Origin of the sequence: Agromyces sp. NPDC057865 (assembly GCF_042796995.1) — a bacterium.
GTDB lineage: Bacteria > Actinomycetota > Actinomycetes > Actinomycetales > Microbacteriaceae > Agromyces.
Genome location: NZ_JBHVMJ010000002.1, coordinates 505,066 through 618,401, shown reverse-complemented (window position 1 = coordinate 618,401; position 113,336 = coordinate 505,066). Strand labels below are relative to the sequence as shown.

At 71.5% G+C, this 113,336-nt stretch carries 104 protein-coding genes, 4 tRNA genes and 1 riboswitch; of the genes, 64 read left to right on the top strand and 44 right to left on the bottom strand.

The genetic code is table 11. The annotated features are described in order from the left end of the window. Nucleotides 1–90 precede the first annotated feature (90 nt). The 9 genes from rpsB (at nucleotide 91) to ACFVN5_RS10505 (ending at nucleotide 6,902) form a co-directional block, all read left to right on the top strand. On the top strand, nucleotides 91–1,023 hold the full coding sequence (gene rpsB, locus ACFVN5_RS10545; protein ID WP_376955037.1) for a 30S ribosomal protein S2: 933 nt from the start codon (nucleotides 91–93) through the stop codon (nucleotides 1,021–1,023). Between the two features lie 37 nt (nucleotides 1,024–1,060). Next, nucleotides 1,061–1,891 (top strand): translation elongation factor Ts, encoded by an 831-nt coding sequence (tsf, locus tag ACFVN5_RS10540; protein ID WP_376955036.1) that lies wholly within the window; start codon nucleotides 1,061–1,063, stop codon nucleotides 1,889–1,891. Nucleotides 1,892–2,072: 181 nt separating this feature from the next. Further along, nucleotides 2,073–2,804 (top strand): UMP kinase, encoded by a 732-nt coding sequence (gene pyrH, locus ACFVN5_RS10535; RefSeq protein ID WP_376955035.1) that lies wholly within the window; start codon nucleotides 2,073–2,075, stop codon nucleotides 2,802–2,804. A gap of 33 nt (nucleotides 2,805–2,837) precedes the next feature. Continuing rightward, nucleotides 2,838–3,392: a ribosome recycling factor gene (gene frr / locus ACFVN5_RS10530; protein WP_376955034.1), complete on the top strand. Its 555-nt coding sequence runs from the start codon at nucleotides 2,838–2,840 to the stop codon at nucleotides 3,390–3,392. Between the two features lie 87 nt (nucleotides 3,393–3,479). Further along, complete coding sequence (locus ACFVN5_RS10525; protein ID WP_376955032.1) at nucleotides 3,480–4,385, top strand: phosphatidate cytidylyltransferase; 906 nt, start codon at nucleotides 3,480–3,482, stop codon at nucleotides 4,383–4,385. A gap of 20 nt (nucleotides 4,386–4,405) precedes the next feature. Continuing rightward, nucleotides 4,406–4,960, top strand: a complete 555-nt coding sequence (locus ACFVN5_RS10520; RefSeq protein ID WP_376955031.1) for a DivIVA domain-containing protein — start codon at nucleotides 4,406–4,408, stop codon at nucleotides 4,958–4,960. An 86-nt stretch (nucleotides 4,961–5,046) separates the two neighbouring features. After that, the gene (locus tag ACFVN5_RS10515; protein ID WP_376955030.1) at nucleotides 5,047–5,733 is read left to right on the top strand and encodes a lytic transglycosylase domain-containing protein; all 687 of its coding nucleotides are present in this window, start codon (nucleotides 5,047–5,049) and stop codon (nucleotides 5,731–5,733) included. 117 nt (nucleotides 5,734–5,850) lie between these two features. Then, complete coding sequence (locus ACFVN5_RS10510; protein WP_376955028.1) at nucleotides 5,851–6,159, top strand: hypothetical protein; 309 nt, start codon at nucleotides 5,851–5,853, stop codon at nucleotides 6,157–6,159. Further along, nucleotides 6,156–6,902 (top strand): alpha/beta hydrolase, encoded by a 747-nt coding sequence (locus ACFVN5_RS10505; RefSeq protein WP_376955027.1) that lies wholly within the window; start codon nucleotides 6,156–6,158, stop codon nucleotides 6,900–6,902. The genes ACFVN5_RS10510 and ACFVN5_RS10505 overlap by 4 nt, the downstream gene beginning before the upstream one ends. 23 nt (nucleotides 6,903–6,925) lie before the next feature. Here the strand turns inward: ACFVN5_RS10505 and ACFVN5_RS10500 are convergent, their stop codons facing one another. Together ACFVN5_RS10500 and ACFVN5_RS10495 are read right to left on the bottom strand one after the other, a co-directional pair. After that, nucleotides 6,926–7,990, bottom strand: coding sequence for an AI-2E family transporter (locus tag ACFVN5_RS10500; RefSeq protein WP_376955025.1), 1,065 nt, complete (start codon nucleotides 7,988–7,990; stop codon nucleotides 6,926–6,928). 20 nt (nucleotides 7,991–8,010) lie between these two features. Then, entirely contained in the window at nucleotides 8,011–9,624 is a 1,614-nt protein-coding gene (locus ACFVN5_RS10495; protein ID WP_376955023.1) for a DivIVA domain-containing protein, read from the bottom strand. A gap of 249 nt (nucleotides 9,625–9,873) precedes the next feature. Between ACFVN5_RS10495 and ACFVN5_RS10490 the strand changes: the two genes are divergently transcribed. Then, the gene (locus tag ACFVN5_RS10490) at nucleotides 9,874–11,703 is read left to right on the top strand and encodes a hypothetical protein (protein WP_376955022.1); all 1,830 of its coding nucleotides are present in this window, start codon (nucleotides 9,874–9,876) and stop codon (nucleotides 11,701–11,703) included. Further along, nucleotides 11,700–12,635: a tetratricopeptide repeat protein gene (locus tag ACFVN5_RS10485; RefSeq protein ID WP_376955020.1), complete on the top strand. Its 936-nt coding sequence runs from the start codon at nucleotides 11,700–11,702 to the stop codon at nucleotides 12,633–12,635. The genes ACFVN5_RS10490 and ACFVN5_RS10485 overlap by 4 nt, the downstream gene beginning before the upstream one ends. A 7-nt stretch (nucleotides 12,636–12,642) precedes the next feature. On the opposite strand, the gene glgB is transcribed toward ACFVN5_RS10485, so the two are convergent. Together glgB and ACFVN5_RS10475 are read right to left on the bottom strand one after the other, a co-directional pair. Beyond that, nucleotides 12,643–14,847: a 1,4-alpha-glucan branching protein GlgB gene (glgB, locus tag ACFVN5_RS10480; RefSeq protein WP_376955019.1), complete on the bottom strand. Its 2,205-nt coding sequence runs from the start codon at nucleotides 14,845–14,847 to the stop codon at nucleotides 12,643–12,645. Beyond that, nucleotides 14,844–16,904 (bottom strand): maltotransferase domain-containing protein, encoded by a 2,061-nt coding sequence (locus ACFVN5_RS10475; RefSeq protein ID WP_376955018.1) that lies wholly within the window; start codon nucleotides 16,902–16,904, stop codon nucleotides 14,844–14,846. The genes glgB and ACFVN5_RS10475 overlap by 4 nt, the downstream gene beginning before the upstream one ends. 30 nt (nucleotides 16,905–16,934) lie before the next feature. Between ACFVN5_RS10475 and glgP the strand changes: the two genes are divergently transcribed. Then, nucleotides 16,935–19,502: an alpha-glucan family phosphorylase gene (gene glgP, locus ACFVN5_RS10470; RefSeq protein WP_376955017.1), complete on the top strand. Its 2,568-nt coding sequence runs from the start codon at nucleotides 16,935–16,937 to the stop codon at nucleotides 19,500–19,502. Between the two features lie 17 nt (nucleotides 19,503–19,519). Here the strand turns inward: glgP and ybaK are convergent, their stop codons facing one another. Both ybaK and glgX read right to left on the bottom strand, forming a co-directional pair. Further along, a complete protein-coding gene (ybaK, locus tag ACFVN5_RS10465) occupies nucleotides 19,520–20,017 on the bottom strand; it encodes a Cys-tRNA(Pro) deacylase (protein WP_376955016.1) in 498 nt (165 codons plus the stop codon). After that, nucleotides 20,017–22,128, bottom strand: coding sequence for a glycogen debranching protein GlgX (gene glgX / locus ACFVN5_RS10460; protein WP_376955015.1), 2,112 nt, complete (start codon nucleotides 22,126–22,128; stop codon nucleotides 20,017–20,019). Before glgX ends, ybaK begins: the two co-directional genes overlap by 1 nt. 88 nt (nucleotides 22,129–22,216) lie before the next feature. Here glgX and ACFVN5_RS10455 point away from each other — a divergent pair, with 88 nt between their 5' ends. From ACFVN5_RS10455 to gatB, 10 genes are all read left to right on the top strand, one after another. After that, nucleotides 22,217–23,449, top strand: coding sequence for a cysteine desulfurase family protein (locus tag ACFVN5_RS10455; RefSeq protein WP_376955014.1), 1,233 nt, complete (start codon nucleotides 22,217–22,219; stop codon nucleotides 23,447–23,449). Nucleotides 23,450–23,693: 244 nt separating this feature from the next. Beyond that, nucleotides 23,694–24,800: a tRNA 2-thiouridine(34) synthase MnmA gene (gene mnmA, locus ACFVN5_RS10450; protein WP_376955013.1), complete on the top strand. Its 1,107-nt coding sequence runs from the start codon at nucleotides 23,694–23,696 to the stop codon at nucleotides 24,798–24,800. Nucleotides 24,801–24,959: 159 nt separating this feature from the next. After that, nucleotides 24,960–25,886 carry a hypothetical protein gene (locus ACFVN5_RS10445; RefSeq protein ID WP_376955012.1) on the top strand — a complete coding sequence of 309 codons (927 nt, stop codon included), beginning with the start codon at nucleotides 24,960–24,962 and terminating at the stop codon, nucleotides 25,884–25,886. Nucleotides 25,887–26,033: 147 nt separating this feature from the next. Then, nucleotides 26,034–26,738 carry a hypothetical protein gene (locus ACFVN5_RS10440; protein ID WP_376955010.1) on the top strand — a complete coding sequence of 235 codons (705 nt, stop codon included), beginning with the start codon at nucleotides 26,034–26,036 and terminating at the stop codon, nucleotides 26,736–26,738. A 60-nt stretch (nucleotides 26,739–26,798) separates the two neighbouring features. Further along, on the top strand, nucleotides 26,799–29,150 hold the full coding sequence (gene ligA / locus ACFVN5_RS10435) for an NAD-dependent DNA ligase LigA (protein WP_376955009.1): 2,352 nt from the start codon (nucleotides 26,799–26,801) through the stop codon (nucleotides 29,148–29,150). Between the two features lie 27 nt (nucleotides 29,151–29,177). Beyond that, nucleotides 29,178–30,992 carry an alkaline phosphatase family protein gene (locus tag ACFVN5_RS10430; RefSeq protein ID WP_376955007.1) on the top strand — a complete coding sequence of 605 codons (1,815 nt, stop codon included), beginning with the start codon at nucleotides 29,178–29,180 and terminating at the stop codon, nucleotides 30,990–30,992. A 42-nt stretch (nucleotides 30,993–31,034) separates the two neighbouring features. Continuing rightward, on the top strand, nucleotides 31,035–31,526 hold the full coding sequence (locus ACFVN5_RS10425; RefSeq protein WP_376955006.1) for a carboxymuconolactone decarboxylase family protein: 492 nt from the start codon (nucleotides 31,035–31,037) through the stop codon (nucleotides 31,524–31,526). Between the two features lie 26 nt (nucleotides 31,527–31,552). Continuing rightward, on the top strand, nucleotides 31,553–31,855 hold the full coding sequence (gene gatC / locus ACFVN5_RS10420; RefSeq protein ID WP_376955005.1) for an Asp-tRNA(Asn)/Glu-tRNA(Gln) amidotransferase subunit GatC: 303 nt from the start codon (nucleotides 31,553–31,555) through the stop codon (nucleotides 31,853–31,855). Then, entirely contained in the window at nucleotides 31,852–33,384 is a 1,533-nt protein-coding gene (gatA, locus tag ACFVN5_RS10415; protein WP_376955004.1) for an Asp-tRNA(Asn)/Glu-tRNA(Gln) amidotransferase subunit GatA, read from the top strand. The genes gatC and gatA overlap by 4 nt, the downstream gene beginning before the upstream one ends. Beyond that, nucleotides 33,384–34,907 carry an Asp-tRNA(Asn)/Glu-tRNA(Gln) amidotransferase subunit GatB gene (gene gatB, locus ACFVN5_RS10410; RefSeq protein ID WP_376955003.1) on the top strand — a complete coding sequence of 508 codons (1,524 nt, stop codon included), beginning with the start codon at nucleotides 33,384–33,386 and terminating at the stop codon, nucleotides 34,905–34,907. Before gatA ends, gatB begins: the two co-directional genes overlap by 1 nt. A gap of 60 nt (nucleotides 34,908–34,967) precedes the next feature. Here gatB and ACFVN5_RS10405 read toward each other — a convergent pair whose 3' ends face one another. Further along, a complete protein-coding gene (locus tag ACFVN5_RS10405; protein ID WP_376955002.1) occupies nucleotides 34,968–36,266 on the bottom strand; it encodes an acyltransferase family protein in 1,299 nt (432 codons plus the stop codon). Nucleotides 36,267–36,459: 193 nt separating this feature from the next. On the opposite strand from ACFVN5_RS10405, the gene ACFVN5_RS10400 reads away from it, so the two are divergent. From ACFVN5_RS10400 to ACFVN5_RS10365, 8 genes are all read left to right on the top strand, one after another. Continuing rightward, entirely contained in the window at nucleotides 36,460–37,116 is a 657-nt protein-coding gene (locus ACFVN5_RS10400; protein ID WP_376955000.1) for a hypothetical protein, read from the top strand. Nucleotides 37,117–37,190: 74 nt separating this feature from the next. Beyond that, nucleotides 37,191–38,480: a DNA polymerase IV gene (locus ACFVN5_RS10395; protein WP_376954999.1), complete on the top strand. Its 1,290-nt coding sequence runs from the start codon at nucleotides 37,191–37,193 to the stop codon at nucleotides 38,478–38,480. A gap of 30 nt (nucleotides 38,481–38,510) precedes the next feature. Continuing rightward, nucleotides 38,511–38,873 (top strand): hypothetical protein, encoded by a 363-nt coding sequence (locus ACFVN5_RS10390; RefSeq protein WP_376954998.1) that lies wholly within the window; start codon nucleotides 38,511–38,513, stop codon nucleotides 38,871–38,873. A 54-nt stretch (nucleotides 38,874–38,927) separates the two neighbouring features. Further along, nucleotides 38,928–39,037, top strand: a riboswitch (TPP riboswitch). A gap of 37 nt (nucleotides 39,038–39,074) precedes the next feature. Continuing rightward, on the top strand, nucleotides 39,075–39,704 hold the full coding sequence (locus ACFVN5_RS10385) for an ECF transporter S component (protein WP_376954997.1): 630 nt from the start codon (nucleotides 39,075–39,077) through the stop codon (nucleotides 39,702–39,704). A 1-nt stretch (nucleotide 39,705) separates the two neighbouring features. Continuing rightward, nucleotides 39,706–41,199: an ABC transporter ATP-binding protein gene (locus tag ACFVN5_RS10380; RefSeq protein WP_376954996.1), complete on the top strand. Its 1,494-nt coding sequence runs from the start codon at nucleotides 39,706–39,708 to the stop codon at nucleotides 41,197–41,199. Continuing rightward, nucleotides 41,196–41,975 carry an energy-coupling factor transporter transmembrane component T family protein gene (locus ACFVN5_RS10375; protein ID WP_376954995.1) on the top strand — a complete coding sequence of 260 codons (780 nt, stop codon included), beginning with the start codon at nucleotides 41,196–41,198 and terminating at the stop codon, nucleotides 41,973–41,975. The genes ACFVN5_RS10380 and ACFVN5_RS10375 overlap by 4 nt, the downstream gene beginning before the upstream one ends. Further along, the gene (locus ACFVN5_RS10370; protein ID WP_376954994.1) at nucleotides 41,959–42,630 is read left to right on the top strand and encodes an ATP-binding protein; all 672 of its coding nucleotides are present in this window, start codon (nucleotides 41,959–41,961) and stop codon (nucleotides 42,628–42,630) included. Before ACFVN5_RS10375 ends, ACFVN5_RS10370 begins: the two co-directional genes overlap by 17 nt. Before the next feature lie 16 nt (nucleotides 42,631–42,646). Next, nucleotides 42,647–42,907 carry a hypothetical protein gene (locus tag ACFVN5_RS10365; protein ID WP_376954993.1) on the top strand — a complete coding sequence of 87 codons (261 nt, stop codon included), beginning with the start codon at nucleotides 42,647–42,649 and terminating at the stop codon, nucleotides 42,905–42,907. A 42-nt stretch (nucleotides 42,908–42,949) separates the two neighbouring features. On the opposite strand, the gene ACFVN5_RS10360 is transcribed toward ACFVN5_RS10365, so the two are convergent. The 4 genes from ACFVN5_RS10360 to orn form a co-directional block, all read right to left on the bottom strand. After that, on the bottom strand, nucleotides 42,950–44,203 hold the full coding sequence (locus ACFVN5_RS10360) for a hypothetical protein (protein ID WP_376954992.1): 1,254 nt from the start codon (nucleotides 44,201–44,203) through the stop codon (nucleotides 42,950–42,952). A 24-nt stretch (nucleotides 44,204–44,227) separates the two neighbouring features. Beyond that, a complete protein-coding gene (locus ACFVN5_RS10355) occupies nucleotides 44,228–44,575 on the bottom strand; it encodes a metallopeptidase family protein (RefSeq protein WP_376954991.1) in 348 nt (115 codons plus the stop codon). A 28-nt stretch (nucleotides 44,576–44,603) separates the two neighbouring features. After that, nucleotides 44,604–44,679: transfer RNA gene (locus ACFVN5_RS10350), tRNA-His, on the bottom strand. A gap of 44 nt (nucleotides 44,680–44,723) precedes the next feature. Further along, nucleotides 44,724–45,344: an oligoribonuclease gene (gene orn, locus ACFVN5_RS10345; RefSeq protein WP_376954990.1), complete on the bottom strand. Its 621-nt coding sequence runs from the start codon at nucleotides 45,342–45,344 to the stop codon at nucleotides 44,724–44,726. A 122-nt stretch (nucleotides 45,345–45,466) separates the two neighbouring features. On the opposite strand from orn, the gene ACFVN5_RS10340 reads away from it, so the two are divergent. Beyond that, complete coding sequence (locus ACFVN5_RS10340; protein WP_376954989.1) at nucleotides 45,467–46,042, top strand: uridine kinase; 576 nt, start codon at nucleotides 45,467–45,469, stop codon at nucleotides 46,040–46,042. 3 nt (nucleotides 46,043–46,045) lie between these two features. Here ACFVN5_RS10340 and ACFVN5_RS10335 read toward each other — a convergent pair. Then, nucleotides 46,046–46,118: transfer RNA gene (locus ACFVN5_RS10335), tRNA-Arg, on the bottom strand. A gap of 31 nt (nucleotides 46,119–46,149) precedes the next feature. Continuing rightward, on the bottom strand, nucleotides 46,150–47,376 hold the full coding sequence (locus ACFVN5_RS10330; protein ID WP_376954987.1) for a cation:proton antiporter: 1,227 nt from the start codon (nucleotides 47,374–47,376) through the stop codon (nucleotides 46,150–46,152). A 138-nt stretch (nucleotides 47,377–47,514) separates the two neighbouring features. Between ACFVN5_RS10330 and nadE the strand changes: the two genes are divergently transcribed. Next, a complete protein-coding gene (gene nadE, locus ACFVN5_RS10325; RefSeq protein ID WP_376954986.1) occupies nucleotides 47,515–48,336 on the top strand; it encodes an ammonia-dependent NAD(+) synthetase in 822 nt (273 codons plus the stop codon). Between the two features lie 76 nt (nucleotides 48,337–48,412). Here nadE and ACFVN5_RS10320 read toward each other — a convergent pair whose 3' ends face one another. The 3 genes from ACFVN5_RS10320 to ACFVN5_RS10310 all read right to left on the bottom strand — a co-directional run bounded on the left by ACFVN5_RS10320 (nucleotide 48,413) and on the right by ACFVN5_RS10310 (nucleotide 50,664). Beyond that, the gene (locus tag ACFVN5_RS10320; protein ID WP_376954984.1) at nucleotides 48,413–49,048 is read right to left on the bottom strand and encodes a hypothetical protein; all 636 of its coding nucleotides are present in this window, start codon (nucleotides 49,046–49,048) and stop codon (nucleotides 48,413–48,415) included. Nucleotides 49,049–49,125: 77 nt separating this feature from the next. Beyond that, complete coding sequence (locus ACFVN5_RS10315; RefSeq protein WP_376954983.1) at nucleotides 49,126–49,500, bottom strand: hypothetical protein; 375 nt, start codon at nucleotides 49,498–49,500, stop codon at nucleotides 49,126–49,128. Nucleotides 49,501–49,656: 156 nt separating this feature from the next. Continuing rightward, nucleotides 49,657–50,664, bottom strand: a complete 1,008-nt coding sequence (locus tag ACFVN5_RS10310; RefSeq protein ID WP_376954982.1) for an aldo/keto reductase — start codon at nucleotides 50,662–50,664, stop codon at nucleotides 49,657–49,659. Nucleotides 50,665–50,681: 17 nt separating this feature from the next. Between ACFVN5_RS10310 and msrA the strand changes: the two genes are divergently transcribed. The 5 genes from msrA to ACFVN5_RS10285 all read left to right on the top strand — a co-directional run bounded on the left by msrA (nucleotide 50,682) and on the right by ACFVN5_RS10285 (nucleotide 54,811). Further along, entirely contained in the window at nucleotides 50,682–51,206 is a 525-nt protein-coding gene (msrA, locus tag ACFVN5_RS10305; protein WP_376954980.1) for a peptide-methionine (S)-S-oxide reductase MsrA, read from the top strand. A 262-nt stretch (nucleotides 51,207–51,468) separates the two neighbouring features. Continuing rightward, on the top strand, nucleotides 51,469–52,017 hold the full coding sequence (locus ACFVN5_RS10300) for a single-stranded DNA-binding protein (protein ID WP_376954979.1): 549 nt from the start codon (nucleotides 51,469–51,471) through the stop codon (nucleotides 52,015–52,017). A gap of 118 nt (nucleotides 52,018–52,135) precedes the next feature. Next, nucleotides 52,136–52,645 carry a DUF6993 domain-containing protein gene (locus ACFVN5_RS10295; protein WP_376954977.1) on the top strand — a complete coding sequence of 170 codons (510 nt, stop codon included), beginning with the start codon at nucleotides 52,136–52,138 and terminating at the stop codon, nucleotides 52,643–52,645. A 5-nt stretch (nucleotides 52,646–52,650) separates the two neighbouring features. Further along, nucleotides 52,651–54,333 carry an energy-dependent translational throttle protein EttA gene (gene ettA, locus ACFVN5_RS10290; RefSeq protein ID WP_376954975.1) on the top strand — a complete coding sequence of 561 codons (1,683 nt, stop codon included), beginning with the start codon at nucleotides 52,651–52,653 and terminating at the stop codon, nucleotides 54,331–54,333. A 1-nt stretch (nucleotide 54,334) separates the two neighbouring features. Beyond that, nucleotides 54,335–54,811, top strand: coding sequence for an acyl-CoA thioesterase (locus ACFVN5_RS10285; protein ID WP_376954974.1), 477 nt, complete (start codon nucleotides 54,335–54,337; stop codon nucleotides 54,809–54,811). 21 nt (nucleotides 54,812–54,832) lie between these two features. Here ACFVN5_RS10285 and ACFVN5_RS10280 read toward each other — a convergent pair whose 3' ends face one another. The 3 genes from ACFVN5_RS10280 to ACFVN5_RS10270 form a co-directional block, all read right to left on the bottom strand. Continuing rightward, on the bottom strand, nucleotides 54,833–55,363 hold the full coding sequence (locus ACFVN5_RS10280) for a hypothetical protein (RefSeq protein WP_376954972.1): 531 nt from the start codon (nucleotides 55,361–55,363) through the stop codon (nucleotides 54,833–54,835). 10 nt (nucleotides 55,364–55,373) lie between these two features. Next, nucleotides 55,374–55,865, bottom strand: coding sequence for a ubiquinol-cytochrome c reductase iron-sulfur subunit (locus ACFVN5_RS10275; protein ID WP_376954971.1), 492 nt, complete (start codon nucleotides 55,863–55,865; stop codon nucleotides 55,374–55,376). Nucleotides 55,866–56,053: 188 nt separating this feature from the next. Next, nucleotides 56,054–56,935 (bottom strand): acyl-CoA thioesterase, encoded by an 882-nt coding sequence (locus ACFVN5_RS10270; RefSeq protein WP_376954970.1) that lies wholly within the window; start codon nucleotides 56,933–56,935, stop codon nucleotides 56,054–56,056. An 89-nt stretch (nucleotides 56,936–57,024) separates the two neighbouring features. On the opposite strand from ACFVN5_RS10270, the gene ACFVN5_RS10265 reads away from it, so the two are divergent. Next, on the top strand, nucleotides 57,025–57,705 hold the full coding sequence (locus ACFVN5_RS10265) for a hypothetical protein (protein WP_376954969.1): 681 nt from the start codon (nucleotides 57,025–57,027) through the stop codon (nucleotides 57,703–57,705). Between the two features lie 89 nt (nucleotides 57,706–57,794). Here the strand turns inward: ACFVN5_RS10265 and ACFVN5_RS10260 are convergent, their stop codons facing one another. From ACFVN5_RS10260 to ACFVN5_RS10235, 6 genes are all read right to left on the bottom strand, one after another. Beyond that, nucleotides 57,795–59,468, bottom strand: coding sequence for an FAD-binding dehydrogenase (locus ACFVN5_RS10260; protein ID WP_376954967.1), 1,674 nt, complete (start codon nucleotides 59,466–59,468; stop codon nucleotides 57,795–57,797). A gap of 156 nt (nucleotides 59,469–59,624) precedes the next feature. Continuing rightward, nucleotides 59,625–60,032, bottom strand: a complete 408-nt coding sequence (locus tag ACFVN5_RS10255; RefSeq protein WP_376955636.1) for a globin — start codon at nucleotides 60,030–60,032, stop codon at nucleotides 59,625–59,627. A 53-nt stretch (nucleotides 60,033–60,085) separates the two neighbouring features. Beyond that, nucleotides 60,086–61,213, bottom strand: a complete 1,128-nt coding sequence (locus ACFVN5_RS10250; protein ID WP_376954966.1) for a mechanosensitive ion channel family protein — start codon at nucleotides 61,211–61,213, stop codon at nucleotides 60,086–60,088. A gap of 21 nt (nucleotides 61,214–61,234) precedes the next feature. Then, on the bottom strand, nucleotides 61,235–63,877 hold the full coding sequence (gene pepN / locus ACFVN5_RS10245; protein WP_376954965.1) for an aminopeptidase N: 2,643 nt from the start codon (nucleotides 63,875–63,877) through the stop codon (nucleotides 61,235–61,237). A gap of 91 nt (nucleotides 63,878–63,968) precedes the next feature. Further along, nucleotides 63,969–66,536 carry an aminopeptidase N gene (gene pepN, locus ACFVN5_RS10240; RefSeq protein WP_376954964.1) on the bottom strand — a complete coding sequence of 856 codons (2,568 nt, stop codon included), beginning with the start codon at nucleotides 66,534–66,536 and terminating at the stop codon, nucleotides 63,969–63,971. A 119-nt stretch (nucleotides 66,537–66,655) separates the two neighbouring features. After that, a complete protein-coding gene (locus ACFVN5_RS10235) occupies nucleotides 66,656–67,534 on the bottom strand; it encodes a hypothetical protein (protein ID WP_376954963.1) in 879 nt (292 codons plus the stop codon). Nucleotides 67,535–67,666: 132 nt separating this feature from the next. Between ACFVN5_RS10235 and ACFVN5_RS10230 the strand changes: the two genes are divergently transcribed. From ACFVN5_RS10230 to ACFVN5_RS10195, 8 genes are all read left to right on the top strand, one after another. Next, nucleotides 67,667–68,650 (top strand): DUF2332 domain-containing protein, encoded by a 984-nt coding sequence (locus ACFVN5_RS10230; RefSeq protein WP_376954961.1) that lies wholly within the window; start codon nucleotides 67,667–67,669, stop codon nucleotides 68,648–68,650. A gap of 10 nt (nucleotides 68,651–68,660) precedes the next feature. Beyond that, nucleotides 68,661–69,173, top strand: coding sequence for a ribose-5-phosphate isomerase (locus ACFVN5_RS10225; RefSeq protein WP_376954959.1), 513 nt, complete (start codon nucleotides 68,661–68,663; stop codon nucleotides 69,171–69,173). A 12-nt stretch (nucleotides 69,174–69,185) separates the two neighbouring features. Continuing rightward, nucleotides 69,186–70,205, top strand: coding sequence for an Fpg/Nei family DNA glycosylase (locus ACFVN5_RS10220; RefSeq protein ID WP_376954958.1), 1,020 nt, complete (start codon nucleotides 69,186–69,188; stop codon nucleotides 70,203–70,205). Between the two features lie 71 nt (nucleotides 70,206–70,276). Next, a complete protein-coding gene (locus tag ACFVN5_RS10215) occupies nucleotides 70,277–70,921 on the top strand; it encodes an FMN-binding negative transcriptional regulator (protein WP_376954957.1) in 645 nt (214 codons plus the stop codon). Continuing rightward, nucleotides 70,918–72,396 (top strand): amidohydrolase, encoded by a 1,479-nt coding sequence (locus tag ACFVN5_RS10210; protein WP_376954956.1) that lies wholly within the window; start codon nucleotides 70,918–70,920, stop codon nucleotides 72,394–72,396. Before ACFVN5_RS10215 ends, ACFVN5_RS10210 begins: the two co-directional genes overlap by 4 nt. 78 nt (nucleotides 72,397–72,474) lie before the next feature. Further along, a complete protein-coding gene (locus ACFVN5_RS10205) occupies nucleotides 72,475–74,019 on the top strand; it encodes a multicopper oxidase family protein (protein ID WP_376954955.1) in 1,545 nt (514 codons plus the stop codon). Then, nucleotides 74,009–75,493 (top strand): sensor histidine kinase, encoded by a 1,485-nt coding sequence (locus ACFVN5_RS10200; protein WP_376954954.1) that lies wholly within the window; start codon nucleotides 74,009–74,011, stop codon nucleotides 75,491–75,493. Before ACFVN5_RS10205 ends, ACFVN5_RS10200 begins: the two co-directional genes overlap by 11 nt. 134 nt (nucleotides 75,494–75,627) lie before the next feature. Further along, nucleotides 75,628–76,290 carry a response regulator gene (locus ACFVN5_RS10195; protein WP_376954953.1) on the top strand — a complete coding sequence of 221 codons (663 nt, stop codon included), beginning with the start codon at nucleotides 75,628–75,630 and terminating at the stop codon, nucleotides 76,288–76,290. 34 nt (nucleotides 76,291–76,324) lie between these two features. On the opposite strand, the gene ACFVN5_RS10190 is transcribed toward ACFVN5_RS10195, so the two are convergent. The 5 genes from ACFVN5_RS10190 to ACFVN5_RS10170 all read right to left on the bottom strand — a co-directional run bounded on the left by ACFVN5_RS10190 (nucleotide 76,325) and on the right by ACFVN5_RS10170 (nucleotide 79,387). After that, the gene (locus ACFVN5_RS10190) at nucleotides 76,325–77,026 is read right to left on the bottom strand and encodes a hypothetical protein (RefSeq protein WP_376954951.1); all 702 of its coding nucleotides are present in this window, start codon (nucleotides 77,024–77,026) and stop codon (nucleotides 76,325–76,327) included. Nucleotides 77,027–77,068: 42 nt separating this feature from the next. Continuing rightward, nucleotides 77,069–77,566, bottom strand: a complete 498-nt coding sequence (locus ACFVN5_RS10185) for a Dps family protein (RefSeq protein ID WP_376954950.1) — start codon at nucleotides 77,564–77,566, stop codon at nucleotides 77,069–77,071. Nucleotides 77,567–77,696: 130 nt separating this feature from the next. Next, nucleotides 77,697–78,719, bottom strand: a complete 1,023-nt coding sequence (locus ACFVN5_RS10180; RefSeq protein ID WP_376954949.1) for an alpha/beta fold hydrolase — start codon at nucleotides 78,717–78,719, stop codon at nucleotides 77,697–77,699. 106 nt (nucleotides 78,720–78,825) lie between these two features. Beyond that, nucleotides 78,826–79,224 (bottom strand): hypothetical protein, encoded by a 399-nt coding sequence (locus ACFVN5_RS10175; RefSeq protein ID WP_376954948.1) that lies wholly within the window; start codon nucleotides 79,222–79,224, stop codon nucleotides 78,826–78,828. A gap of 89 nt (nucleotides 79,225–79,313) precedes the next feature. After that, nucleotides 79,314–79,387: transfer RNA gene (locus ACFVN5_RS10170), tRNA-Gly, on the bottom strand. Nucleotides 79,388–79,477: 90 nt separating this feature from the next. Between ACFVN5_RS10170 and ACFVN5_RS10165 the strand changes: the two genes are divergently transcribed. Next, nucleotides 79,478–79,849 (top strand): nuclear transport factor 2 family protein, encoded by a 372-nt coding sequence (locus tag ACFVN5_RS10165; RefSeq protein WP_376954946.1) that lies wholly within the window; start codon nucleotides 79,478–79,480, stop codon nucleotides 79,847–79,849. A 31-nt stretch (nucleotides 79,850–79,880) separates the two neighbouring features. Here ACFVN5_RS10165 and ACFVN5_RS10160 read toward each other — a convergent pair whose 3' ends face one another. Next, complete coding sequence (locus tag ACFVN5_RS10160) at nucleotides 79,881–83,588, bottom strand: SCO7613 C-terminal domain-containing membrane protein (RefSeq protein ID WP_376954945.1); 3,708 nt, start codon at nucleotides 83,586–83,588, stop codon at nucleotides 79,881–79,883. A gap of 205 nt (nucleotides 83,589–83,793) precedes the next feature. Between ACFVN5_RS10160 and ACFVN5_RS10155 the strand changes: the two genes are divergently transcribed. The 6 genes from ACFVN5_RS10155 to clpX all read left to right on the top strand — a co-directional run bounded on the left by ACFVN5_RS10155 (nucleotide 83,794) and on the right by clpX (nucleotide 88,811). Next, nucleotides 83,794–83,868: transfer RNA gene (locus ACFVN5_RS10155), tRNA-Pro, on the top strand. Between the two features lie 56 nt (nucleotides 83,869–83,924). Next, complete coding sequence (gene tig / locus ACFVN5_RS10150) at nucleotides 83,925–85,397, top strand: trigger factor (protein ID WP_376954944.1); 1,473 nt, start codon at nucleotides 83,925–83,927, stop codon at nucleotides 85,395–85,397. Between the two features lie 68 nt (nucleotides 85,398–85,465). Continuing rightward, nucleotides 85,466–85,978 carry a tetratricopeptide repeat protein gene (locus ACFVN5_RS10145; protein ID WP_376954943.1) on the top strand — a complete coding sequence of 171 codons (513 nt, stop codon included), beginning with the start codon at nucleotides 85,466–85,468 and terminating at the stop codon, nucleotides 85,976–85,978. A 33-nt stretch (nucleotides 85,979–86,011) separates the two neighbouring features. Continuing rightward, complete coding sequence (locus ACFVN5_RS10140) at nucleotides 86,012–86,644, top strand: ATP-dependent Clp protease proteolytic subunit (RefSeq protein ID WP_274379505.1); 633 nt, start codon at nucleotides 86,012–86,014, stop codon at nucleotides 86,642–86,644. A gap of 25 nt (nucleotides 86,645–86,669) precedes the next feature. Next, nucleotides 86,670–87,338, top strand: coding sequence for an ATP-dependent Clp protease proteolytic subunit (locus tag ACFVN5_RS10135; protein ID WP_376954942.1), 669 nt, complete (start codon nucleotides 86,670–86,672; stop codon nucleotides 87,336–87,338). A gap of 195 nt (nucleotides 87,339–87,533) precedes the next feature. Continuing rightward, nucleotides 87,534–88,811 (top strand): ATP-dependent Clp protease ATP-binding subunit ClpX, encoded by a 1,278-nt coding sequence (gene clpX / locus ACFVN5_RS10130; RefSeq protein ID WP_376954940.1) that lies wholly within the window; start codon nucleotides 87,534–87,536, stop codon nucleotides 88,809–88,811. Between the two features lie 70 nt (nucleotides 88,812–88,881). Here clpX and ACFVN5_RS10125 read toward each other — a convergent pair whose 3' ends face one another. Then, nucleotides 88,882–89,166: a hypothetical protein gene (locus ACFVN5_RS10125; protein ID WP_376954939.1), complete on the bottom strand. Its 285-nt coding sequence runs from the start codon at nucleotides 89,164–89,166 to the stop codon at nucleotides 88,882–88,884. A 115-nt stretch (nucleotides 89,167–89,281) separates the two neighbouring features. Next, entirely contained in the window at nucleotides 89,282–90,394 is a 1,113-nt protein-coding gene (gene sepH, locus ACFVN5_RS10120; protein WP_376954937.1) for a septation protein SepH, read from the bottom strand. A gap of 205 nt (nucleotides 90,395–90,599) precedes the next feature. Here sepH and ACFVN5_RS10115 point away from each other — a divergent pair, with 205 nt between their 5' ends. Continuing rightward, nucleotides 90,600–90,893: a DUF4193 domain-containing protein gene (locus tag ACFVN5_RS10115; protein ID WP_148734830.1), complete on the top strand. Its 294-nt coding sequence runs from the start codon at nucleotides 90,600–90,602 to the stop codon at nucleotides 90,891–90,893. Here the strand turns inward: ACFVN5_RS10115 and ACFVN5_RS10110 are convergent. After that, nucleotides 90,890–91,354 carry a DUF3093 domain-containing protein gene (locus ACFVN5_RS10110; RefSeq protein ID WP_376954936.1) on the bottom strand — a complete coding sequence of 155 codons (465 nt, stop codon included), beginning with the start codon at nucleotides 91,352–91,354 and terminating at the stop codon, nucleotides 90,890–90,892. The genes ACFVN5_RS10115 and ACFVN5_RS10110 overlap by 4 nt on opposite strands. Nucleotides 91,355–91,392: 38 nt before the next feature. Between ACFVN5_RS10110 and dut the strand changes: the two genes are divergently transcribed. The 5 genes from dut (at nucleotide 91,393) to dxs (ending at nucleotide 98,395) form a co-directional block, all read left to right on the top strand. Beyond that, nucleotides 91,393–91,851 carry a dUTP diphosphatase gene (gene dut, locus ACFVN5_RS10105; protein WP_376954935.1) on the top strand — a complete coding sequence of 153 codons (459 nt, stop codon included), beginning with the start codon at nucleotides 91,393–91,395 and terminating at the stop codon, nucleotides 91,849–91,851. Further along, complete coding sequence (locus tag ACFVN5_RS10100; RefSeq protein ID WP_376954934.1) at nucleotides 91,848–92,468, top strand: DUF3710 domain-containing protein; 621 nt, start codon at nucleotides 91,848–91,850, stop codon at nucleotides 92,466–92,468. Before dut ends, ACFVN5_RS10100 begins: the two co-directional genes overlap by 4 nt. Nucleotides 92,469–92,470: 2 nt before the next feature. After that, on the top strand, nucleotides 92,471–93,352 hold the full coding sequence (locus ACFVN5_RS10095) for a DUF3159 domain-containing protein (protein WP_376954933.1): 882 nt from the start codon (nucleotides 92,471–92,473) through the stop codon (nucleotides 93,350–93,352). A gap of 153 nt (nucleotides 93,353–93,505) precedes the next feature. Next, nucleotides 93,506–96,316: an aconitate hydratase AcnA gene (gene acnA / locus ACFVN5_RS10090; protein ID WP_376954932.1), complete on the top strand. Its 2,811-nt coding sequence runs from the start codon at nucleotides 93,506–93,508 to the stop codon at nucleotides 96,314–96,316. Nucleotides 96,317–96,448: 132 nt separating this feature from the next. Next, the gene (gene dxs, locus ACFVN5_RS10085; RefSeq protein WP_376954930.1) at nucleotides 96,449–98,395 is read left to right on the top strand and encodes a 1-deoxy-D-xylulose-5-phosphate synthase; all 1,947 of its coding nucleotides are present in this window, start codon (nucleotides 96,449–96,451) and stop codon (nucleotides 98,393–98,395) included. Here the strand turns inward: dxs and ACFVN5_RS10080 are convergent. From ACFVN5_RS10080 to ACFVN5_RS10050, 7 genes are all read right to left on the bottom strand, one after another. After that, the gene (locus ACFVN5_RS10080) at nucleotides 98,392–98,910 is read right to left on the bottom strand and encodes a hypothetical protein (protein ID WP_376954929.1); all 519 of its coding nucleotides are present in this window, start codon (nucleotides 98,908–98,910) and stop codon (nucleotides 98,392–98,394) included. The genes dxs and ACFVN5_RS10080 overlap by 4 nt on opposite strands. Beyond that, complete coding sequence (locus tag ACFVN5_RS10075) at nucleotides 98,903–99,475, bottom strand: hypothetical protein (RefSeq protein WP_376954928.1); 573 nt, start codon at nucleotides 99,473–99,475, stop codon at nucleotides 98,903–98,905. Before ACFVN5_RS10075 ends, ACFVN5_RS10080 begins: the two co-directional genes overlap by 8 nt. Then, nucleotides 99,472–100,149: a TetR/AcrR family transcriptional regulator gene (locus tag ACFVN5_RS10070; RefSeq protein ID WP_376954927.1), complete on the bottom strand. Its 678-nt coding sequence runs from the start codon at nucleotides 100,147–100,149 to the stop codon at nucleotides 99,472–99,474. The genes ACFVN5_RS10075 and ACFVN5_RS10070 overlap by 4 nt, the downstream gene beginning before the upstream one ends. 92 nt (nucleotides 100,150–100,241) lie before the next feature. Next, nucleotides 100,242–102,407, bottom strand: a complete 2,166-nt coding sequence (locus ACFVN5_RS10065) for a 3-hydroxyacyl-CoA dehydrogenase NAD-binding domain-containing protein (protein WP_376954926.1) — start codon at nucleotides 102,405–102,407, stop codon at nucleotides 100,242–100,244. A gap of 5 nt (nucleotides 102,408–102,412) precedes the next feature. Further along, entirely contained in the window at nucleotides 102,413–103,618 is a 1,206-nt protein-coding gene (locus ACFVN5_RS10060; RefSeq protein ID WP_376954925.1) for a thiolase family protein, read from the bottom strand. 77 nt (nucleotides 103,619–103,695) lie between these two features. After that, a complete protein-coding gene (locus ACFVN5_RS10055; RefSeq protein WP_376954924.1) occupies nucleotides 103,696–104,892 on the bottom strand; it encodes a ribonuclease D in 1,197 nt (398 codons plus the stop codon). Then, nucleotides 104,885–105,475: a DUF3000 domain-containing protein gene (locus tag ACFVN5_RS10050; RefSeq protein ID WP_376954922.1), complete on the bottom strand. Its 591-nt coding sequence runs from the start codon at nucleotides 105,473–105,475 to the stop codon at nucleotides 104,885–104,887. Before ACFVN5_RS10050 ends, ACFVN5_RS10055 begins: the two co-directional genes overlap by 8 nt. A 91-nt stretch (nucleotides 105,476–105,566) precedes the next feature. Here ACFVN5_RS10050 and ACFVN5_RS10045 point away from each other — a divergent pair, with 91 nt between their 5' ends. Then, nucleotides 105,567–106,781 carry an alpha/beta hydrolase family protein gene (locus ACFVN5_RS10045; protein ID WP_376954921.1) on the top strand — a complete coding sequence of 405 codons (1,215 nt, stop codon included), beginning with the start codon at nucleotides 105,567–105,569 and terminating at the stop codon, nucleotides 106,779–106,781. A 55-nt stretch (nucleotides 106,782–106,836) separates the two neighbouring features. Here the strand turns inward: ACFVN5_RS10045 and ACFVN5_RS10040 are convergent, their stop codons facing one another. Continuing rightward, complete coding sequence (locus ACFVN5_RS10040) at nucleotides 106,837–107,277, bottom strand: SufE family protein (protein ID WP_376954920.1); 441 nt, start codon at nucleotides 107,275–107,277, stop codon at nucleotides 106,837–106,839. Between the two features lie 69 nt (nucleotides 107,278–107,346). Continuing rightward, a complete protein-coding gene (locus tag ACFVN5_RS10035) occupies nucleotides 107,347–108,246 on the bottom strand; it encodes a sulfurtransferase (protein ID WP_376954918.1) in 900 nt (299 codons plus the stop codon). 143 nt (nucleotides 108,247–108,389) lie between these two features. Here ACFVN5_RS10035 and zapE point away from each other — a divergent pair, with 143 nt between their 5' ends. The 3 genes from zapE (at nucleotide 108,390) to ACFVN5_RS10020 (ending at nucleotide 111,598) form a co-directional block, all read left to right on the top strand. Then, nucleotides 108,390–109,445, top strand: a complete 1,056-nt coding sequence (gene zapE / locus ACFVN5_RS10030; protein WP_376954916.1) for a cell division protein ZapE — start codon at nucleotides 108,390–108,392, stop codon at nucleotides 109,443–109,445. A 265-nt stretch (nucleotides 109,446–109,710) separates the two neighbouring features. After that, nucleotides 109,711–110,973, top strand: a complete 1,263-nt coding sequence (locus ACFVN5_RS10025) for an ammonium transporter (RefSeq protein WP_376954915.1) — start codon at nucleotides 109,711–109,713, stop codon at nucleotides 110,971–110,973. Between the two features lie 76 nt (nucleotides 110,974–111,049). Then, nucleotides 111,050–111,598: a type II toxin-antitoxin system PemK/MazF family toxin gene (locus ACFVN5_RS10020; protein WP_376954914.1), complete on the top strand. Its 549-nt coding sequence runs from the start codon at nucleotides 111,050–111,052 to the stop codon at nucleotides 111,596–111,598. Nucleotides 111,599–111,605: 7 nt separating this feature from the next. Here ACFVN5_RS10020 and ACFVN5_RS10015 read toward each other — a convergent pair whose 3' ends face one another. After that, nucleotides 111,606–111,965 carry a VOC family protein gene (locus ACFVN5_RS10015; RefSeq protein WP_376954913.1) on the bottom strand — a complete coding sequence of 120 codons (360 nt, stop codon included), beginning with the start codon at nucleotides 111,963–111,965 and terminating at the stop codon, nucleotides 111,606–111,608. Nucleotides 111,966–112,545: 580 nt separating this feature from the next. On the opposite strand from ACFVN5_RS10015, the gene ACFVN5_RS10010 reads away from it, so the two are divergent. After that, complete coding sequence (locus tag ACFVN5_RS10010) at nucleotides 112,546–113,184, top strand: hypothetical protein (RefSeq protein WP_376954911.1); 639 nt, start codon at nucleotides 112,546–112,548, stop codon at nucleotides 113,182–113,184. Nucleotides 113,185–113,336: the final 152 nt, after the last annotated feature.

The window sequence follows — 113,336 nt, the reverse complement described above, 5'->3', positions numbered from 1 at the left end:
TCCTCCAGCCTGAGCCGGCGGAGCCGTGCCGGGCACCAGGGCTCCGCGCCGCCGGCGCGAGCGACAACTGAGAACAAAGGAGTACGGCTCATGGCCGTCGTCACCATCCGCCAGCTGCTCGACAGCGGCGTGCACTTCGGGCACCAGACCCGCCGTTGGAACCCGAAGATGAAGCGCTTCATCTTCACCGAGCGTTCCGGCATCTACATCATCGACCTGCAGCAGTCGCTCGCCTACATCGACAAGGCGTACGACTTCGTCAAGGAGACGGTCGCCCACGGCGGCACCATCCTCTTCGTCGGCACGAAGAAGCAGGCCCAGGAGTCGATCGCCGAGCAGGCGACCCGCGTCGGCCAGCCCTACGTCAACCAGCGTTGGCTCGGCGGCCTCCTCACCAACTTCTCCACGGTCTCCAAGCGCCTCGCGCGCATGAAGGAGCTCGAGGAGCTCGACTTCGAGGGCACCACCAGCGGCTTCACCAAGAAGGAGCTGCTGATCAAGAAGCGCGAGCTCGACAAGCTGCACAAGTCGCTCGGCGGCATCCGCAACCTGTCGAAGACCCCGTCGGCGCTCTGGGTGGTCGACACCAAGAAGGAGCACCTCGCGATCGACGAGGCCAAGAAGCTCGGCATCCCCGTCATCGGCATCCTCGACACCAACTGCGACCCCGACGAGGTGCAGTACCCGATCCCGGGCAACGACGACGCCATCCGCTCGGTGAGCCTGCTCACGCGCATCATCGCCGACGCCGCCGCCGAGGGCCTCATCGAGCGTCACCAGAAGCCCGAGGCCGAGGGCAACGTGTCGGCCGTCGAGCCGCTCGCCGAATGGGAGCAGGAGCTCCTCCAGGCCGGCAGCGCGACCACGCCCGAGCAGGCGTCGGCCGAGACCGACGTCGTCGCCGAGACCGTCGCCGAGGCGAAGGAAGAGGCGGCCGAGGTCGTCGACGAGGCCGCGACGGAGATCGCCGCGACCGAGTCGGAGGCCGACGCCGAGGGCGCCGCCGCAGCCGAGTCCAAGTAATCCACTCCACCTACGACCACAAGTCCAGGAGACAACTATGGCCAACTTCACCCTCGAAGACGTCAAGACCCTGCGTGAGCGCCTCGGCACCGGCATGGTCGACACGAAGAACGCACTCGTGGAGGCCGACGGCGACCTCGAGAAGGCCGTCGAGATCCTCCGCCTGAAGGGCGCGAAGGGCAACGCGAAGCGTGCCGACCGGTCCACCGCCGAGGGCCTCGTCGCCGCCGTCGACAACGGCGACGGCACCGCCACCCTGCTCGAGCTCGCGTGCGAGACCGACTTCGTCGCCAAGGGCGACAAGTTCGTCGGCCTCGCCGACCGCGTGCTCTCGGCCGCCGCTGCGGCTCGCGCCGAGACCGTCGAGGCCGCCCTGGCCGCGCCGGCCGAGGGCAAGACCATCGCAGACGTCATCAGCGAGGAGGCGGCGATCCTCGGCGAGAAGGTCGAGCTCCGTCGCATCCGCCTCGTCACGGGCGAGCAGTTCTCGATCTACCTGCACAAGACGTCGAAGGACCTGCCCCCGCAGGTCGGCGTCGTGCTCGGCTACGCCGGCGACGACGCGGAGACCGCGCGTTCGGTGGCGCAGCACATCTCGTTCGCGAACCCCGAGTACCTCACGCGTGAGGACGTCCCGGCGGACGCGGTCGAGAAGGAGCGTGCCATCGTCGAGCAGATCACGCGCGACGAGGGCAAGCCCGAGGCCGCCCTGCCGAAGATCATCGAGGGTCGCCTCGGTGCCTACTTCAAGCAGGTCGCCCTCCTCGAGCAGCCCTACGCCAAGGACGACAAGGTCTCCGTCGGCAAGGTGCTCTCGGACGCGGGCCTCACGGTGAGCGACTTCGCTCGCTTCAAGGTCGGCGCGTAAGTCGAGGTGAGGGAGTCCGGATCGCACAGGCGATCCGGGCTCCCTTTTCCATGCTTCCATGCGCGGATGCCGCCGCCACGCGAAGTGGGGCAAGGGGCACGCCGCGCGACATCGGGCACCGGCACTGCGTCGGGGCCGGTGAACCACTAGTTTTGACACGGGGACGAAGGGACGGTCGGGGATGACGGAACGCAAGCGCAGGGTGATGCTGAAGCTCTCCGGAGAGGCGTTCGGCGGGGGAGCGCTCGGGGTCAATCCGGACGTCGTGAGCGCACTGGCACGCGAGATCGCGGATGCCGCGCGCACCGTCGAGGTCGCGATCGTGGTCGGCGGCGGCAACTTCTTCCGCGGCGCCGAGCTCTCGCAGCGCGGCATGGACCGCGGCCGTGCGGACTACATGGGCATGCTCGGCACGGTAATGAACTCCCTCGCGCTCCAGGACTTCCTCGAGCAGGCGGGCGCCGAGACCCGCGTGCAGTCGGCGATCTCCATGACGCAGGTCGCGGAGCCCTACATCCCGCGCCGTGCGGAGCGCCACCTCGAGAAGGGCCGGGTCGTCATCTTCGGCGCCGGCGCGGGCCTGCCGTACTTCTCGACCGACACGGTCGCCGCGCAGCGTGCGCTCGAGATCGGCGCCGACGTCGTGCTCGTCGCGAAGAACGGCGTCGACGGTGTCTACTCCGATGACCCGCGCACCAACCCCGACGCGCACAAGATCGACACCATCAGCTACCAGGAGGCGCTGCAGCGCGGCCTGAAGGTCGTCGACTCGACCGCGTTCAGCCTGTGCATGGACAACGGCATGCCCATGCAGGTGTTCGGCATGGAGCCGAGCGGCAATGTCACCAAGGCCATCCTCGGTGCGGAACTCGGCACGATCGTGAGCAACGGCGTGCCGGTGTCCACTCGATAGACTGTCCCGAGCAGCGAAACAGAAGGAGCCCCCGTGATCGCGGATGTACTGTCCGATGCCACCGCACGCATGCAGAAGGCCGTCGAGGTCGCGAAGGAGGACTTCGCGACGGTGCGAACCGGCCGAGCGAACCCGCAGCTGTTCCAGAAGATCATGGTGAGCTACTACGGCACCCCGACGCCGCTCGCGCAGCTCGCCTCGCTCCAGAACCCCGAGGCCCGCACGCTCGTCGTGACGCCCTACGACAAGAGCGCGCTGAAGGACATCGAGCAGGCGATCCGCGACGTGCCCAACCTCGGCGCGAACCCGAACAACGACGGCAACATCATCCGCGTCACCCTGCCCGAGCTCACCGAGGAGCGGCGCAAGGAGTACGTGAAGATCGTGCGGTCGAAGGCGGAGGACGCCCGCGTGTCGGTGCGCAACATCCGTCGGAAGGCCAAGGACGACCTCGAGTCCCTCAAGGGCGAGGTCGGCGACGACGAGGTGACCCGTGGCGAGAAGGAGCTCGAGCACGTGACCAAGGCGAACGTCGACGCGATCGACGAGGCGCTGAAGCGCAAGGAAGCCGAACTCCTCGAGGTCTGAGGGAGCACGATGTCGGGCGTCCCAGGGGATGACAGGTCGGACGCCGGGGGGCATGAGCGGACCTCGCGCGAGGAGATCCGCGCGCAGGTGCAGTCCCGCAAAGCCGACCTCGAGCGGCAGTTCGAGGCGTCCAAGGCGCAGTTCGACCAGGCGCAGGAGAAGATCAAGGCCCGCACGGGCCGCAACCTGATCCTGGCGATCCTCATCGGACTGGCGTTCGGCGGTGCGCTGCTGCTGAGCCTCCTTGTGATCAAGGAGCTCTTCATGCTCTTCGCCGTGGTGCTCGCGGGCTTCGCGGCGTGGGAGCTCAGCCAGGCGCTGCGCAAGGGCGACTTCGACGTGCCGCGCATCCCGACGGTGGCTTCGGCCGTCATCGCGATTCCGATCGCGTACTACGGCGGCGCGAGCGGGCAGCTGCTCGCCGTGCTCGGCGGCATCGTGCTGGTCACCGTGTGGCGGCTCGTCGAGCAGGCCGTCCCGTCGCGCCGCCGCAGCGGCGCGAGCCTCGTGCGCGACCTGTCTGCCGGCGTCTTCGTGCAGGGCTACGTGACGCTCCTCGCCACGTTCACGGTCGTGCTGACGGCCGCCGAGGGCGGGCAGTGGTGGACCCTCGCGTTCATCGTGATCGCGGTGGCGGCCGACGTGGGCGCCTATGCGTTCGGGCTCATGTTCGGCAAGCACAAGATGGCGCCCGTCATCAGCCCGAAGAAGACCTGGGAGGGCTTCGCCGGCGGAGCCGGTGCCAGCCTCGTGGCCGGCGTGCTGCTCTCGCTCTTCATGCTCGGCAACACGTGGTGGTTCGGGCTGATCTTCGGCGCCGCGATCTTCCTCACCGCGACGCTGGGCGACCTCGCCGAGTCGCTCGTGAAACGCGACATCGGCATCAAGGACATGAGCTCCTGGCTGCCCGGACACGGCGGCTTCCTCGATCGGCTCGACTCGATCCTGCCGTCGGCGGCCGTTGCGTTCGTGGCCTTCCGGATCTTCGGTTGAGCGTCCGCGATAATGGTGTAGTGGACTCCACCTTCCCTCGCGCCAGAAAGCCTCAGCTGGGCTACAACACCGCCCAGGTCGAGGAGTTCCTGCAAGTGGCCCGACGCGCCTACGACGGCAAGGCCCGTGGTGACGACCCGCCGCTGTCGTCCGAGCGCATCCGCCTGACCGCCTTCGCGATGCAGAAGGGCGGCTACTCGACCGCGCACGTCGACGCCGCGCTCGAGCGCCTCGAGGACGCGTTCGCCGCGGAGGAGCGCCAGGTGGCCGCGCGCCTCCACGGCAGCGAGGCGTGGCTCACGGAGGCCCGCAGCACGGCGCAGGTGGTCTCCAACCGCCTCGCACGGCCCGAGGGCCAGCGCTTCGACCGGGTCAGCCCGCTGGCGCTCGGCTACCGGGTACGCGACGTGGATCGCTTCGCCGACAAGCTCACGCGGTACTTCCGCGACGGATGGCCGATCTCCATCGACGACGTGCGCACGGTGGTCTTCACGACCCAGCGCGGCGGCTACCGCGAATCGCAGGTCGACCTGGTGCTCGACGCCGTCGTCGACGTCATGCTCGCCGTCCGCTGACCTCCGGTTCGACTCCGCGGCGATCGCTCCGATACACTCGACGAATCGTGGGCAGGCATACCGGGAACGAAGCTTCGACGACACCCGTGCGTCAACCGTCCACCGGCCGTTCCCCAGCCTCTCCCGACGCCCCCGTCGCGTCGCGCACGACCACGAGCGGCGCGTCGCGCACCGCGACGCGCAGCCCCGTCAAGCAGGGTGCGACCGTGATCTTCGCGTTCGTGGCATCCGTGAGCTTCCTGCTCGTGAACGTGGTCGACCCGTTCTCGGGCGCCACGGCCTCGCCCGACTTCGCCGAGCGCGGCGAGCGGTTCGGCGGTGCCGACGTGCAGGCGTTCGACGTCAACGGCGAGTACACGATCGACGTCTCCCGAGAGGGCTACGTCGTCGAGAAGAAGCCCGAGGTGAAGCTCGCGCCCGCCGCGACCTCCGCCTCGAGCGGCTGGGCTCCGCCCGCGATCACGCCCGACCCCGGCTCGGCGCAGGAGTACGCCGCCGGCGCCGTCGCCGCACGCGGTTGGCCGTCGACCGAGTTCGACTGCCTCGTCGCGCTGTGGAGCAAGGAGTCGGGCTGGCGCGTGAACGCCTACAACGCGTCGAGCGGCGCCTACGGCATCCCGCAGGCACTGCCCGGGTCGAAGATGGCCACGGCCGGCGCCGACTGGGAGACGAACGCGGGCACGCAGATCGAGTGGGGCCTCGGCTACATCCAGGGCCGCTACGCGACGCCGTGCGGCGCGTGGGCGCACTCGCAGGACGTCGGCTGGTACTGACCCGCCCGCGACCCGATCCGGGTCGGCTGACGTCCACTGGCGGGCCCGTCGCGTCAGGCCGCTCGGCGGGGCGTCGACGAGCAGGCGGATGCCGGGCCGCCGCCTAGACTGGAACCCATGGCACGCTCGAACCGATCACGCGGTCGAGCGGCCCGTGCTCGCGAGGAGCACCCCGAGCTCGACGTCGATCGGCTCACCGCCGGCTGGCGACGCACCGAGGTGCGCGGCGGTCGCGAATGGAACGTGCAGCCCGTCTCGGAGGCGCAGGCCGTGAAGGCCTACCTCTGTCCCGGCTGCGGACTCGAGGTCGCGCCCGGCGTGGCGCACCTCGTCACCTGGCGCGCCGACGGCGTGCTCGGCGACGCCGCCGACCTCGCGGCGCGGCGTCATTGGCACACGCACTGCTGGAGGATCGGCGCCCGGTGAGTTCCCCTGACACGACCCCCGTCGAGATCCGAGCCGGCGTCGAGCTGCCGGCGGTCCGCGAGGAGATCGAGCTCCGCACCTCCGACGGGCTGCGCCTCGTGGGCGAGCTCGCCACTCCGGTCGACCGACCGCCCGTCGCGACGCTCGTCACGCTGCATCCGCTGCCCACCGCCGGCGGCTTCATGGACTCGCACATCCTTCGCAAGGCCGCCGCGCGGCTGCCCGCCCTGGCCGACCTCGCGGTGCTGCGGTTCAACACCCGCGGCACCTCGTCGCCGCGCGGCACGAGCGAGGGCGCCTTCGGCGAGGGCGTGGCCGAGCGCGCCGACGTGGCCGCGGCCATGGACTTCGTCGCGTCGCGGGGACTGCCGAACCCCTGGCTCGTCGGCTGGTCGTTCGGGACCGAGCTCGCGCTGAAGTACGGCCTGGAGCACGGCATCTCGGGCGCGATCCTGCTGTCGCCGCCGCTGCATCGCACGACCGATGAGGAGCTGCGACGGTGGAACGGCTCGACCGCGCCGATCGTCGCGGTCATTCCCGAGCACGACGACTACCTGAAGCCCGACCAGGCCGCCGAGCGCTTCGCGGTGCTGCCGAGGCTCCGCCGCGTCGACGTGGCGGGCGGCCGGCACCTCTGGGTGGGGGAGTCGCAGACGCGCCGCGTGCTCGACGAGATCGTCGCGGCCGTCAACCCGTCGGCGCTCCCGCTGCCGACGACGTGGCCGCCCGCAGCGGCGAGCTGAGGGCAGCGGCGCCGAGGCCCCGCTCAGAGCTCGTTCTGCCGCGGGATCACGACCTGCTTGATGATGAGCAGGATCGACGCCGCGACCGGGATGGCGATGAGCGCGCCGAGGATGCCGAGCAGCGCGCCGCCCGCCAGCGCCGCGATGACGACGAGCGCGCCGGGCACCTTCACCGCGCGGTTCATGATGCGCGGGCTGAGGAAGTACGCCTCGACCTGCATGTAGATGAGGTAGTAGATCGCCGCCACGAGGGCCGTGACGGGCGAGCCGAGCCCCGGGATGAGGCACACCAGCACGATGATCACCGAGCCCGTGACCGTGCCGACGAGCGGCACCAGCGAGAACAGGAACGCGAGGAACGCCAGCACGGCCGGGAACGGCGCCTGGATGATCGACAGGAAGATGAAGCTCAGCACGCCGTTGCAGGCCGCGAGCGACACCTGTCCGGCCACGTAACGGCCGACCGACTGGGTGATCTGCTCGGTCAGGTCGGCGAACCGCTCGCGGCGCGACGCCGGCACGAGCTGGTACGTCGCGCGCTTCATGGTGTTGAGCGACGCGGCGAAGTACAGCGTGAGGATGAACACGATCACGATGGCGAACAGGCCGGCGCCGATCGCGACGGCGACCTGCAGTACGCCGCCCGCCAGCTCGCTGGGCTTCTCGGGGTTCGTGACGAACTCGTTGACCGCCGTGGTGATCTGCCGGCTGAGCTCGTCGACCTGGACCTGCGGGAACTGCTCCTGCAGGCTCTCGATCCAGTCCTGCGAGTTCACGCGCGCCACGATGAACGGGATCTCGTCGACGAGCTGGCTCACCTGGTCGACCACGATGGGCACCACGGCGAGCACGAGCGCCGCGACGACGAGGCCGACGGCGGTCATCACGATGAGGATGGCCGACCAACGCGGAAGCCCCCGGCGCTCGAGCCAGCTGATCGCCGGATCGAGGCCGAGGGCCAGGAAGAGTGCCGCGCCGATGTACGCGATGATCGTCGAGAGACTCGCGATCGACATGAGGATGAGCAGGCCGACCCCGACCCCGAGCGTTCCGATGAGACCGATGCGGAACGCGTTCTGGATCTTCATGGGGCCGGCCGCCCGTCGGCTCAGCGGTTGTCCGCAGCCACCTGCTCGGCCTGGGTGAGCACGCCGCGGAGGCTCTCGAAGTAGCCGGCCACGGCGTCGCGCTCGATCTTGATCTGGGAGAGGCGGTCCTCGGCGTCGGCCACGAGCGCGCGGGTCCGCTCCTCGGCGTCGGCGATGAGCTTGCGAGCCTGGTCGTGCGCGGCGGCCACGCGGTCGCGGGCCTCCTCGTCGGCCTTGTCGCGGACCACGGCGATCTCGCTGCGGACCTTCGCCTCGAGGCGCTCGGCCTCGGCGCGGCTCTGGGCCGTGCGCGAGCTCGTCTCGGCGAGCTCGGCGTTCGCCTCGTCGAGGAACTTCTGGGTCTGCGCGGTCGCCTCCTGCTGGGCCGTGAGGAGCTCCTGCTCGGCCTCGTCGCGCTTGGTGGCGAGCTCGGCCTCGAGGTCGAGGCGGGCCTTCTCGACCTCGCGACGAAGGCGGTTGACCTCGTGCGTGGTCTTCTTGCGCATCGCGGTGAGCTGGTTGTCGAGGTCGATGCGCGACTGCTCGGACTCCGCCTCGAAGTCGGCGCGGGCCTGCTCCTGCTCGAGGGCGAGGTCGGCGCGCATCTGGTCGAGGTCGGCGGCGTGCTTCGCACGGATGCGCTCGAGCTCGTGCTTGAGCTTCAGGCGCGCGGCCTCGGCCTCGCGCTCGCGGTCGACCTTGGCCTGCTCCTGCTGCTGCGCGAGCTGGACGCGGCCGCCCTCGAGCTCCTTTTCGAGGTCGGTGCGGGCCTGCTCGAGCTCGTGCACGAGGGCGGCGCGACGCTCGGAGATCTCGGCCTCGATGTCGGCGCGGCCCTCCGCGGTCTCGCGCTCGAGGTCGAGGCGCGACTGCTCGCTCTCGCGGGCGAGGTCGATGCGGGCCTGCTCGGTCTCCTTCGCGAGCTCTGCACGGGCCCGGTCGAGCTCGATGGCGACCTCGGCGCGGGTCTGCTCGGTCTCCTGTGCGAGGCCGGCGGCGGTCGCGCGCGCCTCGTTCGCCTCGGTGTTCGCGGCGACGAGGATCTCGGATGCCTTGCGCTCGGCCGACGAGACGGCGGCGGAGGCCTCGCGCTTGGCGCTGGAACGCGCCTCGGCGGCCTCAGTGGCGACGGCGCCCCGGATCGAGGCGGCGTCGCGCGCGGCCTCCTGGCGGAGCTGCTCGCTCGACTCGTGCGCGCGGGAGACCATGTCGTCGACCTCGGCGCGGGCGTTCTCGAGCAGTCGGTTCGCCTGTGCGCGCGCCTCGGTGAGGGTGCGCTCGGCGAGCTCGTGCGCGTCGGAGCGCATGAGGTGCGACTCGTCCTCGGCCGCGCGACGCAGCTTCTCGGCGTCGATGTCGGCCTGCGCGATGAGACGGGTGGACTGCTCCTCGGCGACGCGGAGGGTGTTCTCGAGCTTGGTGCCGAGCCCCGAGAACGTCGGGCTGCCGACCTCCTCGAGCTCCGCCGTCAGCTCTTCGATGCGGGCGAGCAGGCGCTTGTTCTCCTTGCCCTGTTCGGCGAGCTGGTTGTTCGTGTTGATGACGTCGCGTCGGAGCCCATTGATGCTCTTGTCGACCTCGTCCTTGTCGTATCCGCGGAACACCTGCGTGAACTCGGTCTCTTCGACGGCCATTCTTCCTCCGGGCTCTGTCCCGCGTTCGTGGGGGCGCTGCGGGATGTGTCGATTGTAGAGGCACGCGGCATCCCCCGTGCGCGCCGTTCACAGGCCCCGAGTGGCGCAACCCGAGCCGATCCGGACCGACGCGATGCTCAGGGTGCGGTTAGGAACCTCCCAGAGACCGCCGGTAGTGTGGGGTGTCTTTGTTCGAAGCCGCCACGCGCGGCACCGGAGGTAATGTTCGTGCGATTCGCCCTGGCAATCGTGGCATTCGTCGCCGCGGCCGTGATGATCGGGTTCGGCATCGCCCAGCGCACCGTCTTCCTCGAGCCCGACCGCGTCTCGCTGTCGGCCGAGATCGAGGGCGACGCCGCGTACACGGTGATCGAGCCCGAAGCCCTCGGCGCCCACCCCGGCAAGCAGACGATCACCGTCTCGGGAACCGATGCGGTCTTCGTCTCGTACGGGCGCAGCTCCGACGTCTCGGCCTGGATCGGCGACGCGCCCTATGTCGCCGTCGGCTACGACAGCGAGGCCGACGAGTTCACGAGCGAGGTCGTCGAGCCCGAGTCCGCGGATGCCGCGACCGACGGCACCGCGACGGCCACGCCGCCCGCCACCGACGCGGCCGCGCCCGTCGAGGCCGATCCCGCCGACTCGCCGGTCGGCTCCGACCTCTGGCTCGACGAGTTCACGGGCGAGAACGAGGTCACGACGACGATCGACGTCCCCGACGACATCTCGGTGCTCCTCGCGAGCGACGGAACGGCGCCCGCGCCGACCGACCTCGCGATCGCCTGGCCGCTCGACAACGCCACGCCGTGGGCGGGCCCGCTCATCCTCGGCGGCGCCCTCGTGTTCGGCCTCGGCATCGCGCTGCTCGTGTCGGGCTTCGTGCACCACCGACGGTCGCGCGGCCCCCGTCGCAACCGCGGCAAGCTTCCCAGCGCCCCCAAGCCCTCTCGTCGCAACCAGGTCACGAGCGGCGGCCGCCGCTCGATCAGCCGCGCGAAGCGCGTGGCGATCGTCCCGCTCGTCGCCATCCCGGCGCTCGCGCTGAGCGCCTGCTCGGCCGACTACTGGCCCACCTTCGACGCGGCTCCGGCGACGACCGCCCCGGCGACCGAGACGCCCGCGCCCACCGGCGACGCGGCGGCGCCCGAGGAGTCCGAGGAGATGGAGCCGGCGGTGACCGTGCCGCAGATGGAGCGCATCATGCGCTCGATCGCGGTCTCCACCAAGGAGGCCGACGAGGCGCGCGACGGCGGAGCGCTGCAGGCGCGGTTCACCGGCCCGGCCCTCGAGGCCCGCCAGGCGAACTACACGATCCGCAACTCGCTGCCCGACCAGCCCGGCCCCACGCCGATCCCCGCCGCGCCGCTCACGCTGACGCTGCCGCAGCAGGTCTCGGGCTGGCCCGCGTCGGGTCGCACCGTGCTGACCATCGCGACGAACGGCGACGACCCCACGGTCGCTCCCACCGCGCTCGTGCTGCAGCAGGACGCGCCCCGCAACAACTACAAGATCGCCTACGCGATGTCGCTGGCCCCCGACGCCGACGTGCCCGAGGTGGCGCCCGCGTCGATCGGCGCGCCGCTCATCTCACCCGAGTTCAAGGGCCTGGTGCTCCCGCCCGGGCAGGTCGCCGCCGCCTACGGCGACGTGCTGCTGAAGGGCGACGAGTCCCAGTACGCCGCGCTCTTCGACCCCGAGGGCGACGTGCTGCGCGAGCAGCTCGGCGTCACGGGCCAGCAGGCGATCAACGACGCGCTGCCGCCCACGGCGGACATCGCGTTCTCGAACGTCGTCGGCGACAGCCCCGTGGTCGCGCTCGCGACGAACGACTCCGGCGCCCTCGTGACCGCGTCGATCGAGCAGACCGAGAAGGTGACGCCGAACGACGGCGGCACCATCGGGTTCGAGGCCGGCGCGCCCGGCGCGGCGCTGTCGGGCTTCACCGAGAAGAGCGCCAGGGGCGTGCAGCGCGTCATCGGCGTGCAGTTGCTGTTCTACGTGCCGAGCGTCGGCTCGGACGAGCAGATCCGGCTCCTCGGGTGGTCCGAGAGCCTGATCGGAGCATCGGAGGTACCGTGACCGACCCCACCCCGACCGGCGGCCTCCGCGGAGCCGTCGACCTCTCCGCACTCGTGCAGCGTCAGCAGCAGCCCGCGGCGGCAGCGGGTGGGCCCGCGACGGGCGACCCGCTGGTGTTCGCGACGGACGACGCGAGCTTCGGCTCCACGCTCGAGCTCTCGCGCACCGTGCCGGTCGTCGTCGTGCTCTGGGCCACGTGGAGCGAGCAGTCGACCGAGCTCGTCGGCACGCTCGAGCGGCTCGTGCGCGCACGCGACGGCCGTCTCGTGCTCGCCGCCGCCGAGGCGGACCGCAGCCCGCAGCTCGTGCAGGCGTTCCAGGCGCAGGCCATCCCCACCGTGGTGGCGGTCGTGGCCGGCCAGCCGGTGCCGCTCTTCGCCGGACTGCAGCCCGACGACGTGATCGACCAGGTCTTCGACCAGCTGCTCGAGCTCGCCGGCCAGCACGGCGTCACGGGCCGCATCGACGCCGAGGAGGGCGATGAGGGCGCCGAGCCCGCGGAGCCCGTGGAGGAGCCGCTGCCGCCGCTGCACCAGGAGGCGTACGACGCCATCGAGCGCGGCGACTACGAGGCCGCCGCGAACGCGTACCGCACGGCGATGGCGCAGGATCCGCGCGACGAGCTCGCGGTCGCGGGCCTCGCGCAGGCGAACCTGCTCTCGCGCTTGCAGGGCAAGACGCTCGACGCCATCCGGAACGCCGCGGCATCCGCCCCCGACGACCTCGACGCGCAGCTCGACGTCGCCGACCTCGACCTGTCGGGCGGACACGTCGACGACGCGTTCGACCGGCTGCTGTCGCTCTTCCCGAAGCTCGACGCCGACGACAAGAAGCGCGTGCGCGAGCGCCTCGTGGAGCTCTTCGAGGTCGTCGGCACCGAGGACCCGCGCGTCACCGCGGCACGGCGCCGCCTCGCGAACCTGCTCTTCTAGGCCCGCCTCACTCGTCGAGCGTGAACCACACGGCCGCGAGCGGCGGCAGGGTGAACACGCCCGACGCCGGCCGGCCGGCCCACGGGTCGTCGGTCGCCTCGACGCCGCCGAGGTTGCCGACCCCCGAGCCGCCGAACTCCGCGGCATCCGAGTTCAGCAGCTCGCGCCACCGACCCGCCTTCGGGAGCCCGAGGCGGAAGCCCTCGTGCGGCCGCCCGGCGAAGTTCACGGCGCACAGCAGGGGCCGCTTGTCGCGGTCGTAGCGCAGGAACGCGATGACGTTCTCGGATGCCGCGCCGCCCTCGACCCATTCGAAGCCCGAGGAGTCGTCGTCGAGCTGCCAGAGCGCCGGCTGCTCGCGATAGGTGCGGTTGAGCGCGCCGACGAACTCGGCGAGCTGCTTGTGCGTCGGCTGGTCGAGGATCCACCAGTCGAGCCCGCGCTCCTCGCTCCACTCCGAGAGCTGCCCGAACTCCTGCCCCATGAACAGCAGCTGCTTGCCGGGGTGCGCCCACATGTACGAGAGGTACGCGCGGACGTTGGCGAGCTGCTGCCAATGGTCGCCGGGCATCTTGCGCAGCAGCGATCCCTTGCCGTGCACGACCTCGTCGTGGCTGATCGGCAGGATGAAGTGCTCGCTGAACGCGTAGAGGAACGAGAACGTCAGGTCGTGGTGGTGGTACGACCGGTACATCGGGTCCTTCTCGACGTACTGGAGCGTGTCGTGCATCCACCCCATGTTCCACTTGTAGCCGAAGCCCAGGCCGCCCGAGCTCGTGGGGGCCGTGACGCCCGGCCAGCTCGTCGACTCCTCGGCGATCATGACGATGCCCGGGTTGCGCTTGTAGGCGGTCGCGGTGGCCTCCTGCAGGAACCCGATGGCCTCGAGGTGCTCGCGGCCGCCGTAGATGTTCGGCAGCCACTCGCCGTCCTCGCGGGAGTAGTCGAGGTAGAGCATCGAGGCGACGGCGTCGACGCGCAGGCCGTCGACGTGCATCTCCTCGAGCCAGAACAGCGCGTTGGCGACGAGGAAGTTGCGCACGCGCGGGTTGCCGTAGTCGAAGACGTACGTGCCCCAGTCCTTCTGCTCGCCGCGCCGCGGGTCGGCGTACTCGTAGAGCGCCTCGCCGTCGAACCGCGCGAGCGCCCAGTCGTCCTTCGGGAAGTGCCCGGGCACCCAGTCCATGATCACGCCGATGCCGGCCTGGTGCAGCCGGTCGATGAGGTACTTCAGGTCGTCGGGCGAGCCGAACCGGCTGGTCACGGCGTAGTAGCCGGTGACCTGGTAGCCCCACGAGCCGCCGAACGGATGCTCCGCGAGGGGCAGGAACTCCACGTGCGTGTAGCCCAGCCAGTCCAGGTACTCGATCAACTCGTCGGCCACGTCGCGGTACCCGCGCCCGGGCCGCCAGGACCCGAGGTGCAGCTCGTAGATGCTCATCGGCTCGCTGTGCGCGTTCACCCGTGCGCGTCGGCCCATCCAGTCGCCGTCGGCCCACTCGTGCGTGCTCGTGCTGACGACCGACGCCGTCGCGGGCGCGATCTCGGCCTGGCGCGCCATCGGGTCGGCCTTCATGATCCACTCGCCCCAGGTGGTCAGGATCTCGAACTTGTAGACCGTGCCGGGCTCGAGGTCGGGCACGAAGAGCTCCCAGATGCCCGCGGAGCCCATGCTGCGCATGGCGTGGCCGGCGCCGTCCCAGCGGTTGAACTCGCCGACGACGCGGACCGCGCGTGCGCGGGGCGCCCAGACGCTGAAGGCGGTGCCGCGCACGCCCGAGCCGACGCCCCAGTGCTCGCGGTGGTGCGCGCCGAGCACGCGCCAGAGCTCCTCGTGGCGGCCCTCGCCGATGAGGTGCAGGTCGAGCTCGCCGATCGTCGGGGCGAACCGGTAGGGGTCGTCGCTCGTCCACTCGTCGTCGCCGTAGGCGGCCCGGATCCGGTAGTCGACGGGCCCGAACTCCCCGGCGCCGGCCCAGATGCCGTGCCCGACGTGCTCCAGCTCGAGCACCTCGCCGCCGTCGAGGACCGCCTGCACGCGGTCGGCGAGGGGCCGGCGAGTGCGGATCACGGTGTGCGTGCTCGGGGATCCGGCGACGTCGAACCCGTGCTGGCCGAGGATGGCGTGCGGATCGAAGGAGCGGCCCTCGGCGACCGCCGCGAGCTCGGCGTCGGCGACGGCGGGGCCGGTGCGCGGCATCCGCTCGCTCATCGCGGTCCCCGCACGACGTGCAGCACGTGGGCCGGTCTCGTGAAGGCGTCGAGCCGCACGTAGTTCGCATCGCCCCAGTCCCAACGGTGCCCGGTGACGAGGTCCTCGACCTCGAAGCGGGATCCGGGCTCGAGTCCGATGGCGGCGAGGTCGAGGTGCACGGTGGTCTCCCTCACGGAGTGCGGGTCGACGTTGGCGACCACGATGATCGTGTCGGCGACGCCGTCGGGGGTGAAGCGCCCGTCGAGGTGCTTCGAGTACACGAGCACCGAGTCGTCCTCGCTGCCGTGGAACCGGATGTTGCGAAGCTGCCCGAGCGCGGGGTGGTCGGCACGGATGCGGTTGAGGATGCCGAGGTACAGCGCGAGCGAGCGGCCCTCCTTCTCGGCGGCGGCGAAGTCGCGTGGCTTGTACTCGTACTTCTCGTTGTCGATCGCCTCCTCGGCGCCCGGCCGGGCGACCGACTCGAACAGCTCGAAGCCGGCGTAGACGCCCCAGAGCGGCGCAGCGGTCGCGGCGACCGTGGCACGAACGGTGAACGCCGCGGGGCCGCCGAACTGCAGGTACTCGGTGAGGATGTCGGGGGTGTTCACGAACAAGTTCGGCCGCATGAAGTCCGCCGTGTCCTGCGACACCGACGTGAGGAACTCCTCGAGCTCCTCCTTCGTGTTGCGCCAGGTGAAGTACGAGTACGACTGCTGGAAGCCGACCATCGCGAGCGCCTGCATCATCGCCGGGCGGGTGAACGCCTCGGCGAGGAACACCACGTCGGGGTCCTCTGCGTTCACGGTGCCGATGAGGCGCTCCCAGAAGGCGAGCGGCTTCGTGTGCGGGTTGTCGACGCGGAAGATGCGCACGCCCTGCTTGATCCAGTGCCGGATGATCCGGAGGACTTCCTCGAAGATGCCCTCGGGGTCGTCGTCGAAGTTGACCGGGTAGATGTCCTGGTACTTCTTCGGCGGGTTCTCGGCGTACCGGATCGTGCCGTCGGGCAGCTGGGTGAACCAGTCGGGATGCTCCGCCACCCAGGGGTGGTCGGGGGAGGCCTGCAGCGCGAGGTCGAGCGCCACCTCGATGCCGAGCGCCGCCGCGCGGCGCACGAACGCCCGGAGCTCGGCGAGCGAGCCGAGGTCGGGATGGATCGCGTCGTGGCCGCCCTCCGCGCCGCCGATCGCCCACGGCGATCCCGGATCCTGCGGACCCGGGTCGAGCGTGTTGTTGCGGCCCTTGCGGTTCGTGACGCCGATGGGGTGGATCGGCGGCAGGTACACGACGTCGAAGCCCATCGCGGCGACCCCGTCGAGGCGCTTCGCCGCGGTGCGGAACGTGCCGCTCTTCCAGCGGCCGTCGCGCAGGCGCTTGGCGCCCTCGGAGCGGGGGAAGAACTCGTACCAGGCGCCGACGCCGGCGCGGCGGCGCTCGACGAGGATCTCGTGCTCGGGCGTGTCGCTCGTGAGCTTCGCGAGCGGCCAGCCCGCGAACAGGTCGAGCACGGGGGAGTCGATGAGGGCGCGGCGCTCGGCCGCCGTCGCCGTGTCGTCGCGCAGCGCGTTCGCCAGCGCGGTGAGCCGGCGCCGGGCCGCGACCGGACGCGCCTTCTCGTCGCCGGCGCGGTCGAGCAGGCGCGCGCCGATCTCGTACATGAGCTCAACGTCGACGCCCGCGTCCACCTTCAGGGCGGCGTCGTGCCGCCACGTGGCGATCTCGTCGTCGAAGCCCGTGACGTGCCAGTGCCAGACGCCGCGCTCGTCGAGGAGCACCTGCGCCTCCCACCGGTCGGTGCCGGCGGTCAGCGGCGACATCCGCTCGTGGCGCACCGTGCCCGACGGGCTCGTGATCACGAGCATCGCGCCGACCTGGTCGTGGCCCTCGCGGAAGACCGTGGCCCGGAAGGGCACGACCTCGCCCTCGTACGCCTTCGGTCTCCACCGGCCGTCGGGGACGGCTGGGGTGACCCCGGTCACCGGGATGCGGCCGGCCTGCACTGCGTGGGTCGTCACGCATCCGACCGTAGCGCGGAATGGGCGTCCGCGTCGCGGGGTTGCCCGTTCACACATTCGACACGCGTCCGACTTAGGGTGGAGCGCGTGAAGCCCATCCGCAAGTTCACCGTCCGGGCCGTGGTGCCCGGCTCGCTCTCCGCGCTCGAGGAGCTCGCCGGCAACCTCCGCTGGTCCTGGCACGAGCCGACGAAGCGCCTCTTCGAGCACATCGATCCCGAGCTGTGGCGCACGTCGCGGCGCGATCCCGTCGCGTTCCTCGGCGAGGTCGACCCGGCGCGCCTCGACCAGCTCGCGGCCGACGGGGGGTACGTGGAGTGGGCCGAGCGGGAGCGGGCGGGCCTTCGCGAGTACCTCTCCGAGCCGCGTTGGTTCCAATCCCTCGGCACGGATGCCCCGCGGCTCGTCGCGTACTTCTCGCCCGAGTTCGGCATCACCGCGGCGCTGCCGCAGTACTCGGGCGGACTCGGCATCCTCGCGGGCGACCACCTGAAGGCGGCATCCGACCTCGGCGTGCCGCTGCTCGGCGTCGGCCTGTTCTACAAGGCCGGCTACTTCTCGCAGTCGATCTCGCCCGACGGCTGGCAGCAGGAGCGCTACCCGGTGCTCGACCCCGACGGACTGCCGCTCTCGGTGCTGCGCCGTCCCGACGGGTCGCCCGTGCAGGTGACCCTCGCGCTGCCCGACGACGCGGCGCTGCACGCGCGCGTCTGGAAGGCGGCGGTCGGCCGGATCACCCTCCTCCTGCTCGACACCGACATCCCGGCCAACGACGACGAGCTGCGCTCGGTCACCGACCGGCTCTACGGCGGCGGCGGCGAGCACCGGCTGCTCCAGGAGCTGCTGCTCGGCGTGGGCGGCGCACGCGCGGTGCGCGCCTACACGGAGCTGAGCGGCGGACCGGCGCCCGACGTCTTCCACATGAACGAGGGCCACGCGGGCTTCCTCGGGCTCGAGCGCATCGCGACCCACATCGCCGAGGGACGCTCGTTCGCCGAGGCCCTGCAGCTCGTGCGCGCCGGCACGGTGTTCACGACGCACACGCCGGTGCCCGCGGGCATCGACCGGTTCGAGCGCGGCCTCGTCGAGCGTTACCTCACGAGCTCGCTGCTGCCCGGCGTCGACCCCGCCGACGCGCTCGCGCTGGGCGTCGAGCCCGGCGCCGACCCGGCGACGAGCCCGTTCAACATGGCGGTCATGGGGCTGCGGCTCGCGCAGCGCGCGAACGGCGTCTCGAAGCTGCACGGCCAGGTCAGCCGCCGCATGTTCGGCGACCTCTGGCCCGGATTCGACGTCGCCGACGTGCCGATCACGTCGATCACGAACGGCGTGCACGCGCCGACGTGGACCGATCCGGCCCTCGTCGCCCTCGCAGAGGCGCGGCTCGGCACGGGCGACACCGAGCATGCCGACTGGTCGAGCGGTGCGCTCACCGACGGCGAGCTCTGGGCGGTCAAGCGCGGCATGCGCCTGCAGCTCGTGGAGGACGCGCGACGGCGGTTGCGCGCGGCGTGGACGGAGCAGCATCCGGGGAGCCAGGCACCCTCGTGGGTCTCGCGGGTGCTCGACCCCGACACGCTCACGGTCGGCTTCGCGCGGCGCGTGCCGACGTACAAGCGCCTCACCCTCATGCTCAGCGACCCCGAGCGCCTGAAGGCGATCCTCACGAACCCCGAGCGGCCCGTGCAGTTCGTCATCGCCGGAAAGTCGCACCCCGCCGACGACGAGGGCAAGCGCCTCATCCAGCAGCTCGTGCAATTCGCGCAGCAGCCCGAGCTCCGCGAGCGCATCGTGTTCCTGCCCGACTACGACATGGGCATGGCCGAGCTGCTCTACCCCGGCTGCGACGTGTGGCTCAACAACCCGCTGCGCCCGCTCGAGGCGTGCGGCACGTCGGGCATGAAGGCCGCCATGAACGGCGCCCTGAACCTGTCGATCCTCGACGGCTGGTGGGCCGAGTACGCGGGCGACGACTACGGCTGGGTGATCCCGTCGGCGGATGCCGCGGGCGACGCCGGCGAGCGCGACGCCCTCGAGGCGGCGGCGCTCTACGAGCTGCTCGAGCACCGCGTCGCGACCCGGTACTACGAGCGCGACGGCGACGGCGTGCCCGTGGAGTGGGTGCGCCGCGTGCGGCAGACGCTGACGACGCTCGCGCCCGAGCTCGGCGCCGACCGCATGGTGCGCCAGTACGTCGAGGAGCTCTACCGCCCGGCGGCCGAGCAGGCGGCCCGCGTGGAGGCCGACGGCGACCGCGGCGCGCGCGAGCTGGCGGCGTTCGGCGCACGCGTGCGCGCCTCCTGGCCGAAGGTGCAGGTCGTGCATGTCGAGTCGGGCGGCGTCGAGTCGCCGCACGTCGGCGACGAGCTCAACCTGCGCGCCTACGTGGAGCTCGACGGCCTCTCGGCCGACGACGTCGCCGTCGAGGTCGTCTACGGCCGCAGCCGCACCGACGAGTCGATCGAGGGCGCGCGACGCACCACGCTCGACCCCGACCGGTCGGCGGATGCCGCGAGCTCCTCGGGTCCGCGCCTGTACACGGGCACCGTGGTGCTCGATCGCGCCGGCGCCTTCGGGTACACCGTGCGCGTCGTGCCGCGGCATCCGCTGCTCACGTCGCCCGCGGAGTTGGGGCTGGTCGCGGTCGCGGGGTAGTCAGGGACCGGCGCGCGTCAGCGCCCGCGCGCGATCGGCGCGTAGCGGCCGGCGGTGACGGCGAGCAGGTCGTCGGGCGCGAGCTCGAGGTCGAGCCCGCGGCGGCCGCCCGAGACGAGGATCGTCTCGCAGAGGATCGCGGACTCGTCGAGCACGGTCGGAAGCGCGGTCTTCTGCCCGATCGGGCTGATGCCGCCCACGACGTAGCCGGTCTTGCGCTCGGCGACGGCGGGATCGGCCATCTCGGCGCGCTTGCCACCGAGGGCCTGCGCGAGGGCCTTGAGGTCGAGCTGCCGCGCCACCGGCACGATGCCGACCGCGAGCGCGCCGTCGACGTTCGCGAGCAGCGTCTTGAACACCCGGTCGGGGTCGATGCCGAGCTTCTCGGCCGCCTCGAGCCCGTAGGCGGCGGCGCGGGGGTCGTGCTCGTAGGCGTGCGCGGTGAAGGCGACGCCGGCACGGACGAGGGCGACGGTCGCGGGCGTGCCCGACGAGGCATCCGCTCGCTTGGCCATCACACGCCGCCGTCGGACTCGGGAGCCGCGACCGCGCGCGGCGTCGGCCGCTCGCCGTCGGCGCGGAACAGGTGCATCGACAGCGGCGGGATCGCGAGCGTGTCGCCCGGCGCGTGCACGGTCGGGTCGACGATCGGCTCCTCGCCGGACGAGTCCCAGAGCCGCGAGTAGCCCGTCACGCCCTCGTGGTCGGGCAGCACGACCTCGGTCGTTTCCTCGTGCGCGTGCACGACGAGCAGGATGCGGTTGAACGCCTCGAACTCGGGCGTCGACGCGGCGAGGAACTGGAGCGTGCGCTGCTCGGGGGAGTTCCAGTCGTCGATGGTCATCGTGGTGCCCTCGGCGTTGAACCAGTCCATCTGCGAGGCGCTCGGGATCGTCTCGCCGAACCGGCCGAACCGCACCGGACGCAGCGCGGGGTTCTCGGCGCGGAGGCGCAGGAGCCGCCGCACGGTCGCGAGCAGGCCGGCGTCGCGCTCGTCGTCGCGCCACGTGAGCCAGGTGAGCTCGGAGTCATGGCAGTACGCGTTGTTGTTGCCGCGCTGGCTGCGGCCGTACTCGTCACCGGCGGTGATCATGGGCACGCCGGCCGAGAGCAGCAGCGTGCCGAGCAGGTTCCGGATGCTGCGGCGCCGCGCCGCGCGGATCACCGGGTCGTCGGTGTCGCCCTCGACGCCGTGGTTGTAGGAGTTGTTGTGGTCGGCGCCGTCGCGGTTCTGCTCCCCGTTGCCGAGGTTGTGCTTCATGTCGTAGGCCGTGAGGTCGGCGAGCGTGAAGCCGTCGTGCGCGGTGACGAAGTTCAGGCTCGCGAGCGGGCCGCGCTCCTGGGAGAACGTGTTCGCCGAGCCGGCGAGGCGGGTCGCGAAGCGGCCGATGCCGCTTCCGGCCGAGCCCGTCTCGCGCTCGCGGCGCAGGTCGCCGAGCCAGAAGTCGCGCATGCGGTCGCGGTAGCGGTCGTTCCACTCGCTGAACCCCGCGGGGAAGTTGCCCGTCTGCCAGCCGCCGGGGCCGACGTCCCACGGCTCGGCGATGAGCTTCGAGGCGCCGATGACGGGATCCTCGAGCATGCCGCGCAGCAGCGGGTGTTCTGGCGTGTAGGCGCCGTGGTCGTCGCGCCCGAGGGTGGCGGCGAGGTCGAGCCGGAAGCCGTCGACCTGGAGCTCCTCGGCGAAGTAGCGCATCGAGTCGAGCACGAGCCGCTGCGGGGCCGCATGCCCGAAGTCGAGCGTGTTGCCGCATCCGGTCGTGTCGACGTAGCGGCCGTGCGCGTCGTGACGGTAGTACGACGCGTTGTCGATGCCGCGGAACGAGTACGTCGGGCCGCGACGGCCCTCCTCGGCGGTGTGGTTGTAGACCACGTCGAGCACGACCTCGAGCCCCGCCTCGTGCAGCCGGCGCACCATGCCCGCGAACTCGCGTCGCACGGCGTGCGCGCCGGCGGCCTGCGCCGCGGCGGTCGCGTAGGGCGCGTGCGCCGCGAAGAAGCCGAGCGTGTTGTAGCCCCAGTAGTTCGGCCGGCCCTGTCGCACGAGTCGCTCCTCGGAGACGAATGCCTGCGCGGGCAGCAGTTCGACGGTCGTGACGCCGAGGCCCGTGAGGTACTCGAGGGAGGCGTCGTGCGCGAGGCCCGCGTACGTGCCGCGCAGCGGCTCGGGGATGGCGGTGTTGAGCTTCGAGAAGCCGCGCACGTGCGTCTCGTAGACGACCGTGTGGTCGAGCGGGACGCGCGGCTTGGCCGTGCCGGTCCAGTCGAAGCCGTCGTCGACGAGCGAGGCCATCGCCACGCCGCGCCATGATCCGTCGGCCGCGGCGGTGAGGCCGCGGGCGTACGGGTCGAGCAGCGTGTGCACCGGGTTGAACGCGTGCTCGACGCCCGCGGGCCCGTCGACGCGCAGTCCGTAGCGGGCGCCCGGCACGAGGCTCGCCGAGCGGCCCTCCCAGACGCCGTGCTCGTCGCGCGCGAGCGGCGTGCGCTCGACCGCCCAGTCGAGGTCACCGTCGGCGAACACGACGAGGTCGATCGACGTCGCGTGCTCGGACCAGACCCGGATGACACCGCCGTCGGCGCCCGTGCGGACGCCGAGGTCGTGCAGGGGGCCGGACGCGGACATGCGATCTACAGTAGTTCGTAGTGCAAGCGCTCCCACGCGCGGACGCGACGTGCCGCGCACGGGCCCGAGCGGGGGAGGAGGTCCGCCAATGGTCTACCTCGACCACGCCGCGACGACCCCCATGCGGCCCGAGGCGATCGGCGCGCTGACGTCGGCTCTCGCCGTCGTGGGCAACCCCTCGTCGATCCACAGCGCGGGCCAGCGGGCCAAGCGGCTGCTCGAGGAGTCCCGTGAGCGCATCGCCGCGACGCTCGGCGCCGACGCCATCGAGGTGGTCTTCACGGGCAACGGCACCGAGGCCGTGAACCTCGCGATCAAGGGGCTGTGGTGGAGCCGGCAGGCGTCGGCGCCGGTCGGTCGCCCGCGGTCGCGCATCCTCGTCCCGGCAGGGGAGCACCACGCGACGCTCGACACGATCGAGTGGCTCGCGACGCACGAGGGCGCGGTCATCGACGAGGTGCCGCTCGACGACCTCGGGCGGCTGCGCCTCGACCTGCTCGAGGCCGAACTCGCCCGCGACGCAGCATCCGTGGCGCTCGTGACCATGCTCTGGGCCAACAACGAGGTGGGCACGATCCAGCCCGTCGAGGAGGTCGCCCGGCTGGCGGCGCGTGCGGGCGTGCCGCTGCACGTCGACGCGATCGCCGCGTACGGGCAGCTGCCGATCGACTTCCGGGGGCTGCGACGAGCGACGGATGCCCCGCGCGGCGCCGGTCTCGTCGCCCTCAGCGTCTCGGCGCACAAGATCGGCGGCCCGGCCGGCATCGGCGCGCTCGTCCTCGACCGGTCGGCCATCGTCGAGCCGCTCATCCACGGAGGGGGACAGCAGCGGCGCCTGCGCTCGGGGACGCAGGACGTGGCGGCGGCGGCCGGCTTCGCCGCGGCGGCGACGTCCGTGCACGATCGGCTCGATGCCGACGCTCGGCGGATGGCGGCCCTGCGCGACCGCCTCACCGCCGGCGCGCTCGCCGCGGTGCCCGAGGCGCGGCTCTCGGGCGACCCCGATCCCGCCGGGCGCCTTCCCGGCAACGTGCATCTCTCGTTCCCCGGTTGCGAGGGCGACTCGCTGCTGTTCCTGCTGGATGCCGCGGGCGTGGCCGTCTCGACCGGATCGGCGTGCCAGGCGGGCGTGCCCGAGCCGTCGCACGTGCTGATGGCCATGGGCCGCACCGAGTCCGACGCGCGCGGCGCACTGCGGATCACCCTCGGGCACGACTCCACCGAGGCCGACGTCGACGCGTTCCTCGCGGCGCTGCCCGCCGCGTACGCGCAGGCGGCGAAGGCCGGGCTCGCGGGCCGGCTCACGTCGTTCGGCCGCTGACCGGGCCCGGCGCGGCATCCGTCGCTCACCGCTGATGTGCCGCGGCATCCGCTCGCTCATTCGCGTTTCTCAGGAGATCTGCGGCCGCCGCGTCGCCGCGAGCGGCGTGTCGTCCTGAGAAGCGCCGGTTCGGGCGGGGTCCGTCCTGAGAAAGGGCACGGATCGGTCGATGGGGGCTGTCCTGAGAAGGGCAGGGATCGGTCGACGGGGCATCCGTTCAGGCGGCCCTGCCTACACTTGACGGGTGAAGGTTCTCGCAGCGATGAGCGGCGGCGTCGACAGCGCCGTGGCCGCGGCGCGCGCGGTGGAGGCCGGCCACGACGTGGTCGGCGTGCACCTCGCGCTCAGTCGTATGCCGGGAACGCTGCGCACCGGCAGTCGCGGCTGCTGCACGATCGAGGACTCGATGGACGCGCAGCGCGCCGCGAACGTCCTCGGCATCCCGTACTACGTCTGGGACTTCTCGGAGCGGTTCAAGGCCGACGTGGTCGACGACTTCATCGCCGAGTACTCGGCGGGCCGCACCCCCAACCCGTGCATGCGCTGCAACGAGCGCATCAAGTTCGCCGCGCTGCTCGAGAAGGCGCTGGCGCTCGGCTTCGACGCCGTCTGCACGGGCCACTACGCCACGATCGTCACGGATGCCGCGGGCAACCGCGAGCTCCACCGCGCGAGTGCCTGGGCGAAGGACCAGTCCTACGTGCTCGGCGTGCTCACGACGGAGCAGCTCGCGCACGCGTACTTCCCGCTCGGCGACACGCCCTCGAAGCAGCTCGTGCGCGAGGAGGCCGCCCGCCGTGGCCTGAGCGTCGCGCAGAAGCCCGACTCCCACGACATCTGCTTCATCTCCGACGGCGACACGAAGGGCTGGCTCGCGGAGCACGTCGGCGAGGCGCCGGGCGACATCGTCGACCGGACGGGCGCCGTCGTCGGCGCGCACGACGGCGCGCACGCCTACACGGTCGGGCAGCGCCGCGGCCTGCGGCTCGGCACGCCCGCACCCGACGGGAAGCCCCGGTTCGTGCTCGAAGTGCGTCCCAAGGAGAACACGGTCGTCGTGGGCCCGAAGGCGGCGCTCGCGACGGCGCTGATCGCCGGGTCGCGGTTCACCTGGGCCGGGATGCCGCCTGCCGAGCCCGCCACGCCGTTCGCATGCGAGGTGCAGATCCGCGCGCACGCCGATCCCGTGCCCGCCACGGCGGTCGTCGCCGACGGCGAGCTCGTGATCACGCCCGAGCATCCGCTCGACGGCGTCGCGCCGGGCCAGACCGCCGTCGTCTACGTCGGCACGCGCGTGCTCGGGCAGTGCACCATCGACCGCACCGTGAGCGCGGTCCCCGTCGAGGCCTGAGCGCCCGTCGTTCCTCGTCCGGGTGTCTTCCGGGTGCGTTCGCGCGCGTATGGCGTGCCGTACAAGGGCGTGTCAAGGCCTGTCCCGTCCGGCGATCCGCCGCGTAGATTCACGGCTGCGCCGACCCGATGGCGCGACCCGACGACGAGAGGATGCACCGTGAGCACCCCCCGAGAACCCGCAGATCGACCCTCAGAGCGACCGATCGCCGCGAGCGGCGACACGATCGCCGTGCCCACCGCCGAGCGAACGGATGCCGCGTACACCGGCGTCGACCGTGACGGCGACGGCGTGGACGACCGGCGTGAGGCCGTGGTCGACCGCGACCGTGACCGTGACGGCGTGGACGACCGCCGTGAGGCCGTAGTCGACCACGACCGTGACGGCGACGGCATCGACGACCGCCGCGAAACGGTCGTGGTCGACCGAGACGGCGACGGCGTCGACGACCGCCGTGAGGCCGTGGTGGACCGCGACACCGACGGCGACGGCGTGGCCGATCGGCCCCACGCCGAGCTCGCGGCCGAGCGGAAGCAGGTCGCCGCCCGCGAGCGCGAGGCGTTCGGCGGCGTGAAGGTGGGCGCTGCGTTCTTCGGCTGGCTCACGGCCTTCGGCCTGGCGACACTGCTCACCGCGCTCCTCGCCGCGACCGGCGCGGCGCTCGGCCTCGGCGTCGAGGACGTGGACGCGGCCGCCGACCAGGTCGGGCTCGACGCCGGCACCGTCGGCTGGATCGGCGCGATCGCGCTCCTGCTCATCCTGTTCCTCGCGTACTACTGCGGCGGCTACGTCGCCGGCCGCATGGCGCGGTTCAACGGCGTCGTGCAGGGCCTCGCGGTCTGGGTGTGGGCGCTCGTCATCGCGATCGTCGTCGCCCTGCTCGGCGTGGTGATCGGCAGCCGCTTCGACGTGTTCGCCGACCTCAACTTCTTCCCGCGGCTCCCGCTCAGCGAGGGCGACCTCACGGTCGCCGGCATCGTCACGGCGGTCGTGGTCGCCATCGCGAGCCTCGGCGGCGCGATCCTCGGCGGCAAGGCCGGCACGCACTACCACCGCAAGGTCGACCGCGCGGGCTTCGGCGCCTGATCGGCGGGCGGATGCCGCGTGTGCGAGCACGCGGCATCCGCCGTGCCAGACGCCGCCCGACGCTCGCTCGCCTCGCGGTCGGGAAGCGCTTCGCGTAGATTCGCGCTGGCGCTTCCCCCGGCGCCGAGCGAGTGACGAGGAGATCCCGTGAACTACCCGCTGTACCCCGCCGACCCGGACCGCGACCCCGCCGAGCTGTTCCGGAACCTCGAACCCGGGCCCGCGACGCGCCCGGTCGCGACGCTCGAACCCAGGCCCGCGGCGTGGGACGACGTGGTCGACCCGCTGACGCTCACCACCGACGAGGTCATCGAACGCCAGCGCGAGCGGTTCGGCGGCGTGAAGGTCGGCTCGGCCTTCTTCGGCTGGCTCATCGCCTCGGCGACCTTCGCCATCCTCACGGGGCTCCTGACCGTCGCAGGCGTGGTGCTCGGCCTCGACGTGCGCAACCCGATGCTCTTCGCGCGGGAGCTCCCGCTCGACCTGCAGACGCTCGGCTGGATCGGCGCCGGCACGCTGCTCTTCCTGCTGTTCGCCTCGTACTACTGCGGCGGGTACGTCGCCGGCCGCATGGCCCGCTTCAGCGGCGTCGCGCAGGGCGTGGCCGTGTGGGTGTGGACGATCGCGATCGGGATCCTGGCGGCGGTCGTCGGCTTCGTGCTCGGCCGGTTCGACGAGTCGACCGGCGTCGGCGTGCTCCGGCGCGTCCCCCTCCCCGAGGACCTGCTGACGATCGCGGGCATCGCCGCCGCGGTCGTGCTCGCGGCGGTGACGCTCGGCGGCGCCATCCTGGGCGGCGTCGTCGGGGTCCGCTACCACCGGCGCGTCGACCACGTCGTCGACGACGAGTAGCCCCGCGCTCGCCATCCGGCCGGGCGGCGCTCCGACCCGGCGTCGGAGGGGCCTCCTAGGATGGCACCTGTGAGCGACATCCCAGCCGACTTCGAGACCGCCCGCGCCGAATCGGAGCAGCTCGCCGACCTCATCGACCGAGCGCGACTGGCCTACTACGGCGACGGCGACACGCCGTACTCCGACGCCGAGTACGACCTCGCGTTCCACCGACTCGAGGCGATCGAGCGCGCGTTCCCCGAGCTCGCCGGCCAAGACAGCCCGACGCAGCAGGTGGGCGCGGTCGTCGCGACCGCCGGCTTCCCCGAGCACGAGCACGCCGAGCGCATGCTCAGCCTCGACAACGTGTTCTCCGTCGACGAGTTCCGCGAGTGGGCCGTCAAGGTCGAGCGCGATGCCGGGCGACCGGTGCACTGGCTCTGCGAACTCAAGATCGACGGGCTCGCGATCAGCCTCGCCTACCGCGACGGCGTGCTCGAGACGGCGACCACGCGCGGCGACGGCCGCGTCGGCGAGGACATCACCGAGAACCTCGAGTTCATCCCGGCCATCCCGCGGCGGCTCGAGGGCGACGGGTTCCCGCCCTTCTTCGAGGTGCGCGGGGAGGTCTTCCTGTCGACGGCCGATTTCGAGGAGCTGAACCGGCGCCAGCACGAGCTGCAGGCGGCGTATGAGGCGGAGGAGCTGGCCAAGGGCAAGCCCGAGGCGGCCATCAAGGTGCGCTATCCCGAGTTCGCGAACGCCCGGAACACGGCGGCGGGCAGCCTCCGGCAGCGGCGGGAGCGCAAGAGCGCGTTCGAGCTCGACCTGATGCGCGACCGGCTGGGGCGGCTCTCGCTCTACCTCCACGGCATCGCCGCTTGGGATCGCCCGCCCGTCGCGACGCAGTCCGAGATCTACGGGCTGCTCGCGCAGTGGGGTCTCCCCGTCTCGCCGTACGCGCGGGTGCTCGACTCCGTCGACGACGTCGCGGCGTTCATCGCGCACTGGGGCGAGCACCGCCACGACGTCGAGCACGAGATCGACGGCATCGTCGTGAAGGTCGACGAGCTCGTGCTGCACGACGAGCTGGGCGCCACGAGCCGGGCGCCACGGTGGGCGATCGCCTACAAGTACCCGCCCGAGGAGGTGCACACGAAGCTCCTCGACATCGCGGTGGCCATCGGCCGCACCGGTCGCGCGACGCCCTACGCGATCATGGAACCGGTCAAGGTCGCCGGTTCCACGGTGCGCCAGGCGACGCTGCACAACCAGGACGTCGTCAAGGCCAAGGGCGTCCTCATCGGCGATACGGTCGTGCTGCGCAAGGCGGGCGACGTCATCCCCGAGATCCTCGGCGCCGTCGAACAGCTTCGCGACGGCACGGAGCGCGAATGGAGCATGCCCGCCGACTGCCCGGTGTGCGGCACCCCGCTCCGTCCCATGAAGGAGGGCGACATCGACCTCCGCTGTCCCAATGCGCGGTCGTGCCCCGCGCAGGTGCGCGGTCGGGTCGAGCACATCGGCTCGCGCGGCGCCCTCGACATCGAGGCGCTCGGCGAGGTCACCGCGGCCGCGCTCACGCAGCCCTCCGTCCCGACGACGCCGCCCCTCGAGACCGAGGCCCGGCTGTTCGACCTCACGCTCGACGAGCTCGTACCCATCCAGGTGGTCGTCCGCGACGCCGAGACGGGCGGGGTCAAGGTCGACGAGGCCACGGGCGAGCCGATCCGCCGCGCGCCGTTCCAGAAGTGGGCGCCGGCGACCTACCCGCCCGGCACCGAGCACCTCGACGCGGCCGAGCGACGCCGTGCCGGCATCCGCAAGACCCACCGCGAGCTGCTGCCGTCGGGGGCTGCGACCAAGCTCCTCGAAGAGCTCGAGAAGGCCAAGACGAAGCCGCTGTGGCGGCTCCTCGTCTCGCTGAACATTCGACACGTCGGTCCGGTCGCCGCCCGGGCGCTCGCCGACCACTTCGGGTCGCTCGACGCGATCCGCGAGGCGAGCGTGCAGGAGCTCTCCGACGTGGAGGGCGTCGGCGGCATCATCGCCGAGTCCCTCACGGAGTGGTTCGACGTCGACTGGCACCGCGAGATCGTCGAGCGGTGGGAGGCGTCCGGTGTGCGGTTCCGTACCGAGGGGCATCCCGGACCCGGCGCTGCCGCCGCCGCCGCGGCCGACGGCGTGCTCGCGGGCCTCACCGTGGTCGCGACGGGCTCGCTCGAGGGCTTCACGCGCGAGGGCGCGCAGGAGGCTATCATCGCGGCAGGTGGCAAGGCGGCCTCGAGCGTGTCGAAGAACACCGACTTCGTGGCCGCCGGCCCCGGTGCCGGCTCCAAGCTCGCGAAGGCGGAGGAGCTCGGCATCCGCGTGCTCGACGCCGCGCAGTTCGCGCGGCTCGTGACCGAGGGGCCGGGCGCGCTCGACGCCTGAGCGGCGCGGAGCGGAGTGGGGGAGCGCGTGGGGGACGACGTCGAGCCGGAGTCGAGCGAGCCGGGCAGGTCGGACGAGTCGAGCACGGGCCCAGATGCGGGTGCGGATGCCACGGCCGACCCGCCGCGCGCCACGTCGCGTCGCGACTTCCTGAAGATCGGCGGCGCCGCGGCGGCGGGCGCCGTGGTCGGCGGTGGCATCGGTGCGGCCGTCGGAGCCGCGATCGGTCACCAGCTGGGCTTCGAGGAGGGCGTCGACGACTTCGTCCCGCTCACGGCCCGTCAGCAGGCCGGATTCGACCACCTCGTCGTGCTCATGGGCGAGAACCGCTCGTTCGACAACCTGCTCGGCTACCTCTACTCGCAGGACGACCTGCCCGCCGGTGAGACCTTCGAGGGCCTGGCGTTCGGCGACTACGCGAACACGGCGCCCGACGGCACGGTCGTCGCGGCGCACGTGTACGAGGGCTCCACCGACGAGATCATGGGCCGACCGAACCCCGATCCGGGCGAGGAGTTCCCGCACGTCAACACGCAACTGTTCGACACGGTCGACCCGGCGACGAACGCCGAGCTCTTCGTCGAGTCGATGCAGGCGCCGTACAACGCGCCCGGGCGCGAGGCCGCCGCCGACATGTCGGGGTTCGTGCGCGACTACTGGATCAACTACATGCGGCTGAAGAAGGGCACGGCGCCCACGATCGACGAGGCGAGCCAGATCATGGGCTCGTTCTCGCCGCAGATGCTGCCGGTGCTCTCGACGCTCGCGAAGAACTTCGCCGTCTACGACAACTGGTACTGCGCCGTGCCCTCGCAGACGTTCTGCAACCGGTCGTTCTTCCACGCCTCGACGTCGCACGGCTTCGTCACGAACAAGGCGGGCGGCGGCTACGACAAGTGGCTCGACGCCCCTGCGACGCCCACGATCTTCAATCGCCTCGAGGAGGCGGGCGTCTCGTGGCGCGTCTACTTCGACGAGTTGCAGCTCGTCTCGTTCACCGGCGTGCTGCACGCGCCCGTGCTCGAGCCGTTCTGGAAGACCGAGCGGTTCGCGACCATGAGCCAGTTCTACGAGGACGTGAAGCTGGGCCGCCTCCCGGCGTATGCGTTCATCGAGCCGCGCATGACCTACAACCACAACGACTTCCACCCGCCGTTCGGTCGCCTCCGCGAGAGCGACGTCGACGGCGTCGAGGTCATCGACTCGGCGATCTCCGACGTGCGCGCCGGCGAGGCGCTCGTGCACGAGGTCTACGAGGCGATCAAGCGCAGCGCCTCGCCCACGGGCTCGAACGCGCTCAACACGATGTTCCTCATCACGTTCGACGAGCACGGCGGCACGTACGACCACGTTCCGCCGCCCTCGGCGACGCCCCCGCACGAAGACAGCGAGGGCGAGATGGGCTTCGGGTTCGACCGGCTCGGATGCCGCGTGCCGGCGATCGCCGTCTCGGCCTACACCCGCGCGGGCACCGTCATCCACGACGAGATGCACCACGCCGCGGTCATCGCGACCCTCTCGCGGCTGCACGGACTGAAGCCGCTCACTCGGCGCGACGTCGGCGCGAACAACCTCTTCAATGCCGTCAACCTCCGCGAGCCGCGGGCGCCGATCACCTGGCCGTCGACCACGCCGCAGTTCATCCCGCCGAACCCGCAGGCCGAGGCGCCGCATCCCGCGCACCAGCACAAGGACAAGCCGCTGAGCCCGCCGGCCCGTGGCCTGCTCGGGCTGCTCCTCGCGAAGTACGGCGCGCCCGACGCCGAGGAGCCCGCCACCTACGCCGATGCCTACGAGATCCTGCACCGCTACGGCGAGGGGCTCTTCGGCAGGCCGAACTGACGCGGCATCCGTCGACATCGAAGCCCTGGGAGGAGACATCGCATGGCGATCCGGTTCGAGAACACCCGATTCGACTCCGACCTCACGGAGTTCGACGAGCTGGCCAGGGGGATGGCCGCGAAGTTCGGCTATACGGCCGAGCTGGGCCTCGACGCCCGACTCGCCGAGCTCCTGCGCCTCAGGGTCGCGCAGCTGAATCCCTGTTCGTACTGCCTCATCCTGCACACCGCGGCCGCGGAGCGCGTCGGCATCGACGCCGAGACGATCGCCCACCTGCCGAGCTGGCGCGAGAGCGCCGTGTTCGCCGACGCCGAGCGGGCCGCGCTCGCATACTGCGAGGGGCTCACGACCTACGATCTGGCGGGGTTCCCCGTCCTCCACGCGCAGCTGGCCGCCCATTTCGATGCGACGTCCATCGCGGAGATCGCCGCGGTCGTCATCAACATGAACGTCTGGACGCGGCTCAAGCTCGCGGAGGGAGCCGTACCAGTCCCCGTCGCAGGGGAGGAGACGAGCCCCGATAGACTCGGGTGATCCCCATCCCGACACGACGGAGCAGCATGTCCGAAATCAGTGCGGAGCAGGTCGCCCACCTCGCGAACCTCGCACGCATCGCGCTCACCGAGGAAGAGATCGAGCACCTCACGGCGGAGCTCGGCCAGATCATGCAGGCGGTCGAGAAGGTGAGCGAGGTGGCCACGCCCGACGTGCCGCCGACGAGCCACCCGATCCCGATGCAGAACGTCTTCCGCGACGACGTCGTGGGCGACACCGTGCTGTCCGTCGAGCAGGCGCTCTCGGGTGCGCCCGAGGCAGCCGACTCGCGGTTCGTGGTGTCGGCGATCCTGGGGGAGGAGCAGTGAGCGACCTCATCCGCCTGTCCGCCGCCGAGCTCGGCGCGCGCCTCGCCGCCGGCGACGTGTCGTCCGTCGAGGCGACGCAGGCCCACCTCGACCGCATCGGCGCCGTCGACGGCGCCGTGCACGCGTTCCTCCACGTCGACACCGAGCGCGCCCTCGCGACCGCGGCCGACATCGACCGTCGCCGCGCCGCGGGTGAGCCGCTCGGCGAGCTCGCCGGCGTGCCGATCGCGGTGAAGGACGTGCTCGTCACCGAGGGCATGCCCTCGACCGCGGGCTCCCGCATCCTCGAGGGCTGGGTGCCGCCGTACGACGCGACGCCCGTGCGCAAGGTGCGCGAGGCCGGCCTCGTGCCGCTCGGCAAGACCAACATGGACGAGTTCGCGATGGGCTCGTCGACCGAGCACTCGGCGTACGGCCCCACGCACAACCCGTGGGACCTCGAGCGCATCCCCGGCGGCTCCGGCGGCGGCTCGGCCGCCGCGGTGGCGAGCTTCGAGGCGCCGCTCGCGCTCGGCAGCGATACGGGCGGCTCGATCCGCCAGCCGGCGCACGTCACGGGAACGGTCGGCGTGAAGCCGACGTACGGCGCGGTGAGCCGCTACGGCTCGATCGCGCTCGCGTCCTCGCTCGACCAGATCGGCCCGGTCACGCGCACCGTGCTCGACGCCGCGCTGCTGCACGACGTGATCGCGGGCCACGACCCGCACGACTCGACGTCCATCCCCACCGAGTGGCCGTCGATGGCCGAGGCCGTTCGCCGCGCGGATGTCTCGGGCCTCCGCATCGGGGTCGTGAAGGAGCTCGACTCCGACGGCTTCCAGGCCGGTGTGCGCCAGCGCTTCCACGAGGCGCTGGCGCTGCTCGAGCGCAACGGCGCCGAGATCGTCGAGGTCAGCGCCCCGAACTTCGAGTACTCCATCGCGGCGTACTACCTGATCCTCCCGGCGGAGGCGTCCTCGAACCTCGCCAAGTTCGACTCGGTCCGCTTCGGGCTCCGGGTCACCCCGAGCGGCGGCGGCACGGTCGAGCAGGTCATGGCCGCCACGCGCGAGGCGGGCTTCGGCCCCGAGGTGAAGCGCCGCATCATCCTCGGCACCTACGCGCTCTCGGCCGGCTACTACGACGCCTACTACGGCAGCGCCCAGAAGGTGCGCACGCTCGTGCAGCGCGACTTCGATGCCGCCTTCGCGAACGTCGACGTGCTCGCGACGCCCACCGCTCCGACCACGGCGTTCAAGCTCGGCGAGAAGCTCGACGACCCGCTGGCGATGTACCTCAACGACGTCGCGACCATCCCGGCGAACCTCGCCGGCGTCCCGGGCATCTCGATCCCCTCGGGCATCGCCCCCGAGGACGGCCTGCCCGTCGGCATCCAGTTCCTCGCGCCGGCGCGCGAGGATGCACGGCTCTACAACGTCGGCGGCGCGCTCGAGCAGCTGCTGCTCGCCGAGTGGGGCGCCCCGATCCTCGAGGGCGCGCCCGACCTGTCCACCCATGAGATGCTCGCGAGCGAGGAGGGTGCCGTCTGATGGCCCGCGCCGACCTGATGGACTACGAGAAGGCCCTCGAGCTCTTCGAGCCGGTGATCGGCCTCGAGGTGCACGTCGAGCTGAACACCACGACGAAGATGTTCTCTCCGGCGCCGAACCCGGCCAACTCCGCCTTCCACGGCGCCGGGCCGAACACGCTCGTCGCTCCGGTCGACCTGGGGCTCCCCGGCTCGCTGCCAGTCGTGAACGGCGAGGCCGTGCGCTCCTCGATCTCGCTGGGCCTCGCGCTCGGCTGCTCGATCGCCGAGTCGAGCCGCTTCGCGCGCAAGAACTACTTCTACCCCGATCTCGCGAAGAACTACCAGATCTCGCAGTACGACGAGCCCATCGCCTACGAGGGCAGCGTCGAGGTCGAGCTCGAGGACGGCCGGGTGTTCCAGATCCCGATCGAGCGCGCGCACATGGAGGAGGACGCGGGCAAGCTCACGCACGTCGGCGGTGCCACCGGACGCATCCACGGCGCCGAGTACTCGCTCGTCGACTACAACCGTGCGGGGGTGCCGCTCGTCGAGATCGTGACGAAGCCGATCTTCGGCGCCGAGGCCGACGCGCCGCAGCTCGCCAAGGCCTACGTCGCCACCATCCGCGACATCGCGATCGCGCTCGGCATCTCCGACGCGCGCATGGAGCGCGGCAACCTGCGCTGCGACGCGAACGTGTCGCTGCGCCCGCGCGGCTCCGAGAAGCTCGGCACCCGCACTGAGACGAAGAACGTGAACTCGTTCCGCTCGATCGAGCGCGCCGTGCGCTACGAGATCCAGCGGCAGGCCGCGATCCTCGCCGGGGGCGGCAGCATCACGCAGGAGACCCGGCACTGGCACGAGGACTCGGGCACCACGAGCCCGGGCCGCCCCAAGTCGGACGCCGACGACTACCGCTACTTCCCCGAGCCCGACCTGCTCCCGGTCGTGCCGTCGCGGGAGCTCGTCGAGGAGCTCCGGGCCGCCCTGCCCGAGCCGCCCGCCGCCCGTCGTCGTCGCCTGAAGGCCGAGTGGGGCTTCACCGACCTCGAATTCCAGGACGTCGTGAACGGCGGCCTGCTCGTCGAGGTCGCGGAGACCGTCGCCGCGGGCGCCACGCCCGCCGCCGCACGCAAGTGGTGGACCGGTGAGCTCACCCGCCTTGCGAACGCGCAGGACACGGATGCCGCGTCGCTCGCGTCGCCCGCGCAGGTGGCCGAGCTGGCCGCCCTCGTCGACGCCGGCACGCTCACCGACCGGCTCGCCCGGCAGGTGCTCGAGGGCGTCGCCGCGGGCGAGGGCTCGCCGCAGGAGATCGTCGACGCCCGCGGGCTCGCAGTCGTATCCGACGACGGCGCGCTCGTGGCCGCCATCGACGAAGCGCTCGCGTCGCAGCCCGACGTGCTGGCGAAGATCCGCGACGGCAAGGTGCAGGCCGCCGGTGCGGTCATCGGCGCGGTCATGAAGGCCATGCAGGGCAAAGCGGATGCCGCGCGCGTGCGCGAGCTCGTGCTCGAGCGCGCCTCGGCGACCGACGCGTAGCATCCGGCGACCGACTGGGCCGTGCGCCCGGGCGCGAGCATTCCCGCGGGCGGCTCGCGCCTAGGGCGTGACCGCGCTCGGATCCCGCTCGCGCGCTCGCGCCGGCAGCGGATTGAGCAGCAGCACGGCGCCCGTCAGCAGGAGGGCGCTGCACGCGGCGACCATGAAGTCGAGCCCCCACACGAGCACGGCGAACGGCGGCAGCACCATGCAGGCGGACGCCAGCCCCGTCGCCCAATCCGACGGGCGCTGCCTCGGTGGCGGCGACGGTCGCTCGAGCCGCCCGAGCACGGCGGAGATCCCGGCCAGCACGACGATCATGACGACGAGCACGCCGGGCCGGGTCAGCCACCACGCCGGTGATCCGGCGGGCGGCGCCGGCAGCGGGGTGAGCAGCAGCAGGCCGATCACGAGCGCGAGCACGGGCACGTGCCAGAGGTACACGGTCATCAGCCGCGCGCCGACGACCGCGACCACGACCCGCACCGAGCGCAGGGCGACGAGCTTCGTCAGCGCGGGATGCGCGAGCACGAGCAGGCAGGTCTGCCCGACCGCGAGCGCGACGATCGCGAACGTCGGTGGCCACAGGTTGTCGAGCATGTTGCCCGGGTAGCCGAGGCCGACGAGCCCGAACAGCACGAGGTATGCTCCCGCGCCGATCGCGGCGATGGTCGCGGGGGAGCGCCGCGCGAACCAGCCGTCGGCGATCCAGAAGCCCAGCTGCTGGGCGAAGAGCCACACGAAGGTCATGTCGAGCAGGGCGAGCGCCTCGAAGCCGGTGGCGAACCGCAGGACGTCGCACGCCAGCGCCCCGACGGCGAGTGCGGCGAGCGTCCACCACGGCGCACGGGCGTGGAACGTCGCGAGCCCGGGCAGGTACGCCTGCGCGAACGCGTACGCCGCGAGGAACCAGATCGGCGCCGAGATGCCGAGGCCGATGAGCCGGATCGAGATGGGGTCGACGCCCGTGAGGTGCATGGCCAGGATCCCGATCGCGAGGGCGGCGAACAGTGCGATCGACGGCCGGGCCAGCCGCAGGATGCGGGACCGGATGTAGTCGGAGGCCGTTCCGCCGGATGCCTCGAGCCGTCGCCAGGCGCCGATCCCGGCGAACCCGCCGACCACGAAGAACAGCGGCATGATCTGCGCGATCCAGGTGAGCGGCCCGATCCATGGCGTCTCGAGCAGGGTGCGCTCGACGACGAGCCCGCGGCCGGGCACGATCGAAGCGCCGATCATCAGGAGGTGCCCGGCGACGACGAGCACCACGCAGAGCACCCGCACGAGGTCCATCGCGGGGTCGCGGGGCGTCCGATCGCGCGCGGAAGCGTCGGGATGCGTCACGCTCGACTCGGTCACGGCCCCTCCGACGTTGGCTGGCCTACGGCAAGTCTCGCACGATCGCGGGCGTGCAGCGCCCGGGGCAGACGGGCGAGTCGGTGGCGGATGCCGCGTGCGGGCGGCCCGGCGCAGCGGCATCCGTCGACTCACAGGTGGCGTGATGCCGGCACCCATAGAGTGGTCGTCCCCCGAGACGATTGACGAGGACACCATGGGCTTCCTGGACCGACTGTTCGGCACCGACGACCGGGCGGAGGAGCCCGCCCGGCCCGTTCCGCCCGCACGCCAGCTCAGCGAGGACGAGCTGGCCGTCGAGCGCTACCGCTACCTGCTCCGCACCGCGCCGCCCGAGTCGATCGAGGCGGTGCACGCCGAGGCGTTCGCGAAGCTGTCGCCCGAGCAGCGCCGGCTCGTCTACCAGTCGCTGGCCGACCAGGCCCCGGCGGGCGAGCGGATCGTCTCCGACGAGCCGTCGGCGCTCGCCCGTGCGGCGACGCGTCAGGAGCTCCGCCAGCCCGGCAGTGTCGAGCGCGCCTTCGCGAACGCGGATGCCGCGGGCCGCCGCCAAGGCGTCGCGGGTCCGTCGATGGGCGGCATGTTCGCGACCTCCATGCTCGGCACGATCGCCGGCGTGGTCGTCGGATCGGCGATCGCGCAGGCGTTCCTGCCCGACCCGTCGAGCTTCGAGGCCGGGGCCGACGGCTCCGGAGACGCGGGCGACTCCGGCGGAGACTCCGGCGCGGATGCCGGCGCGGACGCGTCGGGCGACGCGGGCGGCTTCGACGGCGGCGGGTACGACGGCGGCGGCTTCGGCGGTGGCGACTTCGGCGGCGGCGGCGACTTCGGCGGCGGCGACTTCGGGTTCTGATCCATGCCGATCGTCGGCCGGGTCCTGCATTCGGGGGCCCGGCCGATGACGGCGGATGCCGCTAGGGTCGGGGCATGAGCAAGCAGGACGGCTCGTCGCGGCAGGTCACCACCGGCCCCGTCGACGATTCGGCGACCCCGATCCTGCACGTCGACATGGACGCGTTCTTCGTGTCCGTCGAGCTCCTCAAGCGCCCCGACCTGCGCGGCAAGCCGGTGCTCGTCGGCGGCACCGCCGGCCGCGGGGTCGTGTCCGCGGCCAGCTACGAGGCGCGGCGCTACGGCGTCAACTCCGCCATGCCCATGTCGGTGGCGCTGCAGCGCTGCCCGAACGCCATCGTGCTGCGCGGCGACTACGCGAGCTACGCGAGGTACTCGAAGCAGGTCATGGGCATCTTCGAGCAGCACACCCCGCTCGTCGAGCCGCTCTCGATCGACGAGGCGTTCCTCGACGTGTCGGGCGCGCGGCGCCTGCACGGCAGCCCGGCCGAGATCGCGTGGACGATCCGCGAACGGGTGCACGCCGAGACCGGGCTGACGTGCTCGATCGGCGTCGCCGCCACCAAGTACGTCGCCAAGGTCGCGTCGAGCCGGGCCAAGCCCGACGGCATGCTCGTCGTGCCCGCGGCGCAGACCGTCGAGTTCCTGCATCCGCTGCCCGTCTCCGCGCTGTGGGGCGTCGGGCGGGTCACCGAGGAGTCGCTGCTCCGCCTCGGCCTGCGCACGGTGGGCGACGTCGCCGCCATGCCGCACGAGGCGCTCGAGCGCGCCGTCGGGCCCGCGCTCGCTGCCCGCCTCGGGCAGCTCGCGAACGGCATCGACCCGCGCGACGTGCACACCACGCGCACCGAGAAGAGCATCGGCCATGAGAACACCTTCGACCACGACCTCGTCGATCCCATCGAGATCCGGCGCGAGCTCCTCCGGCTCTCGAACAACGTCGCGGTCCGTCTGCGCAAGGGCGGGCTCGTCGGCCGCACGGTGACGCTCAAGCTGCGCTACGGCGACTTCCGCACGGTCACGCGTTCGCGCACGCTCGCCGAGCCGACGGATGTCGCGCGCCGCATCTACGACGAGGCATCCGACGCCCTGGGCGAGCTCATCGGCGACGGTGAGCGCGTGCGCCTCATCGGCGTGCGCGCCGAGCACCTCCGGCCCAGCGGCAGCGGCGCGATGCTGTGGGACCCCGACGAGGAGTGGCGCGATGCCGAGCGCACGATCGACGAGGTCACCGCGAAGTTCGGCACGGGCGCGGTGCGGCCCGCCGCGCTCGTCCGTCCTGGCGGCGAGCGGCGACCCGGGCGACCCGGCCCCGGTGCCGACGACGAGGATGCCGAGGCCGCAGCCGCGGGCTGGGGGTGGTAGCCCGCGGCATCCGCGAGTAGCGTGGCCCGCATGGCTGAACTCGTACTGGATCTGGCGGGGACCGTCTCGGGCGTCGGGGTGAAGACCTCCTACGGCGAGACGGTGGATGTCGAGGGCACGAAGGTCATCCCGGTGGCGCTCGGCGCGTACGGCTTCGGCGGCGGCAGCGGCAGTGGCAGCGGTGGGGGCAACGTCGGCAGGGAGCTGCAGGGCGAGGGCGAGGGCAGTGGCGGCGGGGGCGGCGGGGTATCCATTCCGCTCGGCGCATACGTCGGCAGCCGCGGCGAGGTGCGCTTCGAACCGAACGTGATCGGCCTCCTGCTCGTGGCCACGCCGCTCGTCTGGGCCTCCGGGCGCGCCCTCAAGATGATCATCCGCGCGCTGAAGCACTGACCTGCGCCATCGGTCCCCGGCGGCGACGTCGGGCTCTGCGTCGCGCGTATACTCGGTCTCGAACACGGGAGTCCGGTGAGCCGGGCTGAGAGGAAGGTTCTCAACCTTCGACCGTCGAACCTGATCTGGGTCATGCCAGCGCAGGGAGGGCAGCGCATCTCATATCCCGTGCCTCTTTCCACGAATCGAAAGGGCACGACAGTGCACGCAACCACCGCATCATCCGCTTCCACCGCGCGCACCGGCGAGCGTCGACTCCGCTGGCGGGTCGTCGACATCGTCGTCGCGAGCGTCATCGGCGTCGCCGTCGGCGTCGTCTTCTGGGCGTGGGGCGTCGTCTGGGGGCCGATCTCGGCACCCATCGAGGCCCTGCTCCCGGGCCTGCAGGCCGCACCGGCGGCCGTGTGGCTCATCGCGGGCGTCCTCGGCGGACTCATCATCCGCAAGCCCGGCGCGGCGATCTACACCGAGCTCGTCGCGGCCGTGGTGTCCGCGCTCATCGGCAGCCAGTGGGGCGGCCTGCTCACGATCGAGGCCGGACTCGTGCAGGGTCTCGGCGCCGAGCTCGTCTTCGCGATCTTCCTGTACCGGAACTGGCGACTGCCGGTCGCGCTGCTGGCCGGCGCGGGCGCGGGCCTCGCGATGGCGATCAACGACCTGATCCTCTGGTACGCCGGTGCCGCACCGACGTTCGCGATCGTCTACACGATCTCGGCGGTCGTCGGCGGCGCGGTCATCGCGGGCGGGCTGTCGTGGCTTGCCGTGCGCGGGCTCGCCAGGGCGGGCGCGCTCGACCGGTTCGCCGCGGGACGCGAGCTGCGGACGGTCTGACATGACGACGCGTGATGCGTCGTCGCCGGGCGCGGCCTCCGTCGTCGCGCGCGGGTGGGGCTGGCGGCACGGCGCGCGGCGACTGCCCGCCGTGCAGAGCCTTGACCTCGAGATCCGGCCGGGCGAGCGCGTGCTGCTCCTCGGCGCTTCGGGGTCGGGCAAGTCGACCCTGCTGCACGGCATGGCGGGCGTGCTCGGCGGCGACGACGAGGGCGAGGTCCTCGGCGAGCTGCTCGTCGACGGACGACCGGCGGTGGCGGCGCGCGGCCGATCGGGCCTCGTGCTGCAGGACCCCGACGCCCAGGTCGTCATGGCACGGCTCGGCGACGACGTGGCGTTCGGCCTCGAGAACCTCGGCGTCGCCCGTGAGGAGATCTGGCCACGCGTGCGGGCGGCGCTCGACGGGGTGGGACTCGACCTGCCGCTCGACCACGCCACCGCCGAGCTCTCGGGCGGCCAGCGCCAGCGACTCGCCCTCGCCGGCGTGCTCGCCATGCGGCCGGGGCTCATCCTGCTCGACGAGCCCACCGCCAACCTCGATCCCTCGGGTGTGCGCGAGGTGCGCGACGCCGTCGTGCGCGTCGCCGACGAGACCGGCGCGACGCTCGTCGTGATCGAGCATCGGGTGTCCACGTGGCTGCCGGCAGTCGACCGCATCGTGGTCCTCGGCGCGGGCGGCGGGCTGCTCGCCGACGGCGCGCCGGAACCGGTGCTCGCCGCACGCGCGGCCGAGCTCCGGGCCGCCGGCGTCTGGCTCCCCGACGAGGTGCCCTGGCGCGCGCCCGCGCGCGACGTCTCGGCGGGGCGTCCACTGCTCACGACCGAGGGGCTCGACGTCGCCCGCGTGCCCGGCTCGCCCGTGCTGCGCGGCGTTGACGTCACCGTCGATGCGGGCGGCATCCTCGCCGTGACCGGGCCGAATGGCGCCGGCAAGTCGACGCTGGCGCTCACGCTGGCGGGGCTGCTGCATCCCGAGGGTGGACGCATCGAGCCGTCGGATGAGCTCGCCCGGGGACTCCGCGGCGAGCCGTGGCGCTGGCGCTCTCGCGACCTGCTCACGCGCATCGGCACGGTGTTCCAGAGCCCTGAGCACCAGTTCCTCACGGGATCTGTGCGCGCGGAGCTCGAGGTGGGGCCGCGGGCGCTGAAGCTGCCGGCCGACGAGCGCGCACGCCGCGTCGACGAGCTCCTCGCCGTGCTGCGCCTCGAGCGGCTCGCCGAGGCGAACCCGTTCACGCTGTCGGGCGGCGAGAAGCGCCGCCTCTCGGTCGCGAGCGCACTGGCCACGCGCCCGCGCATGCTCGTGCTCGACGAGCCCACCTTCGGGCAGGATGCCACGACGTGGCGGGAGCTCGCGCGCCTGATCGTCGATCTCCGCGACGACGGCGTGGGGGTCGTCGCCGTCACCCACGACGACGTCTTCGTCGACGCGATCGCCGATCGTCGCCTCGAGGTCGGTGCGGTCGCGCTGCCGTCGGGCGGAGGAACCCGATGAGCATCGCCGCCATCCGCCCTGGGCTGCCCCTCGCGACGATCAACCCCGTCGCGAAGATCGCCGCGACCGTGCCGCTGAGCATCGTGCTGGTGCTCACGCTCGATGCCGTGTCGGCTGCCGTCGCCATCGCGTGCGAGCTCGTGCTGTTCTCGGCGGTCGGGCTCGGCCGCCTGCTGTGGTCGCGACGCACCCTGCCCGTCTGGATCGCCGCGCCGCTCACGGGCATCAGCATGGTGCTCTACGGCGCTCCATCGGGAGCCGTGCTGTGGGACTTCGGCGTGATCCACGTCACCGAGGGCTCCGTGCAGATCGGCATCGCGACCACCCTCCGCGTCATCGCGATCGCGCTGCCGGCGGTCGTGATCTTCCTCACGATCGACCCCACCGACCTCGCCGACGGACTCGCGCAGACCCTCCGGCTGCCGGCCCGGTTCGTGCTCGGCGCGCTGGCGGCGCTGCGTCTCGTCGGCTCGTCGATCGACGACTGGCGCACGCTCAGCCTCGCGCGGCGCGCACGGGGCATCGCCGACCACGGCGTGATCCGGCGCGGACTCGGCCAGGCGTTCGCCCTGCTCGTGCTCGCGATCCGGCGCGGCAGCACGCTCGCCACGGCCATGGAGTCCCGAGGGTTCGGGGCGCCCGGCGCTCGCACGTGGGCCCGGGTCGCGCACTTCGGCGGGCGCGAGTGGGTCGTCATCGCGGTCGGATGCGTCGTCGCGGCCATCTCGGCGGCCGCGGCCGTCGCGACGGGGAGCTGGAATGTCATCTGGGCCTGACGCCGCGGCAACGGGCGCCGGTGGCGGACTCGTCGGCGCGCACGACGGCGAGCCCGCCGCCTCGGCGCTGGCCGCCGTGGTCGCGGCGGCTCGCGGCATCCGTGCACCCGTCGTGCTCATCGACGGACCGAGCGGCGCAGGCAAGTCGACGCTCGCCGATGCGCTGATCGAACGCTGGCCCGGGCGGGCGCCGACCCTCGTGCGGCTCGACGACGTGTACCGCGGCTGGACCGGGCTCGAACGTGCCGGCAGCGACCTCGCGCGAACCCTCCTGCCGCCGACCCGGCGAGGTGCCGTCGGCAGCTGGCGCCGCTGGGACTGGGCGCGCGACGCACCGGGCCGTCTCGAGCACGTGCGGCCCGGACGGAACGGGCTCGTCATCGAGGGCTGCGGCGCGTTCACCGCCGGCGCGCGCGCCGCCGAGGCCGTGCGCGTCTGGGTCGACGCCTCGGACGCGACCCGCAGGCGGCGGGCACTCCGACGCGACCGCGGCGCCTACGACCCGTACTGGGAGCTGTGGGAACGGCAGTGGCGACGGCACGTGCGGCGCACGTCGCCCGAGCGGTGGGCGACGGTGCGGCTCCGAGCGGCGCCCGACGGACGCATCGAGCCCGGCATCGCGGCGGGCGCGGTGGCTGTGCACGCTCGAGGGTGAGGGATAACGTAGTGCCATGAGCGCAGACACGAGTCCAGCAGAGTACGTCGCCGAGTTCATCGACGGCCCGCTCGAGGGCGACTTCGAGCACCGCGTCCTCGTCGGGGGCAAGGCCGAGGCGCGCGTCGGCATGATGGCCGCCGTCGACGGTCTCGAGTCGCTGTTCTGGTACGACGCGGTCGACGAGCGCGAGGTCAACGGGCAGCTGCGAGTCCGGTTCCGCTTCGACGCCGACGACTCCGACCCGGTGGAGTTCGACGAGGACGACAACGACTGACGTCATCGCTCGACGGTTCGCGACCTCGGCAACCCGGTCGGGTCAGGACGCCTGACCCGCGAGGAACGCGCCGATGACGGTGGCGGGGTTCGTGAGCCGCCACACCGGTCCGGGGTCGCGGATGTCGCCGGTGAGCCGCAGCGGCGAGGCGAGCTCGCCCGTCGCGGTCGCCACCGACACGCGTCCGACCTCCCGGCCCTCGGGCGCGGTCGAGAAGTCATCGACGGTGACGGATGCCTCGCTCGGAGCCTCGCCCCACGCGGCATCCGTGCGGCTCACCGACGCGACGAGCTCGGCCTCGTCGCCCCACGGCGCCACCACGCGTGCGTAGGGCGTGCCCTCGGCGATGACCGTGACGGGGGCTGACGCCGCGGCGGCCGAGTCGACGGCGGCGGCGACGGCTGGGTCGAGCGTCTCGTAGTCGGGCATCAGGAGCAGGGCCCCAGTGATGCGGCGCAGGCCGTCGACGCCCTCGACCGCGGGCAGCTCGGTGGTGAAGACGTAGCTCAGGGCCGCCTGGTCGGTGAAGCTGCGGGTGATCGCGCGCACGGCGCCGTCGTCGGCACGGGCGACGAGGTCGGGTACGACGCGCGCACCGGGCGGCGCCTCCTCGGGGTCGTCGAGCATGGCCGCGAGCTGGTCGTCGGCGAGCACGAGGGCCGCGAGGCGCGCGAGCTCGTCGGCGGTGCCCACGTTGTCGCCCGAGAGTCCGGTCGCGTCGTCGACGCGGGTGCCGGTGAAGCCCTGCTCCGCGAGCCACGCGTTCGCGGCCTCGACGTACGCGTCGGGCGAGCCGAACGCCCACCGCACGAGCGTGTCGGCGTGGTTGTTGCTCGACGCGAGCAGGACGGCACGCACGACGTCGCGTTGGGTCCAGGTCTCGCCGGGGGAGACCTGCAGTGCACGCGAGCCCTCGCCCGAGTACCGCAGGTAGTCGACGTAGTCCTCGGGTCCGATCGGGATGGCCGGGCCAGCGCCGTCGGCGGGCAGCGGGAGCGAGTCGAGCGTCACGAGCAGCGTGACGAGCTTCGCGGCGCCGCCGATCGGCACCGCCGCCGGGTCGCCGGCGGTCGCGATCGTCTCGGCGGTGTCGTCGTCGCCGACGACGGCGATGGCGCTGGCACCCGTCTCGGGCAGCGTGAGCGCGGAGACCTCGGCCGGAGCCGCGGCCGCGGACGTCGTGCGGACCGTGACGTCGGGAAGCGGACCGAGCAGCATCGCGGGGCCGTACACGCCGATGGCGAGGATGGCGATGGCGCCGACGGAGATGCCGATGATCCGGCCGGGGGAGGTCATGCGTAGAGCGTAACCGGCGGGTGCTCAGGCCCAGCCCAGCTCGTGCAGCCGGTCGTCGTCGATGCCGTAGAAATGGGCGATCTCGTGCACGAGCGTGATGTGGATCTCCTCGCGGAGCTGCTCCTCGTCGTCGGCGACGGCCAGCAGCGGCTCGCGGTACAGGATGATGCGGTCGGGCATCTCGCCCATGCCGTAGCGGTCGCGCTCGGTCAGCGCGAAGCCGTCGTAGAGGCCGAGCAGGTCGAGGGAGCCGTCCTCGGGGCGGTCCTCGACGACGAACACGACGTTCTCGAGGCCGTCGATCATATCGTCGGGAAGCTGGTCGAGCTCGTCGACGACGAGGGCCTCGAACGCTTCGCCATCGAGTTCCACGACTGCTCCCGTCGGTGGCGGGGGGAATTGGGGTGAGTAACGGGGCTTGAACCCGCGACCTCCTGGACCACAACCAGGCGCTCTACCAACTGAGCTATACCCACCATGTGTCGACCGCCGAAGCGATCGAGGCAACTGTAAGAGACTACTACACCTTCGCCTCGAACTCGTCCACCACGGCGGCGGCGAGGGTCTGCAGCTCCTGGCTCGACGGACCGGGGTCGGCGACGAAGATCGCGCGGCGGTAGTAGTGCAGTTCGCGGATCGACTCGAGGATGTCGGCGAGCGCGCGGTGGCCGCCGTTCTTGGCGGGCGAGTTGAAGTACGCACGCGGGAACCAGCGCTTCGCGAGCTCCTTGATCGAGGAGACGTCGACGTTGCGGTAGTGCAGGTGCGAGTCGAGCCGAGGCATGAACTTCGAGATGAACCCGCGGTCGGTGCCGATCGAATTGCCGGCCAGGGGAGCCTTCTGCTCCTCGGGGACGTGCTTCAGCACGTACTCGAGCACCTCGTACTCGGCCTCGGCGACGCTCACGCCGTTGGGAATCTCTTCGATGAGCCCCGACTCGGTGTGCATGGCGCGGACGAACTCGCCCATGTTCTCGAGCGCGCTCGCATCGGGCTTGATCACGATGCTCAGCCCGGCGTCGACGGGGTTGAGGTCGTAGTCCGTGATGACGACGGCGATCTCGACGAGCTCGTCGACCTCGAGGTCGAGCCCGGTCATCTCGCAGTCGATCCAGACCAGTCGGTCACTCGAGGTTGCCATGCGGCGAGTCTACCGGGGGCGTCGGACACGCCGGCCTCCGCCCGGTGTGCTCGTCACACGGGTCGTCGCGGGCGAATCGACGACGGATGCCTCGTGCGGCGCGTTGCTCGTAGGCTGGCGCGATGGCCTCCTTCGACGACCTCGTGCGCGCGGCCCACGAGCTGCGATCGCGGATGCCGCGGGCCGTCGTCGGGATCTCGGGCTTCGGGGGCGCGGGGAAGTCCACGCTCGCCCGGCGCCTCGTCGAGGCCGTGCCCGGCGCCGTCCGCTTGCGCGGCGACGACTTCATCGTGCCGTCGCGCGCCGGGGAGCGCTCGCCCGACTGGGCCATGGTCGATCGCGTGCGCCTGCGCGCGGAGGTGCTCGAGCCGTTCCGAGCGGGCTCGCCGGGTGGCTTCCGCCGCTACGACTGGGCCACGTCGGAGCTCCTGCCGAGCGAGCCGCTGCCCGACGCCGGCCTGCTCGTGGTCGATGCGGTCGGCATCCTCCATCCCGACCTGGACGGACTGATCGACCTGGGCGTCTGGATCGACGTGGACCTCGACACCGCGACCGCGCGGGGCAAGTCCCGCGACCGGGCGGCCGGCGACGATCACGACCGGCTCTGGGACGGCGTGTGGGTGCCGAACGATCGCGACTTCGCTGCGCGGTTCCGCCCGCGCGAACGGGCTGACCTGCGGTACGACGAGTCGGCGTGACGGTGCCCCCGGCAGGAATCGAACCTGCGACCGACAGATTAGAAGGCTGCTGCTCTATCCGCTGAGCTACGGGGGCCGGCCACGCCAGCATACCGGGCCGTGCTGGGTCACCCCTCGGTGGGCACGAAGGCATCGTCCTCGCGCGTGCGGGCCGCGGCATCCGGCGATCGCCTGCGCAGCGCCAGCGCGATGAGCGGGAACAGCAGGACCGAGAGCATGCCCGCGCCGACGAGCGCCGAGGCGGTGCCGCTGGCGAGGTCGCCCGCGTCGACGCCGATGGCCGTGACCGCGACGATGATCGGCAGGCCGGTCGCGCCGAACAGGCCGATGGCCGCCCGATCGCGCACACTCGACCCCGCGGGCGCCGCGAGGAGCGACGGCAGCCCGCGAACGACGAGCAGCAGCACGAGGAAGATCGGCACGAGCGCGAGCGTGCGCGGATCGGCGAGGAGGGCGTCGAGGTCGAACGTGACGCCCGTGTAGATGAAGAAGATCGGCACGAAGAAGCCGTAGCCGAGCGCCTCGACCTTGCTCTCCATCATCTCGATGTCGTGCTTCGGCGCTCCCGACAGCAGCAGCCGGTAGATGACGCCGGCCGTGAACGCGCCGAGGAGCATGTCGAGGTCGAGTGCGAGGCTGAGCGTCACGAGCGCCATGATCACAAGCACCACGAGTCGCACGCCGAACTGGCCGCTCGTGTGCAGCGTCGCCGTGATGACGCGATGCACGCGATGACGCACATCGCGTGTGGCGAGCCAGATGCCCGCGGCCGCGACGACGGCGAAGCCGAGCAGCACGAGGGTCGCGACGAGGGGGGAACGGCCGCTGAGGAAGAGCGAGATCGCGAGCAGCGGCCCGAACTCGCCGATGGCGCCGAGCGCGATGACGGCGGTCCCGAACGGCGTGCGCAGGTCGCCCGAGTCGCGCAGCACGGGCATGATCGTGCCGAGCGCCGTCGAGGTCAGGGCGATGCCGATGAAGGCCGCCGCGCCGAGGCTCGGCGCGAAGAGCACGGCGATGCCGAAGCCGGCGGCGAGCGAGACGATCCAGCCGATCGCGGCGCGGCCGATGGGACGGCCACGGATGGCGCGGAAGTCGATCTCGCTGCCGGCGAGGAAGAACAGCATCGCGAGTCCGAAGTCCGAGAACGCCTGCGCGAAGGGCCCGGGCTGGATCCAGCCGAGCACAGCCGGCCCGAAGACGAGGCCGAGCACGATCTCGAACACGACGAGCGGGATCGCCACCCAGCGTCCCAGCCCACGGACGAGCAGTGGCGCCACCACCGCGATGGCCGGGATGAGGACCAGCGTCCCCAGCGAGTAGTCGACTTCCATGTCCGCCCCCAGGTCCCTCCGGCGATGGCCGCCCCAGTCGCGATGCTACTGGAGGGGCGGGCGGGTCGGACGTCGAGCACTCGGATGCCGCGGACCCGTCGTCTCGCCCCGGAAACACGGCGGTTGTATCGTCGAGGAATGCGCGACGTGCAGGCGAGCATCATCGCCGAACTCAATGTCAGTCCGGTCATCGACCCCGCCGAGCAGGTGCGTGCTCGGATCGACTTCCTGAAGGCCTACCTGCGCACGTCGGGCGCGGCGGGCTTCGTGCTCGGCATCAGCGGCGGACAGGACTCGACCCTGGCCGGAATGCTCTGCCGGAAGGCCGTCGAGGAGCTCGTCGAGGAGGGCGACCAGGCCCGGTTCATCGCCGTGCGCCTCCCCTACGGCGTGCAGCGCGACGAGGCCGACGCCCAGGTGGCGCTCGCCTACATCCGCCCGCAGGAGACCGTCGTGTTCAACATCAAGGAGAGCGTCGACGAGCTCGCCGAGGAGTACGGCGAGGGCGTGGGCACGGCGCTCAGCGACTTCGGGAAGGGCAACGTCAAGGCCCGAATGCGGATGGTCGCCCAGTACGCGATCGCCGGCGAGGGTCGCCTGCTCGTCGTGGGCACCGATCACGCGGCCGAGGCGGTGACCGGTTTCTTCACCAAGTACGGCGACGGCGGCGCCGACATCCTCCCGCTGACCGGGCTGACGAAGCGGCAGGGCCGCGCCCTGCTCGAGTACCTCGAGGCGCCCGAGGACATCCACCTCAAGGTGCCGACCGCCGACCTGCTCGATCACGACCCGGGCCAGTCCGACGAGGCGAACCTCGGCCTCAAGTACCACGACATCGACGCGTTCCTCGAGGGCCAGGACATCGATCCCGAGATCGCCGAGCGGATCGAGCAGCGCTTCCTGCAGACGCGGCACAAGCGCGCCGTGCCGGTGTCGATGTTCGACGACTGGTGGATCTGAGCGCGTTCCGCCGTTCGACGACGAGGGCCCGACCGCGGTGCGGTCGGGCCCTCGGGGCGTTCGTGGGCGGTGGGGCTCAGGCCCGCGCGTCGTCGAGCGTCGGGGTCGGCGCGGTGTCGGCCCGGACCTCGATGGATGCCGCGGACTGGTAGCGCTCGTGGTGCTGGCCGGCGACCCAGGTGTCCTGCGCCTCGACGGCCACCTGCTCTGGCTCCTGACGCTGCGAGCGCCAGCGGACGAGGTCGTTCTGGAACTGCTTGCGCGTGCGTGAAGGTCGTCGCTGCCACTCGAGCATGCGGTCGCGGAACTCCACGACGGCGGGGTCGAGCTGGTAGCCGAACGTCGCGGACGCGCGCTTGAGCTCGTGGAGCTGGTGGGAAGCCCAGTTGGCGGCGACGTCCGCGCCCCTGAGCGGGAGCAGGCGCACGAGGATGTCGGCCTGCCCGACCGCCCGGTCGGCGAGCACCTGCTCCTGCGGGGTGAGCGAGTTCCACACCGAGGCCTCGGTGGCCGCGTCGATGAGCGCCGCGATCGCCGCGTTCTTCGCCTCGCGGTCGCGCTGGGCGACCACACGGCGGATGGCCATCGAGGCGATCCACGACGCGAGCAGTCCGGCGACGAGCACCGCGACGAAGAGCACGATGCCCGCGTAGACCGTGGGGCGTGCGGCGCTCGAGGTGAGCCAGGAGATGAGATCGTTCCACCACTGCATGAGCGCAGGCTACCGGCGGTCGGCCGCGCTGCGGCCGAGGCGGCGCGGCGTGCCCAGATCACGGCCTCGCCCGCCGATCAGCGGAAGCACTCCGCGGCATCCGTCGGCGACCAGAACTCGCCGAGCTCGATCGAGCGCAGGCCCCCGCGGAGCAGGCGCCGCGCGACGAAGCGCTCCTCGCCGTCGCGCTCGCGCAGCTCGATGTGCCCGAGGACCGGACCGCCGATGAGCGCCACGCGCCAGAGCCCGGGTGCTGCGGTGATGATCGATAGGCCGCGCGGGGCGGCCGGCGGGGCATCCGTTCGATCGCGGACGACCGGCGCGCCGACGGTTCGGGCGACCGCGCCGACGGCGGGCACGGGCGCGCTGAACTCGACGTCGTTGGGGTCGAGGTCGGTGGACAAGGGCTGAACGGGTGCGGGTACGGGTGCGGTGAGGACAGTGGCGGACATGGCGCTCCTCTCGTCGTGCGGCCGGCCCTGCGTGTGATTCGAAGATACGTTCGACCACCGACATCCATCGCAACCGTCGGATCAGGTGGACCCGAGAGCATGCGACGGGGCGCCCGACCAGGTGGTCGAGCGCCCCGAGCGAGCGGCTGTCGCGGCTCAGCCGAGCACGGTGCCGTTGGCTGCGAACGGCTCGAGGCGCGCGATCTCGTCCTCGCCGAGCGGCGCCGCGTCGAGGGCGGCGACGTTCTGCTCGAGCTGGGCGACGCTCGACGCGCCGATGAGCGCGCTCGCGACGAGCGGCTCGCGGAGCACCCACGAGAGCGCGAGCTGGGCGATGCTCTGGCCGCGCTCCTTCGCGACCGCGTCGATGCCGCGGATGCGCTCGAGGTAGTCGTCGCTGATCTTCTCGGCCGAGAGGAAGCGGCTCGTCGCGGCTCGCGAGTCGGCGGGCACCTCGCCCGACAGGTAGCGGTCGGTGAGCAGGCCCTGCGCGAGCGGCGAGAACACGATGCTGGCGGCGCCGACCTCCTCGAGCACGGGGAAGAGCCCGTCCTCGATGTGGCGATCGAACATCGAGTAGCGCGGCTGGTGGATGAGCAGCGGCACGCCCTCGGCCTCGAGCGCGGCGGCGGCCGCACGCGTCTGCTCGGGGTCGTAGTTCGAGATGCCCACGTAGAGCGCCTTGCCCTGTCGCACCGCGTGCGCGAGCGCGCCCATCGTCTCCTCGATGGGCGTCTCGGGGTCGGGTCGGTGCGAGTAGAAGATGTCGACGTGGTCGAGGCCGAGGCGGCTGAGGCTCTGGTCGAGCGACGAGAGCAGGTACTTGCGCGAGCCGAAGTCGCCGTATGGCCCGGGCCACATCTCGTAGCCGGCCTTCGAGGAGACGATGAGCTCGTCGCGGTAGGGCGCGAGGTCGTCTGCGAGGATGCGGCCGAAGTTCTCCTCGGCGCTGCCGGCGGGCGGGCCGTAGTTGTTCGCCAGGTCGAAGTGCGTGATGCCGAGGTCGAAGGCGCGGCGCACGATCGCGCGCTGCGTGTCCAACGGGCGGTCGTGGCCGAAGTTGTGCCAGAGGCCGAGGGAGAGCGCGGGAAGCTTGAGCCCGCTCTTCCCGACCCGGTTGTAGCGCATGCGGTCGTAGCGTTCGGGGATGGCGACGAAGGTCATCCCGTTACTCTAAGGCGATGGAAAGCTACGTTCTGGCGGGTGGCTGCTTCTGGTGCCTCGACGCCGTCTACCGCACACTCAAGGGCGTCGACGACGTCGTCTCGGGGTACACGGGCGGCTCGACGCCGAACCCGAGCTACGAGGCCGTCTGCACCGGCGCGACGGGCCACGCCGAGGTCGTACGCGTCGACTTCGACCCCGACGTCATCCCGCGCGAGGTGATCCTCGATGTCTTCTTCTCGCTGCACGACCCGACGCAGCTCAACCGCCAGGGCGCCGACGTCGGCACCCAGTACCGCTCGGCGATGTTCCCGGCCGACGACACGCAGCGCGAGCAGTTCGAGGCCGCGCGCGAGCGTGCCACTGACTGGTGGCCCGGCGAGATCGTGACGACGATCGAGCCGCTCGGCGACTTCTACCGCGCCGAGGAGTACCACCAGGACTTCTTCGCGAAGAACCCCGGCCAGGGCTACTGCCTCGCGGTCGCCCTGCCCAAGGTGAACAAGATCCGGCGCTCGTACGCCGACTACGTGCTCGCCTGACGGTTCGCTCGATCGACGGTTCGCGCGATCGGCGGTTCGCTCGACCGGCGACTTGCTCGACCGGCGACTTGCTCGACTGGCGACTCGTCCTCGACAGCGCCCCCGTGACGGATGCTCCGCACGGGGGCGCTTCGTCGTCCTCCGTCGCGGCGGCGGCACGGGGATGCTGGTGCGACGCGGCATCCGGGGCCTGATCCGGCACGAGCAGCTCCGGATGCCGCGAGCCGCCGAATCGCGGCGGCGTCGACTCGAGGAGCACATCATGACCGACACCATCACCGTCACCGGCGTCGTGGGCAGCGACCCGCGCCTGCACGTGACGACCCAGGGACTCGCGATAGCGTCGTTCCGACTGGCGTCCACGCGGCGCTACTTCGACCGGGCGAAGGGCACCTGGGAGGACGGCGAGACCAACTGGTACACCGTCTCCGGGTTCCGCCAGCTCGCGAGCAACGCCATCGCTTCGGTGCACAAGGGCGACCGCGTCGTCGTGCACGGCAGGCTGCGGGTCCGCTCGTGGGAGAACGGCGAGAAGTCGGGCCTGGCCGTCGAGATCGAGGCGGACTCGATCGGGCACGATCTCTCGTGGGGCATCACGTCGCTCACCAAGGTGCGCCGCGAGGCGGCGGGCGACACCGAGCAGCCGAGCGCGACGAGCGAGTCGAACACGTGGCCCGGCGTCGCGCCGCAGCTCGCGGCCGGCGACGAGGACTTCTCCACCCGCGACGGGTTCGCCGAGGAGATCGACGCGGGCGACGACGACGTCGACGGGGCTCGGGAGGACCGCCCGCAGCTCGAACCCGTCTTCTGAACCCGCCGCCCGCTCCACTCCACGACGCCGACCGGCCGGCGGCACCACCTAGACTCGCCTCGGGCGGTCGCCGCCGCCGGAACGACTCGGGCGGTCGCGTCGCCGGAACAGGGGAGCCATGGCCGCGCGTGTCGGCACCGTCGCGGTCCTGGCGCTCGCCGGACTCGCACTCGCCGTGGGTGCGTGCGGCTGCGCGGCTGGAGGCTCTGCACACGTCGCGAGCCCGGCGCCGAGCGCGGTGACGGATGCGTCGGACGAGCCGGTCGAGACGCCTGCGCCCGCACCGGCGGCGTCGCCGACCCTCAGCCCGCACCTGTCGGCCGCCGAGAACCTCGCGTTCTTCGACGCGGTCAACCTCGGCGTGGTCTCGGCGAACGCGGAAGCCGGCGGGCGCGACTTCATCGACGCACTGGTTGCGGCCGGCTTCGACCGGGCGCAGATGCAGGTCACGGCCGATCGCACGACGGTCGACCTCGCAGCGGACTCGGTGCAGTTCTCGGTGCTGTTCCAGGGCGAGTGCCTGGTCGGGCAGTACGGTCCCGCGTCGGGCGGATACCACAGCGCGGAGCGCCCCGCGCTGGGCACCGGCGGCTGTCTCGTCGGCCAGACACGCCCCATAGACTGGTAGGCGACATGGCGGATTACATTTACTCGATGGTGCGCGCCCGCAAGGCGGTCGGCGACAAGGTCATTCTCGATGACGTCACGATGGCGTTCCTCCCCGGAGCCAAGATCGGCGTCGTCGGCCCGAATGGGGCCGGCAAGTCCACGATCCTCAAGATCATGGCCGGGCTCGACCACCCGTCCAACGGCGAGGCGCGGCTCACCCCCGGCTACAGCGTCGGCATCCTGATGCAGGAGCCGGTGCTCGACGAGTCGAAGACCGTGCTCGAGAACGTCCAGGAGGGCGTCGGCCCGATCAAGGCGAAGCTCGACCGGTTCAACGAGATCTCGGCGGCGATGGCCGACCCCGACGCGGACTTCGACAAGCTCCTCGCCGAGATGGGCACGCTGCAGGAGGACATCGACGCGGCCGACGCGTGGGACCTCGACTCCCAGCTCGACCAGGCGATGGACGCGCTGCGCTGCCCGCCGGGCGACAGCCCGGTCTCCGTGCTCTCGGGCGGTGAGAAGCGCCGCGTCGCGCTGTGCAAGCTGCTGCTGCAGAAGCCCGACCTCCTGCTCCTCGACGAGCCCACCAACCACCTCGACGCCGAGAGCGTGCTCTGGCTCGAGCAGCACCTCGCGAAGTACCCCGGCGCCGTGCTCGCGGTCACGCACGACCGGTACTTCCTCGATCACGTCGCAGAGTGGATCTGCGAGGTCGACCGCGGTCGCCTCTACCCCTACGAGGGCAACTACTCGACCTACCTCGAGAAGAAGGCCGAGCGCCTCCAGGTCCAGGGCAAGAAGGACCAGAAGCTCCAGAAGCGCCTGAAGGACGAGCTCGAGTGGGTCCGCTCGAACGCCAAGGGCCGCCAGGCGAAGTCGAAGGCGCGCCTCGCTCGCTACGAGGAGATGGCGGCGGAGGCCGACCGCACGCGGAAGCTCGACTTCGAGGAGATCCAGATCCCGCCGGGGCCGCGCCTGGGCGACGTCGTGCTGGAGGCGAAGAAGCTCGAGAAGGGCTTCGGCGACCGCTCGCTCATCGACGGGCTGAGCTTCTCGCTCCCGCGCAACGGCATCGTGGGCATCATCGGCCCGAACGGCGTCGGCAAGACGACGCTGTTCAAGGCGATCGTCGGCCTCGAGCCGCTCGACGGCGGCGACCTGAAGGTCGGCGAGACCGTGAAGATCTCCTACGTCGACCAGTCGCGCGGCGGCATCGACCCCAACAAGTCGCTCTGGGAGGTCGTCTCCGACGGGCTCGACTACATCCAGGTCGGCAAGACCGAGGTGCCGAGCCGCGCTTACGTCTCGACGTTCGGATTCAAGGGACCCGACCAGCAGAAGAAGGCCGGCGTGCTCTCGGGTGGTGAGCGCAACCGCCTGAACCTCGCGCTCACGCTCAAGCAGGGCGGCAACCTGCTGCTGCTCGACGAGCCGACGAACGACCTCGACGTCGAAACGCTGTCGAGCCTCGAGAACGCGCTCCTCGAGTTCCCCGGCTGCGCCGTGGTCATCACCCACGACCGATGGTTCCTCGACCGCATCGCGACGCACATCCTCGCCTACGAGGGCACCGACGACGACCCCGACAACTGGTACTGGTTCGAGGGCAACTTCGAGGCGTACGAGGCCAACAAGGTCGAGCGCCTCGGCCCCGAGGCTGCGAAGCCTCATCGCTCGACGTACCGGAAGCTCACGAGGGACTGAGATGCGCCTCCACGTGCCGACGCCGCTCCGCTGGAGCGACCTCGATGCCTACGGCCACGTGAACAACGCCCGGATGCTGAGCCTCCTCGAGGAGGCTCGCATCCAGGCGTTCTGGGTGAGCGACGACACGTCCGAGCACGCGGTGGGGGCATCCACGGCCGTGCTCGACGCGACTCCGGGCGCGACCACCATCACGCTCATCGCGCGCCAGGAGGTCGAGTACCTCGCGCCGATCCCGTACCAGCGCCAGCCGGTCGACATCGAGCTGTGGATCGGGCACATGGGCGGCGCGAGCCTCGACGTCTGCTACGAGGTCTTCTCGCCCGAGGGAGTCGAGCCGCGCGTGCTGTACACGCGAGCGGTGACCACGATCGTCCTCGTCGACGCCGCGACCGAGCGGCCGCGCCGCATCGACGATCGCGAGCGCGCGGCCTGGGAGCCCTACCTGGGCGAGCCCATCACGTTCCGCCGTCGCTGAGGCGCGTCCGCTCGAGCAACGTCACCGCTCGAGCGGCTCGTCGCTGAACGACCCCTCCCAGACGGCTCGACTGCCCGACTCGCCGATCTGGAAGACCGTCCACGAGGCGCCGGCGGTCACGGCCAGTGCGGCGATCGTCAGCACGGCGCCCACGGCGATCCGGATGCCGCGGGCCAGGCGCCGATCGTCGGCGTCCACGGAGTCCGCCGAACGTCGCGCAGCGACCAGTTCGATCACCGCCCACGCCGCCACCAGCACCGCGACCCCGAGCAGCGCCCACAGCCACGGCACGATCGACTCGCCGATGCTCGTGTGCTCCTGGATCAGCGGCGCCACCGGAACGCGGGCCTGCAGCCACTTGCCGGCCTCGATCGTGACGAGGCCGAGCGGCACGAGCAGCGCGGCCGCGATGAGGAGCGGCAGCCACAGCACGCGCCGCGCGGCCGGCCAGGCCGCGATCACGACGAGCGCGAGGCCCACGAGCGGCACGAGCACGATGACCGCGTGCACGAGCAGCACGTGCAGCGGCAGGTCGTCGAAGATGTAGTCCATGCGCGGTCGCTCAGGAGGCCGCGACGATGCGGTCGCCCGACACCGACACCGCGATCGGCGAGAGCGGCTCGAGCGCCGGCCCGTTCAGCACGTCGCCCGTGGCCGCGTCGAACCTCGAGCCGTGGCACGGGCAGTCGAACTCCGACCCGGCTGCTGCGACCACGCACTGCTGGTGCGTGCAGATCGCGCTGAACGCGACGACCTGCCCGGCCGTCGGCTGCGCGATGAGCGCCGGCTGCCCGTTGATCGTCGCGTCGATGCTGCCGCCGACCGGCACGTCCGCGAGCGCCGCGACGTCCTCGCCGACGGCCGGCGCATCGGGTGCGGTCGTGGGTTCGGTCCCGGGCTCCTCGGTGAGCGTCGGCGACGGCGACGCGGTCGGGGACCCGCTGCCGTCGGAGGCATCCGTCGAGCAGCCGGCGAGCACGAGTGCGCCCCCGAATGCGCCGAACGACCCGAGCGTCAACACGGTGCGCCTCGTGAGGTCGGTGGGATCCGTCATCGCCTGGGCTCCTCGCGTCTCGCCATCGCTCGCGCCGTGTGCGCGCCTTGCCCCATTCTGGGGTCGCCGGTGGTCGCAGGGCCGCAACCCACAGGATCTATTCAGTCGAATGGAACTCGCCCGAAGCATCCCGTTCGCACACCGGTGTCGAGACAACGAGACGGAGGGGCGATGAGTTCAGTCGACGCTCAGTCGACCTCCTCGGGATGCGGCACGCGCACCATGCCCTCCTGCGCCACGCTCGCCACCAACACGCCCTCGCGCGTGTAGATGCGGCCGAGCGACAGGCCGCGCCCACCGCTCGCCGACGGGGACTCCTGCACGTAGAGCAGCCACTCGTCGACCCGCGCATCGCGGTGCCACCACATCGCGTGGTCGAGGCTCGCCACCTTGAGTCCCGGCGTGGCCCAGGCGACGCCGTGGGCGCGAAGGACCGGCTCGAGGATCGAGTAGTCGCTCGCGTACGCGAGCGCCGCCCGGTGGATCTTCGGGTCGTCGGGCAGACGGCCGAACGCCTTCATCCACACCGCCTGGCGCGGCACGCGCTCGCCGTCGACGCGGAGGTACACGGGCGACGGGATGTGCCGCACGTCGAACGCCCGCTCGCTCGACCAGTACCGCGCGACGTCGTGGTCGAGGTGGCCGAGCACGTCGGCGGTCGACGGCAGCGACTCGGGGTCGGGCAGGTCGTCGGGCATCTCCATCTGGTGCTCGACGCCCTCGTCGTGGGTCTGGAACGACGCGATGAGCGACAGGATCGGCTCGCCGTGCTGGAACGCCTGCGTGCGCCGGGTCGAGAACGAGCGTCCGTCGTGGATGCGGTCGACCGAGAAGGTGATGGGGTGCTGCACGTCGCCGGGGCGCAGGAAGTAGCCGTGCATCGAGTGGATCTGCCGGTCGGCGGGCACGGTGTGCATCGCCGCCACGATCGACTGCGCGAGCACCTGCCCGCCGAAGACGCGGCCGAGCGGCATCCACTGCGACGGACCCGTGAAGATGTCCTCATGCGTGCGCGCCCCCGTGTCGGTGAGGTGCAGCGTGCTCAGCAGGCCGTCGATGGGACCGTTCATCGTTCCTCCGTGTCGGTGGGGCTGGGCCGCGACCCGGTGGAAGCGCGGCCCGCCGGGGGCGGCGGCGCTCCTTGGTAGTTTAGGAGCAGATGGTCCAGCAACTGACGCTCGCAGACAGCCTCGCGCTCGGCGACCTGCACACGTACCTGCAGCGCGCCGGGCGCGTCGAGGACGGCTCCGTCCGGTTGATCGCGGGCAACGGCATCCTCGCGGTCTACACGGCGATCCTCTACCCTCGCGGCATCCTCGACGAGAGCCCGACCGTGCTCGGCCTGCGCACGTTCGAGCTGCGCGACACCGAGGACTTCGACGCCGTCGTGCCGATGCGCTCGCTCGTCGAGCGCATCGTCCGCCTGCGCGACCAGCTCGCCGACGACCAGGAGTCGCGGCCGGTCACGATGTCGCGGCCGCCCGAGGTCAACACGGTCACGTGGGCGGGCATCTCGCCGCCGCGGGGCGGCTGGCGCGCGCTCGGCGAGGCGGATGCCGCGACGCTCGAGTCCGCCGCACGTGGCGGCATCGACGAGGTCGCCGCCGCCATCCCCGCCGGCACGGGCGAGCAGCTCGTGCAGCGCGTGCGCTCCGAGGTCTGGGGACGCGGGGTCGACGGACTCGAGTACGTGCCGACGGGCGCCGCGTTCGCGGCGTTCAGCCTGGGGTTCCTCGGCGACGACCCGGTGCGCCTGTTCGAGACGGGACCGTGGACACGGCTCACCACGCGACGGGGCCACGTGCTCGTGCGCCGCAAGCCCTGGACGCTGAAGGCGTAGACCTTCCGAGGGTCGAGGAGACCGCGCAGCGGTCGTCTCGAAAGCCGGTCGCCGCGGGTGCGGATCTCGAGACGGCGTTTCGCGCCTCCTCACTCCGCGGTTGCGGCGATCGACCGACCGGCCGCACGACCGGTGAAGAGGCATCCGCCTAGGAACGTGCCCTCGAGCGCCCGGTAGCCGTGCACGCCGCCGCCGCCGAAGCCGGCGGCCTCGCCCACCGCGTAGAGTCCGGGCAGCACCGACCCGTCGGGCGCGAGCGCGCGCGAGTCGAGGTCGGTCTGGATGCCGCCGAGGCTCTTGCGCGTGAGCAGGTGCAGCTTCACTGCGATGAGCGGGCCCGCCTTCGGGTCGAGGATGCGGTGCGGGGTAGCGACGCGGATGAGCTTGTCGCCGCGGTACTTCCGTGCGCCGCGGACCGCCGTGAGCTGCAGGTCCTTCGAGAACTCGTTGTCGAGCTCGCGGTCGCGAGCCACGATCTCGCGCTCGATGTTCTCGGTGTCGATGGCCGCCTCGGGGGAGAGGGCGCGCATGCCCTCGAACAGCTCGGGCAGCGTGTCGGCCACCACGAAGTCGACGCCGTGCCGCTTGAACGCCTCGACGGGCCCGGGAGCGCCGGAGCCGATCCGCTCGGCGAGGAGCTTCAGGTCCTTGCCGGTGAGGTCGGGATTCTGCTCGCTGCCCGAGAGGGCGAACTCCTTCTCGATGATCTTCTGCGTGAGCACGAACCAGGAGTGCGCGTAGCCGGTGGAGACGATGTGCTCGAGCGTGCCGAGCGTGTCGAAGCCGGGGAAGAGCGGCACCGGGAGCCGTCGGCCCTCCGCGTCGAACCAGAGCGACGACGGGCCGGGCAGGATTCGGATGCCGTGGGAGGGCCAGACCGGGTCCCAGTTCGTGATGCCCTCGGTGTAGTGCCACATGCGGTCGCGGTTCACGAGCCGTGCGCCCGCCTGCTCGGCGATGGGCAGCATGCGTCCGTCGACGTGGGCAGGCACGCCCGAGAGCAGTTCCTCGGGCGCGGCGCCCATGCGCTCGGGCCAGTACTCCCGCACGAGGTCGTGGTTGCCGCCGATGCCGCCGGAGGCGACGACCACCGCGGGCGCGCGGAACTCGAAGTCGCCGACCACGTCGCGGTTGCTCGGCTCGCCGCGCCCCGCGGCATCCGGAGCGAGCACGGCGCCGCGCACGCCGACGACCGTGCCCTGCTCGACGATGAGCTCGTCGACCCGGTGCCGATGGCGCAGCTCGACCAAGCCGGCGGCGGCGCCCGCCTGCACGCGCGCGATGAAGGGCGCGAGCACGCCGGGGCCCGTGCCCCAGGTGATGTGGAACCGCGGCACCGAGTTGCCGTGCCCGATGGCGTTGTAGCCGCCGCGCTCGGCCCAGCCGACGACGGGGAAGAACCGGACGCCCTTCTCGTGCAGCCACGCTCGCTTCTCGCCGGCGGCGAACTCGAGGTACGCCTCGGCCCACTTCCGGCCCCACTCGTCGGTGTCGCGGTCGAAGCCCGCGGTGCCCGACCAGTCCTGGCGGGCGAGCTCGAGCGAGTCCTTCACCCCCATGCGGCGCTGCTCGGGGGAGTCGACGAGGAACAGCCCGCCGAACGACCAGTGCGCCTGCCCGCCGAGGCTCGCCTCGGGCTCCTGCTCGACGATCACGACGCGCTTGCCGGCGTCGACGAGCTCGGCGGCCGCGACGAGGCCGGACAGGCCCGCGCCGACGATGATCGCGTCGGGCTCGGGGCGGGATGCGGAGGTGGCGGCCACGTGGGACTCCTTCGTCTCGGTGGTGCGGCGGCAGTGCCGCGAGCGGTCCGGCGGCGCCGCGGGGGTGGTTCAGCGGATGCCGCGAGGGCGGGTCGGCGGTGAGGGTGCCGCCGTGGCGATGCTACTGCCCGCGCGGAGGAACGCGGTCGCGCCTTGTCAGTCCTCGAACGTGTTGACCATCGCGAACGCCGCGCGCTGCAGGTAGTCCCACAGCGTCTCCTCGGCGAGCGGCGGCAGGTCGAGGGAGTCGACCGCGGCCCGCATGTGCGCGAGCCAGCGGTCGCGGGCGTCGGGATTGACCTTGAACGGCAGATGCCGCATCCGCAGCCGGGGGTGACCCCGCTGCTCGCTGTAGGTGCCGGGGCCGCCCCAGTACTGCTCGAGGAACATGGTGAGGCGCTCGGCCGCGGGCCCGAGGTCCTCCTCGGGGTACATCGGGCGCAGCACGGGGTCCTCGGCGACGCCGCGGTAGAACTCGTGCACGAGCTGCTCGAACGTCGCGCGTCCGCCGACGGCCTCGTAGAACGACGGCCCGAGGGCGGCCCCGTGCTCGGTGCCGCGCAGCGGCACGTTCGCCGGCTGCACGGGCCCGGATGCCGCGGGCGTGGTCTGGTCGGTCACGGCTTGTCTCCGCTGCTCGGGGGGTTCGGCGTGGTCGGCGTCTTCGGCGCGCGCGGCGCCCTGGGGGTCTTCACCTTGGTCGCGACGCCGGAGCCCACGCCGTCGCCCACGACGGCGTTCGGCGCCGTCTTCGGCGGCTTCGCGCCCTTGATGCGGGTCGCGCCGTCGAAGCCCGACAGCACGACGCTGGACAGGCTCGGCAGGCGCACGTCCATCGCGTCGAGCGAGTGCTTGAGGCGGGTGCGCAGCTCGCGGGCGACGTCGTCCTTCGACGACGTGCGCACCTTCATGACGATGCGGATGACCATCGCGTCGTCGGAGATCGACTCGAGGCCCCAGATCTCGGGCTTCTCGAGGATGCGCGAGCGCCACTTGCCCGACTGCGACATCTCGACGGCGGTGCGCAGCATCTCGGACTCGACGGCCTCGACGTCGGCCTCGTATGGCACCGCGAGGTCGAGGATGACGCGGGCCCAACCCTGCGACATGTTGCCGACCCGCAGGATCTCGCCGTTGCGGACGAACCAGAGCGTGCCGTTCACGTCGCGCACCTTCGTGATGCGGATCTGCACCTCCTCGACGATGCCCGTCGCCGGACCGAGGTCGACCACGTCGCCGACGCCGAGCTGGTCCTCGACGACCATGAACAGGCCGTTCAGGACGTCCTTCACGATGTTCTGCGCGCCGAAGCCGAGGCCGGCGCCGATCGCGGCGGAGAGGAGCGCGAACGAGCCGAGGATCGACGGGTCGATCACGTTCACGATCATGAGCGTCACGATGATGAACAGCGTCACGTTCACGACGTTCCGCAGCACCGTGCCGAGGGTGCGGGTGCGCTGCACGACCCGCACGGCGGCGAGCGGCGAGGCCTGCAGGGCCTGGGTGTCCGTGACGTCCTGCTTCCTCTTCACGCCCGTGACGATGCGGTTCACGACGCGGTCGATCACGAAGTGCAGGATCCACCGGATGAGGAACGCGATGGCGATGATGACCGCGATCGCGATGAGCTTGCCGACGATCAGGTCCCAGTTCTCGGCCCAGTACGCCGCCAGGCTCGACCAGAAGTCCCCGCTCAGCGGCGTCTCGTCGAGCGGCGGGACGGTCGGTTCTTCTGCCAGGAACATCTGAGCGAGTCTATCGAGGAGCTACTGGACGGCGCCCGAGAGCGCGACCGCGTCGCGGGCGCGCGCGGCGAGCGCGCGGTCGAGCTCGTCGAGCTGCTCGGACACGAGTCGGTGCAGCGGCGCGGGCTCGGCGTTCGACGCGAGCCAGGCCCTGGTCATCTCGGCGAGCTCCTCGTCGACGAGCGGCGCGGGGAAGAGCCGCGACACGACGAGCGAAGCCATCGTGAAGCTCCGCTCCGCCCAGGCCCGCTGCAGCATCGCGAAGTAGTCGGTGGCCGTGGGCGCGAGCAGCTCGGGCTGCGTCGTGCGGCGCCAGCCCTCGGCGATCGCGCGGGCGAGGTCGTTCGAGAGGCTCGTGTCGGTCGCGACGCGGTGCCAGGCGATGTCCTTCCCGACCGGGTCGGGGCGGGCTGCCCGTGCGGTCTCGGCGAGCTGGCGACCCTTCGAGGTGTCGTCGTGCGCGAGGGCGGCGTCGATCTCCTCGTCGGATGCCGCGCCGAGCGTCGCCCGGGCGATCACGAGCTCCCAGCGCAGGTCGAGGTCGACCTCGAGCCCGTCGAGCCGGATCGAGCCGTCGAGGAGGCTCCCGAGCACGTCGGCATGCGCCTGCGTCGAGGCGATGCGCGTGAACGCCTTGACGAGCTGGAGCTGCGCGTCCGAGCCGGGCGCGGCGAGCTCGCCGAGCGCCCAGACGGCGTCGCCGGTCTCGGACGCGAGCTGCTCGCGGTGGTCGTCGGCGAGGTAGCGGCTGAGCGCGACCTCGAGTCGAGCCAGCGCGAGCCCGCGCGCGGCCGATTGCGTCTCGTGGCCGATCGCGGCGAGCACGAGCCGCACGTAGTCGCTCGCGGGCAGTTCGGCGTCGCGCACCGCGTCCCACGCCGAGCCGAGCACGACGGCCCGCGCCACCGGTTCGGCGAGCTCCGACAGCCGGCGCACGGCCGTGTCGAACGAGGCGGCGTCGAGGCGCACCTTCGCGTAGGTGAGGTCGTCGTCGTTCACGAGCAGCAGGTCGGGACGCGCCAGGCCGACGAGCTCGGGCACGTCGGTCGACGGTCCGTCGACGTCGAGCTCCACGCGGTCGGTGCGCACGAGGCGTCCGTGCTCGTCGCTGGAGTAGCAGCCGAGGGCCACGCGGTGCGGGCGGAGGGTGGGGTGGTCCTCCGCGGCGGTCTGCTCGACGCGGGCCGAGGTGATCAGGCCCGCGGCATCCGTCTCGACGACCGCACGCAGCGTGTTCACGCCCGCGGTCTCGAGCCAGAGCTGCGACCAGCGGGTGAGCTCGCGGCCGCTCGCCCGCTCGAGCTCGTCGAGCAGGTCGCGCAGCGTGGCGTTGCCGCCCGCGTTGGCGCGCAGGTACGCGCCGACACCGCGCTGGAACGCGGCGAGGCCGACCCACGCGACGAGCTGCTTCAGGACCGAGGCGCCCTTGTCGTAGGTGATCGCGTCGAAGTTCACCTCGACGTCGGCGAGGTCGCGGATCTCGGCGACGATCGGGTGCGTCGAGGGGAGCTGGTCCTGCTCGGCGGCGTGCGTCTTCTCGTCGCTCGCGAAGGTGGCCCACACGCCGGTGAACTCGGTGACCTGCGAGGTGGCGAGCGTCGACGCCCAAGTGGCGAACGACTCGTTCAGCCAGAGGTCGTTCCACCATCGCATGGTCACCGAGTTGCCGAACCACATGTGGCTGAGCTCGTGCAGCACGACGATCGCGCGCTGCTCGCGCCGCGCGTCCGAGACGCGGGAGCGGAACAGGTAGCCCTCGTTGAAGGTGACCGCGCCGACGTTCTCCATGGCGCCCCAGTTGTACTCGGGCACGAAGATCTGGTCGTACTTGCCATAGGGGTAGGGCACGCCGAAGGCCGCCTCGTAGAAGGCCAGCCCCGCCTGCACCGTCTCGAACATGACGTCGGGCTCCGCGTACTGCGCGAGCGACGCGCGCGTGAAGAGCCCGAGGGGCACGTCGCGCCCGTCGACGCTGCGGGCCGACCCGCGCCAGGCCGCGTACGGCCCGGCGACGATCGCGACGATGTAGCTCGAGATCACCGGTCCGGTCTCGAACGCCCAGGTCGCGCTGCCGCTCCCTGAGTCCGTCGAACTGCCGCTCCCTGAGCCCGTCGAAGGGAGTACCGCGAGCGCGCTCGCTTCGACGGGCTCAGCGAGCAGCGTCGGGACCGGCGTCGGCGCGTTGCTCAGCACCTGCCAGCCGGCGGGCGCGGTGATCGTGAACCGCACCGACGCCTTCAGGTCGGGCTGGTCGAACACCGCGTACACCCGATTCGCCTCCGCGACCGCGAACTCGGTGTAGAGGTACACGGCGTCGTCGACCGGGTCCACGAACCGGTGCAGGCCCTCGCCCGTGTTCGTGTACTCGCGCGTCGACACGACCCGCAGCTCGTTCTCGGCTGCGAGGTCGTCGAGCCGGATCCGGAACCCGTCGCTCACCTCGGCCGGGTCGAGCGCCCGCCCGTTGAGCTCGAGCTGGTGCAGCTCACGCGTCGTCGACTCGATGAACGTCGCGGCGCCCGGCTCGGCGCGGAAGCGCACGACGGTGGTCGAGCGGAACGCGTCGCCGTCGCCCGTGAGGTCGAGGTCGACCTCGTAGGCGGGCGCGGCGACGACGGAGGCACGGGCCTCGGCTTCGTCTCGGGTCAGGTCGGGCCGTGGCATGCGTGCCTCCGTCGTGCGTTCGTGCGTGTTCGGGTCGGTTCGGGTCGTGCGGCGGTGCCGGCGGTGCTGTCAGGTCGGGCGGATGCCGCGACTACGCGTCCTGCGCGTCGCGCTCCTGCGCGGCGAGCGCCCGGTCGATCCCGGCGAGCCGCTCCACCACGAGGCGGCGCAGCGCGGGGACGTCGGGGTGGGTGTCGAGCCAGGTGCGGCTCGCGTCGGCGATGGCGCGGTTCGCGAGCGGCGACGGGTAGAGGCCGTCGACGAGCTTCTCGGCGATCGCGTAGCTGCGCTTCGCCCAGACGTCCTCGAGCATCGCGAAGTACCGCGCCACGAACGCCTCGAGCAGTGCCGGGTCGCTCGCACGGAGGAAGCCCTCGGCCGTCTCGCGCACGACGGTGTTCGTCGCCGTGTCGACGTCGATGAGCGACGCCCACGCGCGCTCCTTGCCCTCGGGCGTCTGGATCGCGGCGCGGGCGTGCGCGGCCGACTGCTGGCCGGTCGCCGTGTTGTCGGACGCGAGGCGCTCGTCGATCTCGGCGTCGCCGGCGCGGCCCGACGCGACGAGCGCGATGAGCAGCTCCCAGCCGAGGTCGGTGTCGATCTCGAGGCCCTCCAGCGCGAGCGAACCGTCGTAGAGCGCGACGAGCTGGTCGACCTGCGACCCCGACTCGGCGATCGCGGCGAAGTTCATCACGAACTGGAACTGCGCGTCGCTCCCGGGCTCGGCCTCCTGCGCGAGGCGCCAGAACCCGTCGGCGAGGGCGCGGCGCGCGTCGGCGCGACGCTCGGGCGCCGTGTAGGCGCTCGCCGCCAGGATCGAGTTCGCGAGGACGATGCGCAGCGTCGTCGACTCGGTCTCGCTCGCGATGTTGCCGAGCACGAGCGCGAGGTAGTCGCTCGCCCGGGTCTCCGCGTCGCGCGTGGCATCCCATACCGAGCTCCACACCAGGGCGCGCGCCAGCGGGTCCTCGATCTCGGAGAGGTTCGCGAGGGCGACGCCATGCGACGCCTCGTCGAGGCGGATCTTGGCGTAGGCGAGGTCGTCGTCGTTGAGGAGCACGAGGTCGGGGCGCGCGAGGCCGACGAGCTCGGCGATCTCGGTGCGCTCGCCGTCGACGTCGAGCTCCACGCGGTGGTCGCGCACGAGCTTGCCGTCGTGCAGGTTGTAGAACCCGATCGCGAGCCGGTGCGGGCGGATGGTCGGGTGGTCGGCGGGCGCCGACTGCAGCACGGCGAACGCGGAGATCACGCCCGCGTCATCCGTCTCGATCTCGGGACGCAGCGTGTTGACGCCCGCCGTCTCGAGCCAGAGGCCCGACCAGTCGGAGAGGTCGCGGCCGCTCGAGACCTCGAGCTCGGCGAGGAGGTCGGCGAGGGTCGTGTTGCCCCAGCCGTGCTTCTTGAAGTAGGCCGAGACGCCGGCGAAGAACGCCTCGACGCCGACCCAGGCGACGAGCTGCTTCAGCACAGAGCCGCCCTTGGCGTAGGTGATGCCGTCGAAGTTGACCTGCACGTCCTCGAGGTCGTTGATCGTCGCCACGACCGGGTGCGTCGACGGGAGCTGGTCCTGGCGGTAGGCCCAGTTCTTCTCCATCGAGTTGAAGGTCGTCCACGCCTCGGTCCACTCGGTGGCCTCGGCGGTGGCGATGGTCGACGCCCACTCCGCGAACGACTCGTTGAGCCAGAGGTCGTTCCACCACTTCATGGTCACGAGGTCGCCGAACCACATGTGGGCGAGCTCGTGCAGGATCGTGACGACTCGACGCTCGCGCACGGCATCCGTCACCTTCGACCGGAACACGTAGAACTCGGTGAACGTCACCGCGCCCGCGTTCTCCATGGCGCCCGCGTTGTACTCGGGCACGAAGAGCTGGTCGTACTTCGCGAAGGGGTAGGGCACGTCGAACTTCGCCTCGAAGTACTCGAAGCCCTGCTTCGTCTTCTCGAAGATGTAGTCGGCGTCGAGGTACTGGGAGAGGCTCTTGCGGCTGAACACGCCGAGCGGGATGACGCGGCCGTCGGCCGAGGTGAGCTCGTCGCGCACGACCGCGTAGGGGCCGGCGATGAGCGCGGTGATGTAGCTCGAGATGCGCGGGGTCGGCTCGAACGCCCAGGTGGATCGGGGGTTGCCGTCGGCGTCGGACCCTTCGACGGGCTCAGGGACCGGCGTGGGCGAGTTCGACACGACCTCCCAGTGCGCCGGCGCGGTCACCGTGAAGCGGAACGCGGCCTTCAGGTCGGGCTGCTCGAACACCGCGAACATGCGGCGCGAGTCGGGCACCTCGAACTGGGTGTAGAGGTACGCCTCGCCGTCGACCGGGTCGACGAAGCGGTGCAGGCCCTCGCCCGTGTGCATGTAGCGGCCGTCGGCCACGATGACGAGCTCGTTCTCGTCGGCGAGGTCGGACAGCTGGATCCGGACGCCGTCGCTGACCTCGGCCGGGTCGAGCTCCACGCCGTTGAGGGTCACCGAGTGCACGGCCGCGGTGATCGCGTCGATGAACGTCGACGCACCGGCGCGCGCGGCGAACCGCACGGTGGTCGTCGATCGGAACACGTCGGGGCCGGTGGTCACGTCGAGCACGACGTCGTAGTCGTGGACCGTGACGAGCGCGGCGCGCTCCTCGGCTTCGATGCGGGTGAGGTTCTCTCCGGGCACGTGCGCTCCTTCGCAGTCTTCGCGGCTCGTGGCCGCAGGCAACGTGTCCCAGCCTAGCCCCGCGTCCGGGGAGCTCCCCAGCGCGTGCTCAGGTCCGCCCGACGCGGCGTGCGACCGGGTCAGCGGCCCCAGATCGAGACGACGGATGCCGCGAACGCGGGCAGCGCCGCGACGACGCCGAGCACGAGCAGCACTCGTCCGACGATGACGCCGGCCCTCGAGGCGCGCACCCCGAGGAACCACGGCAGCAGCCGGGGGAGCGAGAAGGTCACCAGCGCGCCGACCGCGAGGATCGCGCCGAGCGGCCAGAGTACGACGCCGAGGACCAGCGGCAGGACGGTGTCGGCCCAGTTCGCCCGCGTCATGAGCGGCAGGCTCCGGCTGAGCCGGCCGGCGAACGCGGCGAGGAACGCGCCCTGCACGACGGCGAGCGCGGCGAACACGAGCACCGACAGCCAGCCCGGCCCGACGATGTCGAAGTCCACGTTGTCGGAGCGGAGCGGGTCGATGAACGGCGACACGATCACGAACACGGCGAGTCCGAACGTCGGACCCGCGAGGCGCCCGGGCGGCAGCCACGGCGCCACGAGCAGGTAGAGCGCGGTCGATGCGAACGCGAACGGCAGGGCGCCGAAGACGAGGAACCCCAGCGTGCCCTCGAACGTGATCTCGCCCACGGTCGCCGAGGCCTCCGTGAGGCGTCCGGTCGCCTCGGGGGAGGTGAGCGCCAGCAGGCGCATGGCGAGCCGCCCGCCCGCTCCGGTGACGAGGAGGGTGGAGGCCGTGGCCGCGACGAGGAACATCGACACCCACCAGGCGTAGAGCCGGAGCCCGTCGAGGTGGCGTCGCAACCGGGGCGCCGTCGGCGCAGAGGCCGAGCCCGCGGCATCCGACGCAGGCCCAGGCAGCGCGGGCTCGACGAGCCGCTCGCGGCTCCAGACCACGCAGAGCACCACGGCGAGGGCGAGCAGGGCGCCGCTCACGATCACGACCAGCATCCGACCTCCGTTCCGGCCGACCCGGCTGCGCGCGAGCCTACTGCCGACGGTCGTCGTCGCGCCGCCCCCAGAAGGCGGCAGGCGGACCGCGCGCACGTTGACCGGGTGGGTCGGCCGTCTTACGGTGGCGGCATGAAGTCCACGGATGCCGCGGCCCCGACGGCCGAGCGATACCGGGTCTTCGGCGAGGTCGAGGCTCGGGGGATGTCGGCCACGTACGAGGCGTGGGCGCTCGGGATCGCCGACGACCCCGCGACGGTGGCGCTCATCGACGAGCTGCCGGCGCCGAAGCGCCAGCCGAACCTCGTGTTCTCGGCGTCGCGGTTCCAGGGCGCGCCAGCGGGTCCGTACCACCTGTTCCGCGACTGGCTGCACGACCACTGGATCGAGGTGCGCGCGACGGCGCTCTCGCACGCGACGCAGACGAACGAGGCGGCGCGCTGCGCGCTGCACGTGCCCGCGCTCGCCGGGATCGTCGGCCCGCTCGCGCTGCTCGAGGTGGGCACCTCGGCCGGGCTGTGCCTCTACCCCGATCGCTACAGCTACCGGTATTCGGGGCATCCGCGGCTCGACCCGGTGGACGGACCCAGCTCGGTCGTGCTCGACTGCGTCACCGAAGGCGAGGTGCCGGTGCCCGACCGCCTCCCGGAGGTCGTGTGGCGCGGCGGCATCGACCTGAACCCGCTCGACGTGCGGCATCCCGACGACGTCGCATGGCTCGACGCCCTCATCTGGCCCGAGCACGACGATCGGCGGGCTCGCCTGCGGTCCGCCGCCGCCATCGCCGGGGCCGATCCGCCGCACATCGTGGCCGGCGACCTCGACGCCGAGCTCGACGCCGTCGCCGCACAGGTGCCCGACGGGGCGACCCTCGTCGTATTCCATACGGCGGTGCTCATGTACCTCGACGAGGCCGGTCGCGCGCGCTTCGCCGAACACGTCCGCCGGTTGCCCGGGCACTGGCTCTCGGTGGAGGCGCGCAGCGTCACGCCCGGCATCCGCGTTCGGGAGGACGTGCCCAACGAGAGCTCGGATCTCGTGCTGGCGCTCGACGGCGTGCAGCTGGCCTGGGCCCAGCCCCACGGGCGTGCCGTCCGGTGGGTGCCGAATCCCTAGACTTGGGCGCATGCGCATCCACATCGCGACCGACCACGCCGGCCTCGAGTTCAGCCGCACGCTCGTCGACCACCTGACCAACGGCGGTCACGACGTCGTCGATCACGGCCCCACCGGGTACGACCCGCTCGACGACTACCCGGCCTTCTGCATCAACGCGGCGCAGGCGGTCGCGCGCGACCAGGCCGCCGGGGTGCGCACGCTCGGCGTCGTGTTCGGCGGCTCGGGCAACGGCGAGCAGATCGCCGCGAACAAGGTGGCGGGCATCCGCGCGGCGCTCGTGTGGAGCATGGACACCGCGATCCTCGCCCGCCAGCACAACGACGCCAACGTCATCTCGATCGGTGCGCGCCAGCACACCGTCGAGGAGGCGATCCGCTACATCGACGCGTTCATCGCCGAGCCGTTCTCGGGCGACGAGCGCCACGTGCGCCGCATCGCCCAGCTCGCCGAGTACGAGACGACGGGCGACATCGTCGGCAAGGGCGTCGACCACGAGCCGTCGGACGCCGACGAGGCGTAGGAAGCAGCGCAGGTGCCCGAGGGCCACTCGATCCACCGGATCGCCCGGCAGTTCGACCGGAACTTCGTCGGGCACGTCGTGCACGCCTCCAGCCCGCAGGGCCGGTTCGCGCTGGGTGCGGCCGAGCTCGACGGGCGACGGATGACGGACGCCCGCGCCGTGGGCAAGCAGATGTTCCTCGGGTTCGAGGGCGACCGCTGGCTCCGCGTGCACCTCGGCCTGTACGGCGCGTGGGACTTCGCCGGTGACATCCTGCTCGACCCCACGATCGCCTCGGCCAACGGACGCATGGGGCAGACGAACCAGCGCGGCACGTTCCTCGAGGGCCCCAACCCCGATGCGGTCGACCCTGACGCGGCGATCCTCGATTCCGCCGGTGAGAACTCGCTCACTTCCATCGGTGCGCCGCGCCGTACCCGACTGCGCATGTCGGAGTCCGAGAAGGAGGCGAACGGGCTCGAGACGTTCCCGCCCGAGCCCATCGGCCAGGTCCGGGTGCGCCTGCTCACCGAGACGATCGTGGCCGACCTGCGCGGTCCCACCCGGTGCGAGGTGCTCGACCCGGCGCAGGTCGAGCGCATCGTGTCGAAGCTCGGACCCGATCCGCTCATCGACGACGGCCCAGCGGCCGAGGAGCGGTTCACCCGCACGGTCCGCCGCAAGGGCGTGCCGATCGGCCTCCTGCTCATGGACCAGGACGTCGTCGCCGGCATCGGCAACGTGTACCGCGCCGAGCTCCTGTTCCGTGCGAAGCAGAACCCGCACACGTCCGGCAGGGACGTGCCCGAGGAGCACGTGCGCCACCTGTGGACGGACTGGGCGAAGCTCCTGCGCATCGGCGTGGAGACCGGCCAGATGATGACCATGGACGACCTCGATCCCGACGAGTACCGCGCCGCGATGGCCAACCGCGACGACCGGCACTGGGTCTACAAGCGCGAGGGCCTGCCGTGCCGGGTGTGCGGCACGAACATCGTGCTCGAGGAGATGGGCGCCCGAAAGCTCTACTGGTGCCCCTACTGCCAGGCCTGACCCTTCCGCTGGTCGAGTAGCGAGCGAAGCACGCGTTTCGAGACCGAACGAGCACGACGAACCGGAGCATCATGCGACAGAACCCGAGCTTCACGCTGGCGAGCGAGGAGGGTGTGAAGCGGCTGATCCGCGAGCACCCGTGGATGACGATCGTGAGCTCCACGGATGCCGCGGGCCTCGTCGCCAGCCACTACCCGGTGCTGCTCGACGAGACCGCAGACGGCATCGTCCTGCTCACTCACGTCGGCCGCCCCGACGAGGTCGTGCACGAGCTCGGCCGGCACGAGGTCATGGTCATCGTGCAGGGCCCGCACGGCTACATCTCGCCGGGCTGGTACGACGCGAACCCGGCCGTCCCGACGTGGAACTTCGTGACCGCGCACCTCTACGGCACGCCCGAGCTGCTCGACGCCGACGCGAACCTGCGCGTGCTCGAGTCGCTCGTCGACCACTTCGAGGACGCCCTGCCCGAACCGCGCCGCATGCGCGGGACGCCCGAGAACTCCGCTTACGCCGATCGCATCGCCACGGGCACGGTGGGCCTGCGCGTCCCGATCACGCGGTTCGTCGCGAAGAACAAGATGAGCCAGAACAGGCCCGACGAGACGGTCGACCGCATCATCGGCGAGCTCGAGGGCGACGGTCCGTACGCCAGCCCGGCGCTCGCCGCGGAGATGCGCCGCACGCACGAGGCCCTGCGGGCGGCTCGCGCGTGAGCGCGCTGCTCCTCGAGGGTGCCCGCCTCCCCGGTGCGCCCGAGGCCGTCGACGTGCTCGTCGCCGACGGCGTCGTCGCGGAGGTCGTACCGCATGGCGCGTCGACGGACGCGGGGTCCGACGCCGAGCGCGTGGACCTCGACGGGCGATGGATCGTCCCCGGCCTGCACGACCGGCACGTGCACCTCTCGCAGTGGGCCATGGTCTCGCGGCGGCTCGACCTCGCCGGCGCGGCCTCCGCTGCCGAGACCGCCGCGCTCGTGCGCGCCGCGGTCGATGCGGGCGAGCCCGAGGTGATCGGGTTCGGCTACCGCGACGGGCTGTGGCCGGATGCCGCGAGCCTCTCGCTGCTCGACGCGGTCTCGGGCGAGGTCCCGGTCGTGCTCGTCGCCGCCGACCTGCACGCCTGCTGGGTCAACTCGGCCGCCGCCCGCCGTCACGGCGTGGACGCTCCCGGCGACGGGATCCTCCGCGAGGACGCCTGCTTCCGCCTCGTGCGCGAACTCGACGACGTCGCCGACGACGTGCTCGACGGGTGGGTCGCCGACGCGGCCGTTCGCGCCGCCGCCCGCGGGGTCGTCGGGGTCGTCGACTACGAGATGCGGTGGAACCGCGACGACTGGGCCCGCAGGGCGGCCGGCGGCGACTGGCCGCTGCGCGTCGCGTTCGGGATCTACCCGCAGCACCTCGACCGCGCGATCGCCGAGGGCCTGCGCACCGGCGAGGTGGTCGAGGGCACCGGCCGGCTCGTGACGGTCGGCGGCGCGAAGGCCATCACCGACGGCTCGCTCAACACCCGCACCGCGTGGTGCTTCGACCCGTACCCGGGCCTCGACGGGCACGAGCACCCGTACGGACTCGCCACGATCGCGTACGACGAGCTGGTGCCGCTCATGCGCCGCGCGCACGAGGGCGGGCTGACACCTGCGATCCACGCCATCGGCGACCGCGCGAACGCCCGCGTGCTCGACGCGTTCGAGGAGGTCGGCTGCCGCGGGTCCGTGGAGCACGCCCAGCTGCTGCGCCACGAGGACGTCGCCCGGTTCGCCCGGCTCGGCATCGTCGCGAGCGTGCAGCCCGAGCACGCCATGGACGACCGCGACGTCGCCGACAAGTACTGGGCGGGTCGCACGGATCGCGCCTTCATGCTCGCCGAGCTCCAGGGCGCGGGCGTCGAGCTCGCGCTCGGCTCGGATGCTCCCGTGGCGCCGCTCGACCCGTGGGTGGCGATCGCCGCCGCGGTGGGCCGCGCCCGGGACGGACGGGAGCCCTGGCATCCCGAGCAGGCGATCGACGTGCGCGCCGCGCTCGCCGCCTCGACGGGGGGCGCAGGCCACGAGGTGCAGGTCGGACTGCGCGCCGACCTCGCGGTGCTCGAGCGCGACCCGTACGCGGCATCCGTCGACGAACTGCGCACCATGCCCGTGGCCGCCACGCTCGTCGGCGGCCGCATCACCCACGCGACTCTCCGGTAGGTAGCGGGGGATAACCCCCGCGCCGATCCGGTCGCCCGCCGGATGGGGTGACAGCGCCGCCGTCGCGAGGCTGGAAGCATGCCAGCACCACGCATCGCCGCCACCGGGATCCGCCGTCCGAAGGCCGCGCTCACCGCTCTCGCCGCCGTGGCGTCGGGCGCCCTCGTCGCCGTCGCCTTCGCCGGGTGCGGGATCGCCGGGCCCGGGCCCGTCGACACGGTCGGGACGGTCGACTTCGACCGGCCGCTCGCCATCCCGCCGCTCGCCGAGTCGACGGTCGACGCCGACGACACGCGCGTGTTCTCGCTCGAGGCGCAGGCGGGTACGACCGAGTTCGAGCCGGGCGTGCCGAGCGACACGTGGGGCTTCAACGGCACCTACCTCGGGCCGACGCTCGTCGCCGACCGCGGTGAGCGCGTGCGAGTCGAGGTGACCGACTCGCTCGACGAGCCCACGACCGTGCACTGGCACGGCATGCACCTGCCCGCCGAGATGGACGGCGGCCCGCACCAGATGGTCCAGCCGGATGCCACGTGGTCCCCGACATGGACGATCGACCAGCCGGCGGCGACGCTCTGGTACCACCCGCACCCGCACGGCGAGACCGAGGAGCACGTCGCCCGCGGCCTCGCGGGCATGTTCCTGCTGCACGACCCCGCGGAGCGGGCGCTCGGCCTGCCCTCGGACTACGGCGTCGACGACATCCCCGTGATCGTGCAGGACACCGGCTTCTCGTCCGATGGGCGCCGCGAGTCTCGCGTTCGCGGATACGCGGGCGGACTGGGCGACGAGCTCCTCGTCAACGGCACCCGCACGCCGTACCTCGACGCGAGGAACGAGCTCGTCCGGCTCCGCCTGCTCAACGCGTCGACCGCGCGCACGTACGGGTTCACCTGGTCGGACGACCGCCCCGTGGAGCTCATCGCGACCGACGGCGGGCTGCTCGAGGCATCCGTGCCGCTGGACCGCATCGTGCTGTCACCGGGGGAGCGGGCCGAGGTGCTCGTGTACCTGACGCCGGGCGAACGGGTCGTGCTGCGGTCGGAGATGACCGCCGAGGCGGCCGGCATGGTCGGGCCTGTGGCCGCGATGAACGGTAACACCGACTCCTTCGACGTGCTCGAGGTGCGTGCCGCCGACGAGCTCACCGCAGCGAACCCGGTGCCCGAGCGCCTCGCGACGATCGAGCCCTACGACGAGGCGGACGTCGCGACCACGCGCACGTTCCGCCTCGACGACAGCTTCCAGATCAACGGGCACGCCATGGACCTGGGCCGCATCGACGAGACCGTGACCGTCGACACGCTCGAGCGCTGGGTCGTCACGAACGACACCGAGGTGCCGCACAGCTTCCACGTGCACGACGTGCAGTTCCGGGTCTCGTCCATCGACGGCGCGCCGCCGCCGCCCGAGCTCGCCGGCTGGAAGGACACCATCCACGCCGAGCCGCAGCGGGAGTATGAGCTCCTCATGCGCTTCGAGGACTACACCGATCCCGACACCCCGTACATGTACCACTGCCACCTGCTGTGGCACGAGGACCAGGGCATGATGGGCCAGTTCGCCGTCGTCGAACCGGGCACGTCTGCCACGATGACAGGAGAAACCGACCATGAGCACTGACACCGTGCCCACCGACCGACCCGGGAACGGAGCCGCGGATCCCACGACCGCGATCCTCCACCCCACCACCACCGCCGAGGGGGCGAGCACCGCACCGATGTCGACGACCACGACGAGCGCCACGGATGCCGCGCCGCGCCGCCGCGGCTACGGCTCCCTCTGGGCGGCCGTGCCCCGCGAGTTCGGCTTCCTCATCCTCACGATGCCCATCGCGATCATCGGGCTCACCATCATCTCGACGGTGTTCTTCACCGGCCTCGGCCTCGTCGCGATCGTCGTCGGCATCTTCCTCATGGTCGCGTCGTTCTACATCGCGCGCGGTTTCGGCACGCTCGAGCTCGTCCGCCTGCGCTGGGCCGGGCGCCCCGAGATCCGCCGGCCGGCCTGGGAACGCGTCGACGGCGCCCAGGGGTTCTGGCGCGCCGTCTTCGGGCCGTTCATCGACGGCCACTACTGGCTGTACCTGCTGCACGCGCTCATCGTGAACCCCATCGTGAGCATCGTCTCGTGGAGCCTCACCGTGGCGTGGACCACGACGGCGCTCGCCGGGCTGACCGGCTGGATCTGGCAGCCGCTCATCCCGAACCAGGAGCGCACGTTCTGGCTCAACCAGTGGCTGCTCGAGCGGTTCTTCCCCGACGCGGCGCCCATCGATCCCGTGTTCGGCGAGCGCGTGCTCGAGGTCCTCGTCGGCGTGATCTTCGCGCTCACCCTGCCGCTCGTGTTCCGTGGGCTCACGCTCATGCACGACGGCATCGCCCGCGGCATGCTCGGGGCCTGGCGCTCCGAGGCCCTCGAGCGCGAGGTCGCCTCGCTGGCCGCATCGCGTGGCGCGGCCGTGCAGGCCGAGGACGCCTCGCTGCGCCGTCTCGAACGCGACATCCACGACGGCCCGCAGCAGCGGCTCGTGCGCCTGCAGATGGACCTCGCGACGATCGAGCGGCGGCTCGAGCACGATCCCGACTCGGCGAAGGCCCTCGTCGGCGAGGCGCGCGACCAGGCCCGCGAGGCGCTCGACGAACTGCGCGCGCTCTCCCGCGGGTTCGCCCCGCCGCTCCTGCAGGACCGCGGCCTCGCGAGCGCCCTCGAGTCGCTCGCGGCCCGCAGCCCGGTGCCGGTCGAGTTCGAGAACCGGCTCGCGACGGATGCCCCGCTGCCGGCCGCCATCGAACGCAACGCGTACTTCATCGCCGCCGAGCTCCTCACCAACGCGGCCAAGCACTCGGGCGCGAGCGCGATCCGACTGCGGATCGCGAGCCGCGACACGGGAGCGTCGGGGCACTGGCTCGACCTCTGGGTCACCGACAACGGGCACGGCGGAGCCTCGCCGCGACCGGGACACGGCCTCGCCGGACTCGAGGAGCGCGTGCAGGGCCTCCGCGGGCTGCTCGTGGTCGACAGCCCCGAGGGCGGTCCCACGGTGATCGGCGCGCACGTGCCGTTCGCGCCCGTCGCGGCATCGATGATCGAGTAGCGCCCACGCAGTCGCCGCGTATCGAGATCGTCGTGCACGGTCTCGATACGCGTGCTTGCGGCTCGCTCCTCGACCACCGGTCCCCGGCACCATCGGCGCCGCGGCCGCCGCCGTCGCGCCGATATGGTGAGGGCATGACGGATGCCGCCCGCCGCCCCCTGCGCATCGTGCTCGCCGAGGACTCCGTGCTGCTGCGCGAGGGGCTCGTGCGCCTGTTCGACGAGGCGGGCTTCGAGACCGTCGGCGCGTACGGCGACGCGGACGCGCTGCTCGCCGCGCTCGACGGCGACACCCCCGACCTCGCGGTGCTCGACGTGCGCATGCCGCCGACGTTCCGCGACGAGGGCGTGCGGGCCGCGATCGAGCTGCGCCGGCGTCGGCCCGAGCTCGGCGTCCTGCTGCTCAGCCAGTACGTCGAGGGCACCTACGCGCACGAGCTGCTCTCCTCGGGCGAGGGTGGCATGGGCTACCTGCTGAAGGACCGGGTGGCCTCGCTCGAGGAGCTCGAGGACGCCGTCGAGCGCGTGAGCGCCGGCGGCACCGTGCTCGACCCGCAGGTCGTGCGGGAGCTCCTGGCCCGTCGCGGCGACCCGCTCGCCTCGCTCACGCCGCGCGAGCGCGAGGTGCTCGAGCTCATGGCGGAGGGACGCACGAACACCGGCATCGCGAAGCAGCTGTTCATCGGCGTCGGCGCGGTGGAGAAGAACGTGACCTCGATCTTCCAGAAGCTCGGCCTCGAGGACTCCGGCACCGACCACCGCCGAGTGCTCGCCGTACTCGCCTGGCTGCAGCGCTGAGGTCTGCCGCAGCGCTGGGCGCTCGTGACGGTCGTCAGCCTCCGTCGGTCGTCCGCAGCGGCTCATGGAGCCGCCACACCGCGCGGTAGCCGCGGTAGCCCCACGCCATCCAGCCCACGAACGACGCGATGACGACTGCGGCGCCGATGCCGATCGACCATCCGACCGACGCCGTGAACGTGTAGACGAGCGCGCCGACGAAGAGCCCGGCGAGCGCGGCGTGCACCACGAGGATCAGCACCATCGAGCTGGCGAACACCTGCGAGCGATCGCGAGCGACGAAGGGGTAGTAGGTCTGCTGCGACCCCGGCATGTCGTCGGTCGTCCCCATCATGAGGTACGGCCGGATTCCGGGGTCGAGGTCGACGTACGCGGCTCGAAGCCGGTTCATGGCGAGGACGTAGGCGAGGTCCTCCAACGCGGTGTTGAACACGCGAAGCTGCGTGATGAGCCCGAGCACCACGAGCAGGAAGAGGATCCCGAGCGCCGCCACGCCGAACCAGCCGCTGAACTGCGTCGCGTTGCCGAGTACGCCGAGCGTGACGAGGCCCGCGGAGACGAGCGTCAGGAAGATCGCGATGCGGGTCAGGACCTCGCTCTGCGTCGTGGAGCGCGAGGCGAGGAGGCTCCAGTGCTCGGTCGCGAGCATCTGGGCGCGCAGCGACCGTTGCGCATCCGTGAGGCGCGCGACGTCGTCACCGGGAGACGACCCGGGCCCGGGTGCATCCGCCGTCATAGCGGCATTCTGCACCCGGGCCCGGTCGGCCCGCCATCGCGGCTACTCGACGGCGATGTGCGAGAAGAGGAACCAGCGGTCCTTGTCGAGTCCACGACGGATCTCGATCGCGACGTCCTGGCTGGCCGGGTCCAGCTCCGCCAGGCCCTCGATCGCGTCGTTCAGCTTCTCGGTGGCGAGGTCGATCTGCGCGACGACGTCGGCGATGGCCTCGTCGTAGGGCTGGAAGCCGAGCTTCGGGTTCGCGGCGCCGGTCTTGGCGGCGACCGTCGCGAGCCGGCCGTCGATGGGGAGTCCGAGGGCCACCACGCGCTCTGCGGCGGTGTCGGCCCACTCCTGGGCGTGCGCCACGACGTCGTCGAGCAGCTCGTGCACGGCGATGAAGTTGACGCCGCGCACGTGCCAGTGCGCCTGCTTGCCGTTGACGACGAGCGCGACGAGCTCGTGCACGACCGGGGTGAGGTACTGGGCGACGCCTGCGGCGACGTCGGCGTTGGCGCCGGACGTAGTGGTCTTCGGGGCGGTCTTCGTGTCGGTCATCGTTTCACCTTCCGTGTGCGTTCGTCTGCTTCAACGCTACGCAGCGAGCCCGGTATTTCAAGGAAGGGAAGGCTCGGCTCAGTGGGTCGACCAGCGGATGTCGCGACGTCGCGTCGGGGCATCCGCCGGCTCACCCGTCGGTCTTCGCCGGCGGATGGTGCACCCCGCGGTGCACCTCGAAGACGCGGGCGTTACCGGGCGAGTCGGGGTCGTCGGTGATCGGCCGGTCGGCCATGAACAGTCGGATCACGTGCGACAGCTCACCGGGGTGGCTGTAGTTGATGGCGTGCGCCGCCCCGTCGATGCCGACGACGAGCACGTGGCTGTCCGTCTGCTCGGCCACCTCCCTGACCCGGTGCGGCGGCGGGAGCAGCGGATCCCGGTCGCCGAGGACGACGAGGGTCGGGATGTGCAGCTCGAGCAGGCGCTCGAGCGACGGGTACTGCGTGAGCGACCGGAACATCTTGAACGTGCTGGGCACGCCGAACCGCAGGTAGTCGGGGGTGGCCACGCCGATCATGCGCGCCGGCTCCCGCGTGCCGTCGCGGCTGAGCTGTCCGACGGCGCGCCCCAGCGGCTGGTTGTGCAGGCCGCCCGCCGGGGAGACGAGGATCGCGCGCTCGAGGCGCTCGGGGTAGTGGTACGCGAACTCGCAGATGACGGGGCAGCCCATGGAGTTGCCGACGAGGGTCACCTTGTCGATGCCGCGCTCGTCGAGGAACCGCGCCGCCGCGTGCGCGAGGTCGGGCACGTCGAGCGCGTTCGGCGCCTTGCCACTGCGTCCGAAGCCCGGCAGGTCGGGCACGAGCGTGTGGAACTCGTCGCCCAGCCGCTCGGCGGTGGGCAGCAGGTAGCGGCCCGAGAGGCCGAAGCCGTGCACGTGCATCATGACGGGAGCGTCGGGCGGGTTCTGCGACTCCCGGTAGAAGACGTCGATCCCGTCGACGGTGGTCCAGCGCTCGGCGAGCGAGGACTGCGGCTTCTTCGGGTGCATCCGCTCGCGATGGCGGGCGGAGGCCGCGTCGTCGGTCGGCGGGATGGGCGACGGCATCGATGGCGGCATCGACCGCCGTCGGAGACCCGTCCAGACGGCGAGCGCCGCTCCAGCGGCGACGACCGCGACGGCGATGGTGATGAGCACTCGGGTCCGCACGAGGGTCTCCTTCCCGATGCGCCCGCACAGGGTCGTCCTCGGCACAACATACTCCCGGCCGCCGCGATCGCGCAGCGCCCCGTCGGAGGGGCGAGTCGAACGACGGTCAGGGGTGCGACGGCGGGTGCGGACGGCGCGACCGGCCGACGCCGGCGGACGCTCGCGGCATCCGATCGGTCCACTCGACGATCAGGCCGGCGAGCGCGAGGACGCCGCTGACGGCCGCTCCCCACCAGTACGGCGTGGCGACCCACAGGGCGTAGGCTGACGCGCCGATCGAGAGCACGAACGCGAAGGTCATCGTCGTCCACGAGGTCGGGAGGTGGTTGAGCAGCATGGCCCCGGCCACCACCGCGAGCGAGCCCGCGACGATCGCGAAGATCGCGGCGACGACGGCCGACTCGGGCGACGCCAGCAGCGCGAGGCCGAACACGACCTGGGTCAGGCCCGCGAGCCAGGCGAGGTCGGCGACCACGCGGGTCCGCTCCGAGCGTCGTGCGGTCACGATGGCCTCCTTCGACGAGGCGCACGCGATGGTGCTTCTCCGCGCAGCATACGCCCGGAAGGGGCCGCTCACAGGAGGGAAGGAGGTGGTGGAGCGGATGACGGGAATCGAACCCGCGTAATCAGTTTGGAAGACTGAGGCTCTACCATTGAGCTACATCCGCGTGGCGCCCGCGCGGGCACCGGACCATCGTAGTACACGGCCGAGGCCGTTCCCGGCAGGCGTGCGCGCATCCGTTCGAGGGAGAACGCGCATGGGCGGGCGAGACACGGTCGAGGCGCTGGTCGCCACGTTGAACGCCGGAGACGTCGACGGCATGGACGACGTGTTCCACGAGGACGCCGTCATGGACTGGCCGCAGTCCGGCGAGCGGATCGTCGGCGGCGACAACCGGCGGGGCGTCTATCGGGCCTTCCCCAAGCTGCCCACGATCACGCCGCGGCGCATCGTCGGCGAGGGCGACCTCTGGGTCCTCGAGGCGACGCTCGACTACGGCGACGAGGCCGAGTACCAGGCGGTGTTCGTCTTCGAGCTCCGCGACGGGAAGATCGCGAAGGAGACCGCGTACTGGTCGCTGCCGTTCGAGGCGCCCGAGTGGCGCGAGGAGTGGGTCGAGCGCATCTGACGGATGCCGCGGGCATCCGCGCCCGGAGCGATCAGCGCAGCTCGCCGATGGAGTGCACGACCCCGCGCGCGAGGCGGAGCTGCCGCTCGTACGTCGCCGCCAGCGCGATGAGGATGACGCCCGCGACCCCGAGCCAGAGCCACCACCACACGGCCTCGTACACCCACGTGATCCATGGCCAGAGCTGCGCGATCGCATGCACCAGCAGCACCCCGCCGCCGAGCAGGAGCGGTGCCTGCAGGCGCCGGACGGCGCCGACGACCACGGCGACCACGGATACGACCCCGAGCGCGATGAGCCGCCACAGCTCGGACTCGGTGAAGTCGGCCAGGAGCGGCGGCAGCAGCAGCACGGCGAGGCCGGGCCCGAGCGCGGGCCAGCTGCCGAGCCCGGGGGAGCGCGACATCCGGATCGCCCCCGCGCCGATGAGGGCGACACCGACCGACGCCGTGACGAGGTCGAAGGGCTCGACACGGCCGAGGAAGAGCGCCGCGAGGCCGCCGAGCACCAGCACACCGAGCGTGCTCCACGCGAGGATCGGACCGGCGAACGGTCGTGCCCGAGTCGCGACCGCGCCGACGTGCGCGGCTGCGAACACCGGGAACAGCACCGCGGCCCGCAGCGTCGGCTGATCACCCGAGACGATCGCGAGCAGCGTCGGCACGGCGGCCACGACGGCGGATGCCGCCAGCAGCACCTCGCCGATGACGGAGGGCCGGGAGCCCGAGCGGGCCCAGATGACCGCGAGCGCGACGCCCGCGGCGAGGGCGAGCAGCGGCCAGAACTCCACGACCAGGTCACTCGGGGCGCCGTTGCCGACGGCCGCGCCGCGGACCAGCGCCGCGCCCGTGAGTGCGACCCAGCCGGTCGCGACGCCGAGGAGGCGGACCGGCACGCCGCGGGCCCGCTCGGGGAGGAACGAGGAGGCGAGCGCGACGACCGCGCCCGCGGCGACGAGCACCAGCGTGCGGAGCTCGGACTCCGCCGCGGACGCGACGCTCGGCAGCACGGCCACACCCGCGGCGGACGCGAACAGCGCGGTGCGACCGATCGCGGTCGAGGCGGGCGGTGCCGTGCGGCGCCAGGTCAGGAGGCCGGCTGCGATCGCGAGACCCGCGGCGAGGGGCAGGGTGTACGCCTCGACGTCGTCGACGCCCGAGCCGGCGAGCCGGGTCCAGACGGCGGCGACCGCCAGGGCGAGGCTGAGCCAGGAGAGGTGGCGCGTGTCGGACGCGCCGCCGATCGGGTCGCCGTCGAGCGCGGCGAGGATGATCGGCACCGGGGTGAGCACCAGGAGGACCAGCCAGGCCTGGTCGCCCGCGGAGCCGATGGCGGCGAGGGCCACGACTCCTGCGAGCCCGACCGAGAGTCGCCAGGCGAGGCCAGCACGGCGATCGGCCGGCAGCACGAGCGGAGCGAGCGCGGCGGACGCGAGCGCGCCGGCGGCCAGGCCCAGGACCGACGGCGGTGCGCCGGGGATCGACGCGAGCGCCCGCTCGAGGGCCAGGGCGATCATCGCGGGTCCGACGGCGGCGAGCAGGAGGCGAAGGAACAAGATCGAGGTCACGCGCACCCCGACGCTCGCGACCACCGCGATGATCGCGGCGGGGAGCCAGGCGAGGGACTCGTCGCCGAACACGGCCGCGACGAGGGCGCCGATGATCGCACCCAGCACGGCGGCCGTCAGTGCCGGCGTCGCCAGGGCGACCCGGTCGTGCGGGGCGAGGCGCGGAGCGAACACGAACGCGGCCGACAGCGCGGCTGCGACGATCCCGAGCCAGAGGAGCCCGGACGTCCACGGATCGGGGACCTCGACGCCGAGGGCCTCGAGCCACGACGGGATCGCGAACGACGCTGCTGCTGCGATCGCCACGCCGGTCACGAGGTGGAGCGCGCCGACGGGTGCCGCCGCACGCTCGGGCCAGACCCGGGTGACCAGCACGCGGCCCGCGACGATGGTCGCCAGGAGCGCTGCGGTCGCCCACGGCCACACGTCCGCGTTCGACCATCCGATCCACCACGCGAATGCGGCGGCGCCCATCCCGAGCACGGCGAGCACCGGAAGCAGGCCTGGTGCCGGGATCCGCGCGCGGAGTGCCGCGAGACCGAGGGCGACGGCCCCCACCGCCGCGAGGATCGCGACGGGCAGCGCCGCACCCGGCGCCATCATTCCGACCACGATCGCGCCGACGAGGGCCAGGGCGACCGGAATCGCCATGAGCTTCCGTGCCGCACCGACGAGGAGCAGGACCACGAGGGAGCCGGCGGCGAGGACGAACGGGACGAGGATCGTGGCGGCATCCTGGTTCGTCTCCGACGTCCACCGGATCACCGCGCCGTGGCCGACCTGCCAGGGCGGGTCGCTCGCCAGGAACCGTTCGAACGTCGTCGCGCAGATGAGGAACACGCCCCAGATCGAGGCGAACGCGGCGATGCCGGCCGCCGCGATCACGGCGGCGAACGCAGGGCGTCGCACGGCGACGGGGCCGCGGGTGACGGCGGCGAAGACCGCGGCGACGGCTCCGGCCGTGGCGGGAGCGAGCCAGGTCGCGAGCGCCTCGTCGAGTTCGGCGCTCACGCCGACCGCCGGCGCGAGCGCCATGGCTGCGCCCGCGCCGACTCCTGCCGCGACACCCCAGGCCCGCGCGGCGGGAACGCGCGCCGCCACGGTGGCGATCACGAGGAGGATGGTCGCCGCGCCGACGGCGAGGAACGCCCAGGTCGCACCCCACGCGAGGTCGGGCAGCGCCCACCTCGCCGTGGCCAGGGCGACGGTGGCGCCGGCGAGCCCGGCCGAGCACAGGATGATCCGCTCGGGAGAACGCGGCAGGAGCGCGGCGGCGACGGCCGCGAGGACCACGACCGCGAGGCCGCCGAGCCAGGCCCCGGTCGCCGTGTCGGGATCGACGGCGTACCCAAGCAGGAACGCAGACACCGGCGCGAGCGCGGCAGCCGCGAACCCCGGGACGCGGATGCGGCTCGCGACGCGGGCGCCGGCCAGGAGCACCGCGACCACGGCGATGGCGATGCCGGCGTAGGCGGACGGCTCGAGGGCGGTCGTGCCGAACAATGCGTTGGCTCGCACGATCCAGACGTCGAGCAGCAGCAGCACGACGGCGACGGATGCCACGCCCTCCGCCGTGCCCGGAAGGCCCCGCGCGCGCAGCAGCCAGGCCACGCCGAGCACGAGCACGCTCGCGGCCGCGATGATGACCGAACGCACCTCGAGGCTCGCCACGAGGTAGGCGACGAAGAGGAACACGATCGCCGTGACCGAGATGAGCACCACGCCGAGCGTCAGGAGCAGCACCTGCACGCCGGAGCGACGCCGGCCCTGCGACGCCGGGGAAGGGGAAGCTGGGGAAGGGGAAGCAGGAGCAACATCGGCAGGGGGCGTCGAGGGCGGCGGGACGGACGGCTGCGCGGCGGGTACCGCGGGGATCGAGGCGGGCGTCGCGGCTTCCGCCGGCTTCGTCGCGACCGCCTCGCGCGCGGACTGCGCCGCCCGCATGCCGTCGATGAACGACTGCCGCGCCTGCGCATGCTCGTAGAGCTCGGTCGAGAGGCGGAACAGCTCCGCCGCGGCAGGCACCGCCACGTCGAGGCCGCACACGTCGCAACGGGTGGAGGCGAGCGTGCTGAAGCACGCCGGACAGCGTGTGGTGTCCACGAACTGCGACGGATCGGTCGGCCATCGGCGCAGGCCGGCGACGCGATCGCCCAGGGCTCGGTCGGTCATGCGCACACTCTGCCACGCGGCATCCGCCCGCTGGCAGACCATCCACAGCGCCCGTTCGGGGGCCACGCGGTGCGCCACGGCGTGTCGCGGGGTCCGGCCGCGACGCGCGCCCCGACGCCCGTGCAGTAGACTTTCGGGGGTCCATCCGCCTCACGCGTGCTTCGGCATGCCCGCGCGGGTGAATCGACGAGTTGAGTCAGCGACTCGGGGCGTAGCTCAGCTTGGCTAGAGCGCCCGCTTTGGGAGCGGGAGGTCGCAGGTTCGAATCCTGTCGCCCCGACGGGTCGCCCGAGACGAGACCCGAGACGAACTTCCACACAACAGGAGATCCTCCCCATGCCGACCACTTCGGTTGAGAAGCTGAGCCCGACGCGCGCCAAGCTCACCATCTCGGTGACGCCCGAGGAGCTGAAGCCCAGCATCGCCCACGCCTACGAGCACATCGCCGAGCAGATCAACGTGCCGGGCTTCCGCAAGGGCAAGGTGCCGCCGCCCATCATCGACCAGCGCGTCGGCAAGGCCGCCGTGCTCGAGCACGCGGTCAACGAGGGCCTCGACGGCTTCTACCGCGCCGCCGTCACCGAGCACGAGCTGCGCCCCCTCGGCCGCCCCGAGGCCGACATCGTCGAGTGGCCGAACGAGAAGGACTTCTCGGGTGACCTGCTCCTGGCCATCGAGGTCGACGTACGCCCCGAGATCGAGCTCCCCGCCTACGACGGCCTCGAGGTCACGGTCGACTCGGTCGAGGTCGGAGACGACGAGGTCTCCGAGGAGCTCGAGCGCCTGCGCAGCCGCTTCGGCACGCTCATCACGGTCGACCGCCCGGCCACGTCGGGCGACTTCGTGACGCTCGACCTCGTCGCGATCATCGACGACGCCGAGGTCGACACCGCGAGCGGCATCTCCTACGAGGTCGGCTCGGGCGAGCTGCTCGAGGGCATCGACGAGGCGCTCGAATCGCTCACCGCGGGTGAGACCACCACGTTCGAGTCGAAGCTCCTGGGCGGCGACCACGAGGGCGAGACCGCCGAGATCACCGTGACCGTCACGGCCGTCAAGGAGCGCGAGCTCCCCGAGGCCGACGACGAGTTCGCGCAGATCGCCAGCGAGTTCGACACGCTCGACGAGCTCACCGCGAGCCTCAAGGAGCAGGTCGCCCGCAACAAGTCGTTCGGCCAGGGCACCCAGGCCCGCGATCTCCTCGTCGACAAGCTCCTCGAGCTCGTCGACGTGCCGGTGGCCGACGCCGTCATCGAGGACGAGGTGCACCGCCACCTCGAGTCCGAGGGTCGCCTCGAGGACGACGAGCACCGCGCCGAGGTCACCGAGGCCAGCACCAAGGCCTTCAAGACCCAGATCGTGCTCGACGCCATCGCCGAGGCCGAGAAGGTGCAGGTCAGCCAGGACGAGCTCACCCAGTACCTCGTCCAGGGCGCCGCGCAGTACGGCATGGACCCGAACGAGTTCGTGCAGATCCTGAGCCAGCAGGGCCAGATCCCCGCCATGGTCGGCGAGGTCGCGCGCAACAAGGCGCTCGCGATCGCGCTCGGCAAGGCCAAGGTGACGGATGCCGCCGGCAACACGGTCGACCTCTCCGAGTTCACCGCCGTCTCCGACGCCGGCGAGACCGAGGCGGATGCCGCGGCCGAGACCGCCGAGGCCGCCGAGGCGCCCGTCGAGGAGCCGAAGCCGGCCCGCAAGCGCGCCGCGAAGAAGGCCGACGCCGACGAGGCGCCCGCCGAGGCCGACGCCGAGGAGCCGAAGAAGCCCGCGCGCAAGCGCGCTCCGAAGAAGGCCGACGCCGAGTAGTCGGCGATCGATCACCCCGCGGGGCCGGACGGATGCCGTCCGGCCCCGCGTCGTCTCCGGGAGGTGACGTGACCGACTGGCAGGAGCGGGTCGACGCGGTGTGGGATGCCGCGGACGAGCTCGGCGACGACGAGGTCATCCGACGCATCGACGCGCTCGCCGCCGAGCTGCCCGCCGACGACCCGCGCGCCCCGTTCGAGCAGGGCGGTGCGCGCGACTCCGCCGGGCTCGAGGCCGAAGCGGAGCCGTTCTACCGGCGCGCACTCGAGCTCGGCCTCGACGGCCGTGCGTGGATCGAACTGCACGTCCAGCTCGCCTCGACGCTGCGCAACCTCGGCCGTCCGGAGGAGGCGATCACCCTCCTCGACGCGGTCGAGTCCGAGTCCGGCGACCTCCGCGACGCCGTGATCGGGTTCCGCGCGCTCGCCCGGGTCGACGCGGGCGACGCCCGCCTCGCGGCATCCGAGGCCGTGGCGGCGCTCGCCGGGCACGTGGCCCAGTACCGTCGTGCGCTCGGCGCCTACGCACGGGAACTCGCCGGAGGCCCCGACGAGCCGCGGGACGGCGCGGCATCCGCCTAGGGCGAACAGCCCCGTTCGCGTGTGTTGCACCGGATAGATTCGAGTGAACGCGACAACGGAAACGGAGCGAAATCCATGGCCGAACCGACACTGCAGCCCGGTGTGTTCGATCGACTGCTGAAGGACCGCATCATCTGGCTCGGCTCTGAGGTGCGCGACGACAACGCGAACGAGATCGCGGCGAAGCTGCTGCTCCTCGCGGCGGAGGACCCGAAGAAGGACATCTACCTCTACGTCAACTCGCCCGGTGGCTCGATCACGGCCGGCATGGCGATCTACGACACGATGCAGTTCGTGCCGAACGACATCGTCACCGTGGGCATCGGCATGGCCGCGTCGATGGGGCAGCTGCTCCTCACGGCCGGCACCAAGGGCAAGCGGTACATCACCCCCAACGCGCGCGTGCTGCTGCACCAGCCGCACGGCGGCTTCGGCGGCACCGCGAGCGACATCCAGACGCAGGCGCAGCTCATCCTCGACATGAAGCGCCGTCTCGCCGAGATCACCGCGGCGCAGACCGGCAAGTCGGTCGAGCAGATCAACGCCGACGGCGACCGCGACCGCTGGTTCAACGCGCAGGAGGCGCTCGAGTACGGCTTCGTGGACCACATCCGCGAGTCGGCGCTCGACGTGTCCGGCGGCGGCGGAACCGACCAGGCTGCGTAGGGACGAGAGAAGAGAGAACGAGCGAATGAACACCCCCACCTTCGGCGGCGTCGCGAACGGCGGCCTGCAGATGCCGGGCTCGCGCTACATCCTGCCGAGCTTCGAGGAGCGCACGGCCTACGGCTACAAGCGCCAGGACCCCTACGCGAAGCTCTTCGAGGACCGCATCATCTTCCTGGGCGTCCAGGTCGATGACGCGTCGGCCGACGACATCATGGCCCAGCTGCTGGTGCTCGAGTCGATGGACCCCGACCGCGACATCATCCTCTACATCAACTCGCCCGGCGGCTCCTTCACGGCCATGACCGCGATCTACGACACGATGCAGTACATCCGGCCGCAGATCCAGACCGTCGTGCTCGGCCAGGCCGCGTCGGCCGCGGCCGTGATCGCGTCGGCCGGCACCCCGGGCAAGCGCCTCGCGCTGCCGAACGCCCGAGTACTCATCCACCAGCCCGCCATGGGCGAGGCCGGCCACGGCCAGGCCTCCGACATCGAGATCCAGGCGGCCGAGATCATGCGCATGCGCTCGTGGCTCGAGGAGACGCTCTCGCGTCACTCGAACCGCACGCAGGAGCAGGTCAACGCCGACATCGACCGCGACAAGATCCTGTCCGCCGAGGAGGCCCTCGAGTACGGCCTCATCGACCAGGTGCTCACCTCGCGGAAGAGCCTGCCGGCGCTCACGCGCTAGCCGATCCGCCCGCGCGAACGCGGCGGACGACCGGTCCACGACCGGCTCGCCCGCCGCGTTCGCCGCGTTCGGCAGACGCCCCCTGCGGGGTTCGCGCAGCGCGAACTGCGGCTCTACCCCAATCCGGGCGCGCCACGCCGCAACGCTCCGATCTCGGGCTAGGCTCGGAACAGACTCGTCGACAGGGAGGGTTCGATGGCACGCATCGGGGAGAGCGCCGACCTGCTCAAGTGCTCCTTCTGCGGGAAGAGCCAGAAGCAGGTCCAGCAGCTCATCGCCGGGCCCGGCGTCTACATCTGCGACGAGTGCGTCGAACTCTGCAACGAGATCATCGAGGAGCGGCTCGCCGAGGCGGGCGAGACCGAGGCCGGCGACTTCGAGCTGCCGAAGCCCAAGGAGATCTTCGCGTTCCTCGAGGAGTACGTGATCGGGCAGGATGCAGCGAAGCGCGCCCTGGCCGTCGCGGTCTACAACCACTACAAGCGCGTCCGCGCCCGCACCACGCTCACGCCCGCCGACCGCGCCCACGACGACGTGGAGATCGCGAAGTCGAACATCCTCCTCATCGGCCCGACCGGCTGCGGCAAGACCTACCTCGCGCAGACCCTCGCGAAGCAGCTCAACGTGCCGTTCGCGGTCGCCGACGCCACCGCCCTCACCGAGGCGGGCTACGTCGGAGAAGACGTCGAGAACATCCTCCTCAAGCTGATCCAGGCCGCCGACTACGACGTGAAGCGCGCCGAGACGGGCATCATCTACATCGACGAGATCGACAAGATCGCGCGCAAGGCCGAGAACCCGTCGATCACCCGCGATGTCTCGGGCGAGGGCGTGCAGCAGGCGCTCCTGAAGATCCTCGAGGGCACGGTCGCGTCCGTGCCGCCGCAGGGCGGACGCAAGCATCCGCACCAGGAGTTCATCCAGATCGACACCACGAACGTGCTGTTCATCGTCGCCGGCGCATTCGCCGGGCTCGAGGACATCATCTCCTCGCGCGCGGGCAAGCGCGGCATCGGCTTCGGCGCCCCGTTGCACAGCAAGCAAGACGAAGCCGAGCTGTTCAGCGAAGTCCTTCCCGAGGACCTGCACAAGTTCGGCCTGATCCCCGAGTTCATCGGCCGCCTCCCCGTGGTGGCCACCGTCACGCCGCTCGACCGCGACGCGCTCATGGAGATCCTCACCGAGCCGAAGAACGCGCTCGTCAAGCAGTACCAGCGCATGTTCGAGCTCGACGGCGTGGAGCTCGACTTCGAGGAGGCGGCCCTCGGGGCCATCGCCGACCTCGCCGTGTTGCGTCAGACCGGCGCCCGCGGCCTCCGCGCCATCATGGAGGAGGTGCTCGGACCCATCATGTTCGAGGTGCCCTCGTCCACCGGTGTCGCCCGGGTCGTCGTCACGAAGGCGGCGGTGCTCGACAACGCGGCGCCCACCATCGTGCCGCACAAGCCGCGTCGCGCCGAGAAGTCCGCGTAGCGGCATCCGCTCGCCGGCGTCGCACGCGGTCACGCGCGACGGGCGCTGGGCGTGACCTGCCGAACCCGACTCAGTCGTAGACGCGCACGAGCTGCCAGTGCGCGCCGTCGTGCTCGACGTCGAACACGTGCGTCTCGCCGTCGTCGGCGCTCGCCTGAAAGCGCCACCCCGAGATCGCCAGCGGTACGCGGCCGGGGGAGACGTCGTGCCCCGCCAGCGGTGCCCACCAGTCGCACGGACCCACGAGCGTGGTCGGCATGTCGGTCACGCGGAAGCGCCGCGCACGCCACACGAGCCGCTCGGGCTCACCGGCGTCGCTCGTCCAGACCTCGACGAGCTCCTGCACCCGGGGCATGCGCACCTCCACCACGTTCGAACATATGTTCGAATGATAGCACCGGGCGTGGCGAAAGCGGCAGGGCGCGAGGAACGACGACGCTGCGCGCGTCGGTGCTGATGCGGCGGAGGGGTCAGGCCAGGTCGTCGTCGGATCGCGCGCCGAAGACGATCTCGTCCCAGCTCGGCATCGACGCACGGCCCTTCTTCGCGGGTCGCTGCGAGCCTCCCGAGCCGTTGGCGGGCTTGCTCGACGCGCCCGACGGCTTGCCGCCCCAGAGTGCGCGGGCGGCCGTGCCGGGCTTCTCCTCGGGCGTGGCCTCGGCGGGCTGGGCCTTCGGCGTCTCGGCCGCCTGCGTCGGCGCCGGAGCGAGCGGCAGCGGGAGCTGCGGCTGCTCCGGCTCGGCGGCGGCGGACTCGCGCTCCCCGCGCCGGCGTCGCAGCGCCTCCAGCAGATCGGCGGTCTCGCCCATCGACTCCTTCGGCTCGTCGGCGCGCTTGATGGCGGCGCGCGTGACGGCCGGGCTCGAGGTCGCGGGCGTCGTGCGGGCATAGGGGAGCGGCTCGAGGTGCGGCGCGGTGTCGTGCTCGCCGAACTCGGGCTCGTCGAAGGTGAAGGCGCCGCTGTCGAAGCGGGACTCGTCGGACTCGGGTGCGACGGCGCGCAGTCGGGGGATGAGGCCGCCCTTCAGCTCGCCCTGCTGCGAGAGCGTCGTCGCCTCGCCGTTCATCGGGTGCAGCGACTGCTTGCGCGGCTCGAATCCCCAGCGGGCGTCGTGGTCGATCGCGTCGGCCGTGAACTCGAGCTTCACGATCCAGCCGCGTTCCTCGTCCTTCCAGCTCGCCCAGCGTTCGCCGTGTGCGCCGAGCTTGGCGAGGCGGTCGCGGATGACGCTGCCGAACGTGGGCGGGTCGTCGTTGGGGTCGACCTCCACCGTGACGTGCACGGGAACGGCCAGCGCGGACCTCACGACGTGCTCGCGCTCGGCGAGGACGGGGCCCTCGAAGCGGCGGACGTAGTCGACGGATGCCCCGGTGACCTGCGCCACGTCGTCGGCGGAGAGGCCGGAGCGGATGAGCGACTGCACCTCGCGCGGCGAGGGCTTCGGCCCGGTGTGCGTCTCGGGTTGCGCCTGGCGGATCCGCGACTGCAGCACCTCGTCGATCTCGATCCGGAAGCGTGCGCCATCGTCGGAGGCGGCGAGGAGCGCGCCGTTCTCGACTCCGATTACCTTCAGTTCCTGCATCGCGACAAGCCCTTCCGTGCCTTCGTCTCCGCCCAAGGATGCCACGGGCGATGCGGAGCCTTCGGGAATAGCGTGGGCGCGCCGGAAGTTGAGCAGGTAGCCGGTCAGCACAGCCGTGCAATCGGGACGCAAGTGGTTTGCTTACGCCACCGATTTAATGCAGACTATGGCCGCCGAATCTTCGGCGATGAGGAAATGGATGGGAATGGCAACGGATTACGACGCACCGCGCAAGACCGAAGACGACTCCGAGTCGATCGAGGCCCTGAAGGAGCGCGTCCCCGACAAGATGTCCGGTGTGGTGGACGTCGAAGACGCCGACAACCCCGGTGGCTTCGACCTGCCCGGAGCCGACCTCTCCGACGTCGAGCTCGACGTCGTGGTGCTGCCCCCGCAGGCCGATGAGTTCACGTGCGTGAACTGCTTCCTCGTGAAGCACCGCTCGCAGATCGACCACGAGACCAAGCTGGGTCCGATCTGCATGGAGTGCGCCTCCTAGGTCGCGTCCTCCCCACGCTCCGGCCGTCGTGATCCGTTGATCACGGCGGCCAGTTCTTTGGGCCGACGGCTCGACAGCAGCCAGTACGGCGCCGGATCGGCGGGATCCGTGATGGGCACGCGCACGACGGGGTGCACCCAGCCGCGGATCACGAGGTACGCGCGCGCGTCGAGTCCCGTGCCCCGTTCGATGCGCGCGGCCGCATCGAAGGCGGCGACCGCCTCGCCCGTGTAGTCGAGGGAGATCTGGGCGCGGCCGGCCCGCAGCATCCGATCGCGCACCTCGATGACCGGCGCGGTGAGGGTCAGCGACCCCACCGCGGCGATGTAGAGCACGATGCCGGTCACGATGCCGGCCGGCAGCGAGACAGGGGCGAGCACGAGGATGCTCGCGGGGACGAGCAGCAGCGTCGCGATGTAGATCCAGGGCGACGGCCACAGCTTCTCGCGGTAGTCGGGCATGGAACTATCAGACCAGACTTCTGCACTACCCTCGAACAGTGACCGATTCCGTCGATGTGCTGATCACGGCCGATCGCGTCCCGTCGTACGCCCATCCGGGCGACGCGGGCGCCGATCTCCATGCCGCAGAGTCCGTCCTCCTGGGCCCCGGTGAACGGGCCACGGTGAGCACGGGCGTCGCGGTCGCACTGCCCGACGGCTATGTCGCATTCGTCGTCCCGCGGTCGGGGCTCGCGTTCAAGCACGGCATCACGATCGTGAACGCGCCCGGCACGGTCGACGCCGGATACCGCGGCGAGATCAAGGTCGCACTGCTCAACACCGACGCCAGCGAGGCCTACACGATCGAGGCGGGCGACCGGATCGCCCAGCTCGTCGTCATGCCGGTCAGCCGGGCGCGGTTCGTCGAGGTCGAGCGGCTCCCCGGGAGCCTGCGCGGCGAGGGGGGATTCGGCTCCACGGGATTCGGGGAGCACAAGTCAGGAGTGAACGCGTGAGCGACATCGAGAACGTCGACGAGGTCCCCGTCGACCAGCCCAAGTCCGCACCCGAGGACCGGGCCACCGCCGGCCCGTTCGACGAGTCCGAAGCCAACCCCGTGCGGCCCTACGTCGACCTCGGCGGCGTGAAGGTGCTGCCTCGCGAGGGCCTGCACCTCCGCCTCGAGGTGGAGGAGGGCACGAAGCGGGTCGTCGCGATCGGCCTCGACTACGCGAACTCGACGCTGCAGGTGCAGCCGTTCGCCGCACCCCGCTCGAGCGGGCTGTGGCACGAGATCCGGGCCCAGATCGCCGACCAGATCGCCCGTCAGGGCGGCACCACCACCGTGCGCGAGGGCGCCTTCGGCCCCGAGCTGCTCGCCCAGATCCCCGTGGCCGCCGCCGAGGGCCAGGCCGGGCACATGCGCCTCGCCCGATTCATCGGCGTCGACGGCCCGCGCTGGTTCCTGCGCGGCGTGATCGCCGGTGAGGCGGCGGTCGACCCCGCCGCGGCCGCCCAGGTGGAGGACCTCTTCCGCTCGATCGTCGTCGTTCGCGGCTCGACGCCCATGCCGCCGCGCGACCTCATCCCGCTGCGCATGCCGGCCGCCTCGTCCGGCGCGCCCACCGCATAACGATGCAGGGACCCGACGCCGAGCGCGATCCCAGGCACGACGAGCGATCGGATGCTGCGGCGCGGCCCGCGGCGGACCAGGTACCCGTCGGCGGCGACACCGACGCCGGCTCCGTCGCTGACGCGACGCCAGCCGCCGACGCGAACGCCGCCGGCGCTGCCGACCGCCCCGACTCGGGCGAGTTCGCCCGCCAGTTCGCCGCCGCGGCGGAGAAGAGCGGACTCGGCGCGCTCGCGCGCGAGGAGAAGCTGACCGGCCGCGACCTGCTCACGGCCGTCGGGGGAGTGCGCGGCATCCTCGAGGCGCTGCTGCCCGGCCTCGTCTTCCTCACGACGTACAGCCTGCTGACGAGCGTCGCCGGCCAGGACCCGCAAGCCGCGCTCGTGCCGGCCCTCGCGGCATCCGTGGGGCTCGCGGTCGTGTTCACGCTCGCCCGGATCTTCACGCGCGGCCAGCCCACGCAGGCGATCGCCGGCCTCATCGGCGTGATCGCGTCGGCCGCGCTCGCGCTCTGGACCGGCGATGCGCGCGACAACTACGTGCTCGGGTTCTTCACGAACGCGGCCTACGCTGTGGCGCTGCTGATCTCGCTCCTGGTGCGCTGGCCGGCCATCGGGCTCATCGTGGGCTTCCTGATGGGCGACGGCGTGGCGTGGCGCGAGGACAAGCGGAAGTACCGGGCCGCGCAGTTCCTCACCCTGGTGTGGATCGGGCTCTTCGTCGCCCGGCTCGTCGTGCAGGTGCCGCTCTACCTCGTCGACAACGTCGAGGCGCTCGGCGTGACGCGACTGCTCATGGGCGTGCCGCTCTACGCCCTGGTGCTGGTGTTCACGTGGCTCGTCGTGAGAGCGGTCTACCCGTCGGCCGCGCGCTCCGCCGAGTGATACAGTTATCTCGACGTCAAGATAAATCCGTCCCCATGACGGTGCCGGTCCGTGGCACGCTTAGGTGAGCCTTGCTGGATCAGCCCCCTGTCTGACGGAGAAGATGGAGCGTCGCGCGCGTGCTCGCGCGGCATCCGCGAAGGAGAGGACATCGTGTCTGCAGTGAACAGTTTCGGGGCGAAGGACACGCTCCATGTCGGTGACCAGTCCTATGAGATCTACCGTCTCGACACGGTGCCCGGCCACGAGAAGCTGCCGTTCAGCCTGAAGGTGCTCCTCGAGAACCTCCTCCGCACTGAAGACGGCGCCAACGTCACGAAGTCGCAGATCGAGGCGCTCGGCTCCTGGGTCCCCACCGCCGAGCCCGACACCGAGATCCAGTTCACGCCCGCGCGCGTGGTCATGCAGGACTTCACCGGCGTGCCATGCATCGTCGACCTCGCCACCATGCGCGAGGCCGTCCTCGCGCTCGGCGGCGACCCCAACCGCATCAACCCGCTCTCGCCCGCCGAGATGGTCATCGACCACTCGGTCATCGCCGACCTCTTCGGCAGCGAGAACGCGCTCGAGCGCAACGTCGAGATCGAGTACGAGCGCAACGGCGAGCGCTACCAGTTCCTCCGCTGGGGCCAGACCGCGTTCGACGACTTCAAGGTCGTGCCGCCCGGTACCGGCATCGTGCACCAGGTGAACATCGAGCACCTCGCGAAGGTCATCTACGACCGCGACGTAGACGGCGTGACCCGTGCCTACCCCGACACCTGCGTCGGCACCGACTCGCACACCACGATGGTCAACGGCCTCGGCGTGCTCGGCTGGGGCGTCGGCGGGATCGAGGCCGAGGCGGCCATGCTCGGCCAGCCCGTCTCGATGCTCATCCCGAAGGTCGTCGGCTTCAAGCTCTCGGGCGAGATCCCCATGGGCGTCACCGCGACCGACGTCGTGCTCACGATCACCGACATTCTTCGGAAGCACGGCGTGGTCGGCAAGTTCGTCGAGTTCTACGGCTCGGGCGTGGCATCCGTACCGCTCGCCAACCGCGCCACGATCGGCAACATGAGCCCCGAGTTCGGCTCGACCGCGGCGATCTTCCCGATCGACGACGTGACCATCGAGTACCTGCGCCTCACCGGTCGCAGCGAGGAGCAGCTCGCGCTCGTCGAGGCCTACTCGAAGGTGCAGCACCTCTGGCACGACCCCGCGAACGAGGCCGTCTACTCGGAGTACCTCGAGCTCGACCTGTCGACCGTGGTGCCGTCGATCGCCGGCCCGAAGCGGCCGCAGGACCGCATCATCCTCGCCGACGCGAAGGCGCAGTTCGAGAAGGACCTCACCGACTACGCCGACGTCGAGCACGACCTCGTCGACCTCGAGATCGCCGAGTCGTTCCCGGCATCCGACCCGCCCGGCAACACCCCTGAAGACGAGTACAACGTCCACGTCCACCACCACCACTCGCACGCGCCCAAGTCGGCGTCGAAGCCCACGCGGGTCGACGCCGCCGGCGGCGAGAGCTACACGCTCGACCACGGCGCGGTGACGATCGCGGCGATCACGTCGTGCACGAACACCTCGAACCCGTCGGTCATGCTCGCCGCGGGCCTCCTCGCCCGCAACGCGGTGAAGAAGGGCCTGAAGGCCAAGCCGTGGGTGAAGACCACCCTCGCGCCGGGGTCGAAGGTCGTCACCGACTACTACGAGAAGGCCGGACTCACCCAGGACCTCGAGGACCTCGGCTTCTTCACGGTCGGCTACGGCTGCACCACGTGCATCGGCAACTCGGGCCCGCTCATCGAGGAGGTCTCGGCCGCGGTGCAGGAGAACGACCTCGCCGTGACCGCGGTGCTCTCGGGCAACCGCAACTTCGAGGGCCGCATCAACCCCGACGTGAAGATGAACTACCTCGCGAGCCCGCCGCTCGTGATCGCGTACTCGCTCGCCGGCTCGATGAACTTCGACTTCGAGACCGACGCGCTCGGCACCGACACCGACGGCAACGACGTCTTCCTCAAGGACATCTGGCCCGACGCGGCCGAGGTGCAGAAGACGATCGACGAGTCGATCAACGAGGAGATGTTCACGCAGCAGTACGCGAGCGTCTTCGAGGGCGACGAGCGTTGGCGCACCCTCCCCACCCCGACGGGTGCCATCTTCGAGTGGGACGCCGAGTCGACCTACGTGCGCCGTCCGCCGTACTTCGAGGGGATGACCCTCGAGACCACGCCGGTGACCGACATCGCCGGCGCGCGCGTGCTCGCGAAGCTCGGCGACTCGGTCACCACCGACCACATCTCGCCGGCCGGCTCGATCAAGGCCGACAGCCCCGCGGGCCAGTACCTCACCGAGCACGGCGTCGACCGCAAGGACTTCAACTCCTACGGCTCGCGTCGCGGCAACCACGAGGTCATGATCCGCGGCACGTTCGCGAACATCCGCCTGAAGAACCAGCTCCTCGACGGCGTCGAGGGCGGCTTCACGCGCGACTTCACCCAGGAGGGCGGCCCGCAGTCGTTCATCTACGACGCGTCGATGAACTACCAGGCGCAGGGCACCCCGCTCGTCATCTTCGGCGGCAAGGAGTACGGATCGGGCTCGAGCCGCGACTGGGCCGCCAAGGGCACGAACCTGCTCGGCGTGAAGGCCGTCATCACCGAGAGCTTCGAGCGCATCCACCGCTCGAACCTCATCGGCATGGGCGTCGTGCCGCTGCAGTTCCCGGCGGGCGAGACCGCGGACTCGCTCGGGCTCGACGGCACCGAGGTCGTCTCGATCACGGGCCTCGAGCAGCTCAACGACGGCACCACGCCGCGCACCGTGCACGTGGTCGCCGAGCCGAGCGAGCACTCGCCCGAGGGCAAGCAGACCGTCGAGTTCGACGCGGTCGTGCGCATCGACACCCCCGGTGAGGCGGACTACTACCGCAACGGCGGCATCCTGCAGTACGTGCTGCGTTCGCTCGTCTAGGGCGGCGTCGCCTTCGGGGCGGTCGGCGGATGCGCCGGCCGCCCCGAACTCTTCCCGGCCTCCCAGAGAGCCCGGCGTAGACTCGATTCGATCCGCGGCCGCGGCCGCCCGGACCACCGGAGGCTCCATCCCATGACCCTGCTCGAGAACATCTCGGGACCGCGCGACCTCGATGCGCTGAGTCACGAGCAGCTCGAGCAGCTCGCGGCGGAGATCCGCGAGTACCTCGTGGCATCCGTGTCGAAGACGGGCGGTCACCTGGGGCCGAACCTCGGCGTCGTCGAGATGACCCTCGCCATCCACCGGGTGTTCCAGTCCCCGCGCGACGCGATCGTGTTCGACACCGGTCACCAGTCCTACGTGCACAAGCTCCTCACCGGCCGACGCGACCTCTCGACGCTGCGCCAGACGGGCGGTCTCGCGGGCTACCCCCAGCGGTCGGAGTCCGAGCACGACATCGTCGAGAGCTCGCACGCGTCGAGCTCCCTCTCGTGGGCCGACGGCATCTCGAAGGCATTCGAGATGACGGGCCAGAGCGACCGGCACGTCGTCGCCGTCGTCGGCGACGGCGCGCTGACGGGCGGCATGACGTGGGAGGCGCTCAACAACATCTCCGACGACAACACCCGCAAGCTCGTCGTCATCGTGAACGACAACGGTCGTTCCTACGCGCCCACGATCGGCGGCATGGGGCGGTTCCTCAGCGCCGTGCGCACGCGGCAGGCGTATCGCAACCTGCATCTGTCGAGCAGCCGTGCGGCCGATCGGCTCGGCGGGCCGGCTCGAGCGTTCTACCGAGGCGTGCGCGGGGGGCTGCACGGCTTCCTCAGCCGATTCACCGGCAACGAGGCGCTCTACTCCAACCTCGACATCAAGTACCTCGGCCCGGTCGACGGGCACGACGAGCGCGCCATGGAGGAGGCGCTCCGGCAGGCCAAGGACTACGGCGCGCCCGTCATCGTGCACGCCATCACCGACAAGGGCCGTGGTTACGAGCCCGCGCGTCGCGACATCGCCGACCAGTTCCACGCCGTGGGCCAGATCGACCCCGAGACGGGGGAGTCGCTCGAGAAGGCATCGGCGCCCTCGTGGACGAGCGTGTTCGCCGACGAGCTCGTGCGGCTCGCGGAGCACAACGAACGCCTCGTGGGCATCACCGCGGCCATGCTCCGCCCGACGGGCCTGCACCGCATGGCTGAGCGCTTCCCGAACCGCGTGTTCGACGTCGGCATCGCCGAGCAGCACGCCGCGACCTCCGCGGCCGGCCTCGCGTTCGGCGGCCTCCACCCCGTCGTCGCCGTCTACGCCACGTTCATCAATCGCGCGTTCGACCAGGTGCTGATGGATGTCGCGCTGCACAAGGCCGGCGTCACGTTCGTGCTCGACCGCGCCGGCGTCACCGGTCCCGACGGCCCGAGCCACCACGGCGTGTGGGATCTCTCGATCCTGCAGGTCGTGCCCGGCATCCGCATCGCCGCGCCCCGCGACTCGGTGCGCCTCGCTGAGGAGCTGGCCGAGGCGGTCCAGGTCGGCGACGCACCCACCGTGCTGCGCTTCCCGAAGGGCACGGTCGGCGTCGACTACGACGCGATCCGGCGCACCGGCGACGGCGTCGACGTGCTCGCCGAGTCGACGCGCAAGGACGTGCTGCTCGTCACCGTCGGCCCGATGGCCGGCATCGGGCTGCAGGTCGCCGAGCGCCTCGAGGCGCAGGGGATCGGCGCGACCGTCGTGGACCCGCGCTGGGTCGTTCCCGTGCCGGGCAGCGTCATCGACCTCGCGCGCGATCACCGCATCGTGGTCAGCCTGGAAGACGGGATCCGCGTCGGCGGCATCGGCACGCGCATCCGCCAGGACCTCCGCGAGGCCGACGTCGACACCGCGGTGACCGAGATCGGCCTGCCCGACGAGTTCCTCGAGCACGGCTCGCGCGGCGACATCCTCGAGCGCGTCGGCCTCACCCCGCAGCACATCGCGCGCGACGTGACCGCCATGGTGCTCGGCTCCAAGCTGCCGCACGCACGCGGTGCGGGCCTCGAGCAGGTCTCGAGCGACACGGGCTCCCAGCCGCGCGTCTAGCTGGGTTGCTTCGCGAGCTCGGTGCAGGCGCGAACGGCGAATCTCGCCGTGCGATACCAGCCGAGCGGAACTGCGAGGGCAGCCGCGACGGCGAACGGGATCGCTCCGGCCGGCTGCGCCGTGAAGAAGACGAGGAACACCGCAGACGCGCTGGTCGTGCCAATGACTAGGCCGAGTGCCGCGAACGCCGTGAGGTGCGCTCGGAATGAACCGACCCTGCGCAGTGACCAGCCGAGCACGTATGCGATCGGCGACCAGACGATGAGCGCCGCGAGCATGGCGGCCGGGACGACGATGACCCCGCCGAGCACCGCCGTGTAGAAGGTTGCAGTCACCCAAGTCGCAAGGTCGTACCACCCCATGGCGGCGGCGATCGGGAAGCAGGCCAGCGAGAACAACCAGAACCAGCCGCAGGCGAAGAATGCCCCGCGCATGAACTCGCCGAACGTGAACGCCATGGGGCGTTCGGCCGTGCGAAGACTCGGCACCAAGAGGTTCAGGCTCGGATCAGGCACCGGGCAGTCCTGGGACGGCATCGACGGATGCCGCTGCGAGCTCGTCGTTCTCGAGTGCGCGCCGCACCGTCCGGTACCAGCCCAACGGCACCGCGATCCCGGAAGCGAGCACGAAGCCGACCATCGCCGGCGCCGGGAGGAGCTCCGTGATGACGGCGATCGCAGCGGTCGCGACGCCGATCCCGACGCCGAGCACAGTGAATGCGGCGAGGTGCACCCACAGGGCCTGGACCCGGCGCAGCGACATTCCGAGTGTGTACGCGAACGGCGACCCGAGCAGGGCTGCAGCGATCGACCATGGCAGCACCACGAGCGGGAATCCGATCGGCAGGTAGACGACCAAGGCGAGTGGGATCGTCGAGAGCAGTGGTTCCACCGGATTCCCGTAGACCCCACTCCAACCCAGAGCAGGAGGGACGAAGAGGAACGCCGGGAGCGAGCAGAGCAGGAACCATCCCCATGCTCTGAAGACCCCACCCTTGAACTCGCCGACGCTGAACGCCATCGGCTGCTCGGGGGAACGGGGGCTCTCGACTCCGAAGCCGGCTGCGTCCTCGGCACTCATGCGCGCACCTCCGCAATCAGGTCGAGTGCCTCGCGCAGCGGTGTCCGCAGGAGCGGAATCCGCGCGAGCGGCAGGGCGCCGCGAAGGATGCGGAGCCCTCGATCAAGCAACTGGAACGAACGTTCCTGCCCTGGTGAGCGGTCGTAGACCCAGAAGAGCGCAAGCAGAAGGTGTCCGAGCACGAGTGCGTCGGGGAGCCTGCGGGCGATGTCGACAGGAAGCGAGTGCTTCGCGCCGTCAACGGCGGCACGGAACAGGTCGACCACGATCGCGAGCGCTGGGGCGGACTCGGTCGAGAGCGGGTTGATGGGCGAGCGCGGTGAGACGGCCGCGGAGAGGAACTCCGGAGCGAACGGATGATAGGGCGCGAGACCGTCCAGCCCGGTGCGGTAGACGATACCGAGGCGCTCCACCAGATCGTTCGTCGAGTCCAGCAGGGGGAGCGCGACGTCCAGGTGCGCCTGCTGGACGTCGAGGTAGAGCTCCTGCACGAGGTGATGCTTCGACGGGAAGTGGTAGTGCGTCGTGCCCACCGAGACGCCGGTCTCTTGGGCGATGAGGCGGATGGTCGTCGCGTCGTAGCCGAGTTCGCGGAACGAATGGAGCGCGGTCTCACGGAGGTTCGCCCGGGTGCGCTCGCTCTTCGTGAGCGACTCGGTCTCAGAACTGAACATGTTCAGAAACTAGCACGGATGCTGACTGTACGTCGATGAATAAGAAGGGGCCCGTGACGTGTGAACGTCACGGGCCCCTCTGACGGATGCCGCTACGCGACCGCCGCGGCCTGCTTCATACCCACCCCGCGGATGGGCGGGTGGTGGAACGTGTCGCCGAACGCACGCTCGGACGCGCCGACCCGATCGAGGTAGGGCGTCGCCCCGCCCGCCTGGAACGGCCAGCCCGCGCCGAGGATGAGGCACAGGTCGATGTCCTCGGCCGCCGCGACGACCTCCTCGTCGAGCATGAGCTTGATCTCGCGGGCGAGCTCGTCCTCGACGCGACGCAGGATGGTCGCCTCGTCGACGGGGGTCTTGCCGACGGTGATCGCCTTCCTGGCGTCCTTCGAGAGGTCGGTCACCTTGCCGTGCTTGTCCTTCTCGACGACGGGGCCGCCGAGCTTCGCGAGCGCGTGCAGGTTCTCCGAGGAGTAGAACCGCTCGGGGAACTCGCGGACCATGGTGTCCTGCACGTGCGCTGCGACGGCCCAGCCGACGAGGTCGATGAGCTCGAACGGCCCCATCGGCAGGCCGATCGGCGCGAGCGCCCGCTCGACGACCGGCACCGGGGTGCCCTCGTCGACCGCGCGGGCGGCCTCGCCCATGACCTTCGCGAGCAGGCGGTTCACGACGAACCCGGGAGCGTCGGCGGTGAGCACGGCGCTCTTCTTGAGCTTCGCGGCGACGGCGAACGCCGTGGCGAGCGTCGCGTCATCGGTGGCCGGGGCCTTCACGATCTCGAGGAGCGGCATGACCGCCACCGGGTTGAAGAAGTGGAAGCCGACGACGCGCTCGGGGTGGGCGAGCTTCGCGCCGATCTGCTCGACCGAGAGCGACGACGTGTTCGTCGCGAGGATCGCGGTCTCCGACAGGTGCGGCTCGACCTCGGCGAACACCTGCTGCTTGACGGCGAGGTCCTCGAAGACGGCCTCGATGACCCAGTCGCAGTCGGCGAAGTCCGCCTTGTCGGTCGTGCCGCTCACGAGCGCGCGGAGGCGGTTGGCCTCGTCGGCGTCGATGCGGCCCTTCTGCTCGAGCGTGCCGATCTCGTCGTGGATGTACGCGATGCCCTTGTCGACCCGGGCCTGGTCGAGGTCGGTGATGACCACGGGGATCTGCAGGCGACGCACGAACAGTAGCGCGAACTGGCTGGCCATGAGGCCGGCGCCGATGATGCCGACCTTGGCGACCTTGCGGGCGAGCTCCTTGGCGGGCGCACCGGCCGGCCTCTTCGCGCGCTTCTGCACGAGGTTGAACGCGTAGATCGACGCCACGAACTGGTCGCCGGCGACGAGGTCGGCGAGCGCCTCGTCCTCACGGGCGAACGCGTCGGCCTTCGTGCCGCCCTTCGCGGCCTTCAGCAGGTCGAGCGCCACGTACGGGGACTTCGCGGTCGTGCCGATCTTGCCCTCGAGGCTCTTGCGGGCGATGTTGATCGCGATGTCCCACTTGGCGAGCCGCTCGAGCTTGCCCGGGACATTGGGGCGCTTCACCGTGATGGTGCCGCCGAGCACGCCGTCGGCCCACTTCAGCGAGTCCTCGAGGAAGTTCACCGGCGAGAACATCGCGTCCGCGATTCCGAGGTCGAGGGCGTCCTTCGCCTTCAGCATGCGGTTGTTCTTCAGCGGGTTCTCGACGACCACGCGAAGGGCGTTCTCGATGCCGATGAGGTTCGGCAGGAGGTAGGCGCCGCCCCAAGCCGGCACGATGCCGAGGAACACCTCGGGCAGGGCGATCGCCGGCGCCGAGGCATCCACGGTGCGGTAGTCGGAGTTCAGCGCGACCTCGAGGCCGCCGCCGAGGGCGAGCCCGTTGATGAACGTGAACGACGGCACCCCGAGCTCGCCGAGCTTGCCGAAGACCATGTGGCCGAGCTGGCCCATCTTCAGCGCCATGTCGCGGCTCGGGATCTCGCCGACCTTCGAAAGGTCGGCGCCGGCGGCGAGGAAGTACGGCTTGCCGGTGATCGCGACGGCCTGGATCTCGCCGGCCGCGGCGCGTGCCTGAAGTTCGTCGAGCCGGTCGCCGAGCTCGAGCATCGTCACGGGGCCGAGCGTCGACGGGCGCGTGTGGTCGCGGCCGTTGTCGAGCGTGATGAGGGCGAGGACCCGTCCGGACGGCAGGCGGATGTCGCGCACGTACGAGTGCGTGACGACCTCGTCGTCGGCGAACGCGGCCGCCAGCTCGGAGAAGTCGATCTTCGAGTAGTCGGTCATGTCGCTCAGCGGCCCTTTCCGTAGCGCTTGTGGTGCGGGTTCTCCCAGATGACGCTGCCGCCCTGCCCGAGGCCGACGCACATGGCGGTGAGGCCGTAGCGGACCTCGGGGTGCTGCTCGAACTGGCGGGCGAGCTGGAGCATGAGGCGCACGCCCGACGCGGCGAGCGGGTGGCCGATCGCGATCGCGCCGCCCCACGGGTTCACGCGCGGGTCCTCGTCGTCGATGCCGAAGTGGTCGAGGAAGCTCAGCACCTGCACGGCGAACGCCTCGTTGAGCTCGAAGAGGCCGATGTCGTCGATCGTGAGGCCGGCGTTCTTGAGCGCCTTCTCGGTCGAGGGGATCGGGCCGATGCCCATGACCTCGGGCTCCACGCCGGCGAAGCCGAAGCTCACCATGCGCATCTTGACCGAGAGGCCGAGCTCCTTCGCGGCATCCGAGCTGGCCAGGATCGCGGCCGTGGCGCCGTCGGTGAGCGGTGACGCGTTGCCCGCCGTCACGCGGCCGTGCGGCCGGAACGGGGTCTTGAGGGTGGCGAGGCCGTCCATGGTGGTCTCGGGACGACGGCCCTCGTCTTCCGTCGCGAGGCCCCAGCCCTCCTCGGTGCGCAGCGCCACGGGGACGAGGTCGGGCTGGATGTGCCCGGCGTCGTACGCGGCCTGCACCTTCTGCTGGCTGCGCATGCCGAAGCGGTCGCTGCGCTCCTTGGTGAGCTCGGGGAAGCGGTCGTGGAGGCGCTCGGCCGTCGTGCCCATGTTGAGCGCGTCGGGGTTCACGAGCTTCTCGGCCAGGAACCGCGGGTTCGGGTCGGCGTCGAGGCCCATCGGGTGGCGGCCCATGTGCTCCACGCCGCCGGCGATGACGACGTCGTACTGGCCGAAGCCGATGCCCGAGCCGGTGGTGGTCACGGCGGTCATGGCGCCGGCGCACATGCGGTCGATGGCGAAGCCCGGCACGCTGAGCGGCAGGCCCGCGAGGATCGCGGCGGTGCGGCCCAGGGTGAGACCCTGGTCGCCCGTCTGCGTCGTGGCGGCGATGGCCACGTCGTCGACACGATCCTTGGGCAGGTTCGGGTTGCGCTCGAGGAGTCCGGTGATCGCCTTCACGGCGAGGTCGTCGGCCCTCGTGTTCCAGTACATGCCCTTGTCGCCGGCTCGTCCGAACGGGGTGCGGACCCCGTCGACGAACACGACATCAGCTCGTTCAGCCACGCTGCAGCTCCGTTTCGATCAGAGGATGATTCGATCCTAGGAACGCTCCGGAGCCGCGCGGAATCGCTTGACGGAACCTACGATCCGTCGCTGGCGGCGTCTTGCACCGATTGTGACGCCTCCACAAAGGCGTCGGCGATGATCTGTGCAGTTTCCGCAACCTGCCACGGGCGCGCGCCGAGGGCCGAGAGTGCCGCGCCGATTCCCGCCGGGCCGGGATCCGCCGGAGGCTGCCAGGCGACGCGGCGCAGGTGGTCGGGCGTGAGCAGGTTCTCCACCGGCATCTCGAGCCGCTCGGCCACCTCGGTCACGCCGGCCTTCGCGAGGCGCAGTCGAGCGTCGGCCTCGGGGTTGCGCATCGCCCACGCGCGCGGCGGGGGCGGTGAGTCGCTCGGCACGCGCACGGCGGGGAGCTGGCTCGTGGCGAGGCCGGACTCGACGGCGGTCCACCAGCGGTCGAGTTCTGAGCGGCTCGCACGGCCGGTGAACTCGCGGAGGTCGGCCAGCGCGCGGCGGGATTGGGGGAGGACCTTCGCGACGGCGAGGATCGAGGCATCCGGCACCATGCGACCCGGGGCGACATCGAGCTCGGAGGCGCGGGCGTCGCGCGCGAGCCAGAGCTCACGGGCGACGGCGAGGTTGCGCGGATTGCGCAGGCCGTGGATGCCCGAGAGGCGGCGCCACGGCTCGGCGGCGGCCGGCTTCGCCTCACGGGTGAGCACCGCGTCGAACTCCTGGCCTGCGAGGTCGGCCTTGCCGGTCTCTTCGAGGCGCTCGGCGAGCCGGTCGCGGACGTCGACGAGGAGCTCGACGTCGAGTGCGGCGTAGGTGAGCCACGACTGCGGCAGCGGCCGGGTCGACCAGTCGGCTGCCGAGTGTTCCTTCGCGAGCCTGATGCCGAGCAGCTCCTCGACGACCGAGGCGAGGCCGACGCGCGGCATGCCGAGCAGGCGGGCGGCGAGCTCGGTGTCGAAGATGTGGTCGGGGTCGAGTCCGACCTCGCGGAGGCAGGCGAGGTCCTGGCTCGCGGCGTGCAGCACCCACTCCTCGGCGTGGACGGCGTCCTCGAGCGTGGTGAAGTCGGGGATCCGGGGCGGATCGAACAGGAACGTGCCCGAGCCGCGTCGGTACATCTGGATGAGGTAGGCGCGCTGCGAGTAGCGGAATCCACTCGCGCGCTCGGCGTCGACCGCGACCGGACCCTCGCCGTCGGCGAGTCGCCGCACCGCTTCCTCGAAGTCGGCGGGCGACTCGATCACCCGGAATTCATCCACGCTTGGTCCTCCGTCGGGGCAGGGCGGTCACCCCCTCGGATCGAGGCGGCAGCCCCGCGAGCATGCACAACAACTCTCCCCAGCCTTCCACATGCGGGCCCACGGCAGCATCGAGGGGCGTCCACGACGCTCGCACCTCGATCTGGGCGCCGTCGCCCTGGCGGGCCAGCTCGCCGAATCCGGTGGACAGGATCTTGGTCGCCGTGCCCGAGGCGGCGATGTAGCGGGCGCCCCGGGCATCGAGTGCGTCGACGAGCCACGACCACGCGACATCCGCGAGGAAGGGGTCGAGGCCGATGTCGGTCTCGAGGGGCGCCTGGGTGAAGCACACCACGCGGAAGCGCCCGCCCCATGCCTCGGGCTCGTCGGGGTCGTAGAGCAGCACGAAGCGCCCGGTACCGAGGTCGGAGTCGTCGCCGTGGCGTCCGGTGCCGACATCGGCCGAGAGCGCGGCCGCCCACGGGGCGAGCGAGCCGGGTGCGGGGATCTCCGACACGCGCAGCTCGGGCCGCAGCGAGGCCGCTCGCAACGCCTCGAGTGCGGCCTCGAACTCGGGGGGCCGATGCGTCGAGGAGTCGGGCACGAGTGCAGACTAGGCTCTCGAACAGGGGTCATGGCGGCGGCACGCCGCATCGCATGCCACACGGACGACACCTTCGCGAGGGAGGGCACGGATGGGTCGACGCACCGGTGCGGTGGGAACGCTCGGACTGGCCGCGGTGGCCGTCGGGATGCTCACCGCAGCCGTCGCGACCGTGGCCGCGGTCGTCACCGTGGCATACGCCCGGCGGGTGGTGATCCCGCCGACGACGCGGCCCGACGAGGAGCGCATCGTGGGTGTGGACCTCGCCGCCGGAGAGATCGCACTCGCGGCATCCGACGAGACCCGCATGCGCGGCCGCTACGGCCTCTGGTTCGAGCACGACTCGGGCTACGCGCGCATGGGCGACGTGATCGAGGAGGACGAGCGCGTCGTGCGCCGGAGCGTCCAGTCGGTCGACTTCGGACGACTCGACCGCGCGGCCCACGGCCGGGTCAGCGGCTGGTACCACCTCGGACCCTGGGAGCTCGGGCACGAGTACGAGAACGTCGTGGTGGAGACGCCGCTCGGTCCGGCTCCGGCGTGGTTCGTCCCGGCGGCGACGCCGACGGACCGCTGGGTGATCCAGGTGCACGGGCGCGGCGCGAAGCGCCAGGAGACGCTGCGCGCCGTCGATCCCGCCCGGGAGGCGGGCTGGAACTCGCTCCTCATCTCGTACCGCAACGACGGCGAGGCGCCCGAGAGCGAGGACCGCCGCTACGGCCTCGGCGGCACGGAATGGGCCGACGTCGTCGCCGCCGTGCGCTACGCCGAGGACCACGGCGCCGAGCGCATCGTCCTCATGGGCTGGTCGATGGGCGGCGCGATCTCGCTGCAGGCCGTGCTGCGCTCGGCCGCCGTGCGCGAACGGCTCGTCGGGCTCATCCTCGACTCGCCGGCGATCGACTGGGTCGACATCCTGCGCTTCCAGGGACAGGCGCTCGGCTTTCCGCGCGGCCTCGGCGACGCTGTGGCGCGCGTACTCGGAGGCCCGTGGAGCGGTGGGCTGACGGGTGTCGCCGCGCCCATCGACGTCGACGACCTCGATCCCGTCGCGCGCGCCGAGGAACTGCCGGTCCCGATCCTGCTCATGCACAGCGTCGACGACGGCTTCGTGCCGATCGACGGCTCACGCCGGCTCGCGGCCGCCCGGCCCGACCTCGTGCAGTTCGAGGAGTTCGAGGGCGCGCGTCACACGAAGCTGTGGAACCACGACACCGACCGCTGGACGGGGCTCGTGCGGGGCTGGCTCGAGCGCAGCTCGCTCGACGCGAAGCGGCTGGCCGACGAGGCCGAGATCACGGGCTAGGCGGGCCGAGGCACGCAGCGGATGCCGCGACGCGGCGCTGCGGCATCCGTTCGGGTCAGGCGGCGGCGATGCGCGCGTGCACCTGGCGCTTCACGCGACCGAGCATGCCGGTCATGCCGCGGACCCGGAGCGGGGACACCGCCTCGGCGAGGCCGAGCGATTGCGGGTAGTCGCCGGGCACGTCGAGCACCTCGTCGACCGTGAGCCCGTCGAGGCCCTGCACGAGGATCGACGCGAAGCCGCGCGTGGTGGGCGACTCGGCCGGCGCCGTCGCGTGCAGGTGCACGCGACCGTCGACGACCTCGACGAAGATGTAGACCGGCGACTGGCACTCCTCGACCTTCTCGAGGAGGTCGGGGTGATCGCGGTACCGCTCGGGCAGCTCGGGCAGCTCGTTCGAGAACTCGAGCAGCAGCTGCAGGCGGTCCTTGACGCCGAGCGCGAGGAAGTCCTCGCGGGTCTCGGCGAGCGGGGCGGGGAGGGTCGTGGCGTCCATCGGTTCCATTCTCCCATCACGGACGCGCGACCCCGCCCGCCCGGCCTGCCGACCGGTTCAGGCGGACGTCTAGCGGGTCGGGACCTCGCCGCGCTCGGCGCCCGAGACGATCGGCACGCGCACGGCGCTGCCCCACTCGGTCCACGAGCCGTCGTAGTTGCGGACCTTCTCGAAGCCGAGCAGGTGCGCGAGCACGAACCAGGTGTGGCTCGAGCGCTCGCCGATGCGGCAGTAGGCGATCACGTCGTCGCCGTCCTGCAGGCCGGCCTCGCCGCGGTAGATCGCGTCGAGCTCCTCACGGGTCTTGAAGGTGCCGTCGGGCGCGGCGGCACGAGCCCACGGCACGGATGCCGCGGTGGGGATGTGGCCGGCGCGGAGCGCGCCCTCCTCGGGGTAGGCGGGGGCACTCGTGCGCTCGCCGTTGTACTCCTCGGGGGAGCGGACGTCGATGAGCGGGTTGCCGAAGTGTGCGAGCACGTCATCCTTGTAGGCGCGGACGACGCTGTCGTCGCGCTCCACCACGGGGTACTCCACGGCGGTCGCGTCGGGGACGTCGGTCGTGAGCGGGCGGCCCTCGGCGATCCAGAGGTCGCGGCCGCCGTCGAGCAGGCGCACGTCCTCGTGGCCGAACAGGGTGAACACCCAGAGCGCGTACGCGGCCCACCAGTTGTTCTTGTCGCCGTAGATGACGACGGTGGTGTCGCGCGAGATGCCCTTCGAGCCGAGGAGCGCGGCGAACTGCTCGCCGTCGATGTAGTCGCGCACGACCGGGTCGTTGAGGTCGGTGTGCCAGTCGATCTTGACGGCGGTCGGGATGTGGCCCGTCTCGTAGAGCAGGACGTCTTCATCGGACTCGACGACCACGAGACCCGGTTGGCCGAGCCGCTCGGCGAGCCAGTCGGTGGTCACGAGACGCTCGGGGTGGGCGTACTCGGCGAACTTCGCGGCGGAGTCGAACTCGGCGGGCATGGGGAACCTCCTGGGATCGTCCGATCGGACGGGGTGTGCGGGGGAGCGGACTAGGCTGGTGACCTGTCCACCTCGAATCTACGCGGCGTGCGGGTGGAAGTCAGCATGCCCGTCATCCGGTGCAATACGGGAGTCCCTCCAGCATGACCACGGCAGCGAGCCATGCCCTCATCCGCCTCGTCGAGCGGAACCCGTCGATCTCGGCCGGCGAGATCGCCTCGGAGCTGGTGCCGCCGCCGCAGTTCGAGCACGCGACCTTCGAATCCTATCGGCCCGACCCCGACTACCCCTCGCAGCAGGCGGCCCTCGACCGGCTGAACGAGTTCGCGGGCGCCTGGCGCGCCGCGCAGCGCCCGGGCGGCTTCTTCTCGCGCAAGCGGCCGGCGCGCATCGAGCTCCCCGGCGTCTACCTCGACGGCGGCTTCGGCGTCGGCAAGACGCACCTCCTCGCGGCGCTCTGGCACGTCGCGCACGGTCCGAAGTACTTCGGCACGTTCATCGAGTACACCGCGCTCGTGGGTGCGCTCGGCTACGCCAAGGCGGTCGAGCTCCTGCGCGGCGCGCGCCTCGTCTGCATCGACGAGTTCGAGCTCGACGACCCGGGCGACACCATGCTGATGACGCGGTTCCTCGGCGAGCTCATGGCCGGCGGCACGCGCGTGGCTGCGACGTCGAACACCCCGCCGAACGCGCTCGGCGAGGGCCGGTTCGCGGCCGCCGACTTCCTCCGCGAGATCCACGCCCTCTCGTCGAACTTCGAGACGCTGCGCATCGACGGCCTCGACTACCGCCGCCGCGACACCGAGGGCCATGCCGAGGCCATGGGCGAGGACGCCGCGGTGACCCACGCGGCCGAGGCGCTCGCCGCCCGCGGCCACGCCGTCTCGCTCGACGGATTCGACGACCTCATCGCGCATCTCGCGACGGTGCACCCGTCGAAGTACATCAAGCTCATCGAGGGCGTCGAGTTCATCGGCCTCGAGGGCGTGCACCAGCTGTCGAACCAGAACGCGGCCCTGCGCCTCGTGGCCTTCATCGACCGCGTCTACGACGCCGAGGTCCCGATCCTCGCGAGCGGGCTCCCGCTCGACAAGGTCTTCGACGACGAGATGATGGGCGGCGGCTACCGCAAGAAGTACCTCCGCGCGATGAGCCGCATGATCGCGCTCACCACGGGCGAGCTGCCGCCGCACGACTGAGGGGCGCCGCGGCATCCGATCGCGCGTTCGCACACGGATGCCGCGGTCTCAGCCGACGGCATCCGTCACCCCTGATCGCGCACGCGATCGCATTCCCGAACGACCGCGATTCACATCGCCTCTTCGGTGCGCCGAAACACGCTGTTTACGTGAGCGGCCCGGTCCGTAACGAACGCGAAACACAAGACGATCCCTCTCGAAACGTCCCGTCATGAGACTGGGCCGCACAGGTTTCCCCAACCCCTGCATCTGAGAGAGGTTCGAGATGGATCAAGGCAACACCGCGTTCCTACTGATATCAGCAGCACTCGTGTTGCTCATGACCCCCGGGCTCGCGTTCTTCTACGGCGGCCTCGTCAAGGCGAAGAGCGTCATCAGCATGATGATGCTGAGCTTCGGCGCGATGGGCCTCATCGGCGTGCTGTGGGTGCTCTACGGATACGCGATCGCATTCCCGTCGGCCGACGGCCTGAGCGCGCCGTGGTCCATCGACTGGTCGGCCATCGGCCTCACGAGCCTCCTCGAGACGCCTGAAGGCGCGGCCTACCCGCCGCTCGCCTTCGTCGGCTTCCAGGCGACCTTCGCGATCATCACCGTCGCGCTCGTCTCGGGCGCCATCGCCGACCGCGCCAAGTTCGGCGCGTGGATGATCTTCGCCGCCCTCTGGGCGACGATCGTCTACTTCCCGGTCGCGAGCTGGGTGTTCAACTTCGGCCTCGCCGAAGACGGCTCGTTCGCCTACGGCGGCTGGATCACCTACGGCCTGCAGGAGGTCTTCGGCACCGGCGCGCTCGACTTCGCGGGTGGTACGGCGGTGCACATCAACGCCGGTGCGGCCGCCCTCGCGCTCGCCCTGGTGCTCGGCAAGCGCGTCGGGTTCTCGAAGGGCGCGCACGTGCCCCACAACCCGCCCTTCGTGCTCCTCGGCGCCGGCCTCCTGTGGTTCGGCTGGTTCGGCTTCAACGCCGGCTCGGAGCTCGCGGCCGACGGCACCGCTGCGCTCGCGTGGATCAACACGCTCGCCGCTCCCGCTGCGGCCCTGCTCGCCTGGCTGGTCGTGGAGAAGATCAAGGACGGCAAGCCGACCTCGATCGGCGCCGCGTCGGGCGCTGTCGCCGGCCTCGTCGCGATCACCCCGGCGTGTGCATTCCTGACCCCGGGCTGGGCGATCCTCCTCGGCGTCATCGCCGGTGCCGTCTGCGCCCTCGCGATCGACCTGAAGTTCAAGTGGGGCTTCGACGACTCGCTCGACGTGGTGGGCATCCACCTCGTCGGCGGCCTCATCGGCACGCTCTACCTCGGCTTCTTCGCGACCGACAAGGGTCTGTTCACGGGCGGCGACGGCACGCAGCTCCTGGTTCAGGCGATCGCGGCCTTCTCCGTGCTGATCTACTCGTTCGTGCTCGCCTGGGTCATCGGCTTCGCGATCCAGAAGACGATCGGCTTCCGGGTCAAGAACGAGGACGAGATCGCCGGCATCGACACCGTCGTGCACGGCGAGGAGGGCTACAAGCTCGAGACCGTCTGACCCACGGGTCCTGAGCCGGTCGAAGGGTTCCTGAGCCCGTCGAAGGGCTGCGAGGGCGGTGGGGTAGTGTGCGGGTGTGTCAGACACCAGCCGCTTCCTCACCGCCCTCGGGCGTGTCTTCAGGTCCCTCACCGGCGGGCGGCGCCAAGCGCGGTCGACGGATGCCGCGGGCGCGTCCACGTCCGTCTCGACAGGGTTGCTCTCACCTGGGCAGGCGGGGCCGTCGGCCACCGTCGAGGTGGATCCTCGGCGCCTGAAGGGCGTGCGCCTGGCGTACACGCCGTCGCGTGACGGGGAGCCCGATCCCGGCGAGATCGTCTGGACGTGGGTGCCGTTCGAGGAGCGCGACGGGCGCGGCAAGGACCGCCCGGTCGCGATCGTTGCGGCATCCGGGGGAGGGGACTTCCTGGCGGTGCAGCTCACGAGCAAGCCGCACGACGGCGACCGCGACTTCGTCGCGCTCGGCGATGGCGCCTGGGATGCCGCGGGCCGGGCGAGCTGGGCCCGGATCGACCGCGTGTTCCGGGTGCGGTCCGGCGGGATGCGGCGTGAGGCCGCGTCGCTCGACGCCGCCCGCTACGGGCGGATCGCAAGCGCCCTCGGTGAGCGGTACGGGTGGCGCTGAGCCCGTCTCAGTGTCGCGGCGGCCGGTGCAGTCCGAACGGCGACCCCTGGTCGTCGCGGCAGAGCCGGAACTCGCCGTAGATCGCGGCGGTGGCCTCGTCGTCGCCTCCGGGGAGCTCGTCGACCGAGCCCCCGAGGCGGATGACCTCAGCGACGGCGGCATCCAGGTCGTCGACGCGGAAGAAGACGTCGGGCGACGCGCCCTCGTCGCCGCCGTGGACGCCCGCGGGAACGCCGGCGCCCTCGATCGCGTACCCGTCGCCGCCTGGGCCGGACTCGAACGACCAGCCGAACAGCTTCCCGTAGAACGAACGCGCCGTCATGGCATCCGCCCCGCCGAACTCGATGAACGACACCTCACCGGTCATGGTTCCTCCGCTCGCGGTCGCGCGGCGCCGGTGCCGCGCTGTGCGCCGGCCACGGTAGCCGCGGCATGGGGTCGCGACAACGGGGTTGTGCCCCGATGCGGACGCCGCCGGAACGGGAAAACCCCCGGCGACCGGGGGTCTCATGGTGGGCGATGCCGGGCTCGAACCGACGACCTCTTCCGTGTGAACGATAAGTGAAGACCTGGACGGAACTGCCCACTGTTGGACATTTCTGGACATAGCCCGATCAGGGCAGAGATTACCCAGCGGCGGGAGTCCCCATCTGCGGGCACACGAGGACATAACTTGTCATAGTTCTGCACCACGTTTGCACCACGCGACTCCTTGCGCCCGGGTGTTGCGCCGGGAACGTTCCTCGGCCTACTGGTTCTTGTCCTATGACACAGTTCACCTTCAGAAGGATCGAACTTGGTGGGTGATCGACAGTGCTCGCTCTTGAACCTGCATTAAGGCGCGTCCTCCGCAAATGCCTGAACGCACTGATCGTTGCGGCCGCGAGCTCGCGCACACGGTTGAAGCGGAGCGGGCTGCTACTCTCCTGCACAACTAACGAGTCGAGGTGAACATCGTGCGACCAAGCCCTCCGATCTGGGGACTACTCGTCCTGCTGGTCGGGATGTGCATCAGCCAACTGCTGAGGCTGACCCGCGATGGGATGGCCGTCGCGGACGCAGCCAGCGCGATCATCATTGTCGTTGCGGTCATCACCGGCCTGCCTCTGTTGATACTTGTCTTGCTCGGTGCTCGGAACAGAAAACTCGTGGCACGTCTGCGAGACGACGACCGCGACGGGGTCACCACCTTCGCGATCTTCTTCTCCCCGGAACTCCGTGACGCCCTCCAGCCCTTCTTATCGTCGGCGAACCGGGGGTTCAACAAGCATGGGGTCATGCGGGTCAGCCGGGCCGGCGTACACATTTGGTCCGCTCAGAAGCACGGACCGGCCACGCCTGTGCACATTGCCACGATCCCGAGCGGCAACATCATCGCGGTAGCCGAAGAATCGATTCCCATCGCCGGCGGCGGGTTCTGGGGATTGAGTCTCGAAACCCTGGTGCCAGATGGCAGCGAGGTGGTCACTCTTCCAATCGGTCTGACGAACAGAAGTATCGCGGCCTTCTTTCCCTCTCGACGAGAAGTTCAACGGTCGCACGCGCAGATCCTCGAGCTCATCTCGCCCGCCGCGGCGCGCGCATAACTGACTCGAGGCCAGCGCCATGGCACACGGTGACGACATCTCGACCGTCAGTAGCCTCGGCCCGAGCAACGGTCTGTGGGCCCCGGACTACCTTTCCGTGATCGGTAAGCACCAGTCGCGCTTTTGGGGGATCACTATTGCCAGTTCGGGGA

Coding starts and splice junctions, on each gene's coding strand:
- rpsB (WP_376955037.1), top strand. CDS start 91: ATGGCCGTCGTCACCATCCGCCAGCTGCTCGACAGCGGCGTGCACTTC.
- tsf (WP_376955036.1), top strand. CDS start 1,061: ATGGCCAACTTCACCCTCGAAGACGTCAAGACCCTGCGTGAGCGCCTC.
- pyrH (WP_376955035.1), top strand. CDS start 2,073: ATGACGGAACGCAAGCGCAGGGTGATGCTGAAGCTCTCCGGAGAGGCG.
- ACFVN5_RS10510 (WP_376955028.1), top strand. CDS start 5,851: ATGGCACGCTCGAACCGATCACGCGGTCGAGCGGCCCGTGCTCGCGAG.
- ACFVN5_RS10500 (WP_376955025.1), bottom strand. CDS start 7,990: ATGAAGATCCAGAACGCGTTCCGCATCGGTCTCATCGGAACGCTCGGG.
- ACFVN5_RS10495 (WP_376955023.1), bottom strand. CDS start 9,624: ATGGCCGTCGAAGAGACCGAGTTCACGCAGGTGTTCCGCGGATACGAC.
- glgB (WP_376955019.1), bottom strand. CDS start 14,847: ATGAGCGAGCGGATGCCGCGCACCGGCCCCGCCGTCGCCGACGCCGAG.
- ACFVN5_RS10475 (WP_376955018.1), bottom strand. CDS start 16,904: ATGTGTGAACGGGCAACCCCGCGACGCGGACGCCCATTCCGCGCTACG.
- ybaK (WP_376955016.1), bottom strand. CDS start 20,017: ATGGCCAAGCGAGCGGATGCCTCGTCGGGCACGCCCGCGACCGTCGCC.
- glgX (WP_376955015.1), bottom strand. CDS start 22,128: ATGTCCGCGTCCGGCCCCCTGCACGACCTCGGCGTCCGCACGGGCGCC.
- ACFVN5_RS10455 (WP_376955014.1), top strand. CDS start 22,217: ATGGTCTACCTCGACCACGCCGCGACGACCCCCATGCGGCCCGAGGCG.
- ligA (WP_376955009.1), top strand. CDS start 26,799: ATGGCACCTGTGAGCGACATCCCAGCCGACTTCGAGACCGCCCGCGCC.
- ACFVN5_RS10425 (WP_376955006.1), top strand. CDS start 31,035: ATGGCGATCCGGTTCGAGAACACCCGATTCGACTCCGACCTCACGGAG.
- gatC (WP_376955005.1), top strand. CDS start 31,553: ATGTCCGAAATCAGTGCGGAGCAGGTCGCCCACCTCGCGAACCTCGCA.
- gatB (WP_376955003.1), top strand. CDS start 33,384: ATGGCCCGCGCCGACCTGATGGACTACGAGAAGGCCCTCGAGCTCTTC.
- ACFVN5_RS10400 (WP_376955000.1), top strand. CDS start 36,460: ATGGGCTTCCTGGACCGACTGTTCGGCACCGACGACCGGGCGGAGGAG.
- ACFVN5_RS10395 (WP_376954999.1), top strand. CDS start 37,191: ATGAGCAAGCAGGACGGCTCGTCGCGGCAGGTCACCACCGGCCCCGTC.
- ACFVN5_RS10390 (WP_376954998.1), top strand. CDS start 38,511: ATGGCTGAACTCGTACTGGATCTGGCGGGGACCGTCTCGGGCGTCGGG.
- ACFVN5_RS10380 (WP_376954996.1), top strand. CDS start 39,706: ATGACGACGCGTGATGCGTCGTCGCCGGGCGCGGCCTCCGTCGTCGCG.
- ACFVN5_RS10375 (WP_376954995.1), top strand. CDS start 41,196: ATGAGCATCGCCGCCATCCGCCCTGGGCTGCCCCTCGCGACGATCAAC.
- ACFVN5_RS10370 (WP_376954994.1), top strand. CDS start 41,959: ATGTCATCTGGGCCTGACGCCGCGGCAACGGGCGCCGGTGGCGGACTC.
- ACFVN5_RS10365 (WP_376954993.1), top strand. CDS start 42,647: ATGAGCGCAGACACGAGTCCAGCAGAGTACGTCGCCGAGTTCATCGAC.
- ACFVN5_RS10360 (WP_376954992.1), bottom strand. CDS start 44,203: ATGACCTCCCCCGGCCGGATCATCGGCATCTCCGTCGGCGCCATCGCC.
- orn (WP_376954990.1), bottom strand. CDS start 45,344: ATGGCAACCTCGAGTGACCGACTGGTCTGGATCGACTGCGAGATGACC.
- ACFVN5_RS10340 (WP_376954989.1), top strand. CDS start 45,467: ATGGCCTCCTTCGACGACCTCGTGCGCGCGGCCCACGAGCTGCGATCG.
- ACFVN5_RS10330 (WP_376954987.1), bottom strand. CDS start 47,376: ATGGAAGTCGACTACTCGCTGGGGACGCTGGTCCTCATCCCGGCCATC.
- nadE (WP_376954986.1), top strand. CDS start 47,515: ATGCGCGACGTGCAGGCGAGCATCATCGCCGAACTCAATGTCAGTCCG.
- ACFVN5_RS10320 (WP_376954984.1), bottom strand. CDS start 49,048: ATGCAGTGGTGGAACGATCTCATCTCCTGGCTCACCTCGAGCGCCGCA.
- ACFVN5_RS10315 (WP_376954983.1), bottom strand. CDS start 49,500: ATGTCCGCCACTGTCCTCACCGCACCCGTACCCGCACCCGTTCAGCCC.
- ACFVN5_RS10310 (WP_376954982.1), bottom strand. CDS start 50,664: ATGACCTTCGTCGCCATCCCCGAACGCTACGACCGCATGCGCTACAAC.
- msrA (WP_376954980.1), top strand. CDS start 50,682: ATGGAAAGCTACGTTCTGGCGGGTGGCTGCTTCTGGTGCCTCGACGCC.
- ACFVN5_RS10300 (WP_376954979.1), top strand. CDS start 51,469: ATGACCGACACCATCACCGTCACCGGCGTCGTGGGCAGCGACCCGCGC.
- ACFVN5_RS10295 (WP_376954977.1), top strand. CDS start 52,136: ATGGCCGCGCGTGTCGGCACCGTCGCGGTCCTGGCGCTCGCCGGACTC.
- ettA (WP_376954975.1), top strand. CDS start 52,651: ATGGCGGATTACATTTACTCGATGGTGCGCGCCCGCAAGGCGGTCGGC.
- ACFVN5_RS10285 (WP_376954974.1), top strand. CDS start 54,335: ATGCGCCTCCACGTGCCGACGCCGCTCCGCTGGAGCGACCTCGATGCC.
- ACFVN5_RS10280 (WP_376954972.1), bottom strand. CDS start 55,363: ATGGACTACATCTTCGACGACCTGCCGCTGCACGTGCTGCTCGTGCAC.
- ACFVN5_RS10275 (WP_376954971.1), bottom strand. CDS start 55,865: ATGACGGATCCCACCGACCTCACGAGGCGCACCGTGTTGACGCTCGGG.
- ACFVN5_RS10270 (WP_376954970.1), bottom strand. CDS start 56,935: ATGAACGGTCCCATCGACGGCCTGCTGAGCACGCTGCACCTCACCGAC.
- ACFVN5_RS10265 (WP_376954969.1), top strand. CDS start 57,025: ATGGTCCAGCAACTGACGCTCGCAGACAGCCTCGCGCTCGGCGACCTG.
- ACFVN5_RS10250 (WP_376954966.1), bottom strand. CDS start 61,213: ATGTTCCTGGCAGAAGAACCGACCGTCCCGCCGCTCGACGAGACGCCG.
- pepN (WP_376954965.1), bottom strand. CDS start 63,877: ATGCCACGGCCCGACCTGACCCGAGACGAAGCCGAGGCCCGTGCCTCC.
- ACFVN5_RS10235 (WP_376954963.1), bottom strand. CDS start 67,534: ATGCTGGTCGTGATCGTGAGCGGCGCCCTGCTCGCCCTCGCCGTGGTG.
- ACFVN5_RS10230 (WP_376954961.1), top strand. CDS start 67,667: ATGAAGTCCACGGATGCCGCGGCCCCGACGGCCGAGCGATACCGGGTC.
- ACFVN5_RS10225 (WP_376954959.1), top strand. CDS start 68,661: ATGCGCATCCACATCGCGACCGACCACGCCGGCCTCGAGTTCAGCCGC.
- ACFVN5_RS10215 (WP_376954957.1), top strand. CDS start 70,277: ATGCGACAGAACCCGAGCTTCACGCTGGCGAGCGAGGAGGGTGTGAAG.
- ACFVN5_RS10205 (WP_376954955.1), top strand. CDS start 72,475: ATGCCAGCACCACGCATCGCCGCCACCGGGATCCGCCGTCCGAAGGCC.
- ACFVN5_RS10200 (WP_376954954.1), top strand. CDS start 74,009: ATGAGCACTGACACCGTGCCCACCGACCGACCCGGGAACGGAGCCGCG.
- ACFVN5_RS10195 (WP_376954953.1), top strand. CDS start 75,628: ATGACGGATGCCGCCCGCCGCCCCCTGCGCATCGTGCTCGCCGAGGAC.
- ACFVN5_RS10190 (WP_376954951.1), bottom strand. CDS start 77,026: ATGACGGCGGATGCACCCGGGCCCGGGTCGTCTCCCGGTGACGACGTC.
- ACFVN5_RS10185 (WP_376954950.1), bottom strand. CDS start 77,566: ATGACCGACACGAAGACCGCCCCGAAGACCACTACGTCCGGCGCCAAC.
- ACFVN5_RS10165 (WP_376954946.1), top strand. CDS start 79,478: ATGGGCGGGCGAGACACGGTCGAGGCGCTGGTCGCCACGTTGAACGCC.
- ACFVN5_RS10160 (WP_376954945.1), bottom strand. CDS start 83,588: ATGACCGACCGAGCCCTGGGCGATCGCGTCGCCGGCCTGCGCCGATGG.
- tig (WP_376954944.1), top strand. CDS start 83,925: ATGCCGACCACTTCGGTTGAGAAGCTGAGCCCGACGCGCGCCAAGCTC.
- ACFVN5_RS10135 (WP_376954942.1), top strand. CDS start 86,670: ATGAACACCCCCACCTTCGGCGGCGTCGCGAACGGCGGCCTGCAGATG.
- clpX (WP_376954940.1), top strand. CDS start 87,534: ATGGCACGCATCGGGGAGAGCGCCGACCTGCTCAAGTGCTCCTTCTGC.
- ACFVN5_RS10125 (WP_376954939.1), bottom strand. CDS start 89,166: ATGCCCCGGGTGCAGGAGCTCGTCGAGGTCTGGACGAGCGACGCCGGT.
- sepH (WP_376954937.1), bottom strand. CDS start 90,394: ATGCAGGAACTGAAGGTAATCGGAGTCGAGAACGGCGCGCTCCTCGCC.
- ACFVN5_RS10115 (WP_148734830.1), top strand. CDS start 90,600: ATGGCAACGGATTACGACGCACCGCGCAAGACCGAAGACGACTCCGAG.
- ACFVN5_RS10110 (WP_376954936.1), bottom strand. CDS start 91,354: ATGCCCGACTACCGCGAGAAGCTGTGGCCGTCGCCCTGGATCTACATC.
- ACFVN5_RS10095 (WP_376954933.1), top strand. CDS start 92,471: ATGCAGGGACCCGACGCCGAGCGCGATCCCAGGCACGACGAGCGATCG.
- dxs (WP_376954930.1), top strand. CDS start 96,449: ATGACCCTGCTCGAGAACATCTCGGGACCGCGCGACCTCGATGCGCTG.
- ACFVN5_RS10075 (WP_376954928.1), bottom strand. CDS start 99,475: ATGAGTGCCGAGGACGCAGCCGGCTTCGGAGTCGAGAGCCCCCGTTCC.
- ACFVN5_RS10070 (WP_376954927.1), bottom strand. CDS start 100,149: ATGTTCAGTTCTGAGACCGAGTCGCTCACGAAGAGCGAGCGCACCCGG.
- ACFVN5_RS10065 (WP_376954926.1), bottom strand. CDS start 102,407: ATGACCGACTACTCGAAGATCGACTTCTCCGAGCTGGCGGCCGCGTTC.
- ACFVN5_RS10045 (WP_376954921.1), top strand. CDS start 105,567: ATGGGTCGACGCACCGGTGCGGTGGGAACGCTCGGACTGGCCGCGGTG.
- ACFVN5_RS10040 (WP_376954920.1), bottom strand. CDS start 107,277: ATGGACGCCACGACCCTCCCCGCCCCGCTCGCCGAGACCCGCGAGGAC.
- ACFVN5_RS10035 (WP_376954918.1), bottom strand. CDS start 108,246: ATGCCCGCCGAGTTCGACTCCGCCGCGAAGTTCGCCGAGTACGCCCAC.
- zapE (WP_376954916.1), top strand. CDS start 108,390: ATGACCACGGCAGCGAGCCATGCCCTCATCCGCCTCGTCGAGCGGAAC.
- ACFVN5_RS10025 (WP_376954915.1), top strand. CDS start 109,711: ATGGATCAAGGCAACACCGCGTTCCTACTGATATCAGCAGCACTCGTG.
- ACFVN5_RS10015 (WP_376954913.1), bottom strand. CDS start 111,965: ATGACCGGTGAGGTGTCGTTCATCGAGTTCGGCGGGGCGGATGCCATG.